The following is a 106417-nucleotide window of genomic DNA, read 5'->3' as shown; positions in this document are numbered from 1 at the left end:
TGCAACCCATTGCCCAGCCGACACTTTCCGTCGGAATAACGCCTGCTTCCTATACATCGGACCAGTCGATTTCACTGGCGGGACCATTCTTTGCGGTCGCCGCAATGCTTCTCGCACTCGATACGCTTTTGATGCTGTGGCTGCGCGGTGCCTTCCGTCGCCGCATGAAAGTGCGTGCCAAGGTGGCGGGAATAGCTGTTCTGCTGGCCGGTTCCCTCGCCTTCAACCTGCTTCCTTCCGGAATGGGCAAAGCACAAGCACAGACTCAATCCCAGTCTGGGGCTCAAGAGCAGGTGCATGACGACAGCAAGCCGGGAGACGAGGCGATCATCAACTCCGTCTCGCAGACGCATCTTGCCTATGTCATCACCGGCAGCGCCCAGACCGACGACATCAGCAAGGCAGGCATGCGGGGCTTGAGCTTCGCGCTGATGGACAAGACCGCACTCGAACCGGGCGACCCTATCGGCGTCGACCCCGCCAAGGACGAACTGGCCTTTTATCCGTTGATCTACTGGCCTATCGACCCGCAGGCACCGATGCCAAGCCCGGAAGCGATTGCCAAGGTCGATGCCTATATGCAGCAGGGCGGCACCGTGCTTTTCGACACGCGCGACCAGTTGCAGGCCGGAGCCAGCCTCGATCCGTCGGCCTCACCCGCCAACCAGCGCCTGCGCGCCATTCTCGACGGCATGAACGTTCCGCCGCTGGAACCCGTGCCTGACGATCATGTGCTGACCAAATCCTTCTTCATCATGCCCGATTTTCCGGGTCGCTATGAAGGCAGCCCGCTCTGGGTCGAGGCTTCGACACCGAACGCTTCGCCACGGGAACGCCCCGTGCGCACCGGCGACGGCGTGACGCCGATCATGATTACAGCCAATGATTTCGCTGGCGCATGGGCTGTGGATGAGCAAGGCAATCCGCTGCTCCCGACTGTGCCGAACGATCCGATGCAGCGCATCTATGCCATTCGCGGCGGCGTGAACATCGTGATGTATATGCTGACCGGCAACTACAAATCCGATCAGGTCCACGCCAAGGACCTCATCGAACGGCTGGGGAACTAGCATGATGTTTTGCAGCCACGTCATCGCCCGATCCCGCTTCTCTTTTCCCCTCATCGTGAACGCGAACGGCGGTAGGAGGTGAGAATGAATATCGAATTCGAACCGTTCCTCTCCACGCCCTGGATGATTGTCATCCTCGTGCCGCTGGCGCTGTTGGTGCTGGCCACGATTGCGTTGCGGATGCGCGGCGGTCTGATCCGTCTGCTGGCTGCGGCAGCGCTTGCGCTCGCGCTTTTCAATCCAGTCATCATCAATGAAGAACGCGAACCGCTGAAAAGCGTGGTCTCGGTGGTGGTGGATCGCAGCCAGAGCCAGGAACTCGGCAGCCGTCGTGCCGACACCGATGCCGCCTTGAAGGCGGTTCAGGACCAGCTTGCAGCCATGCCGCAGTTTGAAACCCGCGTGGTGGAAGCAGGCAAGCCCGGCGAAAACGAAGACGGTTATGCAACCCGGCTTTTCGGGCCGCTGGCGCGTTCGCTCCTCGATGTGCCACCGTCCCGCGTCGCGGGCGCGATCATGATTACCGACGGCCAGGTGCACGACATCCCAGGTAACAAGAATGCGCTCGGCTTCGATGCGCCGCTGCATGGTCTCGTGACCGGAAAGCCGGATGAATTCGACCGCCGCATCCGCTTCAACAAGGCACCGCGTTATGGCATCAGCGGCAAGCCGCTCGAAATGTCGTTTACGGTGATCGATGAAGGCAAAAACCTCGGCAGCCCTGCGCCGGTCGAAATCCGCGTCAATGGCGAAACCGTCAGTGAGGAAGAAGCGCAGGTCGGGCAGGAAACACCCGTCACCATCACCTTGCCGCGCGCCGGTGTGAACATTGTCGAAATTGCCACGCCAGCGCTTCCCGGTGAAGTAACAGACACCAACAATCGCGCTGTCGCAACCGTGGACGGCGTTCGCGAGAACCTGCGCGTGCTGCTCGTCTCCGGCGAGCCGCACAATGGTGAGCGCACATGGCGCAACCTGCTGAAATCCGATGCTGCGGTCGATCTCGTTCACTTCACCATTTTGCGCCCACCGGAAAAGCAGGATGGTACACCAATCAACGAATTGTCGCTGATCGCATTCCCGACACGTGAACTCTTCGTGGACAAGGTCAACGAGTTCGACCTCATCATCCTCGACCGTTACCAGCACCGCGATGTGCTGCCGCTCCTCTATTACGATTACATTGCGCAATATGTGGAGAATGGCGGTGCCTTGCTGGTTGCAGCCGGTCCGGAATATGCAGGCGAAATGTCGATTGCCCGCACACCGCTTTATAGCGCCCTGCCCGCCATGCCGACCGGCGCGGTGACCGAAAAGGCGTTCTATCCGCGCCTTACGACCATCGGCAAACGCCACCCCGTCACGCGCGGGCTTGATGGCAGCGAACAGGAGCCACCACACTGGAGCCGCTGGTTCCGCACCATCGACATCACCGCGCCACAGGGCGAAACAGTGATGAGTGGCGCGGACAACAAGCCGTTGCTGGTTCTCAACCGCGTCGGAAAAGGCCGCGTCGGCATGTTCCTCTCCGATCAGGGCTGGCTTTGGGCGCGCGGCTTCGAAGGCGGCGGCCCTTATGCTTCGCTCTATCGCCGTATCGCCCATTGGCTGATGCAGGAGCCGGAACTGGAGGAAGAGGCGCTGACCGCCTCAGGCAATGGCCGCACCCTTTCCATCCGCCGCCAGACCATGGGCGATAATCCGGGTGTTGCAACCGTCTCGACCCCATCCGGCAAGGAATTGCAGGTCAATCTTGCGCCCAGCAAGCCAGGCCTGTTTGAAGGTTCGCTGCAAACGGACGAGATCGGCATCTTCCGGGTGAAAAACGGCGATCTGGAAGCACTGGCCCATGTCGGGCCGATCGATGCGCCAGAATTTGCGGACAGTATCTCCACAACGGATCGTTTGAAGCCTCTCGCTGAAGCGGCCGGTGGCTCGGTCCATCGCGTGCATGCAAGTGCCGATAGTTCGGTCCGGGTTCCCACGATTACCGCAATCAGTGGCAACCGTAGCGCCAGCGGCAACGACTGGATTGGCCTGCGTGAAACCTCGGATACGCAGCTGAAAAGCGTCAATCGCCTGCCGTTGTTCTCTGGCTTCCTGGCGCTCGGCCTGCTGCTCTTCGTCTTCGGCAGCATGTGGTATCGCGAAGGGCGGTAAACCGCGTTCGTCCGACGCCCTCATCCTGAGCTTGTCGAAGGATCAAGGGCGAGCGCCGGTTCAGTTCCCCTCTCCTTCGAGACGCCATCTGCGACGGCTCCTCAGGATGAGGGGAAAACAAGCGTCTCCGCTAACTTCCCAGACGAAATCAATCAGGCCCGGTTGGCGTGGCGCACGATGCCGCTGACACCGTTCAGCGCACCGGTTGCGAGTTCGCAGGCAAGCATCCGGCGCGGATCGACCGATGCTGGCATGACCATGGAGCCAGCAGGCACCATCTTGAAACCGAACGGACCGTAGTAGGGCTCGTCGCCGACGAGAATAACCAGCTTGTGACCGGCCTTCTCCGCCGCTTCCAGCGACATGCGCATCAGCTTGCCGCCAATGCCCCGCTTCTTCCACTCAGGCCGCACAGCAAGTGGTCCAAGCAGGAGTGCGGGCGTCTTGCCGACGATAACCGGCGTCTGCCGTACTGAGCCAACGACGATGCCGCCCATCAGTGCAACGAAGGAAAGGTCGAGGGCGTGCGGACCACCTTCACGGATGAAATGCGCGGCCCGGGTAAACCGTCCGGGCCCGAAGGCTTCGGCATTGATGGCTTCGATTTCAATGTCGTGCGCCGGGCATTCCTGCGCGTAGGTCAGTTCAAGCTGCTGCATGGGCTTAGATCGCAATAGGAGAAGTCGGAGACCATCAGGTCAATGGAATGCATTCCGCGCTTGGGCGCGGTTCAAGTTTCATCGTCGGATGAAAAGCATTTCCATTAATCGTTCTCCTTGGCGGTCGGCGTTTGAATGACCGCAATTTGGAAGTTGCATTACACCAAAATGGACAAAGGTAAAACTATTTTTTTCAAAATGGCGGTTTAGACTGATCTTTTTGGAACCGTTACGCACTGTTCACGGCTTGCAATGCTGCAAAATGGCGGTTCTCGCCCTATTCTCTTTGCAAAAGGAGAAATCACATGGGACTTCTGGTCGATGGTAAGTGGCACGATGTCTGGTACGACACCGAGATCACGAAAGGCCGTTTTGAACGTTCTAAATCGCAATTCCGCAACTGGGTAACGGCAGACGGCAGCGCCGGTCCGACCGGCGAAGGCGGCTTCAAGGCCGAGCCAGGTCGCTACCATCTCTACGTTTCATATGCCTGTCCGTGGGCGCATCGCACGCTGATCTTCCGTGCCCTGAAGGGACTTGAAGATGTCATCTCGGTATCGGTCGTGGATTACCTGATGGCGGAAGAAGGCTGGACCTTCTACGGCACGACTGGCAGCACCGGCGATGCACTTTACGGTGCAAAGCGTTTGCATGAAATCTACACTCGCGCCGATCCAAACTATTCCGGGCGCGTCACGGTGCCGGTGCTCTGGGACAAAGAGCGCCAGACAATCGTGTCCAACGAGTCAGCGGAAATCATCCGCATGCTCAACACCGCGTTCAACGATTTCGGTGATGCCTCGCTCGACTTTTACCCGGAAGCATTGCGCGGTGAAATCGATGCCCACAACGATTTCATCTACCCCAATATCAACAACGGGGTTTATCGCGCCGGTTTCGCCACCACGCAGGACGCCTATGAGGAAGCGTTCGGGCAATTGTTCGCGGCGCTCGATTCGCTTGAGGATCGGCTTTCGCGCCAGCGTTATCTGACCGGCGACCGCCTGACAGAAGCGGACTGGCGGCTGTTCACGACGCTCTTGCGTTTCGATCCGGTCTATGTGGGCCATTTCAAGTGCAATCTGCGTCGTCTCGCCGATTACCCGAACCTTTGGAACTACACGCGAGAGCTCTATCAGGTGCCGGGCGTGGCCTCGACCGTGAACATGGAACACATCAAGGGCCACTATTATCGCAGCCACAAGAACATCAATCCGACGGGCATTGTGCCTGCGGGACCGGAGATCGACTTCTCTGCGCCGCATGACCGGGATCAGTTTCCGAAAGCCTGACCAGACGGGACTGCGTTTTTCCTGCAACACTATTGTTAGAACATCAGCACTCTCTCAAAATCTCTTGCGCCCCTTTGATTTCGATCAATGGGGCGTTTCGTTGCGCGGTCCAAATTGCACACATCACTACCCCCAAGGCTAACAAGACTGACAAGACCGAACACGACTTAAGGAGAGAGAAGATGAACCGCTTCACGAGGGGATTGCTGGCCGCAACCGCGCTGACCTTTGCCGCGCCGGCAGCATTTGCTGCGGACGCAGTTGTAGCGCAGCCCGCATCTGAAATTCAGGCCATTCCGGAGGCCCTGTCGCCATGGCAGATCCGTGTGCGCGCACTCGGCGTCATCCCCCAGAATTCCGGCTATGTGAACGGCATTTCGGGGTCTGATCTCGACTATTCGAAGTCGATCACACCTGAACTCGACATCACCTATTACTTCACCGATAATTTCGCTGCCGAACTCATTCTCGGCACGACCTATGCCAATATCAATGGCGCCGGTTCAATCGACGGATTGGGCAAGATCGGCAAGGCATGGATTCTGCCTCCGACCCTCACCCTGCAATATCACTTCACCAATTTCGGCGCCTTCAAGCCTTATGTCGGCGCGGGCGTGAACTACACCATGTTCTACAATCAGGATGCGACTGGCGTTGAATATCTCAAGGTCAAGAATGCATTCGGCGGCGCGCTGCAGATCGGCTTCGACTACATGCTCAACGAGCATTGGGGCGTGAACTTCGACGTCAAGAAGCTGTTCCTGGAGCCCAAGTTCGACGCCACCCTGATCGGCGGCACGGAAGTCAGCGGCAAGGCCAAGCTCAATCCATGGCTGATCGGTACGGGTGTTACCTACCGCTTCTAAAATTACGCATGTCACAGTGAAGGCGCAGCCAATGTGCCTTCACCAAAGCGGAAGCGGTTCCAGATCGTGAAGCGCTTCCTGCAGACGCCGCTTGGTTGACGGCGTCGTCCCTTCCGGCAAATCGTCCAGAGGAAAGAAACCGCATTCTGCGATTTCCCGGTCCGGCAAACGCGGGGCCGTCTGTTCGAATTTCCTGCATATATAAAGCGCCACGTGGTCGCGCGGCGATGCATGCGCATTCTTGTAGAGCGCAAAAAGCTGCGGAGGGCCTTTCAGAACAATATTGGCCTCCTCGCGCAACTCCTTTTCCAGCGCCTGCCCAAAGGTCTCGCCACGTTCGACGCCTCCGCCCGGCAATTGCCATCCGGGGACATAGGTATGCTTCACAAGAAAAACGGAATTCTTCTTTTCATCGAAGACAATAGCCCTGACGCCCAGCGTCATCGGGCGTCGCATTAGAAAATAAGTATGAAATATGAAATGACGAAAGCGCATACCGTCTCTCCGCGAGGCAATATACCTCTATCCAAAACAGCAATGACATCAACAAAAAGTCGCTAAACAGGTTTCGGTTTCACGCATTATCCAGTAAATGGGCCTTATGTTTCGTCTCGCCCATATCTCCGATATACACCTTTCGCCTCTGCCGCGCGTGCGATATCGCGAATTGGCATCGAAGCGTATCACCGGCTATATCAACTGGCTGCGCAATCGCAAAAACGCGATGCACGGAACCGTGCTGGACACTCTCATTGATGATATGCAGGCGCAAACGCCGGATCATATCGCGGTGACGGGTGATCTCGTCAATCTGGCGCTCAATCTCGAAATCGATATTGCCCACGACTGGTTGTCCAAACTGGGTAGTCCGGACGATGTATCGGTCGTTCCCGGCAATCATGATGCCTATGTTCCGGGCGCGCTCGACAAGTCGTGCCGGAAATGGGAACCGTGGATGCGTGGCGACGGCATCGACAACAAAGACAATCGCCCGCAATTTCCCTATATGCGCGTGCGCGGACCCGTTGCGCTGATCGGCGTTTCGTCAGCGCGTGCGACGGCCCCCTTCATGGCGAGCGGCGACTTCCGGTCTGAACAAGGAAAACGTCTGGCCGCAATGCTGGATGAAGCTGGCGCTCGTGGGCTCTTCCGTATTGTGATGATCCATCACCCGCCGATCTATGGTGCAACGCCTGCCCATAAACGCCTCTATGGTATTCGCCGTTTCCAGAAGATCATACGCAAACACGGTGCAGAGCTGGTTCTTCACGGCCATACGCATCTTATCACGCATTACGAGATCGACGGGCCGAACGGCAAGATTCCTGTTATCAGCGTGCCGTCTGCAAGCCAGAATTTCGGCGGCCATAAACCGGCTGCCCGCTATAATATATTCAATATCGATAAGCGGCCTGACGGCAGCTGGTCATGCCTCATGGAAGAGCACGGCGTTTCCGATGCCAGCGAGAAAATAACAAAGCTCAACGAGCGCGTTCTTTATTGATGCGGCAAATAAAAAACGGCGCCAAGGCGCCGTTTCTTGTCCGATCTTTGGCTGATTCCCTGAAGTTTACGCAGTTCTTACCGGGAACGGCAGCTCCAACTGATCTCTAATAACTGCGGAACGTGATGTTGCATCCTTTCTGTCCTGCAGCTCGCTCCAGAGCCAGCATCTCGCCCTTTAGACGAGCGACTTCGGCAGCCTTGACACCATTTCCCTCATTGAACAGCAATACTGGCCAGAACAACACCAGGCCGACGCCCGTTTTGATTGCATCATTTTTTGCTGCCGCGTTTTGACGCCCAACCGCCGTCGCCGCACTGGCAGAAAGACGAACACCTTCTTCTTTCAGTGCATGACAGGAAAGAGAATCATAAGCCGCTGATGATGCGTAACTTGGCTCAATTTTATTTGCCTGCGACGCACATCCGGAAATAACAGTTAACGAAACAACACATAGTAAAAAGCGATTCATTGAACACCAATTAGTTTTAAAGGATACACTAATCGATCTAAATGAAACGTTATCACATTTCAAAAGCAAACAATTGGAGGCTATTCTCTTGAAGAAACTCAACAGTTGATAGCCACCACAAGCAAAAAGACGGCACGATGTGCCGCCTTTCATTGGCAGTCTGCTCTTGAAATTACTTACCAATCACCCGGTTGGCAGCCGAGACAATGGCTTCCAGCGAAGCACTGACGATATTGTCGTTGATACCGGCGCCGAACAGCTTGCCGCCCGGATGAGCCATTTCGACATAGGAGATGGCCGAAGCATCCGAACCTTGCTGTAGCGAATGTTCGGAATAGTCAACGACCGACATCTTCACGCCGAGATATTTCGACAGCGCGTCGACAAAGCCGTCAATCGGTCCCGTTCCCTTGCCCTCGATATTCTTGGTCACGCCGTTATCGGTGATTTCGGCGGTCAGGATACGACGGCCCTTCTGTTCCGGATCGGGCATGGTGTGATGATCGACGAACTTGATGCGGGCATTGGGCTGCGTCACATAAAGCTGCTGGAACTCCTCGTGAATGCGCTTCGACGGCAGTTCCTTGCCTTCTTCATCGGTAATGTTCTGGATGATCTCGCGGAACTCGACCTGCAGGTTGCGCGGCAGGTTCAAGCCATAATCCGCCTGCAGGATATAGGCGATACCGCCCTTGCCCGACTGCGAATTGATGCGAATGATCGCTTCATAGGAACGGCCCACATCCTGCGGGTCGATCGGCAGATAGGGCACTTCCCAGATCGGCGAATTGGCCGAACGGCGCGCCTTCATGCCCTTGTTGATCGCATCCTGATGCGAGCCGGAGAAAGCCGTATAGACCAGCTCGCCGACATAAGGATGGCGCTCGGCAATCTTCAACTGGTTCGAATATTCATAGACTTCCTTCATCCGGTTGATGTCGGTGCAGTCCAGCTCAGGGTCCACGCCCTGCGTGTACATGTTGAGTGCCAGCGTCACCACATCGACATTGCCGGTGCGTTCGCCATTGCCGAACAACGTACCTTCAACGCGGTCGGCACCAGCCATCAAGCCCAGTTCGGTTGCAGCAATGCCCGTGCCACGGTCATTATGAGGGTGCAGCGAGACAATCAGGTTCTCGCGATTGTCGAGGTTGCGGCACATCCATTCGATCTGGTCGGCATAGATGTTCGGCGTGTTCATCTCGACGGTCGAAGGCAGGTTGACGATCAGCTTGTTGTCTGCGGTCGGCTTCACGATCTCGATGACCGCATTGCAGATTTCCAGCGCCACATCCAGCTCAGTGCCCGTAAAGCTTTCGGGCGAATACTGGAAGCGATAACCGCCCCCCGCTTTCGCAGCCATATCCATGATCATCTTGGCAGCGTCGGTCGCGATCTGCTTGATACCGCCAACATCCTTGGCGAAGACCACGCGGCGCTGCAATTCACTGGTGGAATTGTAGAAATGGATGATCGGCGACTTGGCGCCTTCAAGCGCTTCGAAAGTGCGCGTGATCAGTTCTGGGCGGCACTGGACCAGAACCTGCAAATCCACTTCGTCGGGAACATTGCCCTGTTCGATGGCCCAGCGGCAGAAATCGAAATCCGTCTGCGAAGCGGACGGAAAACCGATTTCGATTTCCGGGAAACCCATATCGACCAGCAGGCGGAACATGCGCTCCTTGCGGTCATGGCCCATGGGGTCGATCAAGGCCTGATTGCCATCACGCAGATCGACCGAACACCAGATCGGTGCCTTTTCGATACGCTTGGACGGCCAGGTGCGGTCATCGAGCTGCGGAACCGGGAAAGGCGAATATTTGCTGCCTGCAGTAGGCATGCCTTTGCGCTCGGAAATGGATTTCGATTGCGGCGTGGCGACGGACTGATTCATTTTCGTTTCCTCCCGGCTTTCGACGGCATTCAAGCCCGTCAAGCGCGGATACTACTGATCGATTATAAGGGTTTTCTGGAAAGGAGCACAGGCCTGCGACCGGAGATCGACCGCCGGACGCTCCTTTCAGCGAGCCCGGCGATCGCCGCTAAGGCCGAGGGTAAGAAGCGAGTTTAGAACGCAAACATCAACGCGCGCGCCGAAGGCGGCTGCGGAATGTTCCAAGGATGTTGCGTTTCTGATCGTCATGGAAAAGCTTTTACACGCGCGATTTGTACTGTGCAAGACAGTATTTCATTCAGGCGAAGGGCACCGCGCTGGTTCCCGGCGGCAGCTTGGCCTCATCCTCCGGCTCGACGTGGATCACCACGCGCGCGCTATCGATCTGCTTCTTCAGGGCGTCTTCGATACGGTCGCAAATCACATGGGCATCGCCGACGCTCATTTCCGCCGCAACGACCAGATGAAACTCGATGAAGGTTACACGGCCAGCGATACGGGTCTTCAGGTCATGAACCTCAATGGCACCGCCCGCATTAGCCGAAATGACATCGCGAATGCGCATTTCCTCGGTCGGCTCGACACCAATGTCCATCAATCCCTGCACCGAGGAATTGATGACATGCCAGCCCTGCCAGAGAATGTTGATTGCCACCAGAATAGCAAGCAGCGGATCGAGTATGGCCCAACCGGTCACGACCGCACCGACAAGACCGACGAGAACGCCCACGGAGGTGAACACATCGGTCATGATGTGCTTGCCGTCGGCTTCCAGCGCAGGCGAGCGGAACTTGCGACCAGTGCGAATCAACAATGATGCCCACAAGCCGTTTATGACTGCGGCTACCGTGTTGATGCCAAGGCCAAGCCAGGGTTCATCGAGCGTTCGCGGTGATTGAAGCGCAAACCAAGCCTCGCGGAAGATCAAAAGTGCGGCGACCGTAATCAGAACGCCTTCCACAACAGCCGAAATATACTCGGCTTTGTGATGACCGAAGGGATGATTGTCATCGGCGGGCAGATAGCTGACCCGAATTGCCCACCAAGCGCCGATTGCCGCGATCACATTGACGATGGATTCCAGCGCGTCCGAATAAAGGGCCACGGAACCGGTCAATGCATAGGCCAGATATTTCAGACCCATCACACCAAAAGCAACGGGAATAGACCAAGCGGCAAGCCGCCGAACCTTTGCACTCGCGTCCATGATGAACCTTTGAATATCGTTATCTTGTCCCGAAATCGAGACGGGCCTACGCACAGCCCTTCACTCATTTACTAGAGCGCAATTCGATCTGATTGAATCAGATCGGTGCTCTACGTGTTTGTTTTGAACCGCGCATCTGATCCGAAAACCGTTTCACACTTTTCGGGATACGCTCCAGCGCGCGGGACACATCCACAACGCATCTGGCATATGCAGCAGCAATTCACCGCCGTTCTATACCCCAGAAAAGCGAAACTTCGTACCCCTGTTTTTTCAGTTACGGCATTTAATTTTCTCCTGCAAATGCAAGGCATTACAGTTGCAAATGAGTTGCCAAAGCAGGCAATGGGCAAGCATAGCAAGCGCACAAAAAAGCCAACCGCAGCGATGGCTGCGGCTGGCTCGAAATCGGAACGAAAAGCGTTCGATCAGTAGTTGGTACGGCGCGCCTTGTTCTTGCCCGCCAGATGCGTCACCACATTCTCGATCATGCGCATTCCGGCGTTATGACCAAGGGTCATGATGGATTCCGGATGGAACTGAACGGCGGCAACCGGTTCCTTCTTGTGTTCGAAAGCCATGATGACACCGTCTTCAGTCTCTGCCGTCACCAGGAAATCGTCTGGCAGACGTTCCGGATCGGCGAAGATCGAATGATAGCGCCCGACCGTCACTTCCTTTGGCAGGCCCGAGAATATCCGCTCCGGCTTCGACACGCGAATGCGCGACGGCTTGCCGTGCATCGGAATACGCAACTGGCGCAGCGTACCGCCATAGGCTTCTGCCAGTGCCTGCAATCCAAGACAGACACCGAAGATCGGCAGTTCCCGCTTGCGCGCCTTGTCGATGGTCGCCTTGCAATCGAAATCCTGCGGCGTGCCCGGTCCGGGTGACAGGACCACGAGGTCAGGTTTAACCCTGTCGAACACATCTTCGGCGACAGGCGAACGCACCGTCGAGACCGTAGCACCGGTCTGGCGGAAATAATTGGCGAGCGTGTGCACGAAGGAATCTTCATGATCAACGAGCAGGATCGATATCCCCTCACCCACCTTTGCCGCCACGCGTTCTTCCGCAATTTGATTGCTCTTCTGCGCTTCACGCACAGCCGAGATCATCGCCGATGCCTTCAATTCGGTTTCGGCTTCTTCCTCCTCCGGATTGGAATCGAACAGAAGCGTTGCACCAGCCCGAATTTCGGCCACGCCATCCTTCACGCGGATGGTGCGCAGCGTCAGGCCGGTGTTCATGTCGCCATTGAAGTGCATCATGCCGATGGCGCCGCCATACCATGCGCGCGGGCTACGTTCGTTTTCCTCAAGGAAACGCATCGCCCACAGCTTCGGTGCGCCGGTCACGGTCACAGCCCATGCATGGCTGAGGAACCCGTCGAAAGCATCCATGCCGTCGCGAAGCCGCCCTTCAATATGATCGACCGTATGGATCAGCCGCGAATACATCTCGATCTGGCGACGACCGATGACGCGTACAGAACCCGGCTCGCAGACACGGCTCTTGTCGTTGCGGTCCACGTCCGAGCACATCGTCAGCTCGGATTCATCCTTCTTGGAATTCAGCAGTTTCAGAATCTGTTCCGAATCCGAAATCGCATCTTCGCCGCGCTTGATCGTGCCGGAGATGGGGCAGGTTTCGATACGCCGTCCGTTGACCCGCACGAACATTTCCGGCGATGCGCCGACCAGATATTCGTTGTCACCCAGATTGATGAAGAACGAATAGGGCGACGGATTAATCGTCTTCAACCGGCGGAAGATTTCCGATGGCGCGGTATGGCAGCGCTCATAGAAGGTCTGGCCCGGGACCACTTCAAAGAGGTCGCCGCGCTTGAAGCTTTCCTTGGCGCGCTCTACGAGCTTCGCATATTCGCCCGGATTGTGATCGCCGCGCGCAAGCTTGGCTTCCGATGGTTTGAAGGCCTGTGCAGGCGTTGCCCGTGCGAGACCATGCGTGGATGAGCCACCGCAGGTGAATTCATAACGATCCACCCAGGCACGTGCCGCATAGTGATCGGCCACGAAGATTTCATCGGGGATGAACAGCACCAGATCGCGCTGATCGTCGGGGCGCTTCAACTTGTACTGAACCGGATCGAACTGGAACGCCAGATCGTAACCGAAGGCACCGTAAAGACCGAGATTGGCATCTTCCTCAGAGAAGAACAGACCTACAATGGCACGCAGAACGGTGAAGACCGAAGGCATGCGCGAGCGCTCTTCCTCGATGAAGGTTCCGCTCGGCTCGGCAATGGTCAGCTCGATGCGGTTTTCTTCGGCCTTGTCGACCGTTACTTCGGCAAGAGCCTTTACCGTGTCCAGGATAGGCCGCAGAAGAATGACGCCGCGCGCATTCAGCGCTTCGATGCGCATGGTGCGGGCGCGTGACGTGATGGCCACCGGAGGATCGACGATAGCCGTGTCCCATCGCGTATAGCGGCCCGGATATTCGTAGTTCGACGAAAACACCGCACCACGCCGTTCGTTCAGCGCATCGATATAGGTCTCGATCGCGCCCTTATAGGCCGTGAGGTGACGCACGCGCTCGACGACGATGCCGCCTGCCGTCTCGTGCTGGAATATCTCGCTATCCGCAATCTTCGCATTCATGATCGGCTATCCCAAATCTCAACTGTTTCCGAATATTTCCAGAACCCGGTTTCCCCGCCAGTCTTATTCAAACAGCCAAACAAAAAGGCCGCCCGGATAATCCCAGCGGCCTGTTTTCTAAACGCAAATGCACAAACGCCTGCGTGGCCGCTTTTAGCGGGCCCACCACCAACCGTTGATGACGATATTGCGCGAAATGTTCATGGACGTACTGTTAGCGTTCAATGTGTTCGCTTGCAACCGGAAAATTCAGCCACCCAAATGTGCCACGCGGGCCATCTTCGGGACAAAGTTCTACAGGTCTCGCAAAAGAAAATCCGGACAGTTTGGGGCTGTCCGGATTTCCTCAGAACCGGGATAAACGAAACGGAAGGAATGGGACGATTCCTCCAGTTTCAAACACCCCCTTACCCCATGCCAAAATTTACAGGTGCAATATAACTTTCAGTATGCGCACTATACATATCACAGGTTGCGCATAATTTACAACCTGTGATTGTTATTTGCATATATGCTTACGTTTAAGCCGAATTCATCCGAGTAGTTCAAAAATTTGTAGGACCACCCAACAAGTTTCATCTTGCGTCGGGGACCGATTTCGGATTGATTTCCGTGGCAACTCAAACACATATGCAAAAATCAAGAACAGAGCCGTCACACATAAGCGGCCATTGGGGACAACTGATGAAGAATCTCGATGCGATGGACAGGAGTATTTTGCGCGCCCTTCAGGAGAACGGGCGTCTGACCAATACCGAACTGGCCGATCGCATAAATCTCTCGCAGACGGCAACTGCAGAACGCGTCAAACGACTGACCCGTGAAGGGTATATTCTCGGCTATTCGGCACGGCTTTCACCCAAGATGCTCGACCGGGCCATGCTGGTCTTTATCGAGATCAAGCTTGATCGCACCACGCCGGAAGTCTTTGAAACCTTCTCGACCTTCACCCGCAACAATCCCGACATTCTGGAATGCCACATGGTTGCGGGCGGCTTCGATTATCTCGTCAAAGCCCGTGTATCCGACATGGATCACTATCGGCGTTTCCTTTCGGAGGCGCTTCTTTCTCTGCCCGGCGTGCGGGAATCGCACACTTACGCCGTGATGGAGGAAGTGAAGGAAACCGCCTATATCGCCGTCTGAACCGGCGACAAGCCCTACCTGAAGACATCGTTGCTGTCAGCAGAATGGCAGCAACGAACTCCCTACTTTTCACTTCCAACTTGCTATCGCTTATTTACGGGTATATACCCGCAATATGTCACATCCGTGTTTTTGTATCCTTCTGCGCCAGGCAGCCCGCAAGACATCGAGCGTCTATGACAACGCTCTGGCGCCGCTTGGCATCAATGTCGCGCAGTTCAGTACGTTGCGAAAAATCCGTCGTGCGGGTTCCATCTCGCTGACCGAACTTGCACATCTGTCCGAGCTGGATCGGTCGACCATGGGCCGCAATGCGAAGGTTCTGCAGCGCATGGGGCTGATTGAGCCTGCGGCCAGCGACGACCATCGCGAGACCAGTGTAACGCTGACGGCAGACGGTCGCGATCTTGTGGAACGCGGCGGCCCGCTCTGGGATCAGGCGCAGGAAGAAATCGAAGCCAGGCTGGGAGAGGATGGCGTGGAACAGCTGGAAAGCCTGTTACGCAGCCTCGATTGACCGGAGACCGGTTGTCCCTTGACTGAAAACAATGACCTGAAGCCACGCGCCCGTTATGGAGCGAACGGTTTCGCCATCAACCGCACGGCTGGCCAAAAGCCAGCTTGAAACCAGCTTAAACCCGAAAGCGCCAAAGATGATTTCTGCCCGCCTTGCCAGCTTTCTCGCCCAGAGGAACATCCATTACGGATGGGTCGTCGCCGCCATTACCTTCCTGACCATGCTGGCGACAGCAGCAGCCATGGGGTCTGCGGGTATCCTGATCGAACCGCTCCAGCGTGAATTCGGCTGGACGAATGCGAATATCTCCTTCGCAATGGCGCTTCGCCTCGTTCTTTTCGGCCTGATGGGGCCGTTTGCGGCAGCCTTCATGAACCAGTTCGGCTTGCGTCGTGTGGTTGCAGCCGCTCTCATCATGATTTCACTAGGGCTTGTCGGTTCCATTTTCATGACCGAGGAATGGCAGATGGTTGCGCTCTGGGGCGTGGTGATCGGCCTTGGCACCGGCATGACGGCGCTCGTGCTCGGTGCAACCGTTGCAGCACGCTGGTTCGAAAAGCGGCGCGGTCTGGTCGTCGGCCTGATGACAGCCAGTAATGCCACCGGCCAGCTCGTCTTCATGCCGATCCTTGCCAGTGTCAGCCAGACCATCGGCTGGCGAACGTCGCTCACCATCGTCGTTTGCTTCCTTGTTGCCGCGCTTGTGCTGGTTCTCGCTTTGATGCGTGACCATCCGGCGGATATCGGCTTGAAGCCTTACGGCCGCACGGCACCGCTCCCGGCACCCGGACCCAGAATGAGCTTCAGCACCATGCTGGCCTCACCCCTCGTCACGTTGCGCGAAGCGTCTTCAACGGCAACTTTCTGGGTCCTGTTCCTGACCTTCTTCGTCTGCGGCTTTTCCACAAACGGCCTGATCCAGACGCACTGGATCACGCTTTGCGGTGATTTCGGAATTGCGCCGGTCGGTGCGGCTGGCATCCTTGCCGTGATCGGCGCATTCGACCTGATCGGCACGATTATGTCCGGCTGGCTTTCCGACCGGTTCGACAATCGCTGGCTTCTGTTCTGGTTCTATGCGTTGCGCGGTCTCTCGCTGATCTATCTGACCTTCACCGACTTCACCGTCTACGAACTGGCATTGTTCGCCGTCTTTTACGGGCTGGACTGGGTGGCGACCGTGCCGCCAACCGTCAAGCTCGCCGCCGAACGTTTCGGCCCGGAAAAGGCCGGGCTGGTTTTCGGCTGGGTGTTCACCGGCCACCAGATCGGAGCCGCAGCCGCAGCCGCTTTCGCCGGGCTCGTGCGCACCGACTATGACAGCTACACCCCTGCCCTGATCCTCGCCGGTGCCATGTGTTTTGCCGCTGCGGCCATGGTGTTCATCATCAACCGTCCTGCTGCAAGGCCAGTCCTGCAGGCTTCATGATGCTATACGCTTCCTGCCCTTCCTGTTCAGTGCCAGCACGCCGAGACTGATCAGGAAGGCGGCGAGCGTGTCGGTCCAACCGGGCACCTCGCCCAGAAGAACAAGCGCCAGAACCAGAGTGATGACAGGGATCAGTGCTGATAGCGCTGCCCCTGCCGCCGTTCCCAGCAGCACAACGGCACGGTTGAAGGCAAAGACGCCAAAGGCCGAAGTAAGTACGCCCTGATAAAAACCCTGCAAGGCAATATCACCCCAGGATGTCGCGCCAAGCCCCTTGGGCAGGAAGAGCATATAGATCGGCAAATAGACAATTGCCGAGGTGACAGCCGCGATGGCCGTCGCATGCAGCCCGTCCATTCCCTTTCTGCGAAACACCATGACATAAATCGCCCACACGAGTGCCGCGACGAAAAAGAAAAAGTGCCCGAGCATTTCCGGTCCGCCCAGTTGCGACAGACCGGCGATCAGCATGGCGCCGATCAGGATCAGCACGACCCCGGACCAGCGCGACGGCGCAAGACGTTCCTTGAGAAGCGCCATACCCAGAACGGCAACCATTGCTGTCATCAGCCCCGGAATGAGCGCTGCTGCATGGGATGCCGGAGCATATTGCAGACCACAGGTGGTCAGCAGCGCATAGGGAACACCTGCTCCGGAAACCAGAAGCACAAAGCCGAGCGGACCGAGCTTGCGAAAGCCGAACCCTTTCACCAGAACCACCGGCAACAGCACCAGCCCCGCCACGCCGAAACGCAACGCAATGATGTCGAAAGGCGTCAGTGCGGTCTTGAACCCGAAACGGGTCAGGACGAACGAACCGGACCACACGAGAACCCCGGACAGCCCCCAGGCCAGACCGCGTATGGTATCGGAAGTCGAGCTTGTCGGGGTGGTTTCGGTAATTGCCGTCATGGTCACTCGCTGCAGGATAAGGGAAGAGCGCAGACTATTGCATCCCTGATATGCGCGAGCGTCACGGATAAGCGAGATATGAGATATTAGAGTTTCTTATGCCGCTCTGCTTCTGGCGTCCTGCGCCACGTCGCAGAACCGTTCGACCAGATGCCGGACCGGACTGTCGACCCGAAAAACAATATAAACGGTGCGAAACGTCGGCGGATTGAGGCGGCGCGCCCGCAATCCATGCAGATCGGCCCCCGGCAGACTGATTTCTGACAGAAGCGTCGTGCCGATGCCATGGCGCACCATTTCCAGCACCGTGGCAACGTCGCGGGTGCGCACCTGCTCGCTGCGCATTTCGCCATCGCCATGAATGATCCTGTCGATAATCATTTCGCAGCCTGCTGCGGCGATCAACTGGCGATCCCGCAGGTCCCCGGCAGTGATTGTGTCGTTGCGCATAAAGGGATCGTCACGCCGCCCCACCACGACAAGTTCTTCGCGGCCAACTTCCCGTGCTTCAAGCTCGGGTGTCGGCAGCGATGTAATGCCGAGATCGGCGATACCATCGCGCACCCATAGACTCACATCGTCGTGCCCGCCCTCGAAAGCGCTGAATTCAATACCGGGATAAAGCCGCTGAAACGTCTTTCGCAGACCGGGCAGAACATATTCAAGCTGACTTGGAATTGCCGCGACGCGCAGCCGTTCGGGCGCGCCGGAAGCACTGCACCGTGCCTGCTGCTCTATCCGGTCGACTGCCGCGAGGGCGGCCTTGGTATCGGCAAGGATCGATTGCCCGAACGCCGTCAGGGCGGCTCCATCGCGCTTTCGCGCCAGCACATCGACCCCGAGGATTTTTTCCAATGTCGCAATCGCCTGACTGGCTCCCGATTGCGTGAGCCGCAAGCGCCGCGCAGCAGCACCGACACTGCCGGTTTCCGCGACAGCTTCAAGCAAACGTAACTGGACCAGACTGATCTTCATCGCTTTCGTTCCGGGCTTTGGTTCCAGCTCAATCTTTCAATAATGCATCGCCCCAGTCGGCGCGACGTGCCCAACGGAACAGATCACCGTCGCGCTTGGTCAGAAGGCGTTCTTCCGCCCTGCCGTCATCCTTGCAGAGTTTAACCGAAACTTTGCCGCCGCCAACCCGTGTCGGCGCGATAACCCGCGCTTCCACTTCATCGACCGTCTCGCGCACCGCAGCAAGATAGATGAACTTCTCATTCTCCCACGGCACTTCGGCTTCTTTGGTCAGACGATGAATACGCGAGCGCGCAACGCGGCGCGAAAAATGGCACCAGTCAGGGGTGACCAGCGGGCAATCGAGCTGGTGCGGACAAGGCGCCGCAATGATTGCGCCTTCCGCAATAAGCGCCCGGCGTGCATCGAGAATGCGCTGCCAGCCTGCCGGTGTGCCGGGTTCCACGATCACCAGCATTTGCCGTGCCGACGCCCACAAGCGCTCAATCAGTGCCTGCCGCTTTTCAGGAGCAAGCTCGTCAAGCACATAGGCAATGGTCACGAGATCGGCTTGCGGAAAATCAAGTTTCTCCCGAACCACATCCCCTGCCCGCCAGTCGAGGTCGGAAAATCCGCAATTTTGCGAAAGATCGCTGCCCACAGCTCTGATCGCAGGACTGGCCTCGATCATCGTTGCCGAATGAAGCATGGGCCAGCATTGCTTTGCCGCCCAAAGGGCGGTTCCCGGCCCTGCACCCACATCGAGCATGGTTTGCGGCGCGAAATCGGGACAAACCTCGGCTGCACTGTCCATACTCGCGCGAACCGCCGCATAGGTCGCAGGCAAACGTGCTGCCAGATAGGCCTTCGCGGCAAGATCATCGGAAATATGCATGCGTCCGTCCCGCGTCTCGGCGCGGTAACGGCGTGAAAGCATTTCAGATGCGCGCTTCAGATCGGCCAATGCCACGCCCTCAAGCGCAGCATCTACCGCCTGTCGCAATGAAGCTGGCAGTTCCATTGCCGGTCAGCGCTCCAGAACCTGTTTCACATCGACCAGATTCGAACGGACACGCAGAATGTAGAAGCCCATCGTGGTCAGATGCGACGGCGTGAACCATGCATCCGGGCTACCGTTGGAAACGATGAAAGGCTGCATGTCGAGCGCGGCACGCATCTGCTTTTCCATCTCGTCCCACACACCGTCGAGGTGCTTCTCGGCCAGAACGCCGCGGAAATCCGAGTGTGCGGCGCGCAGCAAGCCGTAATAGGCATAGAGCTGACCATAGGCGAACCAGAAACGGTCATCTGCACGCGTATCGAACCAGCCGGCGTGGTAATTCTCGGCACGGTCCTTGAGGATGGCCGAAGTCGAACCGAGGTCGCTTGCGATACGGTCGACAAACTGGATCAGATTGTCGGCGCGGGCATCGAAGGTCGCCTGACAGTTTTCAAGCCGTCCGTTGAAGGAGCGCAGATCCTTGATCGCCGAACGGTAATAGCTCGGCGTCGGCGTCTTCGGACCGAACGGGCTCAGGCCGAAATACCACGAATCTTCGGCAAACTGCAGATTACCGCGCGCCTTTTGCAGATCGCCGTCGATCTGCGACGTGCCGCGCAGACGGCCGATATTGTCGACGAGCTCAATCGCGGTACGGCGTACCGCTGCATTGATGCCGCGCTGGAACGACGCCTTGTTGTCGAGGAATGGCGTGCGATCCCAGTCCAGACCGAAAAGACCGGTCTTGTAGAGCAGCATGGATGAAATCCACGCGTTCTGGTTCACGTTGAAATCGGTGAGATCAGCGGCAACTTCCGCTATCGCCGAGCGTGAGCATTTGCGGGCCGAAGACGGGATTTGTGCCGCCTGAACCGACTGATTCGTGGGAGCGGCATCGCCAGTCTGATTGGTTTCAGGCGTGGCAGCAGGCTGTTCCACGGGTGCTGCGGTGGACGGCGCAGCCGGTGCGGCCTGCGCCTTTACCTCTTCACCGGGCGTGGTCGCATCCTGATAGCTGTACTTGGCCGGATAGTCGGGATCGAAATTCGTCCATACCTGAGTCTGCCAGATGAAATAGACGTAAAGACCGCCAAGACCGATCACGACGACCGCAACCGCAACTTTCCACAAAATTCCGAGCCGCAGGAAAAGCCGCCACAAACCGCCGAGCGGAATGGCAATCAGGCGAGCAAGCGCGGCGATGAAACGGCCCAGGAAGGAAAAAACGCCCTTTACTGCATTCCACACTGTAAAAAATCCTTCCTTTTGCCCGAAAATCCGGGCTTTCCATCGCTTCTGCATCGCCCATGGACCTATGCATTACAAGTCCCGTTCGCAAGCAGCCAAACCTGAAAAGGCTTCACGCTCTCAAATAGAGTGTGCTCATCTTTTCGACAACCTGGAACGGTCATCCAACTGATTTTATCCGTCATTTTCCGCTGACAGGGTTGAATCCCGAGGGCCGATCCGTAACATGGCGCCAACTCGCTTCGGCCAAATGCGTGGCAATCCAGCCCGTTTCCCCTTGGCCGACGGTTCCGGAAAATGATGAGTGACAGCAGTTTCAAGTCAGGTGCGAAACGGTTTTCCGCCGGAAACTGCGACCAACGTCGCAATCGAGAACATTTTCGCCGCTGTGGTACTTGAATGGCGCAATCTTTGGTGTTTGCTAAAGCTGGAACCGGAAAAACAATCAATCCGTCAAAACGGCCCGGTAAATGGAGAGAACAATGAAGTCCGTATCGACCTATATGCTTACGCTTGCCTTGGGTGGGCTTGCCACGGGAACGGCAATGCTGAGCGCGCCTGCAACCGGTTTCGCCGCCGAACCTGAAAGCTGCTCGACCGTCCGTTTCTCGGATGTCGGCTGGACCGACATCACCTCGACGACCGCGGTGGCGACAGAAATCCTGAAAGGTCTCGGCTACAAGACGGACATCAAGGTTCTTTCCGTGCCGGTGACCTATGCATCGCTGAGCAAAAAGGACATCGACGTCTTCCTCGGCTACTGGAACCCGTCCATGACCGCCGACCTCCAGCCCTATCTGGACAACAAGACCGTCGAGACGCTGCGCACCAATCTGACCGGCGCGAAATACACGCTTGCCGTGCCAAAATATGCTTATGACGAAGGCCTCAAGGACTTCAAGGATATCGCCACGTTCAAGGATAAGCTCGGCGGCAAGATCTACGGCATCGAGCCGGGCAATGACGGCAACCGCCTGATCCTCGACATGATCAACAAGGATGCCTTCGGCCTCAAGTCATTCGAGCTGGCGGAATCGTCCGAGCAGGGCATGCTGGCGCAGGTCGCGCGCAGCATCAAGAGCAAGGAACCGGTCGTCTTTCTGGCATGGGAGCCTCATCCCATGAACAAGCGTTTCGAAATCGCGTATCTCACCGGTGGTGACGATTTCTTCGGCCCCAATCTCGGCGGCGCCAAGGTCGAAACCAACGTTCGCACCGGCTACACGCAGGAATGCCCGAATGTTGGCAAGTTCCTCACCAATCTGGAATTCAAGCTCGATATCGAAAACGACATCATGGGCAAGATTCTCGATGATGGCGAAGAGCCTTCGAAGGCTGCAACCAACTGGCTGAAAGCCAATCCGGGCGCACTCGACCAGTGGCTCGCCGGTGTAACCACCGTCGACGGCAAGGAAGGCCTGCCAGCCGTCAAGGCGGCACTCGGTCTTTAATCCCGACATGCTGCCGGGCGGCGACAAACGCGGCCCGGCAGTTTCAAGGATGCCCGCACCCTTTCTCTTTGTTTTTACGCATTATCCTACGCAAATCGCATCGCACCTTTGCCGGAAATGCTCTAGCACGCAGCAGGAGACTTGATCGTTGAACTGGCTGACGGACTACAAGATCCCTGTCGGACCGACCGCCAAATCCGTGGTGGACTGGCTGACGGACAATATGGGCGGCTTTTTCGATACCCTCGCCGCCGTCATGCAAAGCCTCATTGACGGGCTGCTTTTTCTTCTCAAGCTCCCGCACCCTCTGCTTCTCATCGCAATCTTCGCTGTCATCGCGTGGCTGATCCAGCGTCGTATCTCGGTGGTCGTGCTGACCGTGATCGGCTTCCTGTTCATCATCAATCAGGGTTACTGGGATCGAACGCTCGAAACCCTGACCCTCGTTTTGTCAGCTTGCTTTCTCTGCATGGCCATCGGCGTGCCGCTCGGCATCGCCGCAGCCCATCGCCCCGCGCTTTACGCCGCAATGCGTCCTGTGCTCGATCTGATGCAGACCCTGCCGACATTCGTCTACCTGATCCCGGCCATTGTCTTCTTCGGCATCGGTATGGTGCCGGGCCTGCTTGCAACGGCAATCTTCGTTCTGCCTGCGCCGGTGCGATTGACCCACCTCGGCATATCGTCCACACCCTCATCGCTGATCGAAGCGGGTGAAGCGTTCGGTGCGTCGCGTTCTCAGCTCTTGTGGAAGATTGAGCTGCCTTATGCCATGCCGCAAATTCTTGCCGGTCTGACTCAGACAATCATGCTGTCGCTTTCGATGGTGGTCATTGCAGCCCTTGTCGGCGCAGATGGCCTCGGCGTACCGGTTGTCCGGGCGTTGAACTCAGTCAATACCGCACTCGGTTTCGAGGCTGGACTTGTCATCGTCGTGGTCGCCATCGTGCTCGACCGTATCTTCCGCGCCGGACGCGAGAAATAGCATGATCCCGAAAAGTGGAAATCGGTTTTCGGAACAGATCATGCTCCAACAAAGATCAGGAGCACGCGGATGACCATCATCGCACTCGAAGACGTCTGCATCATTTTCGGCAGCAATGTCGATGACGCACTTGCTCTTGCGGATCGCGGCGCCACCCGTTCCCAGATTCAGGCTGAAACCAATCTCGTGCTGGGCGTGCACAACTGCACACTCAACATTGAGGAAGGTGAAATCCTCGTTCTGATGGGGCTGTCAGGCTCGGGCAAATCCACCCTTCTTCGCGCAATCAACCGGCTCAATCCGATTTCGCGCGGGCGCGTTCTCGTACGGGAAGGCGAGCGCGCCATAGATGTCGGCAAGGCCGACCGCGGAACCCTGCGCCATCTGCGCACCGAACTCGTCTCCATGGTGTTCCAGCAGTTCGGCCTGCTGCCCTGGCGTACGGTTGAAGAAAACGTCGCTTTCGGCCTGGAAATTTCCGGTATGGGCAAGGAAGACCGCCTTGCCAAAGCGCGCGACCAGCTTGAACTTGTCGGTCTGCAGGACTGGGCCAAGCGCAAGGTTGGAGAACTTTCCGGCGGCATGCAGCAACGCGTCGGGCTTGCCCGCGCTTTTGCAACCGGCGCACCGATTCTGCTGATGGATGAGCCATTCTCGGCCCTCGATCCGCTGATCCGCACGCGCCTGCAAGACGAGTTGCTGGCCTTCCAGTCACGATTGAAAAAGACCATCGTTTTCGTCAGCCACGATCTCGATGAAGCCATGAAGATCGGCAATCGCATCGCCATCATGGAAGGCGGGCGTATCGTTCAGTGCGGCACGCCGCAGGAGATTCTCCTGCAGCCTGCCGACGACTATGTCGCTGACTTCGTTGCCCATATGAACCCGCTCGGCGTGCTTCGGGCAGGCGACATCATGGTGCCCTTCGATCGCCAAGCAGCGCCACGTCCTTTTGCGGCCACTGCCCGGCGCGAAACGCTGGTGCGCGAGTTGATGAATGCGGTGGCAGACAGCAGCGGCGATGTTGGCATCATCGAAAACGGCGCCATCGTCGGCAAGATTGCAGCAGATGACATCGTGCGCGCCCTCGCCTGGCATCAGCAACGCGGAACGTCCAGCTAGAGCGGAATGCGCTTATATTCGTTCGCGCTTTTGCTGGAGATGCTCAAAACAAAAAACCGCACATTTTCATGTGCGGTTTTTTTCATTTCAGACTGCATATAGATGTAGATCAGCTATGCGCTGCCTGTCTGGCAGCAGCGCGTGCTTCAACGCGAGCCTTGATGGCATCGACATCCGCACGCGGCGTCGCAGCAAAGAGCTTCTTCGTATAGTCATGCTGCGGATTGTTGAAAACGTCGTCACGCAAGCCGTATTCAACCACCTCACCGAAATACATCACCATCACCTCATCGGCGATGTAGCGCACGACCGAAAGGTCATGACTGATGAAAACATAGGTGAGACCGAACTCTTCCTGCAGATCAGACAGCAGGTTCAGAACCTGTGCCTGCACGGACAGATCGAGCGCGGAAACCGGCTCGTCGAGAATGAGCAGCTTCGGGTTGAGCATCAGCGCACGCGCAATGGCGATACGCTGGCGCTGGCCGCCGGAGAACATATGCGGATAGCGGTTGAAGTGTTCGCGACCGAGGCCGACCTTCAACAACATCTGCATAGCCTTCGCGCGACGCTCCTCGGCTGACATGTTCGTATTCAGCAGCAGAGGCTCGGCCAGAACGTCACCGATCTTCTGGCGCGGATTGAGCGAGCCATACGGGTTCTGGAAAACGATCTGCACCTTCTGGCGCATTTCGGGCGTCAGGCCATCGCGAGCGATGTTCACATCCTTGCCGCCGATCTTCAATTCGCCGGAGGTCTGCGGATCGATCATGGTGAGAATACGAGCCAACGTGGACTTGCCGCAGCCCGATTCACCGACAATCGCCAGCGTCTTGCCTTTTTCGACCTTGAAGCTCACGCCCTTGACGGCATGAACCACTTTCGGTTTGCCAAACAGACCGCCGCCAACATGATAATCGCGCTTGATATCGCGCGCCTCGAGAACAATCTCGCTCATCACGCTTCTCCCGCACCATTATTTTCAAAGACGAAATCGGACACCGTTGGAAGGCGGTCGCCGGTCGCATTTTCCGGCAGGGCCGAAAGCAGTGCACGGGTGTAAGGATGCTTGGGCGCAGAGAACAGCGACAGCACGTCGGCATCCTCCATCTTGTGGCCCTTGTACTGCACAATTACCCGGTCGGCAGTTTCTGCAACGACACCCATGTCATGGGTAATCATGATGAGCCCCATGCCGTGTTCCACCTGAAGCCGCATCAGCAGATCGAGAATCTGCTTCTGGATCGTCACGTCGAGAGCAGTCGTCGGCTCGTCGGCGATGAGGAGCTTCGGGTTGCAGGCAATCGCGATAGCGATCATGACGCGCTGGCACTGACCGCCCGACATCTGGTGCGGGAAGCTCTTCAAACGCTCCGCTGCATCGCGAATGCCGACCAGTTCCAGGAGCTCAATGGCGCGGGCACGGCTCGCCGAGCCGTTCATGCCCATATGCTGCTTCAGCACTTCCTCAAGCTGATACCCGACCGTGAAGCAGGGGTTGAGGCTGGCAACAGGTTCCTGGAAAATCATCGAAATATCACGACCGATGATCTTGCGGCGCTCCTTGTCGGACATTGCCTGCAAGTCCTTGCCATCGAAGGTCATGGTGTCTGCGGTAACAGTTGCCGTCTTGGGCAGAAGCCCCATGACGGCAAGCATGCCGACCGACTTGCCTGAACCGGACTCGCCGACAATCGCAAGCACTTCGCCCTTGTCGACCCTTATGTCGATCCCGTCGACCGCCCGGAACGGGCCGGTCGAGGTGTCGAAAGAAACCGTGAGGTTCTTGATTTCAAGCAGAGCCATCGATCAGCTCCTCTTCAGTTTCGGGTCAAGCGCATCGCGCAGACCGTCGCCAATCAGGTTGATGGCGAGAACAGTAATCAGGATAGCAAGGCCGGGGAAAGTAACGATCCACCAGGCACTCAGGATGAACTCACGCGCTTCGGCAAGCATCGTGCCCCATTCTGGCGTTGGCGGTTGCGCGCCCATGCCAAGAAAGCCCAGAGCCGCAACGTCGAGGATGGCGTTGGAAAACGACATCGTTGCCTGCACCACAAGCGGAGCAAGGCAGTTCGGCAGAATGGTCTTGAACATCAGGCGCAGCTTGCTTGCACCGGCAAGCTTGGCCGCGGTCACATATTCGCGTTCCTTTTCCGCCATGACGGCGGCGCGGGTGAGACGCGAGAAGTGCGGCAGCAGAACCAGCGTGATCGCCAGAACGGCATTGATCAGACCCGGCCCGAGGATCGCCACCAGAACCAGAGCCAGCAGGAGCGACGGGAATGCCAGGATAACGTCCATGATGCGCATGAACACCGTATCGACGCCGCCACCGAAATAGCCGGTGATGAGGCCGATGGTGATGCCGAGGCACATCGAAATAATGACGATGACAAAGCCCACGAGCAGCGAATATTGCGCGCCATAGATCAGGCGGGACAGAATATCACGCCCGACAGCATCCGTTCCCAGAAGGAACTGGGTCGAACCGCCATCTTCCCAGAAGGGTGGAACCTTCACGAATTGACGGAACTGTTCCGTAGGATCGTGCGGCGCAATCAATGGAGCGAAGATCGCCACCAGAATAATCGCGAGGAATACGAAAAGACCGATCACAGCGCCACGGTTGACGCTGAAATAAAACCAGAAGTCCTTCAGCGCACGCATCTTGCCAATGTCGTTCGCGGCTTCCGGCTGAATAGCTGAGTGTGTCATGATACCCTCACTTGTGCCGGATACGCGGATTGATAAGGCCGTACAGCAGATCCACGACCAGATTCACCAGCATGATGATGAATGCAATCAGCAGCAGTCCGCTTTGCACGACCGGATAATCGCGACGGAAAATGGAATCGAGCATCCATTTGCCGATACCGGGCCATGAGAAGATCGTTTCGGTCAGGATCGCACCAGCCATCAGAACGCCGACCTGCAGGCCGATGGTCGTGATAACAGGGATCATCGCGTTGCGAAGTGCGTGCAGTCCGACAACGCGACGAACCGGCAGGCCCTTGGCGCGAGCGGTGCGCACATAGTCCTCGCCTAAAACTTCCAGCATGGCGGAGCGGGTTTGACGCGCGATAACGGCGAGCGGAATGGTCGCAAGCACGATGGTCGGCAGGATGAGATGCGAGACCGCCGAGGCGAAAGCGCCCTTCTGATCCGACAGCAGACTGTCGATCAGCATGAAACCGGTCACAGGCGGGAAGAAATAGAGCAGCGAGATACGACCGGAAACCGGTGTCCACTGCAGCACGCCCGAGAAGAAAATGATGAGCAGCAGCGCCCACCAGAAAATCGGCATCGAATAACCGACCAGCGAAATGCCCATCAGGCCCTGATCGAACCACGAGCCGCGCTTGACAGCAGCGATGACGCCGGCAGGAATGCCAAGGAGAATAGCCACAATGATCGCGCAGATGGACAACTCGACAGTTGCAGGAAACAGCGCGAAAAATTCGACGAGAACAGGCTTCTTGGTCACCAGAGACTGACCGAAATCGCCGTGCAGCAGGTTCCAGACATAATCCAGATATTGCTGCCAGATCGGGCGATCGAACCCAAGTTGCGCCATCAGTTCGGCGTGGCGCTCAGGGCTTACGCCGCGTTCGCCGGCCATCAGTAGCACAGGATCGCCAGGAAGAACCCGGACGAAGGCGAAAGCCACGATTGTGATGCCTATGAAGGTCGGAACCAGATAGACGAGCTTGTTGAATATGAAGCGGAACATACAAAAACTCCGACCGGGTGCAGGGGATCACCCTACACCCGGCCGCTTGTGTTGTCAGATTTTACTCGGAAATATCAACGTCTTCGAAGCGATAATCGCCGAGCGGGCTCTGTTTGAAGCCCGTAACCTTGGCCGACATCGGCACGAAGACCGTCGAGTGAGCAAGCGTATTCCAAGGAGCCTGCTCCTTAAAGATTACCTGCGCTTCTTCGTAAAGCTTCGTACGCTCTTCCTGGCTAGTCGAAACCTTGGCCTTCTGGATCAGGTCTTCGAACGGCTTGTAGCACCACTGGGCGCGGTTGTTGTTGCCAACACCGGCGCAGCCGAGAAGCGTGCCCAGGAAGTTGTCCGGATCGCCGTTGTCACCGGTCCAGCCGAGGATGACGGAACCGTCACGGTCCTTGTCGGACGACTTCTTGAGGTATTCGCCCCATTCCATCGAAACGATCTCGGCACTGACGCCAACCTTGGCCAGATCGGACTGCATGAGTTCAGCAGTACGACGTGCGTTCGGCATGTACGGACGGCTGACAGGCATGGCCCACAGCTTCATCTTCAGATCCTTGACGCCAGCGGCTTCGAGAGCCTTCTTGGCAGCTTCCGGATCGTACTTGTCGTCCTCGACCTTGTCGTTATAGCCCCACATTGTCGGCGGGATCGGGTTCTTGGCAACCTGGCCCTGCCCCTGGAACACGGCATCGACGATGGCCTGCTTGTTGATAGCCTGGTTCAACGCCTTGCGCACTTCCGGCTTGTCATAAGGTGCCTTCAGCGTGTTGTACGCGAAGTAAGCAACATTGAGGCCAGCCTGTTCGTCAACCTTGAGGTTGGAATCGGCCTGAAGGCCCTTGATGTCTGCCGGAGCAGGATAGGACATCAGGTGGCATTCGCCAGCCTTGAGCTTCTGCGCGCGGACAGCAGGATCGGTCGTGATTGCGAAGACGAGATCGTCGATCTTCGGCTTGCCACCCCAATAGTTTTCGTTGGCCTTGAAGCGGACGACGGCGTCCTTCTGGTAGGCGACGAACTGGAAAGGACCAGTACCGACCGGAACCTGATTGAGATCGTCCTTCTTGCCGTCGGCGGCAAGCTTGTCCGTGTATTCCTTCGAAATGATCGAAGCGAAAGGCATCGAGATATTTGCGAGGAACGGCGCTTCTGGACGGTTCAGCACAAACTTGACGGTATAATCGTCAACCTTGGTGATTTCCTTGATCAGCGCACCCATTTCCATGCTGTCGAAATATTCGTAGGTGATGCCAGCGGTGTACTGGTGCCAAGGATTGTCCTTGTTGCGCATGCGATCAAACGAGAAGATCACGTCGTCAGCGTTGAAATCACGGGTCGGCGTGAAATAGTCGTTCGAATGGAACTTGACGCCCTTGCGCAGATGGAAGGTGTATTCCAGACCATCGGCGGAAACATCCCAGCTTTCTGCGAGACCCGGCACGACTTTCGTCGTTCCGTTTTCGAATTCGGCAAGGCGGTTGTAGACCGGATGTGCCGAGGCATCGAACGTATCGCCGCCGGTATAGGCAGCCGGATCGAAGCCTTCAGGCGAAGCCGGCGAGCAATATACAAAGGTCTTTGCCGATGCAGCACCGCTCATCAGAGCCACCAGCGCGGTTGCTGCCAGGAGTTTTTGGTAGAATTTCATTATTGTCCGCCTCCACGGAAAAGCATGCCGCGCGCACCCCATTGCCCGCAGCTTGCGCTTATCGAAACGCGTGGACTGTCACTTTGCAAGCGCAATCTGTAGAACCAGTTCACATTCTCAACGGGTTTTGGCCCCAATGGTTAGATTTTTATTCCATCAATCGACGAAATTTCGAAATATTGCGCTAAAGCCCCTTGATTTATAATATTATTCGCACGCATTTTGCATGGGATAATGCAACTTATGCATCACCGACTCAGGCGCGACGTCAATGCGGCCGATCAATCGGAAATTGCTTGCAGTTTTGAATGTCCGGCATAAGTACTCCACCGAATTCGCTGGCTCTATCGAATAAGGCACAGTATTAAGTGGATAATATTAGTCATATTTGAGTCTGACAGCCATGCCTGAAACCAATCCAATTCGCCCGACCACGCCTGAAGCCATTCAGCTTGCCAAAACCCTGTTGCGGGCATCGCGCTACGGTGCCATCGCCGTTTCCGACGCTGCGACCGGCAGGCCACTGGCAAGTCGTGTCTCCGTAGCGACGGATATGGACGGAACGCCTCTCATTCTGGTTTCCGGATTGGCGGCACACACACCGGGGCTGCTGGCAAACCCGGCCTGCTCGCTTCTGCTCGGCGAGGTTGGCAAGGGAGACCCCCTCGCCCATGCGCGCGTCACGCTTCATTGTCAGGCCCGGAAAGTTGAGAGAACAGCCGCTGACTACCCCCGCATTCGGCGACGTTATCTCAATCACAATCCGAAGGGTTCGCTTTATGTGGATCTTGGAGACTTTGTCTTTTTCCGGCTTGAACTGGAAAGCGCCAGCTTGAATGGTGGCTTTGGCAAGGCATTCAACCTGACACAGGACGACTTGCTCTGCGCTGCGTCGATCAGCGCGGACTTTGCCGAAAGCGAGCAAAATGCGCTCGACAGCATGAACGAGTATCACGCACCAAAAATTGCGCAAATTGCTCAACAGCTTTTAAAAGCGGGAACCGTCAAAGATCAGCAGAAGGCGATAGGATTGGATCCGGATGGCGTCGACATCGCCAATGGCGACCTTGTTCTGCGTTACGTTTTTCCTTCGAATCCACCTTCCGTAAGGGAAGCTGTTACAGCACTGACCAAACAGTAAATAAAGTCCCCTGAAACAAAACCGCATTTTTTTTGGGACGAAATTGCACGTCTTTATACTGGATTGAATATAAGCAAGGGCTTTTCAAATTCTGCATATGGCATTATTTTCAATATGCATGCTTATGAAAATTCGCATGTATATTTTTAACTTTGTCGAGTCTTACGGGGGTATGACGGCAAATGAGCAACGAGAATACTTTCTTTGATTTAATTGAAAATGTAGATCAGGCTGCCGACTTCCTGTCGGCACTTGCTAACAATAAGCGATTACTAATTTTATGTAAGTTGCTTCATAATGAAATGTCGGTAGGTGCGCTTGCCAAGGCGATTGACCTTAGCCAATCCGCCTTGTCTCAGCACCTGGCAAAATTGCGAGCCCTTGACCTCGTTTCTACCCGTCGCGACGCGCAGACCATCTATTATATGGTCTCTTCGCCGCATATCGAGTTGATGTTGTCGACACTTTCAAGTCTGTATATGAGTCCAACACCGCGCAGACATAATCTGGCGGCAGTCGCTCACGCATAATCACATGAGGTCACAGCCGTGCGATGAACCAAGACACTCATTCGCACGGCTGCGTCCAGCAGATCGACGATCCGAACGACATCCGCTTGTCCCCTTATCGCGATATTCGCGAAAAGGATCTTGTAGGACGCCAGCAGCGGTTTATCGCTGAAGGTAAAGTGGTTCTGAACGTCCTGTTCTCATCTTCGGCACGTTTTGAGACAGAATCACTGCTCGTTCTGGAGAACCGGCTTGCGGGCCTCGGCGAACAACTCAGCCAATTGCCCTCAGAGGTTCCTGTCTATTCCGTTCCACAAACTGTTATGGACGCGGTCGCGGGATTTCATGTCCATCGCGGCATTCTTGCAGTAGGCCGTCGCAAGACGCCGCCAAGCCTTCAGGCAATGCTGGATACCCTGCCCGCAAAATCACTCGTCGTCGTTTTGTGCGGCATTTCCAATCACGACAATGTCGGTTCGATCTTCCGCAATGCCGCCGCTTTCGAAGCCGACTGCGTCCTGATGGACGATACGTGCTGCGACCCGCTTTACCGCAAGGCTATTCGGGTATCGGTCGGCGCCACGCTGAAAGTTCCCTATTTCCACGGTGGAAGCATTGATGAGATCATCGCTGCGCTGGGCGATGCCGACTTCAACCTGCTTGCGCTCAGCCCGTCATCGTCGCTCAGTGTCTACGATGCGACCAAGCACGGCCGACAGGCGCTCTTGCTCGGCACGGAAGGCGAAGGATTACCGCCACGCCTGCTTGAGAAGCTGCAAACAGCGCGAATTCCCATGTCCACTGCGTTCGACAGCCTGAATGTTGCAACCGCATCCGGCATCGCCTTGTCGCGCTTCAGCAAGTTTCAGTAGATTTCTCGTTTACCTGACGATGGCAATACCGCTGCTATCAACCGGCCGTCGATGGCTGCCAATCCTGCGGCGATCATTGCCATGCCGATCAAATGCTTGGCTTGCAAAGTCTCGCCAAGAAAGAGCACTCCGAGCAGGATTGCACTAACGGGAATGAGAAACGTCACCAGCATGAGATTGACCGCGCCCGCCGTCGAAAGAATGCGGAAAAAGAGAACATAAGCGAGTGCTGTTGAAAGAAGCGCGATACCGGCCAGCGCTCCCCAGACTGCCGCGCTCGGAGCGGCCAGCGTCCAGGGATGATCGACCAACAAAGCCACCGGAATGAGCATGACGGTCGTGGCCGTCACCTGGCCGGTAGCGGTTATCAACGGCGCGACCCCCATCGCTTTGAAGCGGCGACCGAAAATTCCCGCCAGCGAATAAGAAAAAGCAGCACACAGAATCGCAAGCTGCGGCCACAGATTGCCTCCAAGCCCGCCGATGGCATCGGGTCCGATCATGATTGCTACACCGCAAAAGCCGATCAAAACGCCAGCAATTTTGTTCCGGGTGATCTTTTCATCCGCCGTCAGAAAATGCGCAACAATGACGCCGAAGAGCGGTGTCGTGGCATTGAGGATGGAAGCCAGCCCGCTGGCAATCTGGGTCTGCCCCCAGACGATGAGACAGAAAGGCAGCAGATTATTGAGAAAGCCCATTCCGAAAAACGCCAGCCATACACGGCGGTCTTTCGGCAGCGACAGGCCCATCATGCGAATCAATACGACCAAAGCGAGCGCAGCCAGCCCCACCCGAAGCGTGACGATACTGAAAGGCGGCAATTCTCGAACAGCAATGCCGTTGAAGAAGAATGAACCGCCCCAGAGAACGGAAAGAACAAGAAGCATCGCCCATTCCTTCCACCCCATCATTTTCTGCGCCGTCATCTTCAAGACCTCTGAAGCCAAAGCTTGGAGCGCATCCCGAAAAGCGTGGAACGGTTTTCGAATAAGATGCGCATCAAAACAAAAAGTTGGAGCGCCGATCTGATTCGGCCGGATCAAAACGCGCTCAAAATACCGCTCACTATGAGCTTAGACGCAGCCAGTGCAATTGACTCCCCGTTTGTCGCTTTCAAACTCTGGAGCATGTATCTCGAAAGTGGAAACCGGTTTCGGAATAAAGGCATGCATAACAACGAATGCTCTAACTGAGATAGCATCTTGCTGACACACATAAAAAAAGCGGATGCTCTCGCACCCGCTTTTCATTCATCGATCAGAAAAAGCTTCAAGCTGCCGAGGCACTTGCCGTGTTGGCAACAAGGCGGCGCAACATCTCTTCTGCCTGTGGCTCGCGTTCCGAACGGCCAATAAAGCCGCCGCCAAAGACGCGCGCAGTGTTGCTTTCATCGGAATAAAGCACGCAGGCCTGTCCCGGAGCGATACCGCTTTCACCATCGACCAGCTCAACCCAAGTCTGGCCATCGGCATGGCGCAGCACGGCAGGGCGTGGCGGTCGGGTCGAGCGAACCTTCGCGAATACTTCCATTCCGCCTTCAGGCAAATCGCTGATCGGCGCATCGCCCAGCCAGTTGATGTCACGCAGGAAGACTTTGTGCGTTTCCAGCGCTTCACGCGGACCGACGATAACCCGCGCATTGGCGGCATCGAGATGCACGACATAAAGCGGTTCACCTGTGGCAACGCCAATGCCACGGCGCTGGCCAACGGTGTAGTGTACAATGCCATCGTGGCGGCCGAGCGTGCGGCCATCGATATGGACAATATCGCCGGGATTGGCCGCTTCCGGCTTCAGTTTGGAGATAATGTCGGAATATTTGCCCTGCGGCACGAAGCAAATGTCCTGGCTGTCCTGTTTCTTGGCGACAGTCAGGCCCATTTCCTCTGCAATTTCACGCACCTGTGCCTTCGGCAGATGACCGAGCGGGAAGCGCAGATAATCGATCTGCTCCTGCGTGGTTGCAAACAGGAAATAGCTCTGGTCGCGATCCGTATCGACCGGACGATAAAGCGCACGGTGCGCACCATTGGCGCGGCTGCGAATGTAATGTCCTGTCGCCAGCGCGTCGGCGCCAAGATCGCGTGCGGTCTGGAGAAGATCGGCGAACTTGACCGTCTGGTTACAGGAGACGCATGGAATCGGTGTTTCGCCGCTGACATAGGAATTCGCAAATGGATCGATCACAGCTTCGCGGAAGCGTGCTTCGTAATCGAGAACATAATGCGGAATGCCGAGACTTTCCGAAACGCGGCGGGCATCTTCGATGTCCTGTCCCGCACAGCAGGAACCAGCGCGATGAACGGCTGCGCCATGATCATAAAGCTGCAGCGTCACGCCAACGACATCGTAACCTTCACGTTTGAGAATCCCGGCCACAACAGATGAATCGACGCCACCCGACATGGCGACGACAACGCGCGTGTCTTCCGGCTTTCCCGGCAGATCGAGGCTGTTCAGGCTCATGATTGATTCCAGCTTCCGGGCATACGCCCTGCTTCTCAAAATTTAGATTTCTGCGCCCTATATAGGCTAAAGTGCGGCAATTTGCCAAGGGTCCGGGAACAATCATTGTCCAGATTGCGACAGGCAAGGCACACTTCCCCGTGAGGTTTTCCAGACATATGTCGCAAAAACGCCGGCAATAGGGCGAAAACGAAAATTTTTCCAAGTCTTACCAGAGAGTTACCAGCTGCTTAGGTAATTTTTAAAGCTGTCGCGTTAGTCTCACACTCGATTAGGTCCTTGAGTGTTGTGTAGAGAGTACAATGACCGATCTGGTAAGACCGCGTATAAAATATGTTATCGGTCCTGATGGCAGCCCGCTGACCATTGCGGACCTTCCCCCCGCCAATACAAGGCGCTGGGTCATCCGCCGCAAGGCCGAAGTTGTCGCTGCTGTTCGCGGCGGACTTCTGAGCCTTGAGGAGGCATGCCAGCGTTATACATTGACGGTGGAGGAGTTCCTTGGCTGGCAATCCTCGATCGACGAGCATGGTCTCGCCGGTCTCAGGACCACCAGAATACAACAATATCGTCACTAAGACCTGTCTCGCCAAAACCGGGACAGGTTTTGGAAGGACGGGGATCATGGCCTCGGTGGAACAATATCTTCCGTGCTTGTCATGGATCGACAAATCGAAAACCGGCCCACGTGGCCGGTTTTTATTTGCACATTCCGTTCCTATGTTGTGAACTTGATGCGTTGATCAGAACACGTATTTGTTCAGGAGGATGGCATGAGCGGGACTATCGAGATTCGCAAGGAAGACAGCTCCGACGGCGGACGCTATGCGGCTGTTCTTGACGGCAGCGAAGCCGAAATGACCTATACGAAGCTTGGTCCCTCATTGATTTCCATCGACCACACTTTCGTGCCGGATACGATGCGTGGCAAAGGCGTCGCGCAGGCGCTTGCCAAGAATGCCGTTCTGGACGCGCGGCGCAGCGGATGGAAAATCATCCCGCGCTGCAGCTTCATGCACGCGCAGGCGATGCGTCATCCCGACTGGTCGGATGTTTTCGGCAAGGAATAATCGCTGAACTAAAGCATGTCTCCCAAAAGTGGGAACCGCCTTCGCGGGGAAATCAGTCCACTGGGCTGATTTCTGATTTCGCAACAATGGGATAAAGATGCACGTAAAAACAAAGAGATAGAGCATTTCCAACGATTCGATTTAAACTGGAAATGCTCTATTGCAGGTCGCGAATGCGGCGCGCCAGACTTTTGGGGCCGGATTTCTTGTCTTTTCCTGTGTCAGATTTTTCTGCCGCTTCAAGAATTGAATGGATCGGAGATTCCGGTCCTTCTTTTTCAGCGGTCGCAGCCACCATACGGGCGGCGAGCACGGCCATTTCTTCACGAAGCGCTGCATTCTCGCGTTCGATTTCGGCCAACTCGGGGTTGTCACTCGCGCCAGCATTCTTACGGCTATAGCGCTCGATTTTTTCCTGCGCGTCGGAAAGCTCGGATATCAGCTTTTCAAGCTTCTGCTGCAGTTCACCATTGCGCCGCTTTTCGCTTTTCAGCTCCGTTTGTGCAGAGGTCAACTGGGTCGAAACTTCGTTGTAACGTGCTGCGGCTTCCTTGCGATCTCGACGCATTTCAGTCATCTCGTTTGTCAGACGGCTGTACTCCGTCTCGCTTCCACTTATTTCGATACGCAAGGTATCGGCCAGTCCCTCGAGCGCGCTGTAGTGGCTCTGCATCCGTTCCAGTTCCGCCTGGAGGATTTCTGCTTTTTCCAGCGCCGTGTCACGCGCCGCCTCGGCTTCTTTCGTCACCCGCTCGTGCTCTTCCAGTTGCTTCTCGATCTCCGCCTGGCTTCCTTCGAGGAGCGGAATGCGTTTCAGCTCTTCATATTGCCGGGCGAGCGTCACCTTCTGTTCCGCGTTCTTGTGGCGTTCGAGCTTCAGCAATTGTTCCTGACGGCTGACTGCAACGGCGTGTTCGGCGCGCAACCCGTCGCGGTCGGCACGTATCTCGGCCAGCGTTATCGGCAGTTCCGCCTGAACCTGCCGGCGCGCCAGAAAAAAGGCGCGTCGCCAGACCGAAGGGCCGAGCAGAACCACGACGAAAACTGTCACAAGAACGCCGAATATGAAAAAGAGAGCGGACTGGATCACGATTTCAAATAGGCCCGAGCGGTTTCAGACAAATATTTCCTATTCATAGTGCGCAATCGACCGTCTTTCCAGCCAGCTAAAACAATCTCCGGCTGAAAAGACACCTATGCGCAACTAATCCTTAAAACGGATTCCACGTCGGCGCAGCGGACAGCTTCAGATAACCGATATTCACACCTAGCCTCGCGCCCACACCGGTGCGGATCGGCACCAGCATGATGTTCTCGCGTTTCAGGACGTTGAAGCCGACACCCGCAATGACATAGGCAGAGCCTGCAACACCGGCATAACGACCGTAAAGGTTCTGGATGTCGTCGAGATTGTAGACGAGCATCATCACACGAGAACCCTGCCCGCCGAAATCCCAGCCAAGTGAAGGGCCTTGCCAGTAGGTCTTATGGTCGCCTGCGTTCTTGGTATAGAGCGTGCCTTCGCCGTAGGTCAGGCCGCCGATGAAAGCGCCGGAGCCTTCTTCACCAAGAATATAGCCGTTGGGCAGACCAAAACTCTGGAACGCCTTTTCGACCGCGCTTGCGATGCCACCCGAAGTCGACCCGAAGAACCTGTGACCAGATTCGACGATTTCCTCGGCAGTGTATGTGTTCTGTGCTCTGGCCTGATTTGGCAGAGCGATGAAAGAAACAAACAGCGCCGCAAAAAACGCAACGAAGCACGCCGCATTGCGGAATCTGATTTGCGACAGGGATTGTATGGCCATGTAAAATTCCTTTTGGCTCTCCGCTCCTCTGTCTGACGGCCCTGTTAAAAGCCAGACCACGTCTCTTACGGACATTTCGGTCGAATCGCACCTATTTTAGACCCGAATTTATTGTCCAAACCTTTAAGCATCGAAATTGGCTTTACGAAGGCATACGATTTCCAGCTTTTCACACTGATGTGAGGGAATGCCGGAGCCCGAAAGAACCGGAAAGAGAGCTTTGTTGCGGCGGTCCGACGGCGCGTGTATCCAGTTAAATCGATATTCCGGGCGATTCGCCCACCTTCATGCAGCGCGCAAACTCTGGCTTTGCGAACTGTCTCGTCAACCGATAACGGTCTGCTCATCCAACACGCCGGGACGAGCAGGATCGATCCGCGTTCCGGAGAAAACGCCATGCCAATGCCCGTTACCCTTTCTGCGCTCGACCTCGGTGCGCTTCTGTGCAGCAGGATCTGTCATGACATCATTTCGCCGGTTGGCGCGATCAATAACGGCCTGGAACTGCTGGAAGAAGGCGGAGCCGACGAAGACGCCATGGCGCTTATCAAGTCGAGCGCCCGCAATGCCTCCGCCCGCCTTCAGTTTGCCCGCATCGCTTTTGGCGCTGCAGGTTCGGCGGGCGTGCAGATAGACACAGGCGATGCACAGAACGTCGCCACTGAATATTTCAAGAACGAAAAGCCGGAATTCACCTGGGAAGGCACGCGTGTCCTTCTGCCCAAGAACAAGGTCAAGCTGCTTCTGAACATGCTTCTGATCGGCAATGCAGCCATACCACGTGGCGGCTCACTGGCTGTGCGCCTCGAAGGCGGAGATACCGAACCGCGCTTCGTCATCACCGTGAAGGGTCGTATGCTGCGCGTTCCGCCGAAGTTCCTTGAGCTTCATTCGGGTGCGGCCCCGGAAGAGCCGATCGACGCCCATTCCGTCCAGCCTTACTACACTCTGCTTCTGGCCGAAGAAGCCGGCATGAAGATTTCCATCCACGCCACTGCGGAAGACATCGTATTTTCTGCTGAATAAGCGCCCCTGAGCGCGGGGCCGCCCCGCGCTCACACTGGCAAACAGTCATAAAACCCTCTATCAGTCAGGCAACGCATTTCCAGTGAGATATGCGTCAGAAGATGTTCAGCGAAGGCGTGACAGCCAACACGCATTTGTGGAGGGGGACTGCATGGCGAATGAACCAATGACAGGTTATTGCCTGCTGGTCGACGATTCCTCCGTCATTCGCAAAGTTGCGCGCCGCGTCCTTTCCGAAACCATTGCAGAATTTGCTGAGGCCTCAACCGGTCGGGAAGCGCTCGAAATCTGTTTTGCGCGCAAGCCAGACGTCGTTCTGCTCGACTATGACCTTCCGGACATGACAGCGCTGGAAGTCGTGACCGAGCTCCGCGCCATGCCGGGCGGCGACCGCCCCCGCATCATCCTGTGTCTTTATGAACTCGATGTGACCCGCATTATGCGGGCGAAGCGCGCAGGCGCCAATGGCTACATCCTGAAGCCGTTTGACCGCGCCTATCTCACCGAACAATTTTCAGGCATTCTGTCCGCCTAAATCCAAAAGCAGTCCCCAAAAAGCAAAAGCTCCGCCGAAGCGGAGCTTTTTACATTTCGAAGCCTGTTGCCGATCAAGCGCTTTCGCGCATTTCCGCATCCGGCTCACGCAGCACATAGCCGCGACCCCAGACAGTCTCGATGTAGCTCTGGCTACCGGAAACAGCGTCAAGCTTCTTGCGCAGCTTGCAGATGAAGACGTCGATGATCTTCAGTTCCGGCTCGTCCATGCCACCATAGAGATGGTTGAGGAACATTTCCTTGGTGAGCGTCGTACCCTTGCGGAGCGAAAGAAGCTCCAGCATCTGGTATTCCTTGCCGGTCAGATGAACGCGCTGGCCGGAAACTTCGACCGTCTTCGCATCCAGATTGACCACCAGGTCGCCCGTCGTGATGACCGACTGAGCATGTCCCTTGGAACGGCGCACAATCGCATGAATACGTGCGATCAGCTCGTCCTTGTGGAACGGCTTGGTCATGTAGTCATCGGCGCCGAAGCCCAGACCGCGAACCTTATCCTCGATACCGGCCATGCCGGAAAGGATAAGGATCGGCGTCTTCACCTTGGACAGACGCAAGGTGCGAAGAACTTCGTAACCAGACATATCCGGCAGGTTCAAGTCCAGCAGGATGATATCGTAATCATATAGCTTGCCGAGATCGATGCCTTCTTCGCCCAGATCGGTCGTGTAGACATTAAAACTCTCGGACTTAAGCATCAACTCGATGCTCTGTGCGATAGCACTGTCGTCTTCAATCAAAAGGACGCGCATCTCTTATCCCCTTTCCGCAGCCGACCCGATGTCCCTCACGGCAGCACACGGAACTATCGTTGCCTGTGCATGAAGGTGCCAGCAAATGGTTAACAAAATATGATTCTGCTTGGCAAGCATATTTCTGCCCTGTTTAGAAAATTCTCTTACGCGCCTGAATCATAAAGACATTCTCATTCTGATGACTCTAAAGCATCGCATTAAGAATCTTCGCTAAGCGATTCATCTGACTCTAGCTTTCGCCTGTTGCCGAAAAACCACACGAGGTTTACCGAGCCTTAAGTCCTAACGCGTATGATTAACTTCGCCGGTAAAGGAATGGTTACCAAACGAGCGAATTCTTAACTTTTTGTTTCGCTTGTTGAGCCCTTTCGGAAGAACGGCTGCGATGATTTCCCCTTTAGGGGCTTGGATTCGCAAGGAGATTCGGCGGTGGATCGGGTGCGTTTTGCTCGTTTACACCTGTTAATAAAGTCGGGGGGAACGCCCCAACACATGAAGCTGGTTGGTGTTCAAGGAGTATTGCGTATGAAGCCACGTGAAAGCCTAGTCAGGCTGAAACTGTTCCAGGTGAAGGAAAAACGCCGTCAACTGGGCCAGCTCGACCTGATGATCGGCGAGTTCGAACGGATGGCCGGAGAACTCGACGCCCAGATTCTATCGGAAGAGAAAAAAGCTGGCATCACTGACATCAATCATTTCGCTTATCCGACCTTCGCCAAGGCGGCACGCCAGCGGCGCGACAATCTCTTCGTATCGATTCGCGACCTGATGTCCCAGAAGGAAGCGGCCGAAGCCGAATTGTCGGCTGCGGAAACCGAACTGACGAAAGCCGAAGCGCTCGAAGAACGCGACGGTGGCAAGGCTCCGCGGGAAGTGATCGAGCGCCCTGTCAACCAGCGCCGCGCCATGATCGGCTGATCGAAGCGGCCATACGGAAATTCAAGACGCTGCTTTTGTCGAAAAGCGGCGTCTTGCCGTTTGCTGCAAGCACCTCATTTTCCTCAGTATATTGATATTTAGAAATCAATATTTCCCGAGTAAAATCGGATTTGCATAGCTTCCTCCCCAGATGTAGTGAGGAAGGGCAATGCAGAAAACCTCCCCCTCAGGGCCGAATTCGACCCCAAGCAAATTCAATTTCAGGAACAGAGCCAGACCAATCCAATGGATCTTGCTGGCTGTGTTTTCCGCTATTTTGATTTTTGCAGGAGAAGTGCTGCAGCTACCTGCCGCCATGCTCCTTGGCGCGATGCTCGGCGCAATCCTGATGGCTGCAGGCGAAAGCACCTTGCGGGTTCATCGCTGGCTGTCGCTGTTAGCCCAAGGCGTTGTCGGCTGCCTTATCGCCCGTTCGATCACGGCGGAGTTTTTCACCAGCATGGGGCAACACCTGCCCGTTATCCTGCTCTCCGTCGGCTATGTGCTGTTTACCAGCACTTTTATCGGCTATCTGCTCGCGCGGTTTCGCATCCTGCCCGGAACAACTGCTGTATGGGGATCTTCTCCGGGCGCTGCCACCGCAATGACACTGATGGCCGAAGCCCATGGAGCCGATGCTCGTCTCGTCGCCTTCATGCAATATCTGCGTGTGGTGCTGGTCGCCACAGCCGCTTCGCTCGTCCTGCGCCTCAGCACAGGCGTGGAGACCGTTGCGCCTGTCGAAATCGTCTGGTTTCCGCCCATCGACTGGTCCACCCTCGGCCCGACAGTGCTTCTGATTGTCGGCGGCTCGTTCCTTGGAGAAATTCTCCGCATCCCCACCGGCGCCATGCTCGTGCCGCTTGTACTGGGCGCATTGCTTCAGGACACCGGTTTCATCACCATTGACCTGCCACCATGGCTGCTCGCGGTCAGCTACCTGCTTATCGGATGGCGCATCGGCCTTGGCTTCTCACGCGCCATCATCGCTCATGCCGCGCGGGCTTTTCCAGCGGTGCTGACATCCACGCTGCTCCTCATTGCCGTTTGCGGACTGTTCGGCATGGCGCTCGGTCACGTGCTGGGACTCGATCCGCTGACCGCCTATCTCGCTACCAGTCCCGGCGGCGCCGATACTGTTGCAATCATCGCAGCATCAAGCAATGTCGACCTGCCCTTCATCATCGCGATGCAGACCAGCCGCTTCTTCATCGTGCTTCTGGCAGGTCCTGCCATCGCCCGCTTCATCGCTGCGCGCATCGATAAGCGGATCATGAAAAAGAACCTTTAATACCAAGTCTCGTTGAGTTTGACTCATCGAGACTTGGTTAAGCCCGTGCGGCGATTGAGCATTCTCAGGGCGTGATGCCTTTGCATCTTAACGCCCTGCTATAACAGCCCGATTGCCGAAACTGGCGGGACCGTGTTACGCTTTCTGAATGACACAGGTTTGCACCCATCTCATGTTTCAGGGCAGTGCAGGCGCAGCTCTGGAAACATATCGTTCGATCTTTCCCGACTTCCTGATCGAGTCGATCAAAATCTATGACGAAGCGAGCGGCAGTCCCGGCAAGGTGCAGATTGCACGTGTGACCTTTGCCGAACACCGGCTGATCGTCATCGACAGCCCCATTCCGCATCAGTTCGATTTCAATCCATCCATATCGCTGTTCGTCGATTTCCATGATGAGGAAAGCCTGACCAGCGTTTTTGAAAAGCTATCAGAAGGTGGTGAGACGCTGATGCCGCTCGACAATTACGGGTTCAGCAAGCTTTTCGCCTGGATCAAGGACAAATACGGCGTTTCCTGGCAATTGAACTTACAGGCATGACAAATAAAAAACCCGGCTTTCGCCGGGTTTTTCGTCAATAAGGTTGAGATAGATCAGGCCTTCTTTCCGTGAAAACCACGGATGGCGCCGATGATCTTGTCATGATCGGCTTCCGACAGATAGGGGTGCATCGGCAGGCTCAGAATGCGGTTCGGCAGGCTTTCCGAAATCGGAAGTCCACCCGGCGCAACCGGATAATGCTTGTATGCCGTCTGCTGGTGCAGCGGCTTCACATAATAGATGACCGAAGGAATGCCTTCCGCCTGAAGATGCGCCTTCAGGCCGTCACGATTTTCGCTCTCGATGGAATACTGAGCCCATGCCGAACGGTTGCCAGCCGGAAGGGCGGGAACCTTGACGACATCCTTCAGCGCTTCGTTGTAGCGCTTGGCGATGCGGTCACGTGCTTCCATTTCGTCTTCCAGGATCGCAAGCTTTTCCAGAAGGACGGCAGCCTGAATCGTATCGAGACGCGAGTTGATGCCGATACGGACATTGTCGTACTGGGTTTCGCCCTTGCCGTGGAACAGCACCGAGCGCAGCGTATCGGCCAGTTCGGCGTCGTTGGTGAACATGGCACCACCGTCGCCATAGCAGCCGAGAGGCTTGGCCGGATAGAAGCTCGTCGCACCGACATGGCCGAAAGCACCACACATGACATTGTCACGCTTGCCGCCGATCGACTGTGCAGCGTCTTCGATGACGAACAGGCCTTCGCGGTCGGCGATGGCGCTGATGCGGTTATAGTCGGCAGCCAGACCGAACAGATCGACCGGGATAATCGCTTTCGGCTGCAGACGGCCTTCCTTACGGATAGCGGCGATGGCAGCTTCAAGCTGTTCGATATTCAGATTGTATGTGTCCGCGTCTACATCGATGAACACCGGCTCTGCGCCAACCAGCGCAACAACTTCCGCCGTGGCAGCGAAGGTGAAAGACGGAACGAACACCGCGTCACCCGGGCCGATACCGCGTGCCATCAGGGGCATCTGCAAGGCATCGGTGCCATTGGCGCAGGCGATGACGTGTTCCACACCCAGATATTCACCGAGCTTCTTTTCGAATTCGGCCACTTCCGGTCCAAGAATATAACGGCCTTCCGCAACAACCTTGGAAATGGCGGCATTGAGACGGTCTTCGATACGCGCGCGCTGCGCTCCAAGATCAATAAACTGCATGTTGGCTCCAATATATCTGGCCCGCACAAATGGATATGCGAATCCTCGGCAACCTATTTATTCGCTTGCGCCCTGCCCCGCTATGGCCAGAGCGTTCAAAGTTTTGCGATTCCTGTAACACCGCTTGACGCAGTTGACGCGGATCGCACGGCTCCCCTTTAGCGCGGGTGCCGGACAGTGCCTTCCGTGAGGATACGCAGCACACTGATTGCTTCCTTGCCATCGGTACGCGGCTTTTCGCGCGTCTCGATGCAATGCAGGAAATGCTGCAATTCGCGTGTCAGCGGCATGCCTTCCTCAACCGGGATATAGACAGGCTCGACGGATTTGAAAGACCACTGGTCGTTTTCCCGCCAGACTTCATGGCTGTAGAGCGCAAGCTTGCGATCCCATGGCTCGCCGTCATCGAAGACAGCCATGCCCTTTGTGCCGGTAACGGTCAGGCGGCGTTCACGATAAGCATTCAGGCGCGACGCAAACAGGTGGCCGCGGATGCCATTCGGAAAATCGAGATGAAGATGGGCGATGTCTGTGAGATGATCGAGCGTCGCAACACCCTCTCCGCGAACCGCGCTCGGTTCCTCCCCGGTGATAGCCAGGATCATCGAAAGATCGTGCGGCGCAAGATCCCACAGGGCATCGAACTCGTTGTGGAACTTGCCGAACCCGACGCGATGCGAATGCACATAGCGAATGTCGCCGAGCTCACCGCTTTTCACCATGTCGAGGAGCTTCTCGAAGGCCGGGTGGAAACGCAGCACATGGCCAACCATGAACACGCGACCGTTTTCGCGGGCAGCTTCCACTTCGGCTTCTGCAGCCGGAATGTCGAGCGCAATCGGCTTTTCGACCAGAACGTCCTTGCCGTTTTTCACTGCCTGAATGGCATATTGTGAATGAAACTGCGCTGGCAGCGCCAGAACGATGCCATCAATGTCTGGACGCGTGAACAATTCATCGACGGGAATGCTCGGAACATTGAACTCGGTCGCGAGGCGTTCCGCCTGTTCTGCCCTTGAGTCCGAGACCGCCTGAAGGGCACCGAGGCTCTTCAGGGTACGAATGTGATTGCCGCCCCAATAGCCGCAACCCAAAACCGCAATACGAGGTGCCATAAAACTATGCCTTTGCTGATGCCAAGTTCCTTATCGGTGCAAATGATAGAAAACAAGACGAAAGCTATGCGAAGAGTGCTTGACAGCATTTCATTCCGCACATATACCGCCGCCATTCCTTGCAGGAACAACGATTTGTCCCACCGGAAACGGCGATCATGAAGTTGTCTCTGTAAAGCGACGCGTGGCGGAGTAGCTCAGTAGGTTAGAGCAGAGGAATCATAATCCTTGTGTCGGGGGTTCGAATCCCTCCTCCGCTACCACTTTATTAGCCCATTTTGGCCGGTAGCCATTTTCAACGTCCTCACCGATCAGTGAAGCAAGCCATCCTTTTACTTCGATAATCGGCGTCATGTTCGACGGCGACGGATGGACGGTTACTTCCGCGACTACCTTGCGCAGCGATGAAACCAAAGCGGAATGCGGCTCCTTCTGGAATTCAGCGAGCCGGGCCGAAAGTTCGTCCATATCTTTTTTGTAGTTTTCGATTGCCGCCGGATGAAGTTCGACGTTATCGACCGTAGGCGCGACAAGAAGGTCGGCTTTCAAGTGCGCGATTTCTTCGTCAAGAGCGCCGCGACGTTCGCCGAATTCTTCGTCGGTCATCAGCCCCTTGATACAAAGCGTTAGCATCCTATCCAGTTCGCCTTGAGCCTTCGAAAGATTGCGTTCGATTGTCGCACGGTTCCGATTGATTTCCGTCGCAAGGCGGCGGCGCTCCTGAATGTAGCTATCGATATAAGCCTTGAGCAAATCAGGGTCGGAAAGTTGTTCCCGCATCGCTTCAACGACGGAAAATTCGATAGCTTCGACCTGATATTTCCGCGTGTGATCGCAAGTGCCGGTTTCACGGGTTCTAACGCACCGGATGCGCGGCTTTCCATTATTATAGCCATCAAGCGTCATGCCACCGCCGCACTTTCCGCATTTGAGAAGACCAGACAGCATTCGCGGACGCTTCGGCGATCTTTCAATCGTTGTTTCAAATGTCCGCTCTTCTACTCGCGCCGCAACCATCGCCGCTGTCTCTTCGTCTACGATCCGAAGTTCGGGCACATTCTTGCGCTGCCATTCACTTTCGGGATTATTCCGGCTCACGCGCTTGCCCGTCTCAGGATCGCGGACCATTGTTACCCGGTTCCAAATCAGCACGCCGCCGTAAAGCGGATTTCGAAGAATGCCATTTGTTCGCTTCTTCGATCCGATCAAAGTTGAAGGGTTCCAAACAAGACCGCGCGGCGGCTTGAAGCCGTCGCGGTTCAAGCCCAATGCGATTTCACGCGGGTTTTTCCCATCAGCGTATTCACGAAAGACGCGCCGAACTACGACCGCCTCTTCTTCGTCAATGACCAATTCGCCCGGTTTGCCGAGAACAGGCTTATAGCCATAAGCCTTGCCACCTGCCGATAAGCCGTCGCGGACGCGGCCAGACATACCGCGCCGAACCTTATGCTTTAGGTCTTCAAGATAAATCGCGCCGATCAGGCCACGGATACCGATTTGAATGGTGTCGGCCTTGCCGTCATGGACTGCGATAATATCGATGCCGAGAAACTTGAGCCGCTTATAGATTGCGGCCATGTCTTCCTGATCGCGCGAAACGCGATCAAGGGCTTCGACTATGACGGCATCGAACTGCCCGTTCTTCGCGTCATTGAGCAAACGAAGAAGGCCGTCACGCTCAAGCATTGACGACCCGGACTTCGCTTTATCGTTGTAGGTTCCGACAACCTGAAATCCGTTTGCCTGTGCAAATTTGCTGCAAAGCGCTATCTGGTCATCAATAGAGCGCGGCGACTGTAGTTCAGTCGAAAATCTAGCGTATATCGCTGCCTTCCGCATGGGTTCCTTCGTCCTTCAATAAGTCTTCGTCGCATTCGCGCGATACCTTATCGTGGTCACGGCGCGCAGCGGAATAAGCAAGCTCACGAATAATCCGCATAAAATCTTCTTTTTCGGACATTTTTTCGCGCTTTCTATTTGCGGCTAATCGGCGTCATCTGTCCGCAGTGTTTGCATTTAGTGCGGGTCCGCTCGCTTAGCCGTTTCATTTCATCTTGATATCGCTCCCTTGACGCCTGCCACCTGTTTTCCGCTTGGGCCAATTTGCGCAGTACGAACATGGGGTCGAGACGGGTTCCGCAAAGGCTGCATTCGACTTCGGTTTCGCCCTCGCGAATAAAGTAAGTGGCATGGATTTGTCGCCCGTTGCGGAATTGCCAAGCGTGGTTGCAAACGCCGGGTTCATGGCTGACGATTTTTAACATCGGTTCGTCTTCGCCCGGTGGGGATTTGAACTTGATCGGCAGCTTTGTGATTTTGTCTTCGTCTTCCGTCATTTCTATTCCCAATCGATCCGAATTACGCGCAAGCCCGCCTTCTCTGCGCGCTTAATCATATCGTGCGTTCCCGGCCCGCCCCGAAAGGCGATGACGCCTTCGGGTTGCGCCTCTTCAAGCATCTTCTGGTTTCTGCGCGCTCCGGCGAGCGCGTCATATTTCGTGCCGTCTGACCGTTCGCGGATTACCGCGTCAGGATGCGACAAGTCGGTCCAATGCGCGGGAAACGTTTCGCCGTCTACGAACTTTGCCCCGCGCCATTGACGCGCAAGGGCGTCCGCGCCTGTTGCGCCACCTTCAACGACAAAGACCAAGCCAAGCCGCTCGCGGGCCGCATCAAGGATTTGATAGACGCGCGCTTCGTTGAAATAACTTCTGCCGCCGCAAACAATCCAGACACCTTTATTCATGGCTGCGACCTTTTACCTTTGTCGGCTTTTTCCTGCCCATAGGCCGCTTCGGCCATTTGCTGGTTCGCTTCGGTTGCTCGCTTTCGTCTCTCTCAAGCAACCGGCGGCGAAACGTTTGCTGTTCTTCATTCAAGCGTTTCGCTTTCGCGATCTTGTGTACGTCGCCGTCTGCTACCGTTGCTCGCTTGGTGCCGCCGCGACCAAATGTCTTTTCCCGGTGTTCGTCCAAGGTCAGCATATAAATGTGGTTCGGGTCATTCTGTGGTGGGATAGTATCGCCCGTCGCCGGATCGACCTCGCGCAATGCGAGCGGTGGCGAATGATCGAACTCGACCTGTTCGACCGTAAGGCCGAAACGCTTGAGCGCTGCAATCAGCTTTACCCGGTCAGGCATTTTCTTCCGCTTCACAGCAAGCCCCCTGCGCGCTCAATCGCGACACGTTTGCAATGCTGCCAGACCATTGAAGCAAGACGCCATGCCGCTTCGGTATTCTTGCGCTTGGCGATCTTTTCGGCCTGCCGCTTACGGCGGCGAAGAGCCGCCGGGACAAGCGGCCAATGCTTCATGCAAATCCATTCGTTATGCTCTTGCGGCAATGCCTTCTTGGCGATTGTTCGACGGCAGAACGGCACGGAACAATTGATGCGATCTTCACTCATTGGAAAACCTGCCAGAATAAGAATAGGAAAACGGCGGCGGTCAGTAACCACCAAGGGAAGCGAACAGGCGTTGACGCTCGCCTTTTCATCTTCTGCGACCACGAATGGCGGCTTCCGGCGGCGACGATTTGCGCTCAAGGCCCTGTTCGATCATCACCTTTTCAAGCTGGTCAGACATTTTGCGAAGCATATCCGCGATAGCGTGCAGGCCGTTGTAAGAACGATCAATGCCGCTTTCCATAATGGCCTTCGTAATCCGGCCTACTTCGGTGCCCTTGCTGGTGAAGGCAGAATATTCACCGAACGTAATGCCGCTTTCCGCTTCAAACTGTTCGACAATAGCCAAGGCGTTTTCGTTCGCCGCCGTCCTTCGCTTAACCGCCAATTCAACCCTTTCTTCAAATCGGGCTTCCTTGTCTGCCATTCGACGGGCTATTTCGTTTTCAATTTCCGCTTGATCGGCTTTCGACGCACGGCGAAGGAGGGCAGCAAGAAATTCGCGTGTAACCGGCTTTGCATCGGTTCGCTGTGGTGTCTTCCGCGTAGCAAAGCGCGTACCGTCGTATTCGATCCAGCCCCACGCGGGCGGTATTTCGCTAAGGTCTTGGACAACGCCCGGACCTGTAACCAGTGTCCAGTAATCGCAGAAGGCGGCGATAGTTTCGGCCTTCTCCGGCTGCGAACGTTCCTTGTTCCAATCGCTACGCGAAACCTTGATTTCCATGCCGGTAACGGTCAATCCGCGTGAAGGCCACAAGGACATTACGACCGCATCCGCAAAGCGCGTATGTCGCGCGCCGGTAGCGTCCCCGACTTCGAACAGGATCGCCCATTCAGGTTCCGAATAGGACCGACGAAGCGCAGCCTTGATTGCTGCGGCAGTTACTTTCGTCATTGACTTACCCCCGGATCAAGGCGGCAAACAAGCTTGCCGTCCTGCCGTTCAAAAAGCTTGAGCGGTGCAAGACAGCGGATTTCGTAGCGCACACAGTCGGAATAGCGGTAGCCACCGCCTCGCGAATAGACGTACTTTTCGGGTCCACGCTCAGAACAAACTTGGCGCGGCGATTGAATATCCCCGTCACCACAAGCGGAAAGCGACACCGCGAGAAAAGGTAAGGTAAGCAGCGAAACCCTAGGCATTAGAGCCGCCTTTCAAAGTCGTTTTATGGTCGGGGATTTCGCCGCGTGATGCGCGGCGCAAGCTGACTTTGTGCTTGTCGAGTATTGTTTTAGTTTCGCGCCAAAGTTCGCCGATAGCGGCTTCCGATCCTTCAACTTCGATCAAGAGATAGTGACGCGCGGCTCCCATTTATTCACCCCGAATTTCCGCAAGGGCTTCTTCACGCGCTCGATTGAGTTCGGCCATAGCCTCATGCGATCCGCCCGGCGCGTCAGGATGGAATTGCTTTGCGCGCGCACGATAACGCGCTTCTATTTCGTCCTCCGGCGGGTTCTTCCCCGGCGCGAAGCTGAATACGGCGCGCCATTCTCTCTTTCCCGGCGACGGAAGGGCCTTGAAGCCTTGGAAAGTCGCGCGAACGAGCGCAAGCGTGCCGTGCCTAAGCTCGGTTCGGCGTGCGTCAAGGACGTGGAAAATAGCTTGCAAATTGGCTTCGACCGTCTGGTAACGGTCCACTGCAATGCAGCGCATTTCCCCATCCCAACGAAACCAGATTGCGACACCCGGATCGGCGGGTCTGCTTACGCCAAGCGTAACATTGGACGAAATGACAAGATCGGCTATCGCCCTACCACTGTCGCGACCGAAGGCGCTCAAGGCCGTCTCTACATTTTTGAGCGCCGCCGATAGTGTTGTACGAAACTGGCCTTTTTCGCGGTTTTTTGCGCGCGGCATCGTTTCCGGCCAGTTGAGCGGATAAGCAGCGACTTCAACCATTTTTCAGCCCGAACGCTGCGGCGGACACGCCAAATTGTTTCGTATCGGAAAAGATGCGCTCGGCGAAAAGCGCTCGCATCAATTCTGGCACTTCCTGTTGTTTATAAATCTGACCGCCAAGAGCGATCCCAAACGCCATACCCAAGCCGACAACGGGGTCGTTGTGGTGAAACTTATCTCCAAGGGCAACCTTGAGACGGGCGGCAAAACGCTCGTAAAGCTCTTCCAGTTCGCCTCGAACTTCATCCATGACAAGTTTCATCGCGTCTTCTTTTCCGGCAAACTTGTTCATTGCATCGCTCATGTGATCTTCCTCTTGAAAAGGTCCGGCTCATTCGAAGCCGCGTTCCGGTAGTCGTTGGCGATATCGGTCAAGAGTTGAATTCGGCGCTGCGCTTCGGGAAGCTTCATTTTCCCCGCTTTGACCAACCGGCTATAGGTTCTGTGCCGGAAGGTGATTTCGCGTTCTAACTCCGCAAGCTTTTCCTGCGCGCTAAACCGTTCCATTCAATTCGCCCCGATGTATTGGCGACCGCATAGCGCGGTCGCCGTTTCTGGTTATTCGGAAGCCGTATCTTTCGAACGGCGTGTCACCGGGTCAGCGCTGAATTCTTCAACGCGGAATTCGATATCCGGGCTTTTCAAAGCGGCGAAATCACCGTTCTTGGCCTGCAACGCGACCGCAATAGCCTTGCTGTGGCCCTCAAGGTCTTGCGGATTGACCGGGATAAAGCCCTTGATCGTTACTGCGATGCCTTTTTCGTTCGCCATAGTTCTAGAACTCCTTTTTATGGCTTTGGGATCAGTGATGGACCGCTGACGGCGGCGGCGTTTCTTCGCCGTCGCTTGCATCCGAATTGTTCAAGCGGTGATGCAACGTGTGTGCGTACCGAAGCATCAGATCGTTGCTCGCTGCGGATCGATGCTCCGGCTCGCTGACCGTCATGCAAATGAGGTCAACCGCAAAAATCGCGACGTCGGTCAGAATTTCGGACAGGTTAAGCGGCTGTTCCTCACTTCCGAATTCTTCGGCGAAATCATTGACCGTTTGGAGAAGACGGCAATGCAAGCAGTCAGACTTTTGCATCGCTATCCCCTTCCGCGCGGACAAGCTCACCAAGGGCAAGTTTGCTCGCTTCCGTCAGGCGAGTAAGCGCGGCGATTTCCTTGTCTGCGTGAGCGCAGAAGTCCGCCTTTTCGCCCAAGAGCCGCTTTTTCTTTTCAATGAAGGCGCGTTCCGCTTCGAAGAGTTCGTCGTCAATCCGGGCGACCGCTTCGGCCCGATCCGTCTGGATCGTCCGAAGCCTGTCAGCGTTGCGCCGGATCGCGGCGCGGTGGATTGAAATCGACCGATCAAGGACTTCGGAAGCGCGCGTCGAAAACTCGATTGCTTCCGCTGGCTTTGCGTTGGCCGTCATTCGACACCAGCCCCGCCAGCCCCTTCGGGCTTTGGCGTTTCTTCGGCAGGCGGAAGAACTACGTGCGGCAATCCACTTTCGAGCATTTCCGCAAGCGCCCGTAGAACATTCGCGGAGTTCTTTGCCTTTTCGGAATTCTCCGAAATCCTGCGGTGGAACGTATAGGCTGCGTTCACTTCAATTTGCGTGCCTATCCGCAAACCATTTTCGCGAACGTACTGACCTGCTGCTTTGTTGAATTCACTATCCCAATCGTCAGTGAAACCAGCAGCGCGGGCGACTTCGATAGTCGTCATTTCCACAAGGTAAGTTCCCTTGTCTATTCTGGCAGCGATCTTCATGGCCTATTCCTCTTCCGATCCGGCTTCGCGAAGATCGCGGCCCTCATAGCCAGCGGTCCAAGCTTCGGCTTGATGTTCATGCCCGGCCTTTTTGAAATCGGAAGGCATAGCTTTGGGCGGCATACCTTTCGCCTTTGCCTCTTCGCCGCGCGCATAGGCGGCGTCGGTTTCGGCGGCAATTTCTTCCGGTGTCTTAGCGGCGGCAGTTTCGACAGAGGCTTCGGCGTCCTTGGCGTCGCCCTGCTGTTCTTCCTTAGCGTCAGAACTGGCTTTTTCAGCCGTCGCGGCTTCTTCGTTGCCGTTCGCGGCAGCATCGTCGGACGGCTTGTCGTCAAGAGGATTTGTAACCGCCTTGTGGTCCGGCTCCGCCTTGCCGAAGGTTTCTTCGACCGTCGCTTCGCCGCTCTTGAGCGTGGCGAACAACGCGCGGAGCGTTGCGATATGATCCGTCTTGATATCGCGCTCGCCTTCGACGCCAAGGACTTCGAAAATCTGTTCCGGCGTTACACCGAAGGTAGCAAACGCCTTGATTGCCTTCTCGCGGTTCGAAGACAGCGTTTCAGCCGTTCCGGCGACAAGCTTCCGGGCTTCGATATACGCCTGCCGATATACGCCGCGCGGAATGCCCGCCAAGATCGCATTACGCTTGGCAATGGCGCAGGCTGCGTTCGACGTAACGTTGATCATGTCATCGGAAAACAGGAACCCGCTGCTTGTCGAAATCCTGCGGCGAACAGTGGCTTTCGACGCCATGTTCGTTTCAAGGTCCATAAATATGCCTTCCGCTTCGACATATTTTTCCGTGCGGTTGACGTCGATAACGCGGGCTTCAATGCGGCAGTTGCCCCATTGTTGCGCGGCGACCTCCGCCAGACGAATGCTAGGCCCTTCAATGGGCTTGTTCTCTTCGTCCTTCGCCTGCGCGTTCTTGTTCTTCTGCTTTTTCTTGCGAACGAGCGCGTAAAGCATTTCGGACGCGGTTTCTTCGTCCAGCGTCGCAAGTGTCGTGATATTGCTAATCACTCGGCTAAGGACGCGCGGAAAGCGCTTTGCCGTGACGATTTGCGCGTCAATTTCTGCGCGAACGATAAGGCTAAGATTTGAGCCTTCGGCAGCAACGGAAACCGTCGTGCTTTCAACAATCTCACCATCTTGGGTAGTTATTTCCTGTCCCGACATTTCGGGGCCTCCTGTCTGTCGATTTCGGATTAAGCGGCGGCTTCGTCGGGCCGGTTCTTCGCGTAGTGAACCGCCGGTTCGGGTAGGCGACCGATACGCATCAATTCCCGCATGACGATAAGAGCGCCTTCGGCGTCATTGATCGCTTGGTGAGCGCCTTCCAGCGAATGTCCGAAATATTCCAGGGCTTCGGAGAGCTTCGGAAACTTGAAGCCAAAACCGTTCCGCTTAGGCAGTTGGCAAAGGCCGGTCATCGGACGCATGACGCAAATATTCAGCGTCTTTTCGAAGAGGTCAGGCATACCGGCGCGGCGCAATTCGCCGCGCATGATCTTGAGGTCGTATTGTGCGTTGAAGGCTACCGCGATCAAGCCGCGCTCAATTTCACGAGTGTAGGCGTGAAGAACCGCATCGATATGACCGCCGTTTTCCATAAGGAATTCGTCAGTCAAACCATTGACCGCGCCTGCTGATCCCGGCCCCTGCGGCATGGTCCAGCCATCGGGCCGGATATAATAATCCTTGCGCTTGATTTCGTTGCCGTCTTCGTCGGCCCAAATCATAGCAAGGTGCGCAAGGCGCGGCTGACCTTCGGCGTCCGCCGGAAGCTTGAAGTTGAAAAGGCCGTTCGTTTCAGTGTCGAACGTCAAATATTTTGCCTGCGGTTCCATTAATCACCTGTAGGAAGCGGCGGTGTCTTCATAGATTTTGACCCCGCGAAGTTGCCGACCACCGGAGCGAACGAAGCCCCGAATTGCTTTTTCGATATCGGAGTTTGAGAAGAAGGAGCGCAGAGCGTTCAAATCGACGTTCGCGTGGTCTTCGACAGTGAAATTCCACGTCGTGCGGAGCGTCGATACACCGCCGCCAGCAAGCCGAGTGCGGGCCATGTCGGCGGCGCTTTCGTCTACTGCCTTCTCAATAATCTGCGCTCGCCGGTCGGCTTGCGTGGCCTGTTCCAGCTTGATTTCAGCATGAACGTCTTTGCCTTGATCTTCGGCAACCTGCGCTTCTTGAAGCTTGCGTTCCGCTTCTTCACGCGCTGCCTGCGCGGCATCTTCGCGGCGCTGGCGTTCGTCCGCCGCCTTCTTGTCGAGAAACTTCTTTCCGCGCGCCTCAATCACGTCGCGGCCTTTTGTCAGCCGTTCGGTTAGCGTTTTGAAGAAGTCTTCGATGATTTTGTTAGCGTCGAGATGCGGACGCTTTTCGGTGTCCTTCGCATTAGCAATTTCCGTCAGGAGCTTGCGAATTCCCTTCACAACATCGCCGATTTTACTGTTTTCATCGTCGGTTGTGATTTCTGCCGGGATCGTTTCTCGCGCCAAAGTGAGAAGGTCGGCGACACGTTCGGTCAGAGTTTCATGGTCGATTGCCAGACGATCCGAAAGCGGCGGTTCGTTGTGCTTAGCAGTCACTTCCATTCTTGTTTTCTCCTTTTTACCAGTTGCCGCCGTAAGCGCCTTCGAAGTCGCTTGCGGTAAGCTCCGCAAGCGGCTGGTAATCCAGCCAAAGGGCTTCGGTGCCGAAACGTTCGCGATAGTTGACGAAGTTGATGCGGGCTTGCTCGATGATGCTGTAGCTATCGGCAAGGATCGGATTGCCCGGTGAGATTTGAGTAGACCAAACCAGAGGCGGGCCGTCCGAAGCCCAAAAGATAAAGACGAAGGCGAATTCCTTTTCCTCGCCAAGCCGCTCGACCAATTCAGGCGGCGCGTCGCCGTAAACTCGGCCTTCGCGAATGAATTGGCGGACCAGCTTTCGCCCCTCAAGATAAAGCCCGGTTTGAACCAGATACCGGAAACGGCGAATTGCCCGGATGCAAAGCACCTGAAAAGGATGCGGTTGCGTTATCGAAATCGACTTGAGGTCAACGATTGCTCGCGGCTTGAGGAAGTCGAAGCGACCTTTGCATCGAACAGGTTTTCCATCGACTTCAATAGTCCAGAAGATCGAAACTTCCGGCGCACCGCCGTCCAGCGAATTTACAAGATCGGGATGCGCCCGGATCATTGCTGATGCCAAAAGCGCGCGGTCGTAATTCGCGCCGGAAAGAATTGTTTCGCCGCGCGGCGCAAGGAGCGCCCTCGACTTTTCCGTCAGGCGTTCGAAGTTCTCCGGCCTACGGACGAAGTTCTTTCGAAACTCGGAAAGACCTTCTAGCGCCGCCTTATGGACGCCGCGCCCAAGAGCGCGGGCGTCGGTGTCCTTATCGGACGGACGCGCCGGATTGTAATTCGAGCCGTGCCAATAGCCTTCCGGTGAAACGGCAAGCATCTTGTGGTTGGTCGATCCTAACGCCGGATCGGCGTGATAGATCGCGTCCTCAAGGCCGAAATATAGTCCGTCCGCGTGTTCGTAGATCATGCCGCACCTTCAAGTACGGCGACCGGGACCAACTGCGGGCAATTGGGCTTGCCATCGCGCGCTTTCTGGAACTGGCCGAATGCTTGGTCGATTTCGGCGTCAGAAACGCGCGCATAGACCATCCAACCGTTAACGCAAAGCCAGTTTACCTTTGCGCCGCGTTCGTTCGGCGAAACAGTTTCGATCTTGATTTGACCACCTTCTTTGATGGCGAATGCGTTCGTATTCATTGCTTTGAACCGTCTTCAACGCCGTATCCATCACGGCTAATTTGCTGGTCTGGTTTTTCCGAAAGTTCGGAATTGAGCGCCGCGAAGGCGTTCAAGAGCGAAAGGCGTTCTTCATCGTTCGGCGAAAGGGCGTCGCCGCGCTGCGCTCTTTCGATCAAGGTCCGGTCGCTGTTGCTAAAGTGGAATTCGAGCGTTCCCATTTTTCAGGCCCTGCGTTTGATTGCCTAAAGAGGAAATGAAGGGGATCGCCATTGGGCGGGGGGGCTTGGGGTCGGCGACCCCCTTCACTGTCGGGTAGCGTGAGGGGTGCGCTACCGACCTACTTTCCGTACTGCGCTTGAATTGCGGGCTTGGCGCGCGATACGGCGGTGATAAATGCCGACAGGCTCTTCTTGTCGGTGAAGCGGTCGCTATTGACGTAGACTTTCGCGAACCAAGTCAGCGTTGACTTGCCGGAAAACCAGCCTTGCAGGCTCTTCGGATAGGTGCCGCTTGGGATTTTCGCGTAGGTGTAAAGCGGCTTGCCCTGCGGATCGGTCGCGTTATCGAAATCACGGTCGTTGACACCGACAAGCGTAAGGCCGTCGCCGAATTGTTCGTCGGCCTGCCGAATAAGGCTATTGCCGATTGCCGCCGGTTGGAGAACGCAAGTCGTTTCGTTCGAAGCAACGGCAGCAAGCGCGATAACGTCGCCTTCGGTCTTGACTGGCACTTCGCCGTAATCGCTATCCTCGGCGACGAAGTTCTGCCAGATAAGCCACGCGCCCGAACCTTGATCGCCAAGAGCGATAGAATAGCCGTGGCCCTTTGGATCGCTTTCAAGGTCGCCGATATCGGACACGCCGCTATCTTTCGAGCAAAGCGCATGGAGGTATTCGCGGTGCAAGTCGGCGACTGGCTTGAGGCTACCAGCCGCGCCGGGGTTCTGGCGCTTGAGATATGCCGCACCGTCCGGCTGGCCGATCATGGCGTCGCATTCGTCGCCGAGAACCGTCTTTTGGATATTGGCCCACGTCCCGCCGGTATCAACGATGACGTTAACGCGGACATTGGGATCGCCCTTCGCCATATCGGCAATCATCTTTCCGGCTACGGCATAGGGACCGCCATCGGTGCCGGTGCAGAGATTGACGACTTTCGGTTCAGCGTGTGCCCCTGCCGCGCTTAGAAGGACGGCGGCGATAGCAAAGGAAAGCTTCTTGATATTCATTTTAGCCTCGCGACTTTGTTTCCCGGTTAATCCGCCAGCGGGCGAACCGAGCGCCGAGAAACCATCCGGCAGCGAAAAGGCCGATTGACCAGAACGTGCCAAGGATGAGCGTCGGCAAATTGTTGACGACTGCGATCCACATGGGGGAGCGCTCCAATTGGGTTTTTGGGGATGGTTGGCGGCGCGACCAGCGCGCCGCCTATCGTTACCGACTTAGGCTTATTCGCCGCCGACCTGCTTCAAGATGCGAAGCCCGGTTTCAGCCGCGATTGTTGCGGCGTGAGCGCCGCCCTTGGTCGTATTGCCGATTTCCGCAAGCTGGTTTTCCTGACCGACAAGACGCTTGATAACCTTGTTACGGGCGTCAAGAACGTCCTCCGGCGAAGCAGCATTGACGTCCACCGCCAATCCGTCGCCGAGCAATCCGATCAGACCTTCCGCGAACATTTCCGCATGGGTCTTTTCATCCTTTTTCGGCTCAAGAAGTGCGACGTGGCGCTTCATACCGACGGCGCTGATATAGAGGTCATCAGCCGTCAGATTGACGCGGCCTTCCGTAAGCATCGAAAGCTTGGCGCGTTCGACAACTTCGCGGATCGAAGCCGGGATCATGCCTGCCGTTACGTCGCCCACCGGCGAAAGATCGGCGTTCACGTCGAGCAGATTACCTGCGTAGGTTCGGATGATGCGTTCAGCGGTTTCGGCGTCCGGCGCATCGATAGAAATAACGGCGTCGAAGCGACCGGGGCGAAGCAAAGCGCGGTCGATTTTTTCGATGTGATTGGTCGTCAAGACGACCATCATTTCCATTTCCTTCGAAATCAGGCCGTCGAGCAGGTTAACGAGGTCGTTAACATCTTCGTCGTCGCGATCCGCCGCGCGGTCGATATCTTCCGCAAAGATGACGCAAGGCTGATAGGTCCGGGCGAATTCGATAGCCGCTTTCAAGCCCTGCGAACGATTGAGCATGATAAACGTCCAACCGTTATCCGTCGCAACCTTGGCAGTAACACGCGAGGTCAGCGACTTGCCCGTGCCGTACTTGCCTTCCAACAGGATACCGCGCTTGAGCGGAATGCGCTTGTTTCGGCATTCCTGAGTAAACTTGAGCGGCGCGAGTATATTCGTGCGGATAAGCGCGCCGGTTTCCTTGGTGTGGATCATGTCAGTTTCGTTGACCCGCGCCAGATCAAGAAATTCAGGCTGCGCATCAAGCTCAAGGTCGCCATCGCTATCGACGTTCAGGCGAATAGCCTTGCCCTTGTAAACCGAAGCCGAACGGATGATTTCGCGCGCCTTATTAGCGATTTCAACCAAACGGGCACGGTCGCACTTGCGCACTGTTCCCTGAATGACGGTGCCGCCGCTAAACATTTTAATAAAGACGTGCTTGCTTACGCCCGGAAGACCCATCGCGCCCATAGGAACCTGAATGCGATCATCATTACCCGGCCCCGTGTGAACGGTGACGAAATCCGGCTTGATTTCGCCGAAAAACGTCTTGATGCCTTCGGAAATCACCACGCCGTAAATTTCCTGCATCGCGCGGTAAACTGCGACTAGCGTATCCCAAGGTGCGCCCTTGACGATTTCGTGCACGTCGAATTCTTGATTTTCTTCATCGCGAACGCGCGCAATCGTATTGATTGCTTCGTCGTAATCCATCTTGCCCGGCTCGGCGGGAAGCTTGATTTCCTTGCCCTCATGCTTGACCTGCGTATCAATGCGGGTCCAATCGACCTTTTCAGCGGTCGGTGCGGCGGTAATGTTCGTCAAAGCGTTCATGCGAAGAGTTTCCTTTTGAAGATACGGGGGTTCCGCCCCCGCTCGGTGTTCGCAGCAAGCCCACCCGCGTTAGGAGACACTTGTGCAATAGGGTGTTTCGCAATGGGCCTTGAGACGGCCCTTTGCCGTGTATGCGTAGTGAAGAGGACGGCGGCAGGTTGGGCACGCTACGGTGCCGCTTTCGCTGCCTGTTGGGATCGCCATAACCGCGTCTGCGGATCGTGCGATTTGGGTTTGAACCGCTGCAAAATCGCTATGAATTTGAAGGTTCATTTCTGCCGCTCCCTTGGAAGCTTGGCGAAGGTCCGTTGTCTTCGCCGAAGCCGCCGTCGCTTTCGAGAATGGATACGCGCGGAAGAAGAATGGCTTGCTCTTTGACGATGATCGTCTTGCTTCCCCATCGCGGCATGAGGATTATTTGCCGCGTGATCTTCTTGAGTGCGTCCGGCCTTTCAGACCGGAAATAGCCGTATCTTTGGTCGCTCACGTTCCGCCTCCCGGCTCCGCCGAGCAGGGCAGTGTTTTTGTGTTGGATATGGTCGCCTTAGCGGCGTCCGTCGCTTCTTCGTGAAGAGCCGAAATAAGTCGGGGGTCAAAATCGGCGGCGGCGAGCGCGCTCAATACTTCCGATTGATCGTCCAGCGATGTTCCCTTTTGAATGAGAACGTCAGCCATATTCTGGATAGCGGTAATGCGCTGATACGCTACAAGCTTTGCGTCAGGTGCAATAAATTCAAGGGTCATGTTGCCTTACCTTCGATATGTAGAATTGAAGAGAGGCGCGCGGCCCCCAAGCCGCGCAATCGCCCGTTACGCCACCTGATCTAAAAGGCGGCGTGCCTCCCGTTCGAACTCAACACGGTCATCGGTATGCGGAATGTTACGAGCCGAAGCGGAAATTCCCTGCGCGACGTCCCAAATCGTGCGTGCGGGCGCGCCTTCTTCCTTTTCGACATACTCAAGGATCGTAATCGCTTGTTTTTGCGAGAATTTCCGTCCGCGAAGAAATTCGATCATTTCTTCGTCATTAGAGGCGACTTTAGTAGCACGCGCTTTTTTGACGCCATCCAAAAGGCGTTGCGTTGACCCATCCGCGAAGCCTTCCAGAGCCGGACGAGCTTCTTCGATAAATCGGCTCGGCGCGTACTTGCTATGGCGCATAGAAATTTCTTGGAAGCCTTCGACGCCCCACATAAGGCGATTGCAGCATACCGCGCGAAGGTAAAACGCAGCGACCTTCAAGGCCGAAGAGCCGACTTCCGAATTCGTGATATAGAAACCACGGAAAACAAGATCGGGGTCGCCGCTTGGCAGCTTGCCGATTTCAATTGGGTTGCGATCATCGACCAAGAAAATAAAGACGTCGCGGTCGCTTGCGTAAAGCGTCGTAGTGTCGAGCGTTACCGGGCTTTCCGGGTTGTAGCGCATCGTGTTCCAGTCAAGGACACCCGGAACTTTCCAACGGAAATCGCCCGTACCGTTTCCGGCAATTTGCTGCACGGCTTCAACGACTTCCGCGTCATAGATACGGCCATAATCCGGGCCTGTAGCGGCAAGCAACTCGTCCGTGGTGTCATAGAGCTTCACAGCTTCGTTGCTACGATTGTAGCGCAAGCCGTAGGTCAACGCGTCGGCAACAATCTGCGACGGAAGCTTGCGAAGGTAGCCCGCCGGGGCCTGAGCCAGCGAGGCGAGTTGACCGAACGACCAATGCGTCGGGGCGACGGTTTCGCCAGTTGGAAGGCCAAGCGACAGGCGCGAAAGGTCTTCTTTGGTCTTCGGTTCGGGGGCAACAAATTCAATCTTGCTGGTATCGATACGAATTTCCGTCGTGCGATCCGCGCGGGCCTTAACCGACGTATGCAGGTCGGTAAGAGATAGAAAACGCTGGTCATGCGGACGTGCGATCCACTGCTTTTGCAGGTCCGTGCGGACCTCGCCCTTGTCGAGATTTCCAACTTTGAAGGAGTTGTTCGCGGTATTGGTCGCGCGAGCTTCGACCGTCGTAATAGCGTCCATCAATCAATTCTCCAACTGACGGTTCGTTGCCGTCGTGAGAGAATACTTGCGCTGCTTTCCAACCGTTTGCAACCCCGTAGTTGGAAATTTTTAAGATTTTTTTACTTTTCCAACTTTTTTCCAACTTCTGGACCGGATGGTTAACGATCCCTTCGCTCGCGCGCGTAGTAGTTATAATTTTAAATATATATATCTAGGATACGGCTATAGCCGTATCCGTATATATCAAGCTTATATGTTTGATAAGATTATATAAAACGCGCGTAAGCGCGCAAAAGCGCGCTACGCGCAAGCTTGGCGAACTAGCTTAAAGCGGAGCTTCGACGTCAAGGAAAAGCCGAACTGCGCGAGTGATTACGGCAACGATTTTCACATCGTTACCGACGTCGATTGACGGAAATTCAAGCGTTGGGTCGGTTGGACGAACCGAAAGGCTAATGCCGTTTGGCTTAACGCTAACGCGGCGAAGGCTTAGTTCAAACTCGCTTCCATCAGCACGATTTGCGTGTGCGACGACAATCATTCCTGTGCTTAGTGGGCCTATAGTTTGCGTCCACTCATCTAAGGCAATACCAGCAACCGTCATTCCATCGCTAATTCCCTCTGCGGCAAAGCTGTTGCCGCGAACATCGAAAGCAATATTCCGAAGATGAGGAAATCGCGGATCAGGTTCGATTGGAACGGATTTTCCGCTATTCTGATTGGAAAGACTAGCGGAACGCCATACGCCAGCCTCACAAACGCCACCAAACTCTATCTTTTCAATCACCTTGTGTTTTCGAACTTCATCTTGTTCTAATAGTAAATATTCCGGGTCGCATTGAAGAGCCTTAGCAACAATATTTAGCTTGTCGCCACGTATAGACTTCTTTCTGCCTATTAAAAGATCATTAATGTATCCCCGCTCTAAGCCAGCGGATTTTGCTAGCGTAATCGGCGATATACCAAGGGTATTTACACGCTCTTCAATACGCGAACGAAGACTATCATTTGAAGACATTGCAACTGTGTTCCTTCAGCCGATTAAAACGGTAGAAAACTTATAACCTACTTTTTTCAGAATGGCTATTGACTTTTCCAATCGAAATTTAGGTACAGTCCAACCGATTTGATTTGGATCGTTGGAGATTTCCTATGATTAGCGCCCCCCTTGAGCCGCAAATGCGCGGATGGCTCATCAACCTGCTTGAGCTTTTCATCGCGCACACCGGCTTGCCGGAACGGGTCGTAGTTAGCCGCGTGTGCGGTGCAAAGCCGACTTTGCTTGAAAGCCTCAAACTTGGAGAGAGTAGTTTTTCTTCCCATTCCTTTGATTGGGCGTTGTCTGGCCTATCCGACGTCTGGCCGGACGATCTTCCGTGGCCGGAAGGCGTTCCGCGCTTTAGTCGGTCGCAAGTTCGTATCCGTTCCCACGCTCCAAAGAAACCCACGCAGGCCAACGCGGCAGAATGATCCCCGGTTAATCTATCCAAGTTGGAAACAAGCCAATGGCAAAGAAAGCGAAAATGGATACCGCTTCGGCGACCGCCGCAAAAGGCGGTGTCGCGCCCGAAGACTTGAAGCGGGTAATCGCCGAAATTGGTCGGCAGAAGAAACACGCGTCGGAATACGCTGGCCTTGCGGGCAAGGCAACGCAGAACGCCGTTGAACAGTACGGCCTTGAAAAGAACGCCCTTACCTTCTCCCGTCGCCTTAGCGACATGGAAGATGGCAAACGGCAGGCGATCATTCGGTCAAGCATCGAGTATTGGAGCAAGCTTGGCTTCTTCGCGCAACTCGACGCCTTTAGCGATCTTATCGAATTGATGCGCGCCATCGTGGCCGAAGCCGATGGAAACGACGGCAAAGGCAAGACCGACGCCGTTATCGCCGAACTGGTTCACTAAGCCACCAATCGGCGCGCGATTAGCGCGCCGCCTCCCCTTTTTGTTGCTTACTCTCCCCGAAAGGGAACCTCCCCCATGGCATACTTTGCTCTGACGACAACGATCCCTAGCAAGTCCGGCTTTGTCTGGTTCACGGTCGAAGTACCGGAAGAAACCCTTGATGATCTTCATGAGCGCATTTCCGAAGACGGCTCGCTTATCTGCACTCGGCTGACGACGACCGCAACAGGCCCGCATTCCAGGCAGATTATTTCCCGCGAAGACGTCATCGTCGGCTTGAATGCCATCATCACCATTACGCCCCTGCATATGGAACTTCACGAAGCGGAAAGCTGATGCATCCGAAGGAACGCATTTTCCCGCCGATTTCCATTCAGGCGGAAGGTGGTCGCCGACGCGTTCATAGAATTCAGTGTTCCCAATGTCCGGCATATTCGGACGTATCGGCGAACACGATCAGCGGAACACGGAATATTGACGACCTCCTTAAAGGCTGGAAGCGCGCCGGTTGGCTTGTTGGATCACGCCGTAATCGCGACCTTTGCCCGACCTGCTATTCGGCCAAGCGCCGAAGAGGCTCCGGCGGCTTCACCGCCGAAGCCGTTGAAACGATCCCATCAAACTCCCCGGACACCGAAGCAATGCCAGTTGTTGAACCTACCGTTTCAGTCAATGGCGCTGAGCCGCCAAGCCAGCCGACTTTTGAAGAGAAGCGTATAATCTTCGCCAAGTTGGAAGAGGTCTATCTTGACCACCGCACCGGCTATTCCAGTGATTGGAGCGACCAGCGCGTCGCCGACGATTTGGGTGTCCCGCGTAAGTGGGTCGAAGTTATGCGCGATGCCAATTTCGGGCCGGAGCGCAGCGACGAAGCGATCAAGACAGCGCTCGCAGAAGCGATAAAGCTTCGCGACGAAATTGCTGAACTCGTCAAATCGTCGCGCGAAGAAGCTGCCCTTATGCGCGCACGGGCTGACCTTCTTGAAAAGAAGACGAAACCGCTTCTTGCCTGCCATGGCGATATCGTTCGCCAGATTGAAGCGCTGGAAAGCGCGGTGTCGAAATGACCGGCTTCAAAGGAACGATCCTTGCGCTCGATATCGCTACTAATCTCGGTTGGTGCGAAGGTGAGCCGGGCAGCGAACCACGCTTTGGAAGCCTTCGCCTTGCTCCTGATGGTTCAAGTCAAGCCGCCGTATTCGGCGGCATGATCGGTTTCATTGGAACGCGTCTGCAAGCGTTTAAGCCGCGCACCATCGTATTCGAAGCGCCCGAACTCTTCCGCCTTCGCTCTGGCAGGGCGACGCGTGAAACAATCGAAGTCCTCTTCGGCCTTCCAGCGGTAATGCAAGGCGTCGCCTATCGTATGGGCGTCTATGACGTCCAAGAAGCGGCGACGAACGACGTGCGCGGATACTTTATCGGTCAGCGAAATCTCAAGCGCGAACCAGCGAAGCGCGAAGTCGTCGCCGAATGCCATAGGCGCGGCTGGAATGTCCAAAACGACGACGAAGGTGATGCCTGCGCAATCTGGTCCTACATGTGCGCCGTCAAGGTTCCAGAGCTTCGCACGTCCGGCGCAAAATCCCCGCTGTTTGGAGGTAAGAAGAAATGACCTTCTCATATTCGTTTTCGCTAACGCTGCTATCGGCCCTCTTTTTTGCGGTTGCTGCGACTTGCTTCGCATTGACCGCATTCAAACGCGCCCGCGAAGAGCGGTGGGGTCAGGCTTCCTATTACATGACGTGTGCAGTCGCGTGCCTTGTCGTCCTGACCATATGAGCGGCGACGATTTCGACCATGCGGCCCTTCTTTGGCTCGACGGTCGGGACACACTTCAAATAGCCGGTGAACTCCATCTGCCTGAAAAGACGATTTACGAAAACCTTTTCGCAATCCGGCAGCGCGCGGCGGAACTCAAGGAATTGATGAAGGATGCGCATCCCCGAAATCCGAAGGCGTCTTCTCGAAAAATCGAAGAAATATGACGATCCCGAACTAGCTGTACTCGCGAAGGAATTGTGCCGCCGGACAAGCGCCAACCGCTCGGCAGTTAAGAGCAGTCCTATGACCCCCACGCTCGCTCGCCAAATTCGAAAATACAAGACCGGCAATCCAGACGCGAGCCACGTCGAAATTGCCTCCCACTTCAACGTCAATCCGGGCCGTGTAAGCGAAGCGCTGCACGGCAAGCGCCAATAAGGAGAACTGCCGTGGCAGGTAGCGTCAATAAGGTAATCTTGGTCGGGCATTTGGGCGCTGATCCGGACGTCCGCCGTCTTAACTCCGGCGATATGGTCGTCAATCTGCGTATCGCCACGTCTGAAAGCTGGCGCGATAAGAATTCAGGTGAACGTAAAGAAAAGACCGAATGGCACACGGTCGCAATCTTCAATGAGAACATCGGCAAGGTTGCCGAACAGTATTTGAAGAAGGGTTCGAAGGTCTACATTGAAGGCGCGTTGCAAACGCGCAAATGGCAGGACCAGAACGGAAACGACCGCTATTCAACCGAAATCGTCATGAAGCAATTTCGCGGCGAGCTTGTCATGCTCGGCGGCGGTCGAGATAGCGACGACGAAGGCGAAGGCCGTTCGTCAGGCGGCGGTGGAAGCCGCCAGCAGCAATCGGCTGGCGTTCGCGATCTTGACGACGAAATTCCGTTCTAGGGGCTAGCGAACGATGGACGCGGAAGCCAACGAAATTAACGACGCACCAAACAATCAGGAAGCCGAAAGAGAGCCGGACCAAGCGCCGCCACCGGAAGAAAAGAAGCCCATTACCGTTTCCGAAATGGTCGAAGTTCTTACGAATGACGTCGTTAACCGCCGTGCTGATTTCCGCGTCTATGAGCGCCAAGGGTTCCCGATAAGCCCCGATGCAATCCGGTCGAACGAAGTCAAATGGGCGTGCGCGATCTTACTGGAACGGCTGATCCCGGTATTTCCAGAAATCCGCAAATTGCTGCAATCCAATAGCAGGAAGAAAAATTGAAATGGCTCAAGGGAACGATGATCTAGGTCGCTTTATCGTTCCTGTTGCGGGGATACTTTGGGGTAATCCTCGCGCTGGCGGTACAAAGACCGAAGTTCGCTTCGGTGACGGTCGGACGGTCAATCCGCAAAAGGGTACTTGGTTCGTCCACGGCGAACAGACCGGCGGCGGCGTCCTTGCTCTAATTGAACGCGAAACGGGCAGTAAGGGCCGCGACGCCATTGAGTGGCTTCGCAAGAATGGCTTTGACGTCGAAGACCGCCAGCCGCAGGCGCAGGCAGGCAGCAACAGGAATGCAAGGCCAGCGGGACAGAAGAAAGACGAAACCCCGATTGACGGCGCAAAAAAAGAACTCGTTAAGGCGTGGGACTATGTAGATGAAAATGGGGCCGTCCTATTCCAAACGATGCGCTATCAGTTCCGTCTGCCGGACGGTGGATGGCGGATGGGCGACGACGACAAACCAGCCAAGACATATAGCCAGCGCCGCAAGCCGGTTGACGGTGAGCAAACGCGCGACGGATGGGTCTACAGCCTCAAGGATACTCGTGTTGTTCCTTACCGCCTGCCGGAACTGATCGAAGCAATTTCGAACGGCTATACCGTATTTTTTGTCGAAGGCGAAAAGACCGCCGACCGCTTGATCGATGAACTTGGCGTTCCGGCGACATGTAATCCGATGGGTGCCGGTAAATGGTGGGAAGAGCTAACGCCGTACTTCAAAGATGCTGACGTCGTAATCCTGCCGGATAACGATCCCCAGACCGTCAATAAGCAGACCGGCGAAAAGCTTTTCCACGAAGACGGGAGGCCGAAGTTTGCCGGGCTAGATCATGCGCTGTTAGTTGCGAGGAAGATCAAAGGAGCCGCGAAGCGGGTCCGCCTCCTGTCTTTGCCAGACTTGCCGCTTAAGGGTGACGCCTTTGACTGGATCGAAGCGGGCGGGAACGCCGAAACTCTTTATGATCTTGCAAACGCCGCCAAAGCGCCGGAGCTTCCGGCCTATCAGTCGAAATTTGGCGCGGTGTGGTTTCACCAGATCGGAAACCAAAAGCCTACTCGTGATTGGCTGATTAAAAATCTGATCCTCGCCAAGTCCTTCGGCATCATTTACGGCCCGCCCGGTTGCGGTAAGTCCTTCCTTACTTCCGATCTCATGTTGACGTGTTCAGCGGCGGCGATTGACGCAACCAAAAGGCCCGAATGGTTCAGCTACAAGGGGCGTCCTTTCGGTGTCGTCTATGTGGTCGCGGAAGGTCGCGAGGATTTTGAAATTCGCCTTCACGCTTGGCGGCAAGAACACCAGATACCCGAAGATGCTGTTCTGCCGTTCGTCTTCCTGCCTACGTCAATCGACATGCGTTCGAATGATGCGGATATGAAGAAGCTCGCCGAAGAAATCCACGGCCTTTCGGCGGAAATGCAAGAGCGCTGCGGTGTCAAAGTCGAAATGATCGTCATTGATACCGTCGCCCGTGCGCTTGCAGGTGGCAATGAAAACGATAGCGCCGTCATGGGCGCTTTCGTCATTAACTGCGACAAGCTCAAGGAACTGACCGGCGCGGCGGTCGCAGGCGTTCACCACGGCGGCAAGGAAGCCGGACGCGGACCACGCGGGCACGAAGCCTTGCACGGCGCTGCCGACTTCGAAATCGAAGTAGCGGCAGCAACGCCGGACACGCCGAACACTTGGGCCGTTCGGAAGCTCAAGGCAGGTCCAGCAGGCGGGACGCATCGCTTCCGGCTTCGCCAAACGACCGTAGGCAACGACAACGACGGCGATCCTATAACTTCCTGCATCGTCATCAATCAGGAGCATACGAACGCCGCGTCGGGCGAGAAGGAAAAGCCGAAGGGCTTCAAAGTTCGCGACCACGAACGCGAATTCCTGTCCGCCTTGGCCGAAACAATCGACAAGAAAGGCGTTATGCCCCCGCCTGATTTGGCCGTACCGAAAGATGTTGTTCTTGTGGCGAGCGTTGAAGACGTCCGAACGCTTTACAAGGAACAACTTGCAGCGACCGAAGACGGCGACGACGAACAGATCGAAACACGCCTTCGCCAACGCTGGTCACGCGCGACAAAGCAAATGCTCAAATGGAAGATCGTCGGCAGCAAAAAGCCGTGGCTTTGGTTCACCGGCAAAGAAGTGCAAGGCTTCCGTATTCGCGGCGTTAATGCCTCCGAACCGACCTACGTTTCACCCCTGCCTGATCCCGCAACAAACAACGAAATCGCAGATGACGACGTGACGGCGTTAGTCGGCGGATGACAAGAATTTTCTATCAAAGGAACCGGCAATGACCGAACGTGACGAATTTTTCGGTGCCCGTGACAGGAAACAAGCCTTCCATAACTTTGACGGCCTATGGCTTCCAAAGATCGTTGACGAACGTCTTGTCGAAGCGGCGAAGCTCGCACAAAGAACAGCGGGACCGACAGGACCGCGAGAAGACGGCAATGCGTGGCCGAAGTTCCAACGCGAATTTCTCGACTGGTACGACGAAATCAAAGACGAATTCGGCAATATCATCGGGCACGTTCAAACAGGCGAACCGGAAAAGAAAATGCCCTATATTCCGGCTCGGAAGATTTCGCAGATGGAAGCCGCCATTCAATGGCCTATGCACTATCTCAAGGAGCATGACGGGCCGCGAAACGTCCTTTCCGTCTATCTCCGCTGCAAAGCATACCGGAAGCCTTTCGGCCAAGCCTGCAAGCGCCTCGGCTGGCCGCGAGCGACGGCCTACCGCGCAAGGGATAAAGCGCTATCCCTGATCGCCCAAGGATTGAACTCGGACGGCATACCCTTAGACTGACAGAAGCCCCGGTTTTCCGGGGCTTTTCTTTCGCCTGAATTATTATTTTGTATTTACATTTTGCCTGTGGACATATTTCGAGCTACATTGCAATTTCTCGACATGAAGATCATTTGGGACGAAACGAAGCGGCTTACGAACCTTGAAAAACACAAGGGGTTTGACTTTGCCGACCTGACCACAGAATTTTTTGACAACGCGGCGATTTACCCCGCGAAGCAAGGCCGCTTGATGGCGGTCGGAGAGTTCCGGGGCGAGACAATTATAGCGACGATTTTCGTCCTACTTGGAACTGAGGCGCTTTCGGTAATTTCGATGCGCCGCGCCAGCCGGAAGGAAAGGAAGTTATATGACGAACAATAAGCGAAAGGCGATCCGACCGCTGACAGATGCGGAGGAAGCGGAAATTCAGCGGGAAATCGCCGCTGATCCCGACGCGCCGGAATTGACGGACGAACAGGCCACGCAGCGCATGACGTTCGCAGAGGCGGTTCGGCGCACACGTGGCCCCGGCAAGAAAGCTCCGAAAGAAACGGTCACGCTTCGGCTCGACCCGGACGTCGTAGAAGCCTTCAAGGCAGACGGCCCCGGCTGGCAAGGCCGGGTCAACGAAGCGCTCCGCAAGGCAAAGAAGCTTCCGAACCGGGCCGCATAGGAGGAAAATCGAATGAGACCTAGAAAACTCGAAATTGGCGACCGCATTACCTTTAAGGCCGTGACGCGTGGCGGCGATCCGAAGTTGACGCGAGTAGTCAACGGATTTTGGCCTGATGGTAGCCCTACAGTCCGCGCACATGGTTATTCTGATTTTGTGGTATCGTGGAAAGAAATATCGGCGGTTGAGCGCCAGAGAGAGGATGCATGAAAATCCGGCAGCGCCGCAACGGTGATTGGTGCATGGAGCATAATGGCGTCGAAGCGCCGTATGCAGTGGAAAAGGAATACGCCGGTACGTTTTCGGTCTATGATCTTGACGACGAAGACCGGGAAAAGCCCATCGCCTTGCACGTTGACAGGGATACGGCAGAAGTGTTGACCCGCGCGCACTTTAAGACAATCGCCGGGAAACTTGGTTTAAAGGGCGACTGATATGGATAGGCTGGATGGACTTGCCGCGACGCTTCTTTCATCCACTGCCAGTTTTGCAGCGCTTGTATCATTGCTCAAACGCAAAGGCGTACTAAGCGATCAGGACGAACGGGAAATGTACGAGCAAGCCCTTTTGATGCTCGAAACTAGTCAGGCCGATGAGCCTGATTGCGGCCCGTTGTACGAATTAGCCCGCAACGTTATAGAGGAACAGTTGAAGCCAAACGGGGATTAAAAGGCGATGTGCGGACGATTTACGCAAACGTACACTTGGGCCGAAATCCACGCGATGTATAACCTAGTTCCGGCAACGCCTCGAAACTTGCAGCCCCGCTATAACATCGCGCCGACAACGCAAATCGGCGTTGTCACGCAAGCGGGCAACGATCTTACCTATTCAGAAATGCGCTGGTCATTGGTGCCGTCGTGGTTCAAGGACAGCATCAAGAAAGCGCCCTTTGGTCACAACGCCCGCGCGGAAGGTGTCGCCACAAGCGGCATGTTTAAAGTACCGCTACAGCGTCAAAGGTGCCTAATTCCGGCAACGGGCTTCTTCGAATGGACCGGCCAGAAAGGCGACAAATTGCCTTGGTTCATATCCGCAAAGGACGGTCGCCCGCTAACGTTTGCCGGAATTTATGACCGCTGGCGGGATCGCGAGACGGGCGACGAAATCACAAGTTGCGCAATTATAACCTGCGATGCGAATTCCTTCATGCGGGGAATTCACACCCGTATGCCGGTTATCCTGCAAGAAAAAAATTGGCGCGAATGGCTGGCTGAACCGCGCATCGATCTTTTGAAGCCAGCGCCCGGTGACGACTTGCAGGCTTGGCGTGTCTCTACGAACGTGAATTCGAGCCGATATCAAGGCGACGACACGATGCAGCCTATCGCCGAAATCGGTACACTGGTCTGAAATTTGCGCCGCCCTACTTCCTGTATAAAACGGGAGATAGGCCATGGCAGTTCAATCTAAATCCGCGATCAAGCCCAAAGCAGACGGGAATTATCCCGACCGAAATATCGATTGTCAGGAAGCCGTTGCGAGCGGAATTATTGACCTGATCGAAACCGCCGAAAATGCCGGTTGGGGTGCGGTTGAAGCCGCACGGGCTATAAATGAAGTCTCACGCGGCCTTTTTGTCGGCTTGCAGGGCAAAGACCCGGACGAATAGGAACAAACCCCGTTCTTACCCGTTAGTCAGCCCTGCCGCTTGAATTCGGCAGGGCTTTTGCGTTTGGAGGATAGTTCGATGGCGTGGGGAAAACCCGTTGACGTCCAGCTATACGGGACTGGAAAGTATCTTATCGTCACTACGACCGAGCGGGCGGCGGAAAGCCTACTTTATGAGTGGCCCGAAAATAGTCGCGGCCAAGAATACCAAGGCGCGCTTCAAGCCTGCCTCGCCGATTTGGAAGGCTTGCCGAACACGGCCCGATCCTCATTTATCAAGGCTGCAAAAGCTTCTTGCCTTACTATACGAAAAAGCCTGCAATAGATTTGTTTAAGCGCCGCTCGCGGCCTTCGGAACCATAACAGTAAATTGTCCGTGGCCCGTATTGCTCGGAAAGTCGAAGCTCAGGCGAACGCGCGTCGAACCACATAAGGGGCAGCGCATCCGCTCTTGCAAGAACGTAAGCGGCATTGCGCGGCCACGCGTACATACCAGCGTTAACACGTCCAAATCTGCGCTGAAATTGCATTCGCGAATGCTCTTCATACCGTCGTGTTTACCCCACGCGCAGCGCATTTTTAGCCGCACGCGATTAATCCAAGCATCGCCTAAAGTCTCAATCTCCATGAGAACATCATGAGAACAAAAAACGGCAAAGGTCAATCCCGTGACCTTTGCCGCTCGCATTGTTACCGAATTCCACAGGCGATTATTGGCCTTCTAAGCGTGCCGGTTGCGCGCCTTCCGACTGGTCTTGATACTTACCGGCATAAGGGCTTTCGGTAGGTTCATCCAGCTTGTGAAAGATGATTTGCGCAATCGGCGAACCTTGCTCAATCGTGATCGGCTCTTGTCCTTCGTAAGAGATTTCGAGCGTAAGAAAGCCGCGCCAACCCGGTTCTATAACCGTATTCTGGACAAGAACGAACCGCCGCGCCCATGTCGATTTGTCTTTGACGTATGCCGCGCAATCGACCGGCATGGTAAAGTGTTCCATGGTGCTTGCTAGAACGGCGCGGCGCGCCGGTTCAAGAGTTAGAGTTTCCGCGATCCGAACGTCGTAGCCTGCCGGGCCAAGACCGAAGGTCATGCCGTTGCTTAGGGTTCGCTCATGGAAGGGTTTGAAGATCCCGCGCGTGCGGATAGATTGAGCCGAAAGGATTGTCATCTTGAATTCCTCTAGTCCTCGTTAACGGCTTCGACCGTTATAATTTCGTGGTTTCGGGTTCGAAGAAACGGAACGAAATCCGCGCCCTCATATTTTACGTCCGTGCTGGATCGGGCTTCAATGATTTGGAATTTGTCACCGGCAGCAAGATATCTGCTCGCTTCTTCAATGACGCGTTCGCGTGTCGGCTCTTCGGCCAAATCGTAAACGTCTTCGCCAAGGCTACCGGCGTGCCATGTCCAAGGGGTCATAATTTTCCCCCTTCAACGCGCGACGCCGCGCGAGCCTTTTCGATACGGATACCGAGCGCAGAAACTTCCGCTTTTAGCTGCTCATGGGTCATGCCCTGATACTTCGCACGAATTCTAAACGAGCGAAGCGTTTCAAGAAGTCTGCTCGCGGCAAGGGCAAGAACGCGCGAACGGACGTTAAAATCGATGTAATCAACCATCGCCATTGCCTCCATTTAGTCCGGTAGCGCAAAGGAGCATTCCGGCGGCGACGGCATACCGCATTCGTTCATGGCGAAGCGTATCGGGATCACCCTTGCCGGTTTGCACAAGGCCAAGCATATGCCGCCGCGAATAGGCTTCCGCCGCATTGTTTGCGGCGTTGACGGCTTCGTCGGTAACGTACCGGCGTGCGATATCTTCCAGACCGTCTAAGACGATTTTGTCGCGGTCGAAAATCTCTTTGGTATTCATTGCGATCCTCCGGCAAGGAGCGCGGCCAAACCGGCAAGCGAAGCTTCGGCGGAAGTGTGCGTTATCCATCTACCGCCTCGACCAATCCAAACCGAGCGGTACTTTTCCCAATCATCGATCAGAATATCGCCGGGCTTCCTGATATGCAGGCTCTTGTCTTTCGACTGACAAGCGATCATCGGCTGATCTTTGCCGATCCAGCGATCAACCCAAGCGCGCTTATTGTCGGCGGCTTCTCGCACCGAACGCGGAACGCCGGTCAGGATGATCGGATTGTATGGGGCTACGCCCCGCCATAGCTGGTCAAAATCAGGCATAGGCGGCAATCCAGCGTAGAAGCCCTCCGTACCCCTTACTAAGCCCCAATCGACGTTATCGTCAGTCTTGCTTGGCCGAATTCCGAAGCGGTCGGCGTACCCTTGATCGAAGTCGGCAAGAACGCCGTCCATATCGACAAAAAGCGTTGGAAGTGACTGTCCGCTATTGCTCATTTTTGCCCCTTAATTTCGCCAAGCAAGTCGCAAGTTCGGCTTTAAGGTCGGAGATAATGCCTTCCGCTTCCAACCAAGCGGCTTCAATCTTTTCCTTCTCCGCGCGCTCAGCTGCTAATAGCTTCTCAGCCTGCAAATGCAGGCAGAGCAAATCGCCCGGTTTAATTTGACGGCTCAGGATATGACCGGCGAATACCGCGACGCTTTCCCTAACGGTCGAGACTTCGCCAACCACTACAAGCCTGACGTCCGTAGAGGGGCGCGCGTTCCAAGCGTCGATAGCTCGATCAAAGCAAGCGCTAACATTCTGTTCTATCTCGTTCGACATACCGTGCGCCCAATGGACACCTTCTGGCACGTCAAACCATGATCTAAGGAAGGCTTCTTTACGATCATTCGCCATTGCCGTTCCCTCCCTCTTGGCGCTTTAAAGCGGTCGCCAAAGCCTCGGCCAGAGTTTTGCCAAAGCCGATTACGTCTTCCGTCTCGCTTTTGCGGAAGCCCAATTGATCGGCGTAAGGCTTTAGATCGATGCGGCCACTTCTGCCCGGCAGTCGGATAAGAAACCTGTCAGGGCAGTTCGGGTTGTGCTGGATTGCGAACGTGAGTTCGCGCAACTCTTTCCATGCTTGAAAATCTGCTGTCGATTGTTCATTCGCAACCCCATGAAGTCCGTCATACACCATAGAGCGGATTGTAATTGAATGGTTGGGATCGATAGCAAACTGCTCTGTCATCCGCTGGAAGACGCCGCGCATTCTCTCGACTTCCGCACCTTTCGCCAAGTTGTCGGCTTTCAGGCTCTCTTTATCGACAGCTAGACCATCAATGACGTGCTGCTTAAAACGCCTATCCTTTTTCAATTCGGCATTTTCCGCGAATAGCTCATCGGCCTGCGTGCGTTTGACCCATTGCCCGTTCTTGGATGGCGCAGGATTATTACCTTCCAAAGACCACATAACATCTGCGGCGGTGTAGTAATCTAGTCCCGTATCTGTAGCGGCAGGCGTAGGGCGTTTGTGGTCGTGTTCCGTTGCTTGGATTTCGGCCAGCTTGTAACGCTTCTGACAAGAGTGTTTGGCCCAACGACCTGTTGAGACGCGGCTGTTTCCGTCGTCGTCTTCACCGTACCAAATCCATTCAGGACTTTGATCACTGCTTTCAACTGGCCCCGCGGTCGGTGTTTGATCTTCAACGACGCTCCCACCGAAAGCCTTCACAAACTTATGGACTGAAATAGCGACGTTGCCGCCCTCTACGCGCGTCGCCGCTGCAATAGCGTTGAATGTCCGGTTATAAGGGAATTCCTGCGGCGATGAATTTTTCATCGCCCGGAATTGGGCCGCGCAAATCTGGTGGAAGGCAAGCTTGTGGCGAATACGCTTATTGAAGGTTTCGACACCTTCCAGCCGTTTCGCTTCTTCGTCGTGCCATTTGGCGGCATCGTCAAACGACGTCCGGCCTCCGCCGGTTAGTGCGTTTTCGAACGCATTCGGAAAGGCCGCTATCGTCTTGCGAGCCGCAATAATTTCACTCCAAATCCGATCCTTTGCATTGTCTTCGGCTTGGCGCATAGCGTCTTCTTTGGATGATAGGAAACAACGGCCAGAATGGTTGACGACGTATGACCAAGTATCATCGCCCAAAGCATGAACGACCCGCGCTTTCCATCCTTCAGCTATAACGGCATCCCAAACGCGTTCGCTCGTTTGCTTCCATTTGATAGGTGGGAAAATCTGTCTATTGTTGATCATAGCTACCGCTCCAACGTCGGTGCGGCTGGCACCAAACGATAATGTGAGAACCATTTTTCGTCGTATGACGGACGCCATTCAGTACCCGTAAGCTGTTCCCAAAAACCGGGACCGTCTTCGGGGTAGCCGATATTAAAATCGTGGTTCCAGCGGCAGTTTGGGACACGTTCTGACAAGCGATCACACCAAAGATCAACGACGGTGCCGTCGTGCGGTGCATCGTTTATGTCGAGCCACCCATCACCATCGACCAATATGCCGGCTTCGGCAAAATGGTTCGGTTCTGGTGAGAGTTCATTCGCGATATTCCGCATGAGCGAAGCAAGTTCGTCCTTCGCAATCTGAGGCAGCGCGTCAACCTTGCCCGACAACGAAACGAAATTGATAAAATCGTGAGCGTTGTTGCTTGTTCGGAAGAGAATTAGGCCGCGCTCTATATCACGCTGCCGGAAAGGCAGATCGCGGGCGTCGGTCGGTTCAGGATAGCCTAAATCCTTGAACGCGAAATCACGTACCGCCTGTTTATCGTGATCATAAGCCGTAACAAGCCATTGTGGCTCCGGGTGCCATTCGGTTGAACCGTGCCAGAGCCGTTGCGGCGTAATCGTCCGAACGGACGTTTCGCCGCGATAGTTGGTGTAGGCGACCTTTACAGGCGTTAGCTCAAATGCCATCGGTGCCGCCCTCCGCTTCCGCAATCATCCGGTCGATAAAGGCGAGTTCTCCGGCATAACGAACAGTAACTTCGTGTCGGAGATACTGCCAAGCTTCGACGTCGGTTCGAAACAAGCGGCCCATTCCTTGGGTTGAACTATTGTCGCTATAACCGTGGCGAAATCCGTCCGACCATCCTTTATCGACGCGGATGCTGTGCACGTTCGCGAAGTAGCCCCGCGCGACTTTGCTTGACGTACCAAAACGCGCGACCACATCGCACTTTGATGCTTCTATGTCGTCTCTAGTCATCGGCGATGGCGATGGATACGACGGCCAGCGGAGCGCACGCGAAAGCGCAAGGTCGTGCCGGAGCCGCTCCATTTCGGCTTTCTCAGTCTTGTTCATTGCCATTGGTTCGTCCTTTCCTGATCATCGCTTCCGTAGCCCGATACCAGTAGCCACGGTGATCTGACGGCAGGCCGTGCGTAAGCGCGGCTTCAACGTCATCAAGTGCCATTAGGTAGCCTCCGGCGAAGCCTTCACTTGCCAAGCCGGATGCGTACTTGCCGCCGCGCGCGTTGGCTGAAATCTCGTTCTTGAGAATTTCGCGAACGGCGGCGATCCGTTTGAAAACTACGCGCTTATCGTTGAGCTTCATCGTCGGCCCGTTGGTGCTTGATAGCCTTGTCGCGCGGGGCTATTCGCCAGTCCGGCCAATTCCGAGCCAAGTTCTTCTGAAACTTCGCGTTGATCGCGTCGATGATTTCGCTGCCACTCAGGCCGAGCCGCGTTAGGCCGTTCAACGAGAGCATAAGAACGTCAACCCACTCTTCCGGGTCTGTCGGCGCTGCTTCGATTTCGACTAGCTCTTCGCGGATATGATCGATAGTGCCTTCGGTACGAAGGCCGGGGCCGAAAGTCGCAAAGTTCCACTTCGCAAAGCCGTCGATCCATTGCGGATCAATAACGGCAGGCATGAACTCAGCCGAACCGACAATCGGGGGAAAAGCCCCTGTTACTTGCGTATAGATATAGAACGTTGGGCTATGCCCTTCGGCGTCAGGGCCGAACGTCGCCGAAGCTTGGAAGCCGATTTTGAGTTCAGCACAGAGCAAAGCCAGCGAATGTAATTCCGGTTCGATAGTAGTCCTGAAATGCGAGATTGCTTCTTCCATGACACTTCCTCAAAAATGGAATGTTTCGGTATCGAACGTGTCAGCGCGCGTTAGTCCGTCCGTCCCTGCAATCGGGGCGTCAATTGACACGTTCTTGAAGTGATCAAACTGCCGGTTGTAGGCGGTGACGTGGGCTTTGATGGCCTCGTTCAGTTCGTCAAATAGAACCTTCCGTTCAAGAGCCGCCGTCATAACGGCTGCGATAACGTCCCCGCGCGCCGCCACGTCTAGATAACCCGGCAGACGGGCGGAAATCATTTTCCGCAACGCGTCCGGGTCTTTCCGGGCTAGCCTTTGTGTTTTCATTCGGCTGCGCTTGCGGCGGTCCTTTTCCCGTATAGCATCAGTCCGTGGGGCCTTCTCGCCAGCGGCCCTTGCGCGATCCCGGTCAGCTTTAGCCCATGCCCGCTTACGCGCTCGGTTCGCCTCCTGCCAATCGGGGTCCGACTTCTTCAAGATGCGCCATTGCCTGTTATAGACACGCTGCTTTTTCAGAATTTTCTTTTTGTTGGCAGCATAATAAGCCTGCCGGTATTCCCGACGATCATACTTTTCCCGCTGCTTTTTCTGCTTTTCATCGTACTCAGCGCGCAGGCGGCGCACTTCTTCAAGAGCGTCATCCGGCTCCATATCTGACAAAAGCTTCATTTTGGCTTTGGTGATATAGGGAGGCAGGCGTGTCGTGTCGTGAAGCATAGGAAGGCCCTCCGGCCTGTCCGCTGGCATTGCCAGCGGATCGGTCGCTTAATCGGTTATTCCTTTTCGGTGGAATAGGTCGCGTCGGCGTCCCATGGCTCAAGCTGATAGCTTTCCATCCAATAGGCCATGATTTGCCCGCCGGGTACGAAGCAAGCGACGCGAACGTCGAGCCGCGCACCGAAGCTTGGCGAAGAATTATCTTCCTTGGAAAAGTGGAAGTGCGGTTCGTCCGGTGCGTCCAAGACCACATGGGGCAAACCGCGACCCCGATACATGGAACCAGCGCGCGGCGTAACGATATCGCCTTCCGCGAATTCGCAGCCTTTCGCGTACCTGACAAACAATTCGCCCAAAGTCGCGACCTGCGCTTCGGGGATCGGAAGCTTTGCGGCTTCGTCCTCGTGGTCGTGTCGTGCGCCGGGCATATGTCCGGCAAGGAGTTCGCCAAGGTCCAAGGCAATCGTTTTCATTCCAGATATCCTTATGTTGCGTTGCTTAGGCAAAGCTCCGCCGTGGCGCTCAAGGCGCTTTTCGAAGATCGGTGAGGCTTTGGGAAACCGGCGAGGCTAGTCGCCGGAAACCGAAAGGCTCAATGTGGCTTGTGGTCGGTTTGCTTGCTTTCTTCCGCTTTCCTAAACTCGGCGGCGAACTGGTATATGGAATAGGCTTCTGTCTTCATAAGCCGGGCCGCGTCATCGATAAGCGGGTCGATTGCGTCATAAGGTGCAACCGTGCCGATCACTTGGGCGGCGGTTCGCCATAGTGCGCAAGAAATTACGCTCGGCGACATACCTGCCTCAGACATGGAATTTGCTATCTCGCGCGCCACTTCGCAGGCCGCTTCAAGTTGATCTGACTGCTTATTCATTCTCTTGCTCCTTCCAAGCGTTCGGGAAACCGCCCTTCCGGGCGGAAACCGGAAGGCTTAAAGGCCGTGAAAGATCAGCGTATCGGCGGAGAAAGCGTTAAGGGGCCGGACAGTCTCAACACCGTCGAAGTGGAACTTAAATCGAGCAGTTGCGCTGTTGATTTCTTCAATCGTCCCGCACTCGCCGGAGCGCTCATGATTTGAAATCAGGCGAACGAACTGACCGACTTTAAGGTTGTGCTTGGTGTTCATTTCGGGTGTCTCCCAACTCGTTTGTTGAATGATCAAAAGTCGCAGGTGTGACCACTGCACCGATAATGCGTGACCGAAACCTTGAAGCCATCAGCTTCGGGAAAACGGCTGCGAATTTCTTTGGCAACGCCTTCTGCCGCATCCTGCGTAATGCAAGAGCGCGGAGCCGTAGCGAAGAAGTGTGTACCGTTAAGGGAGACGTAAATTTCGAAATAGCTTTGCATTTCGCTTGTCCTTCAATCGTCAAATCGACCACTGCGAAGCGGCTTGAGAAGAACGCTATACAAAGCGGTTGGAAAATGCAATCGCAATTCCATATTAAATCCAACAAAAAGTTGGAAAACTGTTAACGCTGCAATCCGCGTCAAAACCTCAAATCAAAACGCAAGTGAGACAAAAAAATAACTAGGTTCGAAAACGGCCTAACTAACAGATATTCCATCATAAATGATAAGCCTGTTAGTAGCTCAATCAAAACAAAGCGAAAAATCACGCTTGACGATTGAGACAAATCGGCTGATTTCTCATGCGCAGATAGCGTCGGACTTCGCTCTTACAAATCCCACCAGTGATTGTATTATAAGAACGATATCCAATCGTTATCCCCCACGGATACCCTTGCTGTTAAAGTCTCACATTCAAGCCGCGCTTCGTCGCGGCTTTTCTTTTTCTGATTGGTTTGGATATGGCTTCCTATCTAGTCGCTAAGCCACTTGATGAAATCATGAGCCGCTACGGCGACAACCTGAAAAGCCTTGGAAAAGGTAAGGCTCGAAAGGTTATGTCGCGGGCGCTCAATTACGAAGGTGGCCGGGCATTCGTGCAGGTCAAACGAGCATTGCGCATCCAGACGTCCATTCCAAGCGCCGCTATCAATCGCGGAGTAAGGACCCGGCGCGCTTCGGCAAAGGGCCTTGATACCCTCGAATTTGCGATCATCGGAACGGGTCGGCCTCTTTCGCTCAAATATTTCAAGCCGCGCCAATTCAAGGCGGGAACCAAGGCAACGGTGTGGGGGCGGCGTCAATCGTTTTCCGGCGCTTTTATGGGGCCGCGTCCCGGCGTCTTAGCGCCGAAGCTCAATGGCAATGTATTCCATCGTACCGGATCGGATCGTTTTCCAATTGAACGGCTATATGGCCCCGGCATCGCGAATGAGTTGGTCAAAGACCAATCGGCGCAGACCTTCTACGGAAATATGCCGCGCATCGTTGATCGCGTCGGAAAAGAAATCGCTACAGTATTGCGGGGCTATTAAAATGGTTCGTCCGAATAAGCTTTCAAATACCGAATTTCGAAAAGCCATGATCCGCTATACGCGGGGTGACGGCGTTCGGCAGATTGCGAAAGACTTCGGCATATCTCCGGCAGCGCTTCACCAGCGCGCTAAGCGGCTCGGTCTATCGTGGGGCGGCAAGGCCGCGCGCGAAGCGCGGGCGAAACAGAAGCGCCTATTCGAGCAAGCGATAGAAGCACAAGCGAAGGCCGCAAAGCCCATCGCAAAGGCCGAAAAACCGAAGAGCGAACCGAAGTCCAGGGCGAAAGTGTCCCGTAGCGTTCCGCAGGTTGCCTTGATCGTCTATCCAAAGACGATATCGGAAGTTGTTCGCCTGCATCGCCTCGGACGAACGCGGACGGAAATCGCGTCGCTCCTTCGTATGCCGTACCGTCAGATTGACGCTGCAATTGAGCTAGGATCGCACGGATGAAAACGAAGTTTTACGAATGGCTCCCCGGTCGCGGGCCTATGTTTGGCGGCTGTCTGCTATTCGGCCATATCCTGCCTTTTATCGGATACGAGCGTATCCCTTGCCACTTCGACGGCGAACCAGCCGACCACGATCCGGCAACGGGAGATACCAACGGCACTCATACCGTTATGTCCCTGACAATCGAATGGCTCGGCTTCGGTATGGCGCATATCAATACTTCGACAATCAAGCGCGCGTAGCGCGCGGCGACGCGGGGAATGTCAAGTGGACTTGGCGACCGGCTCATGCCCGGAATGAACGCGTGTTCGATCCACGCCCCCGCAACCAATCCAGTCTAAGAAGAGAGAAAACCTATGTCCGAAGCAATCCATCCTGCGCCCGCTGAGTTTACCGAAGAGCAAATCGCGCAGGATCATATCTTGCGCTACTTCCATTATGCACACCTGCCGGAAGTCCTTCGGAACCGTTCCAAGCCATTCTGTGACCTTGCGCACCAGATCGTAGAAACGACGCCCCGCAATCCCGAACGTACCGTTGCCTTGCGCAAGCTCCTTGAAGCCAAGGATGCGGCGGTACGCGCGGGCCTCAGCTAAAAAAAGGGGGGGGCCTATTTGCCCCTGTGCCCCGATAGGCAAAAAGTCCACGGGAAAATGTTGCGGCGAACCTTAGCCGCAAGAAGACCGTTGACCCTTTCGCCTATAGGAAGAGAACCAACACTTATAAGAACAATCGCTATAGGTAGAACAAAGCGCGGCGCGCCGCAGGCGCGCGACGCGCGCGGAGCCAAAGCAAGAACCTCTTGCCTTGCGTACCGCTAGCTATAGGCAAGTAGACCGTGCCTTCGTAAGCCCGTCCGCCTATTCGCCTTGCGTCTATGCCTATTTGATCAAGGCCCCTACCTATAGCGACGTCACCTATAGCGACCCGTCCGCAACCGACCGTGTACCTACTGCGTGCTGGCACGACTGACGCGCGGCCCTGCTTTTCGACCCCCGCCCCGACCCCGCCCGCCCCCTCCGGGGTGTGAACGATCTTTCGAAAGGGGCCAACCCTAGCGGGCAACACGGCCCCGGTTTTTGAGCGTATTTCCGATTTTGCAATTCGGATTTTGTTTTAGGAAGAGAACGCATGACAAGCGCCGTCAATAACCTCGCTGCAAGCGCCGAAATGTGGGCTGTTGAAGACCTTATTCCGTATGCTCGAAACGCTAAGAAGCATTCGGATAATCAGGTCAAAAAACTAGCGAAATCTATCGAAGAATTCGGCTTCACAATGCCGGTTCTTGTAGCGGAAGACGGTACGATCATTGCAGGTCATGGCCGCGTGCTTGCTGCGAAGTATCTTGCTCTTGAAGAAGTGCCGGTCGTTGTGGCTCGCGATTGGTCGGAAGAGAAAAGACGCGCTTACACCATTGCCGATAACAAGCTTTCCGAGATTGGCGGCGGTTGGGATGAAGAGCTTCTCAAAATCGAGCTTGATAACCTTCTTTCCGAAGGTGAATTCAGCGCCGACATGATGGGCTTTGACGATAAGGAAATCGGCAAGCTTTTCGCAGAGGCGAAAGCGCCTTCCGCGCCGGAAGAGTTTCCATCTTACGGCGAGGATATTGCAACCGAACACCAGTGCCCGAAATGCGGGTATCAATGGTCAGGCAAGGTAAAGTGAAGTGCGGATTTGGATTGAGCGCCAAGTAGGCTTGCTCAAGGACACGCCGGGCGCGCGTAAGTTCCCCGGCACCGCTCATGAATTTATTGACTGCACCGATACGCCGTCACCTGCGATTGTTGCCGGTCGCCCGGTCCATATCGTTATTGAGCGCGACGGCAAGGATCGACCTATGACCAGCTTGGACAAGCCGCCGTATCAAGTACCGCTCATGAGCGACGTCAGCGCGATGCCGTGGAACGGCTATAACGTAATCTCGACTTTTGCAGGCTGTGGCGGCTCTTCAACCGGCTATCGCATGGCGGGCTTTCGTGTACTTTTCGCTTCCGAGTTTATCGAAGCCGCTCGCGAAACGTACCTTGCCAACGCGCGGCCCGGAACGATTGTTGACGGTCGCGATATCCGGCAGGTCACGGCAGACGAAATCCTTGCAGCGACCGGCCTCAAGCCGGGCGAACTTGACGTTTTCGACGGCTCGCCTCCTTGCGCGTCTTTCTCGACGGCAGGCAAGCGCGAAAAGGCGTGGGGGCAGGTAAAGAAGTATTCCGACAGTGAACAGCGCGTCGATGATCTATTCTTCGAATACGCTCGGCTTCTGCGCCAACTCAAGCCGAAGGTCTTCGTTGCGGAGAACGTCAGCGGCCTAATCAAAGGCACGGCAAAGGGCTATTTCCTCGAAATCCTTGCAGCGCTCAAGGCGTGCGGATATCGGGTTGAAGCGCGTTTGCTTGACGCTCAATGGCTTGGCGTACCGCAGGCGCGGCAGCGTCTAATCTTTATGGGCGTTCGCGAAGACCTTGGCCTAAATCCGGTCTTTCCTAAGCCTCTTTCGTATCGCTATTCGATCAGCGACGCGCTGCCATGGTTGACGAACGGAATAGCAGTTACGGTCGAAGCGGAAGCCGATATCGGGCGTTTTGCTATCGGTGAAGAATGGGACAAGCTAAATCCCGGCGGTCAATCAGATCGCTATTTTCAGCTTGTACGGCCCGACCCTAACGAACCGTCGCCGACAATTACGGCGGCGGGCGGGACGGCTTCACTCGCTGGTGTGACGCATCCGACTGAAAAGAGAAAGTTCAGTATCGCGGAGCTTCGGCGGATCGGCGGTTTTCCCGACGACTTCAAGCTAACCGGAACCTATGCGCAGCAATGGGAACGGATTGGAAGAGCGGTGCCGCCGGTAATGATGAGCCATATAGCGGCAACCGTTCGCGATGAAATTCTAGCCAAGATCGGCAGGTAAGCACGCGGGTTATGGCCGCGTGCCGAAGAAGCGTGATTTCGCGCCTTTCTGGCGCTCAAGGCGAAGAGTAACGTTAGCGGCCTTTGCGGCTCGCTTGAGCGTCGTCGCGCAGGCTTTCCAGCCGATCCGCTCGCAGATTTCGGCTTCGGTAGCGCCTTCCGGACTACATACCATATCAAGCATAACTTCGCGCTTGGTCGGTTCCTTCGGCTCTTTGGCTTCTTTCTTTGGCTGCGGCTTGGTCGCGATAGCCAGATCGATAGCGGATGAACGAATAAGGCTGCGTGCAGCGCTGAAATTGACGACCTCCGCTTCGTTCTCTTCGAACGACAATTGCGACTGCGGAGCCTCGGCGACCTGCGACTTGCAAGTGCTAACCGCGACCGACAATTCGGCGGAAGCGATATCAAACGGCTTTTCGAGAAAGATCAGCGGTGAAGCGATCTTTGCTTCGTCGCAAACGCGCTGGAAGCGATTAACCGCTTCGGTACGAGTTGCGGAGCGGTGGAATACGCCGCCGGTAACAATTGCTGTGAGCTTGGACACTTCTACGGAAGTCAAATTCGTCATTTTCAATCTCCATCAAATCCCGACGCCTAGCGCCGTTGGAAATGACTAAAAAGTGGTTGGAAAAATATGTCCAGCAATTCGCATGGAAAAACATTCGAGATACCGGAGAACTGGACTTTCAAGACGCCAGAAGTAGCAGCGGCATTTGATAGCCATGTGCGCGAACAACTGCCGTGGTACGATATCGCAACGGGTATTGTCGCTCACGTCGCCCGCCATTATGTGCCTGAAAACGGTACGGTAATTGACGTTGGAGCTTCAACCGGCAATGTCGGTCGCGCCATTGCGAAGACCCTTTCGGATCGTCAAGCTCGGTTGATTGCTATCGACAATGCTGCCGATATGGCGGAGCGTTATCAAGCCCCCGGCGAAATGATCGTTTCCGACGTTTTGGCGTTCGATTTCCAACCTTACAAGCCTGATTTGATCGTCGCCTTCTTGGCTTTGATGTTCGTTCCTGTTGCGGATCGCGCGGGCGTAGTTCGTCGGATGGTCAATGCGATCCAGCCGGGCGGTGCTGTTCTTGTCTTCGACAAGATGGCCGCGCGCGCCGGTCATTTAGGCTCAGTGATCTATCGTCTTACGCTTGCGGCAAAGTACGAAAACGGCGCTCCGGCGGACGAAATTATTCAAAAAGAACTGTCTCTGGCAGGCGTCCAAAGACCGATGACGGAAGCGGAGCTTCCCGGCTTCGATCCGATCTTCCGCTTTGGTGACTTTGCCGGATTTATCTATGAGCGACCCGCAATCTAATGGCAGACGAAACCGAACCGGGTAGCGGCCTGATTTCCATTGGACAGGCCGCGCGCCTTCTTATGATTTCCGAAGAGCGTATCCGGCAACTATCGAAGGCCGGGTATTTCCCCCGTCCTTCACGCGGGAAGGTTCCGTTCGTCGGCGTGGTGCAGGGCTACATCAAGTCCCTACGCGAAGACAATAAGAACCAGAACAAAACCTCTGCCGATAACCGCGTGCGCGATGCCCGCGCAGAGGAAATTCAAATTCGTATCGCGGAAAAGAAACGCGAGCTTATCCCAACCGACGACGCAACAGCCGCCCAAGATTTCCTTCTTGGTGTGGTGGTTGCCGAACTTAGCGGCCTGCCAGCGCGAGTAACGCGCGATGTGCCGACGCGCAGGCTTATCGAAAAGGAAATCGATGCAAGCCGCAACCGCATGGCGTCCGCGCTCCGGTCATCCGTCGCAACTCTTCGAACGGGCGGCGACGTTTTTGGAAGTGCCGCCGAAGCTGACACCGGATCAGTGGGCGAGGGAGAACAGGCAATACCCCGCAAGCGCGGGCGTCCCCGGTCCACGCGAACCTAGTCTAACGCCTTACGTCATCCCATTTGAACGCGCAGTCGATAGCAGCGGCGCAAGCCGTGTCGTTGGCGTCTTCGGCGCTCAGATGGGCAAGACGGACAGCGAACTTGATATCGTCGGCCACCGGCTCGACCAGCGGCCCGCACCTATTTTGTGGGTCGCGCCAACGAAAGAGTTTCTAACCGAACAGTTTGAACCTCGCCTTATGGGCTTGCTCGATGAAGCGCCTCGCCTTTCTGGCAAGGTGCAGCGCGGCAAGCGCATGAAGAAGACGCGCAAAATCGTCGCTGGCGTTCCGATCCGCCTAGCTCATGCAGGCTCTTCATCGGCGCTCAAGTCCGACCCCGCAGCGCTTGCGATTGTCGATGAATACGATGAAATGCTTGCCAACATTAAGGGGCAAGGCGATCCGCTCGGCCTTGTGGAAGCGCGCGGCGACACTTACGCCGACTTCGTTACGGTCGTTACTTCGACGCCTTCGCAGGGCCATATCGAAACGGAGATTGACCCTGTGTCCGGGCTTGAATTCTGGAAGGTCGCGGACCCGGAAGCGGTTCAAAGCCCTATCTGGTCCCTTTTTCAGTCAGGTACGCGGTATCATTGGGCTTGGCCCTGTCCGCATTGCGGAGATTACTTCGTGCCGCGCTTTTCGTGCCTTCATTGGCCGAAACACGCCACACCAGCGCAAGCGCGCCGCGACGCCTATCTTGTGTGCCCGCATTGCGGATGCACAATCAATGAAGACGAAAACGTAACTGTCGTTAAGTCGAATTTGAGCGCCAAGCGCTGGATGAATGATCGTGGCCGGTACATCGCGCCCGGTCAGACAATCAATCGCGACGGCGAAGTCGAAGGCGCACCGCCGGACAGTACGACGCTAAGCTTTTGGGTATCGGGTCTTGCCAGTCCTTTTCGGACATGGGGTCAGCGTGCCGAACGCTACCTGTCCGCTCTAGCGAGCGGCGACGACAACGAAATCCAAACCGCTATGAACGCCGGTTTCGGTGAGTGTTATACGCTCGGCGGCTTGGGTGAAACGCCTGAATGGCAAGAGGTTATGACGAAGCGGCTACCATACCGCATCGGCGACCTTCCTCGTGAAGTCATTCGGATTACCGCAGGCGTGGACGTTCAAAAGCGCTCGCTGATCTATGTCGTTCGCGGCTTCGGCGCTCGCGGTTCGTCATGGTTGCTCGACTTCGGCCAGATTTACGGCCCGACGTCGGATCGCAACGTATGGGATGAACTCGAAACGTACCTTCTAACGCCAATCCACGGGCGCATGATCGACTGCGTTTTCATCGACAGCGGTTTCCGTCCGAACAAGACAGGCGCAGGCGATGAACACCGCGTTTATGAGTTCGCCTTGCGCTATCCACGATGGATTTTCGCCACCAAAGGTAAAGACACGCAAACGACGCCGCTACGACCTTCCAAGGTCGAAGTAGCTCATACCGGCAAGCGGCATAAAAGCTCGCTTACGCTGATCCACTTGGACACCGACTATTTCAAGTCGCTTGTTCATAGCCGCGTCCGTTTGGAAATCGGCAGGCCCGGCAGTTTTCATCTGCCTATGGGGTTGGTCGAGCCTGACGGTGCGATCTTTGGCGGCGTGACGGAAGATTACGCGCGCCAGATCGTTTCCGAAGGTCGGAAGATCAATCCCGCCAACGGTAAGGCGCAATGGATACCGCGTCACAAGGACAACCACTTCTTGGACTGCGAAAGCATGGCAGCGGCAGCGGCCTATATGCTTCGCGTCCATACGATCCCCGAAGGAACAGTTCGCGTCGGTGAAGGCGCGGACCTTGTGACTATTGAGCCGGTGCAACCTGCCCCGGTCGTGCCCCCTGCTGTGCGGGAGGACGTCAACCAAACCCCGCCTCAACAGCCGCAGCCACCGCCACCCGCGCAACCGCGCCGGGATGACTGGATGCGCCCGGACGGCGGAAGACGAAAAAGCATCTGGTAAAGGTCGCTATGTCCACACTTGACGAAGAAATCGCGGCAATTCGTGAGGCAATCACGTTAGGGGTCAAGGTGGTCGAAACGCGCACGAATGGCGTCGTTAAGCGAACCGAATACCCGTCTTTTGCTGACCTCAAGGCCCGTCTTGACTGGTTAGAAGGCGAAAAAGCCGCCTTATCTGGTCGCAGGCGTCGCGGAATTTTGGCGGCGTTCTAATGACGAAGCTAAATTTTCTGGATCGGGCAATCGGATGGGTTGCCCCCGGCGCTGCCGCGCGCCGTGTTCGTCAGCGTGCCGTCCTTGAAGTCCTTTCACGGGGCTACGATGGTGCGACAAGCTCGCGACTGAATGGGAATTGGCGGTCGTCTGGTACGTCCGCCGATGCCGAAATCGGAAGTGCTGGCGCTCGCCTTCGCAATCGAATGCGTGAGCTAGTCCGAAATAACCCGCACGCTGCGAATGCAGTAACGCAGCTTGTGACGCATATTGTCGGCGACGGCATCATGCCACGCGCCAAAACGGGCGACGACGCAAAAGACAAGAAGGTCAATGACCTTTTTGACGAATGGTCGAAGAAAGCCGACGCGGACGGCGGGCTTGATTTCTATGGGCTTCAAACGCTCGCTATTCGCGGGATGATTGAGAGTGGCGACGGTATTATTCGTCGCCGCCGCCGGACGCGCAAAGATAAATTGCCGGTTCCCTTGCAATTGCAAGTCCTTGAAACCGACATGATCGATAGCGCGAAGGAAGGACCGCTTTCCGCTGGTAATATCGCTGTTCAAGGTATCGAATTCGATGCCGAAGGAAGGCGAGCCAACTATTGGCTTTTCCAATCGCACCCCGGAAACACTTACCTTGATCCTCGCTCCGCACTGATTTCCAAGCCTGTTGCGGCCAAAGATATCGCCCATGTGTTCGAAAAGCAGCGAACACAGGTGCGCGGCGTCCCGTGGGGATCGCCCGTCATGTCGCCTATCCACGATCTAGGCGAATATGAAGGCGCTGAAATCGTCCGCAAAAAGATTGAAAGCTGCATGGTCGGTATCCTCGTTCGCAAGAATGAGGATGAAGGCTTAGGCATTCCGGTTAAGGCTGACGATGTTGTGCGCAAGCCCGGCGTCTACGACGGCTCTGGTTATCCGGTCGAGCGCTTTGAACCCGGTATGTTTGCGTTCGCAGAAGGCGCGGACGATATCAAGTTCAACACGCCCGCCGCGAATAGCCAATATGAGGCATACAAGCGGGCCATGCTGCACACTATCGCGGCTGGCTTCCGTATTCCTTATTTCCTACTGACCGGCGATCTTTCGCAGGCAAGTTACGCTTCTTCAAAGATCGGCATCGAACCATTTGCCCGGCTTGTTTCAGCCGTTCAGTGGCAAATGGTTATTCCGATGCTCTGCGAACCAATATGGGATTGGTTCTGCGAAGCGGCCTACTCTGACGGCAAGATCGATACGCCTTACGTTCCTGTAGAATGGACCCCGCCGAAATTCTATTCGGCTGATCCTAAGAAGGATGCGGAAGCAATTATCGCAGAGGTTCGCGCCGGGCTTCGGTCAATGCCTGATGCCATTTCCTCGACCGGACGCAATCCAGACGTTGTGTTGAAAGAAACCATCGGCTGGAACGCGAAGCTTGATGCGGGCAAGGTCATTCTGGACACCGATCCGCGTAACGTCACCAAACAGGGTATGTTCCAAATGGAACCCGATCCGCCCGGCGACGGCGGCGGCGTCCCTTCTCAAAACTCAAAGGACTGATCCGTATGGAGCAGCAAATTCTTGTTCCTGCCGTAAGGCGGGATGCGAGCTTTCGCGCGCAAAGTTTTGACGAAAACGAAAACACAATCGAAATCGTCTGGACTACCGGCGCGCGTGTTCGCCGCAATAGCTGGTGGGACGGCCCATATGACGAAGAACTTGAGGTTACGCCGCAGGCAATTCGTCTTGAGCGCCTAAATGCTGGCGCACCGTTCCTCGATACGCACGATAGCTACGATATCTCGCGCGTTCTCGGTTCAATCGTTCCCGGCTCCGCCAAAATCGAAAACGGTGTTGGAACCGCCCGCGTTTTGCTTTCGCGTGCGCCGGGCGACGCCGACGCCGTTCAAAAAATCCGCGACGGCATCATCCGAAACGTGTCTGTCGGCTACCGCGTCCACAAGGTCGTAAAGACCGAAGGGCAGGAAGGCGACGTTCCCTTGCACCGCGTGGTCGATTGGGAACCGCTTGAAGTTTCGGCAGTGCCAATCCCCGCAGACCCCGACGCTCAAATCCGTTCCGCCGATAAGGCGAACGGCCAGCAAACTTATCCCTGCATCGTCGTCACGCGCGATGCCCCTGCCCCTGAAAACGCCAATGGAGACATTGAAATGGCTGACAAGAATAACGCTCGCGCGGACGAAACTACCGGCAGCGAAGTAAAGGATAATTCCGAAGTAACGACCGAACAGCGCGGCGCGGCTCCAGTTGCCACTCAGGCCGGTATTTCGCAGGCTGACGTTACTCGCGCCGCAGAAGTAGCCGCTCGCGAAGCCGTTGAACGTGAACGCAAGCGCTCTTCGGAAATCCGTGACCTCGCCACCCGCGCAGGTGTTGCAGATTTCGGAGCAGAACACGCCACCGCCGGAACTTCGGTCGAAGAATTCCGCGAGCTTCTTCTTGAAAAGCTTGTGACCGAAGAACGCAAAAATAGCCCGCTTGGTGCGGGTCATCTGATCGGAGCAACCGTGATCGACAATACTCGCGAAGAAGCGCGTGGCGAAGCTGTTGCCGCCGCTCTCCTGCACCGCGCGGACCCCGGCGCTTATCCATTGACTGTTGATGGCGCTCGCGACTTCATGGGAATGTCCCTTCTGGAAGTAGCCCGCGAATGCCTTGAAAGCCGTGGGGTTCGTACCCGTGGTATGTCGAAGATGGAACTTGCCGCTTCCGCTCTTTCGCAGCGCTCCGGTGGCCTTCACTCGACTTCCGATTTCCCGGTCATTCTTGAAAACGTTCTGAACAAAACGTTGAAGACCGGCTACGAAGCCGCGCCACAGACCTTCCGTCCGTTTACTCGTATCTCGACCGTGCCGGACTTCAAGGACGTTAGCCGCGTCCAGCTTGGCGAAGCTCCGCAGTTCGATAAGGTGAACGAACATGGCGAGTTCAAGCGCGGAACGGTCGGCGAAGCTGGTGAAAAGTACCGCATCGAAACTTATGGTAAGGTTATCGGCATCACCCGCCAGACCATTATCAACGACGACCTTGGCGCTTTCACTCGCATTCCGCGTGCCTTCGGCGTTCAGGCTGCACAGCTTGAAAGCGATGTAGTTTGGGCGCAAATCCTTGCTAATCCGGTTATGGGTGACGGCAAGGCCCTCTTCCACGCTGACCATAAGAACCTTCTGACTGCTGGCGCAATCGGCAAGGCGACTGTTTCCAATGCACGCTTGCGCATGAGCTTGCAGACCGGCCTTGACGGAAAAACCGTTCTGAACCTGTCTCCTTCTTACATTCTTGTGCCCAAGGCATTGCAGACGGACGCCGAAACGTTCCTGACCACGATCTATCCGGCCAAGGATGGCGATCAGGTTCCGGCTTCGCTCAAAAATCTGACGGTGATTTCCGAACCTCGCCTTGACGGCGGTATCGCTCGTTACGGCATCACCGGGTCGGCAACGAACTATTACTTCGCCGCTGATAACAGCTTGGTTGATGTGGTTGAACTTGCCTACCTTGAAGGTCAGCAGGGCGTCTACACTGAAACCCGCATGGGCTTCGACGTCGATGGTGTTGAAGTAAAGGTTCGTCTCGACGTCGGCGCGAAAACGCTCGATTGGCGCGGCCTGCAAAAGAACCCGTTCGCCGGTTAATCCAAACTACCCCGATCAAGCCGCGCCATTGAGCGCGGCTTTTCTTTTGAGATTTCGTGAAAGGACGCGAAAATGAAGAATTACATTCAGCCCGGCGACGTTCTGACGCTTGTAGCCGGTGCCGGTGGCGTTAAGAGCGGCGAAATTGTCGTTCAGGGTTCCATTGTTGCCGTTGCCGCAACGTCTGCTGTCGCTGGCGCTGAGTTCGAAGCCAAGATTGGCGGCGTGTACGAATACGCCAAAAACGCCGCAGAAGCTTGGACCGTTGGTGCGCCGATCTATTTCGATGCGACTAACAAGGTTCTTACCGCTACCGCAGGTGAGAACACCCTTGCAGGCGTTGCCGCCGCTGCCGCCGCAAATCCGTCTGGCTCAGGTCAGGTCCGCCTTAATTCCTCGTTTGCAGCTTAATCACTGACAAACCAGACCAAGCCCGCCCTAACCGGCGGGCTTTTCGTTGGAGGATGCTATGCCAGACTACAAAGTTACCTGCGACACTTGGATTGACGGTAAGCCGGTGACAGCAGGTTCGACGGTCCCGCTCGCGGATGCTGAGCAGGCGAAGCGCTATATCGCCGCCGGGCTTCTTGAAGACCCGAACAAGGCGACCAAGGAAACCGCGAAGCCGGAACCGAAGACCAAGGACAAGTAAATGCCCGCGTTTGACCGCTTGAGCCGCGTCGCTGGTCGAGCGGTTGACCGCCTTTACGGCGAAGAAGTTTCCATTACTGGCCGGATCGATAGTCAGTATTCAGGCCGAACCGCCGATCCTGACCGACCGGCGATCAATGTCCGCGCAGTGTTTGCCGACGAACCGGACGCCGACGATATCGGCGGACAGCGTTCCGGCAATAGCCTGCCCGGCGTGACCCGCTTAACCAATGGCGCGGTGAGCATCCAGATTATGGCCTCTGACGTGGCCGCAATGCTGTGGCTCCCGCGCAAGGGCGATCTTGTGCGCCTCTCTTCTCGCACAGGATCGCCCGCTTATTCTGTTGTCGAACCGCGTCATTTGGACCACGGCGACCTTCACGTTATCCTCGTTCGGGAGATTTAGAAGTGAGCCTAATTCCGCTTGCGCTTCGCATTATCACCGTCAGGGCATTGCAAAACAGCACGCTTGCCGGTGCTTGCGTGTTCGATAGCGCGATTGATCCTATTGACCAGCGGATCAAACAAGAAGCTCAGCCGGTAATCCTCGTTTATACCGACGATGATAAACAAACGGTCGCAGGTCGCGACCTTCTGAATGCCTCGCGTGAGTTACAGTTGACGCTAGAATTCGCCGCCGCGACTGCCGTGTCGGTTAAAGTTAAGGTCGAAAAGGAAAACGGCGAAGAAGGCGAAGAAGAATTAGTCTCTTATGAAATCCCGCATACGGATGCTGGACTTGAGGCTACCTTGAACCTGATCCGTAGGCAGACATTTCGTGTTCTGCTTTCCGATCAAGGAAAATGGCCCCGCCTTTGGCGGAAATTTGCCTTGTCGGTTAGTTCTGTGCTTTCGCGGCGCGGAGCGAGCGCGGAAAAAGGCGTTCGCTACGCAGCGCAACAGTCGATTATTACGACTGAAACGCTATCAGAGCCGGAGTTCGGACAGCCGGTCGAAGGTGCGTGGGCTGAACTGCTCGCCGCCTTTGAAGACGACCCCGATCCGGGGATACAAAAGCTTGCGAAAATCATTCGGAACGAAATTGAAGTGCCCGATCTTCCAGCGTGGCGCAGTGCTATGGCTTCGCTCGGTGTGAATGCCGAAACTGCTGACGCAATGGGCTTCGCCCCGGTCGTCAATCCACTATCGCCTAATGACGTTCCGACGACGGTAGCAGGCGCAGAAATCCAAACCGACAACGGAAACTGGAACCTTGACGCAAATGCAATCAACGAAGCTTTGGGGCCGGACGGAACATGAAAACCATTATCGAAATGGCTTCGCGTATTGCCGATCTTGAGCGAAGGCTTGACGGTATGATGCGCCATGGAACTGTTGCCGAAGTTGATCCCGAAGCCGGAACGGCAAGGATTAGCATCGGCGGTACGGACGAAAAGCCATTCATATCGCCGTGGGTTCCATACGGACAGATTGCAGGTGCGCTAAAGGTTCATTCGCCGCCAAGTGTCGGCCAGCAAATGACCTTGCTGTCGCCTTCCGGGGATTTCCGGCAAGCCGTCGCCCTACCGATGACATGGAGTAATCAAAACGCTTCGCCGAGTTCAAAGGGCGACGAAAACGTGTTGACCTTTGGAAGTATCAAGGTGGAACTGCGCGGAACTGAAATCATCATAACCGCGCCTCGCGTTTTTTTTAAGTGCGATGGAACCACGCTTGAAATGAAGGGCGGCAGTTTCCGCGCTTCGTCGGATGATTTCGAGTTCGATTAATGAAAGCACTGTCAGAGATTATTACCGAAGCGCGGAACGGCGCTTCGGACACGGGCGGTTCTTGTCTGACGTTCGGCATCAACCGATACGGCGACGAACTTCTAATCGTCACTGACCGCGAGAATAGTTCAACGTTCATGGTCAAGGGCGAAAACGCGGTTCTACTAAATCCGCTCGACAAGAACGCGCTTGATCGCGCGCGCGAGGTATTCAAATGCCTGGAATAGCTTGCGTTGGTATCGACAGCGCCGGGGGCAAGCAGCTTGGAATGCAGGCCGCAAAGTTCAAAGTACGTGGCGCTCCGGCTGTTGTCGTTGGTGACGCGGTAGCGGGACATGGCTTGTTTCCGCATAACGCGCCGGTAATGGCGCAAGGAACCGCTAAGTTCCGAATAAAAGGAATTCCGGTCTGCCGCGAAGGACACGCCGCTTCGTGCGGCCATACCACTTCTGGCCGTCCCTTCTTCCGTATCCCTTAACCAATCTGCGAGGCTAAAATGTCTGAACGGAAACGCTATCGCGTGACCGAACGCGCGGGCTTGTGGGTTGCGGGTCGCAAAGTTCGGCCCGGTGACATACTCGAATTGTCATTACAGCAAGCCGAATACGAACTGATGCGCGGCATTATTTGCCCCGTCGAAGCTACACCAAATGTCCAAGTTATCGCGTCGTCGCCGTCCAATATGGCGATATCAAGCGCGCCAAGAAAGAGGCGGCGAAAGTAAATGGATAATGGAGCAGGCTACGGCGTTGATCGAATTACCGGCAAGCCGTTGGGTGGTTGGCTCCATGTCGAACAATCGCTTGAAGTTATCTTTACGACGGCATTTAGCGCACGGGTTATGCGGCGCTGGTTTGGTTCACTAATCCCGGCGATCCTTGGTGAGAACATTTCCTCAGCCGTCGTATTGCGGTTGATGGTGTCAATTTATGCCGCGCTCGAATTCGAACCTCGATTTTCGCTAACCCAAATTCACGTTGCTTCGACACCCGACGAACTTCGCCAAGGTGAACTTCGCTTGGTGATTGAAGGTCAGTACCGACCACGCGGCCACCTTGGCGATTTCACCGTTCAAGGCGCGAAACGTGTCGTCGTTGAAGCTGGATCGGGCGGCTTCGTCTCTCTTTCAAGTCTGTAGGCACAGAAACTCACGACAGGCGCTTGAAGCGGCTTTTGCCGCATCGCGCCTGCGCGTCTGTGCGGTTTCCAATGAGGCGCTAGAATGGCAATGGACTTAACGGCGCTTCCGCCGCCCGACGTTATTGAAGAACTCGACTACGAAGAAATCCTTCGTCAGCAAATCCAAAACTTTCAACAATATTGGGCGGTAGCGCGACAGAAAAATCCGGCTCTTCCCGATTATGACGTGCAAATTCTTGAAACCGATCCGGTGATGATCGTGCTTCAAGCGTCGGCATATCGCGAGTTCCTTCTCCGGGCGCGTGTAAACGATGCGGCAAGAGCGAACCTTGTCTCTTTCGCATTGGGCGGTGATTTGGATCAGCTTGCCGCCTTCTATGACGTCGTTCGTCTAGAAGGTGAAACGGATGAGGCCCTTCGAAGCCGGGTAGTCTTGGCTATTCAAGCTCGCTCGCCAGCGGGCGGCGCTTACTGGTACGCTGCCGCTGCAAAGCGAGCAGACGTCCGCATTCGTGACGTTGCCGTTTATCGTGAAGAATTTTGGCCGATTATCCATATCGCAATCCTCTCACAACTTAACGGCGGCATCCCTGACGAAGAGATGCTTGGCGCAGTGCGAGCTATTGTTACTAGCGATGAAGTTCGCCCGCTCAATGACACTGTTATCGTTGAAGCTGCTGTTTCAACTGGAACGGATATCGAAGCTAATATCTGGCTCCTGCCATCCGCACCTAACACTGTGATGGACACTCTCGAACCGGCACTTCGGAAGGCTTGGAACGCCGAAACGGGGATCGGATTTGACCTTATCCCGTCTTGGATCGAAGCACGGCTTCACCTTTCCGGCGTGCAACGGGTTCAAGTCGTAAAGCCTGCTCAAGCCGTCATAGTGCCGCCGGGAACCGCTATCGCGCTCGGTGATATCAAACTCAATTTTAAAGGGCGTGACTACTAATGGCAGACCGTAAAGCGTTGCTACCAAGCAATGCGACGGCGCTTGAGATTGCGCTTTCAGAAGCGGCAGACCGCACCCCTGAATTGTCGCCCGGCATCGTCTCGTTGCGAGGGTTCAAGTTTGATCCAAACGACAAAGTTATTCCTTACCTTGTTTCGGAATATGGTCTTGCCGAAATTGCGGGCTATCTGCCCAATCTTCGCGACGTACTTCGCGAAGGTATCCAGTGGCAACGACTAATCGGAACGCCAGCAGCCATTCACAAGGCTTTGCAATGGATTAGCCACGACGGCGACATAGAGGAATTTCCTGCTAAGGCGCAAAAATGGTGGTGGTTTCAAGTCCATCTACCATTTGAAGTGCGTGATGCGAATGTAGTTCTACCGATTACCCAATTGGTAAAGGCTTCTAAGCCTCTTCGTTCCGAATTCGCTCGCGTTACTGCGGGATGGGACGTTCGCGCCTTTCGGCTCAATACTCATCGTCTCAATGGCAGCGCAGGGCTGAATAACTGGTCGGGAAAACGGCTTGAACCGGGCGGACCCGTCGCGTCCCTGCGCGTAAACCGCAAAGTTACATTGGACGTGCCTCCGGGTGGCGTCGTCGTTCATGACACACAGCATATTCTTATGGTTCGCACAGTTGAAGCAAAGGTGCCGGTCAATCAGCCGTCCGCCCGCTTTGCTGCGACCGCCGCTGTACGTGTCGATTATCAGAACCGGGCAACCGTTAAATTCCAAAACGCGCCCTTTGTTCATCAACCGTTCGGCTCTCCTGTGCCGCGTGTTCAGACGAGAATTTCTTAAATGGCTGTGTTTACACAGGGCGGACGCGTTGCCCTCGCAAAAGCGCTTCTCGATATGACCTTCTTTCTCGCGATTGGTCAGGGCGACCCCGCTTGGGATAGCGTTCCGCCGCCAGCCACACCGGAAGAACAGGCCGCGCTTGACGCGGCCATGTCTGTACTGGTTGGCCTTGACGAATTCGTCGGAGTAACACGTACACGGGACAAATATTTTGTAGCTCCCGACCCGGACGGCGCAATCCTAATGGCGGATGGTGCGCGTTATTCGCAGAGCAGCGAAGCCACCCAATTCGTTTATGTTCGGTTTCAGCTTGATCTTGCTGACGCTAGCGGAACGACACTTCGCGAGGCTGGAATTTACATTAATACGGTTCTTGATAGCGCCGTTCCCGGCGGTCAGACCTACATTCCCGCATCTCAAATCACGCAACTCGGTAGCATGATCGAAGTAGATCGCTTCGCGCCGATTATCCGCGACGGCTCTATCGGCCAGACCTTTAGCTTTATTCTGACAACGTGAGGCGTTCTATGAACAGCATCATCAAGCGCGTCGGTTTTAGCGACCGCTACGACCGCTCGCGTCGCCAGCACGCTATTGCCTTTCAGGATTTGGCGCGTGATGGTCAGGGCGTCTACTTGCAGTCTGCCGACCTTAACGAAATGCAGTCGCGCGCGATGGATCAAACCCGTCGTGGCTTGGACTACATTTTGCAAGATGGCCGTATCATGGACGGCCAAGACCCCGTTGTCGAAGTTGAAGACGAAGATAATATTCGTGTTCAACTTCCCGCATGTCCAATCTACATCGGCGGTATCGTTCACGATGTTGCCGCCGCGACTTTCGTTCTTCCGAACAAAGGCGATTTGACGATTGGTGTCCGTTCAACCGAAATACTGGTCACGGATATTCAGGATGAGAGCCTAAAGGGCTCAATTCCCGGCACCGAAGCCTATATGGAAGAGGGTCCGGCTCGCGTTGAAATCTATGTAGATTGGGGCCATTCGCAGGATGGTCTAGCGGGACCACTTCTTTCGGTCTTTCAGGTGCGTGACGGCGTGATCCTTACGACGTCTACGAATATCGATTTCTCGGAAATCTACCGCGCAATTGAAACCTATTCAGGCGAAAGCAACGGATCGTTCGTGAACAACGGCTTTCTTGTGACGTCGCTCGGTCCAAGTGGCGAAGGTAAGCAAGTATTTTCCCTATCGGAAGGAACTGCCTACGTAAACGGTCGTCGTATCGTCCGCAAACAAGCGATGCGGTTCGAAGTTGAAGAAAAGCCGGACCTTCGGAATGTGGATGCGGAACCGCATCCATTCACTGCTGATACTGGTGGAACTCAAACTTTTAAAGTGGCCAAGTCGCCGATCAGCAGCATTCGGCGCGTAACGATTGAAAAGGAAATAATCGAAACGGTAGTACATGGCCCCTATACGGGTGCCGTTGATCCGCTTCAACACCCTTCCGTCACTGCCGTACTTGAAGTGAAACAAGGTTCTACCGTTTATACTTCACCGGCTAGCTGGCTTCTTTCGCAGGGACAAATTGATTGGTCGCCCGGCGGCGCGGAACCGTCGCCCGGAAGCACGTACACCGTCAAATACCGTTACAATCAGAACGTTGAACCTGATGCGGTTACGCGTGATGAAGTTACCGTCACAGGTGCCGCTAAGAACACGAATGTTCTGATTGACTACGCGTACAAGCTTCCGCGTATCGATGCTTTGTGCATGGATACGACCGGCGCACTTGTGTACGTGGCTGGTGTTTCCGCCGTTTCGCGGCCCCGACCTCCGGTCATTTCTTCCACTATGATTGAGCTTGCCCGTATCGCAAATGATTGGGGTCGCAAGCCTGTTGTAGAACCGACTGGCGTCCGCAACGTGCCGTACAACGAAATCCAAGACATGCGCAAAATGCTGATCGACGTGTACGATCTGGTTGCGCAAGAACGTCTGAAAAACGACGTGACTGCTCGCGACGTTGGCGCAAAGCGCGGCCTCTTTGTCGATCCGCTTCGCAATGATGCGATGCGCGATCAAGGTATCGAACAGAATGGCGCTGTATTTGGTGGCAAGCTCCGCTTGCCGATCAAAGCAACTCTGCATTCGTTCCCTACCTTTAATGGCATCAAGCACCTTGATTTCGTGGAAGTGCCGGTCATTCGCCAAAACAGGCGCAGCGGGTCGAAGAAGATCAATCCGTACCAAACCTTTACGCCAATGCCCGGACGCGCGAGCGTCGAGCCTTCAACCGACATTTGGACCGACAAGCAAACCGTCTGGACTTCGCCAGAAACACAAGCGTTTGAAGCGGCGGAAGGTGAATACATCACCGGGATTTCGCTTGAACAGCAGGTCGAAAAAATCGGCGAACACATTGTCGAAGCACAGTTCGTTCGACAGCGTGACGTTAAGTTCCGACTGGAAGGTTTCATTGAGGCCGAAGTACTCGAATATATGGAGTTCGATGGTATCGAAGTTGCCCCAACGGTTTCCGGCCCGGCTGATGAAAACGGCGTCATAACTGGAAGCTTCAATATTCCAGCGAATGTGCCGACCGGCGCTAAATCGATCTATTTCGAAGGATCGGTCGGCACGGTTGCCGGGTGCAGCTATGTTGCTCGCGGAACTATCACTGTTGAAGAATATCGCCTCACGTCCGCAATGGAGACGTCAACCGAAAGCCTTCCGCAGCCGGTCGTCAACAATACCGTTATCAACAACGTAACGAACGTCACCAACGTAACGGTTAATCAGGTGAACAACGCTACCCCTGTCACGCCGAATAGGCGCGATGGCGGCAGTGACGGCGGCGGCGGTCATGACCCGCTTGCGCAAACCTTCACGCTTGCGCAGTCGTGGTGCTTGTCTGGAATTCGTTTGATGTGTGCAAAGGTTGGCTCGCGTTCGAATTCAATCCTTGTCCAAATCCGAACTGTTGACGTTGGCCTTCCAACCTCGACCGTTCTCGCCGAAGCGTTTGTAGCAGGTACGGAACTCAACGAGGGTGAAGTGTTTACCGCTCGTTTCCGCTACCCGGTGTTCTTGCAAGGTGGGCGCGAATTCTCGTTCGTTGTTCTTACCGACGATGCGGAACATTCGCTGTTTATCGCAGAAATCGGCAAGATCGACCTCGATTTAAATGCTGTCATCACTGAGCAGCCTTTCACCATTGGCGTTCTGTTGTCATCGTCCAACGCTTCTACATGGACCGTGCACAACGAAGCCGACCTGTGGTTCGAGTTGCTTGGTTGCCGTTTCGATCCAGTCGAAAAGGTTGTCCCTATCGGGACGTTTAAGGCGACAAAAATGTCCGACGTCATCGTCCGGGCCGGGGTCGAATATCCCGATCCCTCGGTTGACGTCTCAATCCGCCTGACACGCCCCAACGGGGAAGTAATTACCTCTTCGCCGTCGCAAACGATCCGCTTCGATGAGTATTTTCAGAATGAGAATATTCAGGTTGAAGCGGTTCTTCGCGGCACAGAGCGGGTAACACCTTTTATCTTTCCCGATATCCAAATCGTGGAAGGCGAATTGCAGACAACGGCGAACTACGCGACGCGAGCAATCGATGCCTTGGATACAAACCGGGTTCTGGTCACTCTAGACGCTCTCCTTCCTGCCGGATCGTCGGCAAAGGTGCAAATCGGCGTGTCGGGAGATTACCCGGAAATTCCGGTTTCGAGCGCAACGCAGCTTGGCGATGGACTGGTTGAGCAAACCTTTATTCGTTCCGCCTACCCGGCGGCAAACCTTGATGCACGGGCGCTGATTACAATCACGGGAACGCCTGCGGCGCGCCCTGAGATATCCGCGCTCCGCATGTTGCTCTCAAAGGTGTAATCAATGGCTACGACGCCTAAATATGGTTGGCCTTTGCCTGATGGCGAGGCCATCCAAATTGCTGAGATTAATAAAATCGCCGACGCTCTGTCGGCGATTGATGGTACTTTCAGCGCGTTCGAACAGGCTTACAATACCCACACGCACGCCTTTGCAAACCTAACCGGCAAGCCCAAGACGCTTGCCGGTTACGGTATCGAAGACGGCGTAACCGACGCTGAATTTATTGAAACCGTTCAATCGGTCCTTGATGATCTTCGCGGCGGCGTCTCACCTGAACTCGACACGCTCAAAAAGATCGCAACAGCGATCAACAATAACCCTGAGTTCCACGTAACGTTAAATACGGCGCTTGATGGGCGTGTGTCTGCACTAGGTACACAAGCCTTTACGTTGGCGCAAAAGGCTCAGGCCCGCACCAACATCGACGCTCTAGGAACGGGTGACAAGGGCCGCGCTGGTGGCGTTGCTCCCTTGGGTACGGATAGCAAGGTTCCAGCAGATTACCTGCCCACACTTACGACAAAAGAGACGATGTATTCGGCTCTTTTGAGTGCGGTTTATGACGATGCGGTCGATAACGCAGACAGCCGTTTTCCTTGGATGGACCTTGCGACCGGCGTGTTTAAACGCGCTACTTGGTCAGGCTTGGTCAATAGAATGACGACTGCCGTCAAAGCGACGTTTTATACTAAGGCGGAAGTAAACTCTATCGTTGCTGGTAACATGGCCGGTCGCGCTTATCCGCGCAGATCGGACGGCGCGGGAATTACCCTTAATTGGTCCGGTCAAGGTGGTCAGCCAAGTTGGATTTGGGGCGGTAATGACGGCTATAATATGTTCGTCTACAACCCTGCAAACTTCAACGTTGCATCAGTTGGCGGATGGACAGCGCAGGCCATCATCAACCAAATCGAAAGCCGTGCTGCTGCTTTTGCCGATGACCGAAAGAATGGGTGCGTAATTGACACTCGGTTCGCAGGCTACGTTTCAAACACGATGGCAAAGGACACGACTTGGAGCGCGCCAAGTGGTTATGTCTTTACGGCAGCGGGCCGAAATAGCGGCGATCAGTACACGTTCTATGCCCGGCAATTGCAGGTCTATATCCCCTATCAGGGGTGGCGTGCCTTTGGAGCTTTCTAATGAAGAACTTCGGTAAATTCATCGCAACGTCAGAAATTATCGATATCCCCGGCATCAAAATTGGCGAAGATGAAAACGGCGAGCCGATATTCGGTTCGCCTACAAAACAAAGCGTTCTAATCTTTCGGGATAGGAACGGTAAGGATTGGTTTGACCTCGCCAAAAAGTTTCCCCATCCATTTTATATAGCGGTGGATGGTCAGGGCCGCATTGTCTCCATGACCGATGACTTTCAACAGTCTCAAATTTCTGGCTACGACATAATCGGTATCGATCAAAACTACGGTTTCACCTTTGGCCCCGGTGGCAATGTCTACGGAATGCTCTGGACTGGAATTGAGATAATCAATCCAGTTGACGTAATGTCGTCGGAAGAGAAACGCAGCCAAATGCCGAACCTCTCGCAACGGCAGCTTCGCCTTGGCTTAAACTATCTCGGCAAATTGAACGCCGTGAAAGCCGCTATTGCTGCACTCCCTGACGAGGATCGCACGGAAGCCGAGATTGAATGGGATTTCGCCAGCGAGTTTCGCCGCCTTCACCCTTTGATCGTTCAGCTTATACCGATCCTCGGACTGACCGACGAAGAAGTCGATCCGGTATGGATGGCGTTTTCAAAGGCTTAGCGGACAGTAATTCCGTTGCGTAAATCCTGAATTCTAGTTGCGTGTGCAAATTCGTCCCGTTAACAAAGGCTTAATTGACTTTGGGGATTGGGCTATGGACGGGGCAAGAACTGCCATCGCATTGCCGGTGATTTTCGCCGCATGCGATGAAGGCTATTTTCGCAAGCACGCATTAGGATTTTGTAAGTCCGCACTGAAATCCGGGCATCATGTTCACATTGCCGTAAGTCCTCGCCCCGGCGAAGGATTGTCATACCGCGCCCATACTTTAGCAAGCGTGCTGCTTTCGACTTTTCTTCAAAGGTTTTCGGACGACGAAAAGCGCCGCCTGACCATAGAATTTGTGGCTGACGTCCGCGCACAAAAACCAATGGATGATACCGAGTGTATCGTTTTCTATCAGTCTCTTCGGTTTTTCTTACTGCCCGAACTACTAAACCGATACCAAAGGCCGATTGTCGTTCTTGATATTGATAGTCTGGTAAACCAGCCTATTCCTTCCGTAAACGACGGTGAAGTCGGTCTTTTTATGCGATTAGAAGAGGATAAGGGCAGCACCGAGTTTGAACGGCTTGGAATGAAGATATTGGGAGCGATGGTTTATGCAGACCCAAAAGCTATTCATTTTTTCCGCAACGTCGTTCTTTTCTTGGATAAACATATCCGGCTTTACTATGTCGATCAGCGAGCACTTTACGAAACCTATCTCGCGCATCGCGACGTACGCACGTTCGATATCGCTGAAAAGGGTTGGTTGGACTGGAAATTCAGCCCGTCCTCTCAAGTCTGGACGGCGAAGGGAAAGCGCAAACGCAGAAACCTTACATATGTCGCGAAGCGACTAAAATTCGAGGGGCGCGGTGCGCTCGCCTCGGCGATGATCTTGGCGGGATACTATCTCGGCATAATCAGGACGTAAAAGCTTCCACGGAAGCTACTTGACTTCACTAAGCCGCCTTCGGGCGGCTTTTTTATTTCCACGTTTTCAGCCCGGCCCTCGCGCCGGGCTTTTTTTATGGAGAAGAGGAATGGCTGATCCAGTATTCGGCATTTCCATTACGCGCGTCGATAACGAAGCGCGTCCCGCCGTTGCGTCCGATATGTCTATTGTGGGTATTGTTGGGACGGCTCCTTTGGCAAATGCCACGTTGTTCCCCTTGAATACTCCGGTCTTCATGTACTCGGATGATGCGGCTAAGCTTCTGGCCCTTGGTGCAAGCGGAACTATCGCTGATGCGCTGACCGGCATCAATGACCAGCTTGGCGAGTTCTCAGTTTCCGCCAAGGTAGTCGTTATTCGTGTAGACGAAGGCGTAGACGTTAATGCGACGATGCTCAACCTTATCGGCAGTGAAGCCGAAAAGTCTGGCTTGTTCGCACTTCTCGAAGCGGGGCCGGTAACTGGCTTCATCCCGCGCCTAATCACCGTTCCGGGTTATACCAGCCAACAGCGTAGCGGCCTCGGTTCGCTGACGCTCGGCATTCAAGGCGAAAACCTAACGGAAGCTCCGATCATCGTCTTTACTGGCGGTGGCGATAGCACGGACAAGGTAATGCCTACCGCTCACGCTGTGCTTGGCACAGGCGCGGATGCTGGCAAGGTTACGTCGCTCGTAATCGACAGCGCGGGTCAAAACCTTTCAGGGACTTTGACCGTAACGTTTTCAGGCGGTGGCACGGAAGCGGACAAGGTAATGCCTACCGCATCGGCAGCTATTGAGACGCTGGCAAATCCAGTTTGCGCGGCTCTTCCTTCGATCCTCAATCGTATTTTGGCTCACGGCGTCGTTGATGGACCGGCTTCGACTTTGCAGGCTTTCAATGACTGGCGCGAAACGCTCAATAGCGAACGCCTAATCCCGGTTGAAACGGCTGTGAAGGTTGGCGTTGATGGCGTCGTTCGTCCAGGCGCACCGCGCGTTGTTGGCATCGCTGTGCGTCGCGACCACGAAAAGAATGGTCGCCCGTTCCACTCTTGGGCCAATCAGCCGATGCAAGGTATCGTTGGTCCAAATCGCCCCATCAATTTCAGCCTGACCGATGGCGCGACCGAGGGTCAATCGATCCTTGCTGCAAACGGCGGCATTATTGTTCGCGGCGAAATGGGTGTCGAAAGCGCAATCGCTTCCGGCGGCTTCGTCTACATCGGCACCGATAACGCCGGGCAAGACGAATTGTGGCGCTTCTACAACGTGACGCGCGGTCGCGATTATATTCACCTGCTGTTTTTGCGGACGCTTCGCTATTACCTCGGCAAGTTCAATTTGAACGGCCAGACGATCCAAGCTGTCTTGAACACGATGAATTTCGCGCTTCGCGACCTCAAGGCGCAGGGCGACATTCTTGATTACAAGGTCGGCTTTACCCGCGATCAGAATAGCCCGGAAGAATTGCGGCTCGGTCGCTTCAAGATCGACTTCGCTGCCGAAGAAGCGCCAGTACTCCGTTATCTCGGTCTGCGTTCGTCGCGCTATCGCGCGGCACTTGATGCGCTTCTCAATGATCTTCTCGCACAGATCGACGTGGCGGCTTAGCCGCCGCGTCCTTCCGCTATTCCCTCACAATCTGGTTTAGGAGCGGGCAAGATATGTCCACGCTTTATATTTTGGAGGCTGCAAACCTGTTTTGCGGCGACGACGATCCGTCGAATTCGAAGCACCTTGCTATTCAGGAATTCAAGCTTCCTGACTTGCAGGCTATCTATCAGGACCATCATGCGGGCGGCGCTCGCGTCCAAATCGAACTTGAAGTCGGCATTCAGAAGTTTGAGCCAACTTTTAAGCTCGCCGGGTATGATCCCGACCTGCTTGCTCAATTCGGTTTGGGTTCCAAAAACAAGCATATTTATACCGGCTACGGTGAATTGAAGGATCGCCGAACCGGCGCTTCGATTGAACTTAAAGCCATCATGGAAGGGCGTCTTGGCCGCGTGGCTCCTGACGCGTTTCAGCGCGGCGAAGTTTCCGCCAATGAGTACGCAATCAACGAACTCACTAGCTATCAACTGTGGTGGAACGGAACCGAGAAAATCTTTTGGGACTTCTGGACCAATCAATGGCGCATCAACGGCATTGATCAGAACGAAACCACCAATCAAATTCTCCGCATCCCGCGCGCAGGCTAATAGATCATGAAAACAATTCAGCTTGATTACCCTATCGAAATCGACGGGAAGCGGATCGACGCGCTGGTGCTTCACCGGCCAAAGGCTAAGGATATGATCGCTATCGGCGACCATCTTCCGAAGATTATGGCGCTCAAGGACGGCGACGAAGACAATGCGGCGAATATGAATGCCGATATGTTCCGTGCAATGGTCGCTTTCGTCGGAACGCTTTCAGATATCGGTGAAGTCGCTGCAATGGAACTCGACTTCAAAGACCTTATCAAAGGCGTCGAAGAGGCTACCGAAGTTTTGGGGGAGCCGGAAGCGTCGGATGGCGAGGAAAAGACTGGCGCGTAGCGGTTGCGGATACTTCGCATATCCTCAATACGCCAATCCCTAATTTCCTCGACATGGAACCCCTAGAGTTCCTTGAATGGTGGGCGCAAGCCGCTCGCATAGCGAAAAATACACGCGGCTAACCGCTGCTCAAACCATCCAAAAGAACTTATGTCGATCTAGGAAGGAAACGCCGTGGCGAACCTGACGTCATCCCTGCTCGTCCGGCTTATCGACGGCGTTTCCAAGCCAGCGACAAAGGCTGCTACTGCTCTTCGCAGCATTGGCAAGGCTGCAACCGATATCAACGGTATGCAGTCCCGATTAAATTCGGCGATAGACCGCAATAACAAAGCGCTCGACAACGCGCGCGGTCGAATGGTCGATGCTGTCGCGGCGTTCTATACGCTCAAGTCGGCACTGTCCGCGCCGTTAGACGCGGCAATGAACCTAGAAACGCAGCTTGAGGATATCGGTCAGAAGGCCAATATCCCGCAAGAGCGTCTTGGCGCTCTTGGCAAGCAGCTTCGCCAAGTTGCCCGCGAAACCAATCAGGCAACATCGAAGATGGCGCAGGGTATGGATACCCTTGTCGGCTTCGGCGCGAATGAAAATGACGCGCTCGGCCTTCTCAAGCCAATTGGTCGAGCCGCGACCGCTTATCGTGCCGAAGTTGACGATCTTGCTAAGGCTGGCTTTGCCGCCTTGGACAATCTCAAGGTGCCCGCTACGGACTTCGGCAAGGCGCTCGACGCCATGGCGCAGGCCGGTAAGGAAGGCGCTTTTGAGCTTCGCGATATGGCTCAATATTTCCCGTCGCTCGGCGCTGCCTATCAGGGCTTGAAGCAAAAGGGTGTTCCCGCCGTCGCTGATCTTTCGGCAGCTTTGCAGATCGTGCGCAAAGGCGCAGGAGATAGCGAAGAAGCGGCAACCAACCTCGCCAACGTCCTTCAAAAGATCAACGCACCACAGACGCGTAAAGCCTT

136 protein-coding genes, 2 tRNA genes and 1 pseudogene (2 of these 139 only partly in view) are annotated in these 106417 nt (G+C 55.4%); 73 read left to right on the top strand and 66 right to left on the bottom strand.

What is annotated here, in order from left to right; translation table 11 throughout:
• Both OANT_RS08370 and OANT_RS08365 read left to right on the top strand, forming a co-directional pair.
• Window positions 1–1070 carry the 3' portion of a DUF4159 domain-containing protein gene (locus tag OANT_RS08370; RefSeq protein ID WP_012091648.1) on the top strand. It extends 1804 nt beyond the left edge of the window, so 1070 of the gene's 2874 nt are visible here — the last part of the coding sequence; its start codon lies beyond the left edge, outside the window; its stop codon occupies window positions 1068–1070.
• Window positions 1071–1154: 84 nt separating this feature from the next.
• Complete coding sequence (locus OANT_RS08365) at window positions 1155–3230, top strand: glutamine amidotransferase (protein WP_012091647.1); 2076 nt, start codon at window positions 1155–1157, stop codon at window positions 3228–3230.
• Between the two features lie 152 nt (window positions 3231–3382).
• Here the strand turns inward: OANT_RS08365 and OANT_RS08360 are convergent, their stop codons facing one another.
• On the bottom strand, window positions 3383–3889 hold the full coding sequence (locus tag OANT_RS08360) for a GNAT family N-acetyltransferase (protein WP_012091646.1): 507 nt from the start codon (window positions 3887–3889) through the stop codon (window positions 3383–3385).
• Between the two features lie 305 nt (window positions 3890–4194).
• Between OANT_RS08360 and OANT_RS08355 the strand changes: the two genes are divergently transcribed.
• Window positions 4195–5181: a glutathione S-transferase family protein gene (locus OANT_RS08355; protein WP_012091645.1), complete on the top strand. Its 987-nt coding sequence runs from the start codon at window positions 4195–4197 to the stop codon at window positions 5179–5181.
• Window positions 5182–5363: 182 nt separating this feature from the next.
• The gene (locus OANT_RS08350; protein ID WP_012091644.1) at window positions 5364–6047 is read left to right on the top strand and encodes an OmpW/AlkL family protein; all 684 of its coding nucleotides are present in this window, start codon (window positions 5364–5366) and stop codon (window positions 6045–6047) included.
• A 39-nt stretch (window positions 6048–6086) separates the two neighbouring features.
• Here OANT_RS08350 and OANT_RS08345 read toward each other — a convergent pair whose 3' ends face one another.
• Window positions 6087–6542, bottom strand: coding sequence for an NUDIX domain-containing protein (locus OANT_RS08345; protein ID WP_012091643.1), 456 nt, complete (start codon window positions 6540–6542; stop codon window positions 6087–6089).
• 106 nt (window positions 6543–6648) lie between these two features.
• Between OANT_RS08345 and OANT_RS08340 the strand changes: the two genes are divergently transcribed.
• The gene (locus OANT_RS08340; RefSeq protein WP_029929168.1) at window positions 6649–7551 is read left to right on the top strand and encodes a metallophosphoesterase family protein; all 903 of its coding nucleotides are present in this window, start codon (window positions 6649–6651) and stop codon (window positions 7549–7551) included.
• Between the two features lie 106 nt (window positions 7552–7657).
• On the opposite strand, the gene OANT_RS08335 is transcribed toward OANT_RS08340, so the two are convergent.
• From OANT_RS08335 to OANT_RS08320, 3 genes are all read right to left on the bottom strand, one after another.
• A complete protein-coding gene (locus OANT_RS08335; RefSeq protein ID WP_231771195.1) occupies window positions 7658–8176 on the bottom strand; it encodes a hypothetical protein in 519 nt (172 codons plus the stop codon).
• Between the two features lie 19 nt (window positions 8177–8195).
• Complete coding sequence (gene leuA, locus OANT_RS08330; protein WP_012091640.1) at window positions 8196–9917, bottom strand: 2-isopropylmalate synthase; 1722 nt, start codon at window positions 9915–9917, stop codon at window positions 8196–8198.
• Between the two features lie 298 nt (window positions 9918–10215).
• Window positions 10216–11124 (bottom strand): cation diffusion facilitator family transporter, encoded by a 909-nt coding sequence (locus OANT_RS08320; RefSeq protein ID WP_010659582.1) that lies wholly within the window; start codon window positions 11122–11124, stop codon window positions 10216–10218.
• Window positions 11125–11238: 114 nt separating this feature from the next.
• Between OANT_RS08320 and OANT_RS26365 the strand changes: the two genes are divergently transcribed.
• Window positions 11239–11559, top strand: coding sequence for a hypothetical protein (locus tag OANT_RS26365; RefSeq protein ID WP_125300050.1), 321 nt, complete (start codon window positions 11239–11241; stop codon window positions 11557–11559).
• Here OANT_RS26365 and OANT_RS08315 read toward each other — a convergent pair.
• A complete protein-coding gene (locus OANT_RS08315; RefSeq protein WP_012091639.1) occupies window positions 11553–13748 on the bottom strand; it encodes an anthranilate synthase component I in 2196 nt (731 codons plus the stop codon). The two genes, OANT_RS26365 and OANT_RS08315, sit on opposite strands and share 7 nt — an antisense overlap.
• Before the next feature lie 684 nt (window positions 13749–14432).
• On the opposite strand from OANT_RS08315, the gene OANT_RS08310 reads away from it, so the two are divergent.
• The 3 genes from OANT_RS08310 (at window position 14433) to OANT_RS08300 (ending at window position 16840) form a co-directional block, all read left to right on the top strand.
• Window positions 14433–14894 (top strand): Lrp/AsnC ligand binding domain-containing protein, encoded by a 462-nt coding sequence (locus OANT_RS08310; protein WP_006472719.1) that lies wholly within the window; start codon window positions 14433–14435, stop codon window positions 14892–14894.
• A gap of 115 nt (window positions 14895–15009) precedes the next feature.
• Window positions 15010–15411: a MarR family winged helix-turn-helix transcriptional regulator gene (locus OANT_RS08305; protein ID WP_012091638.1), complete on the top strand. Its 402-nt coding sequence runs from the start codon at window positions 15010–15012 to the stop codon at window positions 15409–15411.
• Window positions 15412–15547: 136 nt separating this feature from the next.
• Window positions 15548–16840: an MFS transporter gene (locus OANT_RS08300; RefSeq protein WP_040130084.1), complete on the top strand. Its 1293-nt coding sequence runs from the start codon at window positions 15548–15550 to the stop codon at window positions 16838–16840.
• Here the strand turns inward: OANT_RS08300 and OANT_RS08295 are convergent.
• The 4 genes from OANT_RS08295 to OANT_RS08280 all read right to left on the bottom strand — a co-directional run bounded on the left by OANT_RS08295 (window position 16835) and on the right by OANT_RS08280 (window position 21008).
• The gene (locus OANT_RS08295) at window positions 16835–17752 is read right to left on the bottom strand and encodes a DMT family transporter (RefSeq protein WP_012091636.1); all 918 of its coding nucleotides are present in this window, start codon (window positions 17750–17752) and stop codon (window positions 16835–16837) included. The two genes, OANT_RS08300 and OANT_RS08295, sit on opposite strands and share 6 nt — an antisense overlap.
• A 96-nt stretch (window positions 17753–17848) precedes the next feature.
• Complete coding sequence (locus OANT_RS08290; RefSeq protein ID WP_012091635.1) at window positions 17849–18727, bottom strand: LysR family transcriptional regulator; 879 nt, start codon at window positions 18725–18727, stop codon at window positions 17849–17851.
• A gap of 28 nt (window positions 18728–18755) precedes the next feature.
• Window positions 18756–19727, bottom strand: a complete 972-nt coding sequence (locus OANT_RS08285; protein ID WP_012091634.1) for a small ribosomal subunit Rsm22 family protein — start codon at window positions 19725–19727, stop codon at window positions 18756–18758.
• A 6-nt stretch (window positions 19728–19733) separates the two neighbouring features.
• Entirely contained in the window at window positions 19734–21008 is a 1275-nt protein-coding gene (locus OANT_RS08280) for a DUF2333 family protein (RefSeq protein WP_012091633.1), read from the bottom strand.
• A 428-nt stretch (window positions 21009–21436) separates the two neighbouring features.
• Here OANT_RS08280 and OANT_RS08275 point away from each other — a divergent pair, with 428 nt between their 5' ends.
• The 3 genes from OANT_RS08275 (at window position 21437) to choV (ending at window position 24512) form a co-directional block, all read left to right on the top strand.
• Window positions 21437–22405 carry a choline ABC transporter substrate-binding protein gene (locus OANT_RS08275; protein WP_010659573.1) on the top strand — a complete coding sequence of 323 codons (969 nt, stop codon included), beginning with the start codon at window positions 21437–21439 and terminating at the stop codon, window positions 22403–22405.
• Window positions 22406–22553: 148 nt separating this feature from the next.
• Complete coding sequence (gene choW / locus OANT_RS08270; protein ID WP_012091632.1) at window positions 22554–23390, top strand: choline ABC transporter permease subunit; 837 nt, start codon at window positions 22554–22556, stop codon at window positions 23388–23390.
• 69 nt (window positions 23391–23459) lie between these two features.
• Window positions 23460–24512, top strand: coding sequence for a choline ABC transporter ATP-binding protein (gene choV, locus OANT_RS08265; RefSeq protein ID WP_010659571.1), 1053 nt, complete (start codon window positions 23460–23462; stop codon window positions 24510–24512).
• 109 nt (window positions 24513–24621) lie between these two features.
• Here the strand turns inward: choV and OANT_RS08260 are convergent, their stop codons facing one another.
• From OANT_RS08260 to OANT_RS08240, 5 genes are all read right to left on the bottom strand, one after another.
• The gene (locus OANT_RS08260; RefSeq protein WP_012091631.1) at window positions 24622–25470 is read right to left on the bottom strand and encodes a dipeptide ABC transporter ATP-binding protein; all 849 of its coding nucleotides are present in this window, start codon (window positions 25468–25470) and stop codon (window positions 24622–24624) included.
• Window positions 25470–26318, bottom strand: a complete 849-nt coding sequence (locus OANT_RS08255) for an ABC transporter ATP-binding protein (protein ID WP_012091630.1) — start codon at window positions 26316–26318, stop codon at window positions 25470–25472. Before OANT_RS08255 ends, OANT_RS08260 begins: the two co-directional genes overlap by 1 nt.
• A 3-nt stretch (window positions 26319–26321) precedes the next feature.
• Complete coding sequence (locus OANT_RS08250; RefSeq protein ID WP_010659568.1) at window positions 26322–27230, bottom strand: ABC transporter permease subunit; 909 nt, start codon at window positions 27228–27230, stop codon at window positions 26322–26324.
• Between the two features lie 7 nt (window positions 27231–27237).
• Window positions 27238–28245 (bottom strand): ABC transporter permease subunit, encoded by a 1008-nt coding sequence (locus OANT_RS08245; protein ID WP_010659567.1) that lies wholly within the window; start codon window positions 28243–28245, stop codon window positions 27238–27240.
• A gap of 61 nt (window positions 28246–28306) precedes the next feature.
• Window positions 28307–29902 (bottom strand): ABC transporter substrate-binding protein, encoded by a 1596-nt coding sequence (locus OANT_RS08240; RefSeq protein ID WP_010659566.1) that lies wholly within the window; start codon window positions 29900–29902, stop codon window positions 28307–28309.
• 403 nt (window positions 29903–30305) lie between these two features.
• On the opposite strand from OANT_RS08240, the gene OANT_RS08235 reads away from it, so the two are divergent.
• The 3 genes from OANT_RS08235 to OANT_RS08225 all read left to right on the top strand — a co-directional run bounded on the left by OANT_RS08235 (window position 30306) and on the right by OANT_RS08225 (window position 32424).
• Complete coding sequence (locus OANT_RS08235; RefSeq protein ID WP_012091629.1) at window positions 30306–31043, top strand: HugZ family pyridoxamine 5'-phosphate oxidase; 738 nt, start codon at window positions 30306–30308, stop codon at window positions 31041–31043.
• A 182-nt stretch (window positions 31044–31225) separates the two neighbouring features.
• Entirely contained in the window at window positions 31226–31573 is a 348-nt protein-coding gene (locus OANT_RS08230; protein ID WP_010659564.1) for an ArsR/SmtB family transcription factor, read from the top strand.
• Window positions 31574–31596: 23 nt separating this feature from the next.
• A complete protein-coding gene (locus OANT_RS08225; protein ID WP_012091628.1) occupies window positions 31597–32424 on the top strand; it encodes a TrmH family RNA methyltransferase in 828 nt (275 codons plus the stop codon).
• On the opposite strand, the gene OANT_RS08220 is transcribed toward OANT_RS08225, so the two are convergent.
• Together OANT_RS08220 and mnmA are read right to left on the bottom strand one after the other, a co-directional pair.
• A complete protein-coding gene (locus OANT_RS08220) occupies window positions 32418–33353 on the bottom strand; it encodes a DMT family transporter (RefSeq protein ID WP_012091627.1) in 936 nt (311 codons plus the stop codon). The two genes, OANT_RS08225 and OANT_RS08220, sit on opposite strands and share 7 nt — an antisense overlap.
• 343 nt (window positions 33354–33696) lie before the next feature.
• Window positions 33697–34893 (bottom strand): tRNA 2-thiouridine(34) synthase MnmA, encoded by a 1197-nt coding sequence (mnmA, locus tag OANT_RS08215; protein ID WP_012091625.1) that lies wholly within the window; start codon window positions 34891–34893, stop codon window positions 33697–33699.
• A 302-nt stretch (window positions 34894–35195) separates the two neighbouring features.
• Here mnmA and sciP point away from each other — a divergent pair, with 302 nt between their 5' ends.
• Both sciP and OANT_RS08205 read left to right on the top strand, forming a co-directional pair.
• A complete protein-coding gene (gene sciP, locus OANT_RS25570) occupies window positions 35196–35471 on the top strand; it encodes a CtrA inhibitor SciP (protein ID WP_010659559.1) in 276 nt (91 codons plus the stop codon).
• Window positions 35472–35666: 195 nt separating this feature from the next.
• Window positions 35667–35963, top strand: coding sequence for a GNAT family N-acetyltransferase (locus OANT_RS08205; RefSeq protein ID WP_010659558.1), 297 nt, complete (start codon window positions 35667–35669; stop codon window positions 35961–35963).
• Window positions 35964–36120: 157 nt separating this feature from the next.
• Here the strand turns inward: OANT_RS08205 and OANT_RS08200 are convergent, their stop codons facing one another.
• Together OANT_RS08200 and OANT_RS08195 are read right to left on the bottom strand one after the other, a co-directional pair.
• Window positions 36121–37029, bottom strand: a complete 909-nt coding sequence (locus OANT_RS08200; protein ID WP_172488804.1) for a coiled-coil domain-containing protein — start codon at window positions 37027–37029, stop codon at window positions 36121–36123.
• Window positions 37030–37174: 145 nt separating this feature from the next.
• A complete protein-coding gene (locus tag OANT_RS08195; protein WP_010659556.1) occupies window positions 37175–37771 on the bottom strand; it encodes a DUF1134 domain-containing protein in 597 nt (198 codons plus the stop codon).
• Window positions 37772–38167: 396 nt separating this feature from the next.
• On the opposite strand from OANT_RS08195, the gene chpT reads away from it, so the two are divergent.
• Both chpT and OANT_RS08185 read left to right on the top strand, forming a co-directional pair.
• Window positions 38168–38797 (top strand): histidine phosphotransferase ChpT, encoded by a 630-nt coding sequence (gene chpT / locus OANT_RS08190; RefSeq protein WP_006467394.1) that lies wholly within the window; start codon window positions 38168–38170, stop codon window positions 38795–38797.
• Window positions 38798–38948: 151 nt separating this feature from the next.
• Complete coding sequence (locus OANT_RS08185) at window positions 38949–39332, top strand: response regulator (protein WP_012091623.1); 384 nt, start codon at window positions 38949–38951, stop codon at window positions 39330–39332.
• 73 nt (window positions 39333–39405) lie between these two features.
• Here the strand turns inward: OANT_RS08185 and ctrA are convergent, their stop codons facing one another.
• Window positions 39406–40104, bottom strand: coding sequence for a response regulator transcription factor CtrA (gene ctrA, locus OANT_RS08180; protein ID WP_010659553.1), 699 nt, complete (start codon window positions 40102–40104; stop codon window positions 39406–39408).
• A 528-nt stretch (window positions 40105–40632) separates the two neighbouring features.
• On the opposite strand from ctrA, the gene OANT_RS08175 reads away from it, so the two are divergent.
• The 3 genes from OANT_RS08175 to OANT_RS08165 all read left to right on the top strand — a co-directional run bounded on the left by OANT_RS08175 (window position 40633) and on the right by OANT_RS08165 (window position 42857).
• Window positions 40633–41025 carry a hypothetical protein gene (locus OANT_RS08175; RefSeq protein WP_006472627.1) on the top strand — a complete coding sequence of 131 codons (393 nt, stop codon included), beginning with the start codon at window positions 40633–40635 and terminating at the stop codon, window positions 41023–41025.
• Window positions 41026–41194: 169 nt separating this feature from the next.
• The gene (locus OANT_RS08170) at window positions 41195–42316 is read left to right on the top strand and encodes an AbrB family transcriptional regulator (protein WP_012091621.1); all 1122 of its coding nucleotides are present in this window, start codon (window positions 41195–41197) and stop codon (window positions 42314–42316) included.
• 148 nt (window positions 42317–42464) lie between these two features.
• A complete protein-coding gene (locus OANT_RS08165; RefSeq protein WP_012091620.1) occupies window positions 42465–42857 on the top strand; it encodes a VOC family protein in 393 nt (130 codons plus the stop codon).
• A gap of 53 nt (window positions 42858–42910) precedes the next feature.
• Here the strand turns inward: OANT_RS08165 and OANT_RS08160 are convergent, their stop codons facing one another.
• Window positions 42911–44035, bottom strand: coding sequence for a DegT/DnrJ/EryC1/StrS family aminotransferase (locus tag OANT_RS08160; protein WP_012091619.1), 1125 nt, complete (start codon window positions 44033–44035; stop codon window positions 42911–42913).
• A gap of 158 nt (window positions 44036–44193) precedes the next feature.
• The gene (locus OANT_RS08155) at window positions 44194–45150 is read right to left on the bottom strand and encodes a Gfo/Idh/MocA family protein (protein WP_012091618.1); all 957 of its coding nucleotides are present in this window, start codon (window positions 45148–45150) and stop codon (window positions 44194–44196) included.
• A 186-nt stretch (window positions 45151–45336) separates the two neighbouring features.
• On the opposite strand from OANT_RS08155, the gene OANT_RS08150 reads away from it, so the two are divergent.
• Window positions 45337–45413: transfer RNA gene (locus OANT_RS08150), tRNA-Met, on the top strand.
• A 157-nt stretch (window positions 45414–45570) separates the two neighbouring features.
• The gene (locus OANT_RS27125) at window positions 45571–45780 is read left to right on the top strand and encodes a hypothetical protein (protein WP_041545101.1); all 210 of its coding nucleotides are present in this window, start codon (window positions 45571–45573) and stop codon (window positions 45778–45780) included.
• Between the two features lie 156 nt (window positions 45781–45936).
• Here the strand turns inward: OANT_RS27125 and OANT_RS27410 are convergent.
• From OANT_RS27410 to OANT_RS08015, 26 genes and pseudogenes are all read right to left on the bottom strand, one after another.
• A pseudogene (locus OANT_RS27410) lies at window positions 45937–46992 on the bottom strand (recombinase family protein); the annotation flags it as partial.
• Window positions 46967–47113, bottom strand: coding sequence for a hypothetical protein (locus tag OANT_RS26710; protein ID WP_158304322.1), 147 nt, complete (start codon window positions 47111–47113; stop codon window positions 46967–46969). The gene OANT_RS26710 and the pseudogene OANT_RS27410, both read right to left, overlap by 26 nt.
• Before the next feature lie 13 nt (window positions 47114–47126).
• On the bottom strand, window positions 47127–47489 hold the full coding sequence (locus OANT_RS08130; RefSeq protein ID WP_012091616.1) for a hypothetical protein: 363 nt from the start codon (window positions 47487–47489) through the stop codon (window positions 47127–47129).
• 2 nt (window positions 47490–47491) lie between these two features.
• Complete coding sequence (locus OANT_RS08125; RefSeq protein WP_012091615.1) at window positions 47492–47899, bottom strand: SLOG family protein; 408 nt, start codon at window positions 47897–47899, stop codon at window positions 47492–47494.
• Window positions 47892–48308, bottom strand: coding sequence for a hypothetical protein (locus tag OANT_RS08120; RefSeq protein WP_115179280.1), 417 nt, complete (start codon window positions 48306–48308; stop codon window positions 47892–47894). Before OANT_RS08120 ends, OANT_RS08125 begins: the two co-directional genes overlap by 8 nt.
• On the bottom strand, window positions 48305–48661 hold the full coding sequence (locus OANT_RS08115; RefSeq protein WP_012091613.1) for a hypothetical protein: 357 nt from the start codon (window positions 48659–48661) through the stop codon (window positions 48305–48307). The genes OANT_RS08120 and OANT_RS08115 overlap by 4 nt, the downstream gene beginning before the upstream one ends.
• Complete coding sequence (locus OANT_RS08110; protein ID WP_012091612.1) at window positions 48645–49454, bottom strand: hypothetical protein; 810 nt, start codon at window positions 49452–49454, stop codon at window positions 48645–48647. The genes OANT_RS08115 and OANT_RS08110 overlap by 17 nt, the downstream gene beginning before the upstream one ends.
• Window positions 49451–49702 carry a hypothetical protein gene (locus OANT_RS26360; RefSeq protein ID WP_012091611.1) on the bottom strand — a complete coding sequence of 84 codons (252 nt, stop codon included), beginning with the start codon at window positions 49700–49702 and terminating at the stop codon, window positions 49451–49453. The genes OANT_RS08110 and OANT_RS26360 overlap by 4 nt, the downstream gene beginning before the upstream one ends.
• Window positions 49695–49871 carry a hypothetical protein gene (locus OANT_RS26705; RefSeq protein ID WP_158304321.1) on the bottom strand — a complete coding sequence of 59 codons (177 nt, stop codon included), beginning with the start codon at window positions 49869–49871 and terminating at the stop codon, window positions 49695–49697. The genes OANT_RS26360 and OANT_RS26705 overlap by 8 nt, the downstream gene beginning before the upstream one ends.
• Complete coding sequence (locus tag OANT_RS08105) at window positions 49872–50459, bottom strand: J domain-containing protein (protein WP_012091610.1); 588 nt, start codon at window positions 50457–50459, stop codon at window positions 49872–49874.
• The gene (locus OANT_RS08100; protein ID WP_012091609.1) at window positions 50452–50763 is read right to left on the bottom strand and encodes a hypothetical protein; all 312 of its coding nucleotides are present in this window, start codon (window positions 50761–50763) and stop codon (window positions 50452–50454) included. Before OANT_RS08100 ends, OANT_RS08105 begins: the two co-directional genes overlap by 8 nt.
• Window positions 50764–51017: 254 nt before the next feature.
• Window positions 51018–51230, bottom strand: coding sequence for a hypothetical protein (locus OANT_RS08090; protein ID WP_041545095.1), 213 nt, complete (start codon window positions 51228–51230; stop codon window positions 51018–51020).
• Between the two features lie 31 nt (window positions 51231–51261).
• Window positions 51262–51546, bottom strand: a complete 285-nt coding sequence (locus OANT_RS08085) for a hypothetical protein (RefSeq protein ID WP_041545093.1) — start codon at window positions 51544–51546, stop codon at window positions 51262–51264.
• Window positions 51533–51877: a hypothetical protein gene (locus tag OANT_RS08080; protein WP_041545091.1), complete on the bottom strand. Its 345-nt coding sequence runs from the start codon at window positions 51875–51877 to the stop codon at window positions 51533–51535. Before OANT_RS08080 ends, OANT_RS08085 begins: the two co-directional genes overlap by 14 nt.
• Complete coding sequence (locus tag OANT_RS08075) at window positions 51874–52218, bottom strand: hypothetical protein (protein WP_041545089.1); 345 nt, start codon at window positions 52216–52218, stop codon at window positions 51874–51876. The genes OANT_RS08080 and OANT_RS08075 overlap by 4 nt, the downstream gene beginning before the upstream one ends.
• A 3-nt stretch (window positions 52219–52221) precedes the next feature.
• Entirely contained in the window at window positions 52222–53397 is a 1176-nt protein-coding gene (locus OANT_RS08070) for a hypothetical protein (protein ID WP_012091607.1), read from the bottom strand.
• 29 nt (window positions 53398–53426) lie between these two features.
• Complete coding sequence (locus OANT_RS08065) at window positions 53427–54047, bottom strand: 3'-5' exonuclease (protein ID WP_235823010.1); 621 nt, start codon at window positions 54045–54047, stop codon at window positions 53427–53429.
• A 24-nt stretch (window positions 54048–54071) separates the two neighbouring features.
• Entirely contained in the window at window positions 54072–54818 is a 747-nt protein-coding gene (locus OANT_RS08060) for a hypothetical protein (protein WP_012091605.1), read from the bottom strand.
• A gap of 16 nt (window positions 54819–54834) precedes the next feature.
• Window positions 54835–55761 carry a PD-(D/E)XK nuclease-like domain-containing protein gene (locus OANT_RS08055; RefSeq protein ID WP_012091604.1) on the bottom strand — a complete coding sequence of 309 codons (927 nt, stop codon included), beginning with the start codon at window positions 55759–55761 and terminating at the stop codon, window positions 54835–54837.
• Window positions 55758–55991: a hypothetical protein gene (locus OANT_RS08050; protein WP_041545087.1), complete on the bottom strand. Its 234-nt coding sequence runs from the start codon at window positions 55989–55991 to the stop codon at window positions 55758–55760. Before OANT_RS08050 ends, OANT_RS08055 begins: the two co-directional genes overlap by 4 nt.
• Complete coding sequence (locus OANT_RS08045) at window positions 55988–56191, bottom strand: hypothetical protein (protein ID WP_041545085.1); 204 nt, start codon at window positions 56189–56191, stop codon at window positions 55988–55990. The genes OANT_RS08050 and OANT_RS08045 overlap by 4 nt, the downstream gene beginning before the upstream one ends.
• Window positions 56192–56310: 119 nt before the next feature.
• Window positions 56311–57201, bottom strand: coding sequence for a TAXI family TRAP transporter solute-binding subunit (locus tag OANT_RS08040; RefSeq protein ID WP_012091602.1), 891 nt, complete (start codon window positions 57199–57201; stop codon window positions 56311–56313).
• Window positions 57202–57420: 219 nt separating this feature from the next.
• Window positions 57421–58986 carry an AAA family ATPase gene (locus tag OANT_RS08035; protein ID WP_012091601.1) on the bottom strand — a complete coding sequence of 522 codons (1566 nt, stop codon included), beginning with the start codon at window positions 58984–58986 and terminating at the stop codon, window positions 57421–57423.
• A gap of 483 nt (window positions 58987–59469) precedes the next feature.
• Window positions 59470–59730, bottom strand: coding sequence for a hypothetical protein (locus OANT_RS08025; protein ID WP_012091599.1), 261 nt, complete (start codon window positions 59728–59730; stop codon window positions 59470–59472).
• Between the two features lie 66 nt (window positions 59731–59796).
• Entirely contained in the window at window positions 59797–61005 is a 1209-nt protein-coding gene (locus OANT_RS08020) for a DUF932 domain-containing protein (protein ID WP_012091598.1), read from the bottom strand.
• Between the two features lie 307 nt (window positions 61006–61312).
• Window positions 61313–62005 carry a helix-turn-helix domain-containing protein gene (locus tag OANT_RS08015; RefSeq protein WP_012091597.1) on the bottom strand — a complete coding sequence of 231 codons (693 nt, stop codon included), beginning with the start codon at window positions 62003–62005 and terminating at the stop codon, window positions 61313–61315.
• A 134-nt stretch (window positions 62006–62139) separates the two neighbouring features.
• Between OANT_RS08015 and OANT_RS08010 the strand changes: the two genes are divergently transcribed.
• The 5 genes from OANT_RS08010 to OANT_RS07990 all read left to right on the top strand — a co-directional run bounded on the left by OANT_RS08010 (window position 62140) and on the right by OANT_RS07990 (window position 64506).
• Window positions 62140–62457 (top strand): hypothetical protein, encoded by a 318-nt coding sequence (locus OANT_RS08010; RefSeq protein WP_041545082.1) that lies wholly within the window; start codon window positions 62140–62142, stop codon window positions 62455–62457.
• Between the two features lie 35 nt (window positions 62458–62492).
• The gene (locus tag OANT_RS08005; protein ID WP_012091596.1) at window positions 62493–62891 is read left to right on the top strand and encodes a hypothetical protein; all 399 of its coding nucleotides are present in this window, start codon (window positions 62493–62495) and stop codon (window positions 62889–62891) included.
• 75 nt (window positions 62892–62966) lie between these two features.
• On the top strand, window positions 62967–63227 hold the full coding sequence (locus tag OANT_RS08000; protein ID WP_012091595.1) for a hypothetical protein: 261 nt from the start codon (window positions 62967–62969) through the stop codon (window positions 63225–63227).
• Window positions 63227–63958: a hypothetical protein gene (locus tag OANT_RS07995; protein ID WP_012091594.1), complete on the top strand. Its 732-nt coding sequence runs from the start codon at window positions 63227–63229 to the stop codon at window positions 63956–63958. The genes OANT_RS08000 and OANT_RS07995 overlap by 1 nt, the downstream gene beginning before the upstream one ends.
• Complete coding sequence (locus OANT_RS07990; protein ID WP_041545080.1) at window positions 63955–64506, top strand: hypothetical protein; 552 nt, start codon at window positions 63955–63957, stop codon at window positions 64504–64506. The genes OANT_RS07995 and OANT_RS07990 overlap by 4 nt, the downstream gene beginning before the upstream one ends.
• A gap of 121 nt (window positions 64507–64627) precedes the next feature.
• On the opposite strand, the gene OANT_RS26355 is transcribed toward OANT_RS07990, so the two are convergent.
• Window positions 64628–64834, bottom strand: a complete 207-nt coding sequence (locus tag OANT_RS26355; protein ID WP_125334435.1) for a hypothetical protein — start codon at window positions 64832–64834, stop codon at window positions 64628–64630.
• A gap of 124 nt (window positions 64835–64958) precedes the next feature.
• Between OANT_RS26355 and OANT_RS27115 the strand changes: the two genes are divergently transcribed.
• From OANT_RS27115 to OANT_RS07925, 12 genes are all read left to right on the top strand, one after another.
• A complete protein-coding gene (locus OANT_RS27115) occupies window positions 64959–65093 on the top strand; it encodes a hypothetical protein (RefSeq protein WP_255412145.1) in 135 nt (44 codons plus the stop codon).
• Window positions 65094–65104: 11 nt separating this feature from the next.
• On the top strand, window positions 65105–65560 hold the full coding sequence (ssb, locus tag OANT_RS07980) for a single-stranded DNA-binding protein (RefSeq protein WP_012091591.1): 456 nt from the start codon (window positions 65105–65107) through the stop codon (window positions 65558–65560).
• A 13-nt stretch (window positions 65561–65573) separates the two neighbouring features.
• Complete coding sequence (locus tag OANT_RS07975; protein ID WP_012091590.1) at window positions 65574–65885, top strand: hypothetical protein; 312 nt, start codon at window positions 65574–65576, stop codon at window positions 65883–65885.
• A gap of 1 nt (window position 65886) precedes the next feature.
• Entirely contained in the window at window positions 65887–68157 is a 2271-nt protein-coding gene (locus OANT_RS07970; RefSeq protein ID WP_012091589.1) for an ATP-binding protein, read from the top strand.
• A 28-nt stretch (window positions 68158–68185) separates the two neighbouring features.
• Complete coding sequence (locus OANT_RS25055) at window positions 68186–68704, top strand: hypothetical protein (protein WP_012091588.1); 519 nt, start codon at window positions 68186–68188, stop codon at window positions 68702–68704.
• A 102-nt stretch (window positions 68705–68806) separates the two neighbouring features.
• Window positions 68807–69067: a BrnT family toxin gene (locus OANT_RS07960; protein ID WP_012091587.1), complete on the top strand. Its 261-nt coding sequence runs from the start codon at window positions 68807–68809 to the stop codon at window positions 69065–69067.
• Complete coding sequence (locus OANT_RS07955; RefSeq protein WP_012091586.1) at window positions 69054–69359, top strand: BrnA antitoxin family protein; 306 nt, start codon at window positions 69054–69056, stop codon at window positions 69357–69359. The genes OANT_RS07960 and OANT_RS07955 overlap by 14 nt, the downstream gene beginning before the upstream one ends.
• Before the next feature lie 206 nt (window positions 69360–69565).
• The gene (locus OANT_RS07945) at window positions 69566–69793 is read left to right on the top strand and encodes a hypothetical protein (RefSeq protein ID WP_041545074.1); all 228 of its coding nucleotides are present in this window, start codon (window positions 69566–69568) and stop codon (window positions 69791–69793) included.
• 1 nt (window position 69794) lies between these two features.
• Window positions 69795–70028 carry a hypothetical protein gene (locus OANT_RS07940; protein ID WP_041545073.1) on the top strand — a complete coding sequence of 78 codons (234 nt, stop codon included), beginning with the start codon at window positions 69795–69797 and terminating at the stop codon, window positions 70026–70028.
• A gap of 6 nt (window positions 70029–70034) precedes the next feature.
• On the top strand, window positions 70035–70712 hold the full coding sequence (locus OANT_RS07935) for an SOS response-associated peptidase (protein WP_012091585.1): 678 nt from the start codon (window positions 70035–70037) through the stop codon (window positions 70710–70712).
• Between the two features lie 43 nt (window positions 70713–70755).
• The gene (locus tag OANT_RS07930) at window positions 70756–70971 is read left to right on the top strand and encodes a hypothetical protein (protein ID WP_041545071.1); all 216 of its coding nucleotides are present in this window, start codon (window positions 70756–70758) and stop codon (window positions 70969–70971) included.
• A gap of 78 nt (window positions 70972–71049) precedes the next feature.
• Window positions 71050–71295: a DUF982 domain-containing protein gene (locus OANT_RS07925; protein ID WP_049768397.1), complete on the top strand. Its 246-nt coding sequence runs from the start codon at window positions 71050–71052 to the stop codon at window positions 71293–71295.
• A gap of 385 nt (window positions 71296–71680) precedes the next feature.
• On the opposite strand, the gene OANT_RS07915 is transcribed toward OANT_RS07925, so the two are convergent.
• From OANT_RS07915 to OANT_RS07840, 16 genes are all read right to left on the bottom strand, one after another.
• Window positions 71681–72139 (bottom strand): dCTP deaminase, encoded by a 459-nt coding sequence (locus OANT_RS07915; RefSeq protein WP_012091583.1) that lies wholly within the window; start codon window positions 72137–72139, stop codon window positions 71681–71683.
• Window positions 72140–72150: 11 nt separating this feature from the next.
• Window positions 72151–72390: a hypothetical protein gene (locus OANT_RS07910; RefSeq protein WP_012091582.1), complete on the bottom strand. Its 240-nt coding sequence runs from the start codon at window positions 72388–72390 to the stop codon at window positions 72151–72153.
• Window positions 72387–72590, bottom strand: coding sequence for a hypothetical protein (locus OANT_RS07905; RefSeq protein WP_041545065.1), 204 nt, complete (start codon window positions 72588–72590; stop codon window positions 72387–72389). The genes OANT_RS07910 and OANT_RS07905 overlap by 4 nt, the downstream gene beginning before the upstream one ends.
• Complete coding sequence (locus OANT_RS07900; protein ID WP_012091581.1) at window positions 72583–72843, bottom strand: hypothetical protein; 261 nt, start codon at window positions 72841–72843, stop codon at window positions 72583–72585. The genes OANT_RS07905 and OANT_RS07900 overlap by 8 nt, the downstream gene beginning before the upstream one ends.
• On the bottom strand, window positions 72840–73334 hold the full coding sequence (locus tag OANT_RS07895) for an HAD family hydrolase (RefSeq protein WP_012091580.1): 495 nt from the start codon (window positions 73332–73334) through the stop codon (window positions 72840–72842). The genes OANT_RS07900 and OANT_RS07895 overlap by 4 nt, the downstream gene beginning before the upstream one ends.
• Complete coding sequence (locus OANT_RS07890; protein ID WP_012091579.1) at window positions 73324–73737, bottom strand: hypothetical protein; 414 nt, start codon at window positions 73735–73737, stop codon at window positions 73324–73326. The genes OANT_RS07895 and OANT_RS07890 overlap by 11 nt, the downstream gene beginning before the upstream one ends.
• A complete protein-coding gene (locus tag OANT_RS07885; RefSeq protein WP_012091578.1) occupies window positions 73727–75088 on the bottom strand; it encodes a hypothetical protein in 1362 nt (453 codons plus the stop codon). The genes OANT_RS07890 and OANT_RS07885 overlap by 11 nt, the downstream gene beginning before the upstream one ends.
• Before the next feature lie 2 nt (window positions 75089–75090).
• Complete coding sequence (locus OANT_RS26855; protein WP_012091577.1) at window positions 75091–75762, bottom strand: hypothetical protein; 672 nt, start codon at window positions 75760–75762, stop codon at window positions 75091–75093.
• On the bottom strand, window positions 75752–76156 hold the full coding sequence (locus tag OANT_RS07875) for a hypothetical protein (protein ID WP_041545063.1): 405 nt from the start codon (window positions 76154–76156) through the stop codon (window positions 75752–75754). The genes OANT_RS26855 and OANT_RS07875 overlap by 11 nt, the downstream gene beginning before the upstream one ends.
• Window positions 76137–76403, bottom strand: coding sequence for a hypothetical protein (locus OANT_RS07870; RefSeq protein ID WP_012091575.1), 267 nt, complete (start codon window positions 76401–76403; stop codon window positions 76137–76139). The genes OANT_RS07875 and OANT_RS07870 overlap by 20 nt, the downstream gene beginning before the upstream one ends.
• Window positions 76387–76920, bottom strand: a complete 534-nt coding sequence (locus OANT_RS27110; RefSeq protein WP_012091574.1) for a DUF550 domain-containing protein — start codon at window positions 76918–76920, stop codon at window positions 76387–76389. The genes OANT_RS07870 and OANT_RS27110 overlap by 17 nt, the downstream gene beginning before the upstream one ends.
• 9 nt (window positions 76921–76929) lie before the next feature.
• Window positions 76930–77550, bottom strand: a complete 621-nt coding sequence (locus OANT_RS07860; protein ID WP_147284752.1) for a hypothetical protein — start codon at window positions 77548–77550, stop codon at window positions 76930–76932.
• Window positions 77551–77672: 122 nt separating this feature from the next.
• Entirely contained in the window at window positions 77673–78089 is a 417-nt protein-coding gene (locus OANT_RS07855; RefSeq protein WP_012091572.1) for a hypothetical protein, read from the bottom strand.
• A gap of 119 nt (window positions 78090–78208) precedes the next feature.
• Window positions 78209–78487 carry a hypothetical protein gene (locus OANT_RS07850; protein WP_012091571.1) on the bottom strand — a complete coding sequence of 93 codons (279 nt, stop codon included), beginning with the start codon at window positions 78485–78487 and terminating at the stop codon, window positions 78209–78211.
• A gap of 57 nt (window positions 78488–78544) precedes the next feature.
• Window positions 78545–78739, bottom strand: a complete 195-nt coding sequence (locus OANT_RS07845) for a hypothetical protein (protein WP_041545059.1) — start codon at window positions 78737–78739, stop codon at window positions 78545–78547.
• 32 nt (window positions 78740–78771) lie between these two features.
• Window positions 78772–78963 (bottom strand): hypothetical protein, encoded by a 192-nt coding sequence (locus OANT_RS07840; protein ID WP_041545057.1) that lies wholly within the window; start codon window positions 78961–78963, stop codon window positions 78772–78774.
• Between the two features lie 461 nt (window positions 78964–79424).
• On the opposite strand from OANT_RS07840, the gene OANT_RS25045 reads away from it, so the two are divergent.
• The 7 genes from OANT_RS25045 to OANT_RS07805 all read left to right on the top strand — a co-directional run bounded on the left by OANT_RS25045 (window position 79425) and on the right by OANT_RS07805 (window position 83362).
• Complete coding sequence (locus OANT_RS25045) at window positions 79425–79997, top strand: hypothetical protein (protein WP_012091569.1); 573 nt, start codon at window positions 79425–79427, stop codon at window positions 79995–79997.
• A gap of 1 nt (window position 79998) precedes the next feature.
• Window positions 79999–80448, top strand: a complete 450-nt coding sequence (locus tag OANT_RS07830; RefSeq protein ID WP_012091568.1) for a hypothetical protein — start codon at window positions 79999–80001, stop codon at window positions 80446–80448.
• A complete protein-coding gene (locus tag OANT_RS07825; RefSeq protein WP_012091567.1) occupies window positions 80445–80690 on the top strand; it encodes a hypothetical protein in 246 nt (81 codons plus the stop codon). Before OANT_RS07830 ends, OANT_RS07825 begins: the two co-directional genes overlap by 4 nt.
• A 10-nt stretch (window positions 80691–80700) precedes the next feature.
• Window positions 80701–80778: transfer RNA gene (locus OANT_RS26350), tRNA-Met, on the top strand.
• A gap of 26 nt (window positions 80779–80804) precedes the next feature.
• Window positions 80805–81044: a hypothetical protein gene (locus OANT_RS07820; RefSeq protein ID WP_012091566.1), complete on the top strand. Its 240-nt coding sequence runs from the start codon at window positions 80805–80807 to the stop codon at window positions 81042–81044.
• Between the two features lie 535 nt (window positions 81045–81579).
• Entirely contained in the window at window positions 81580–82116 is a 537-nt protein-coding gene (locus OANT_RS07810) for a ParB/Srx family N-terminal domain-containing protein (RefSeq protein ID WP_012091565.1), read from the top strand.
• 1 nt (window position 82117) lies between these two features.
• Window positions 82118–83362: a DNA cytosine methyltransferase gene (locus OANT_RS07805; RefSeq protein WP_012091564.1), complete on the top strand. Its 1245-nt coding sequence runs from the start codon at window positions 82118–82120 to the stop codon at window positions 83360–83362.
• Window positions 83363–83371: 9 nt separating this feature from the next.
• Here the strand turns inward: OANT_RS07805 and OANT_RS07800 are convergent, their stop codons facing one another.
• Window positions 83372–83932: a DUF3489 domain-containing protein gene (locus tag OANT_RS07800; protein WP_012091563.1), complete on the bottom strand. Its 561-nt coding sequence runs from the start codon at window positions 83930–83932 to the stop codon at window positions 83372–83374.
• Window positions 83933–83998: 66 nt separating this feature from the next.
• Here OANT_RS07800 and OANT_RS07795 point away from each other — a divergent pair, with 66 nt between their 5' ends.
• The 25 genes from OANT_RS07795 to OANT_RS07675 all read left to right on the top strand — a co-directional run.
• Window positions 83999–84685, top strand: coding sequence for a class I SAM-dependent methyltransferase (locus OANT_RS07795; RefSeq protein ID WP_012091562.1), 687 nt, complete (start codon window positions 83999–84001; stop codon window positions 84683–84685).
• Window positions 84685–85257, top strand: a complete 573-nt coding sequence (locus tag OANT_RS26345; protein ID WP_041545053.1) for a hypothetical protein — start codon at window positions 84685–84687, stop codon at window positions 85255–85257. The genes OANT_RS07795 and OANT_RS26345 overlap by 1 nt, the downstream gene beginning before the upstream one ends.
• Window positions 85169–87226: a terminase gpA endonuclease subunit gene (locus OANT_RS07785; protein WP_235823023.1), complete on the top strand. Its 2058-nt coding sequence runs from the start codon at window positions 85169–85171 to the stop codon at window positions 87224–87226. Before OANT_RS26345 ends, OANT_RS07785 begins: the two co-directional genes overlap by 89 nt.
• Before the next feature lie 8 nt (window positions 87227–87234).
• Window positions 87235–87438: a phage head-tail joining protein gene (locus tag OANT_RS07780; protein ID WP_041545047.1), complete on the top strand. Its 204-nt coding sequence runs from the start codon at window positions 87235–87237 to the stop codon at window positions 87436–87438.
• Window positions 87438–88988 (top strand): phage portal protein, encoded by a 1551-nt coding sequence (locus tag OANT_RS07775; RefSeq protein ID WP_012091560.1) that lies wholly within the window; start codon window positions 87438–87440, stop codon window positions 88986–88988. The genes OANT_RS07780 and OANT_RS07775 overlap by 1 nt, the downstream gene beginning before the upstream one ends.
• A 5-nt stretch (window positions 88989–88993) precedes the next feature.
• Window positions 88994–91084, top strand: a complete 2091-nt coding sequence (locus OANT_RS07770; RefSeq protein ID WP_012091559.1) for a prohead protease/major capsid protein fusion protein — start codon at window positions 88994–88996, stop codon at window positions 91082–91084.
• Window positions 91085–91156: 72 nt separating this feature from the next.
• Window positions 91157–91495, top strand: a complete 339-nt coding sequence (locus OANT_RS07765; protein ID WP_012091558.1) for a DUF2190 family protein — start codon at window positions 91157–91159, stop codon at window positions 91493–91495.
• A gap of 58 nt (window positions 91496–91553) precedes the next feature.
• Window positions 91554–91736 carry a hypothetical protein gene (locus OANT_RS07760; protein ID WP_041545045.1) on the top strand — a complete coding sequence of 61 codons (183 nt, stop codon included), beginning with the start codon at window positions 91554–91556 and terminating at the stop codon, window positions 91734–91736.
• Window positions 91737–92141: a hypothetical protein gene (locus OANT_RS07755; RefSeq protein ID WP_012091557.1), complete on the top strand. Its 405-nt coding sequence runs from the start codon at window positions 91737–91739 to the stop codon at window positions 92139–92141.
• A gap of 77 nt (window positions 92142–92218) precedes the next feature.
• Window positions 92219–92995: a hypothetical protein gene (locus tag OANT_RS07750; protein ID WP_235823013.1), complete on the top strand. Its 777-nt coding sequence runs from the start codon at window positions 92219–92221 to the stop codon at window positions 92993–92995.
• Window positions 92992–93465, top strand: coding sequence for a phage baseplate assembly protein V (locus OANT_RS07745; protein ID WP_012091555.1), 474 nt, complete (start codon window positions 92992–92994; stop codon window positions 93463–93465). The genes OANT_RS07750 and OANT_RS07745 overlap by 4 nt, the downstream gene beginning before the upstream one ends.
• Window positions 93465–93692, top strand: a complete 228-nt coding sequence (locus tag OANT_RS07740) for a hypothetical protein (RefSeq protein ID WP_041545043.1) — start codon at window positions 93465–93467, stop codon at window positions 93690–93692. The genes OANT_RS07745 and OANT_RS07740 overlap by 1 nt, the downstream gene beginning before the upstream one ends.
• Window positions 93680–93943: a PAAR domain-containing protein gene (locus OANT_RS27405; protein WP_041545042.1), complete on the top strand. Its 264-nt coding sequence runs from the start codon at window positions 93680–93682 to the stop codon at window positions 93941–93943. The genes OANT_RS07740 and OANT_RS27405 overlap by 13 nt, the downstream gene beginning before the upstream one ends.
• Window positions 93944–94189: 246 nt before the next feature.
• Window positions 94190–94603, top strand: a complete 414-nt coding sequence (locus OANT_RS07730) for a GPW/gp25 family protein (protein ID WP_012091554.1) — start codon at window positions 94190–94192, stop codon at window positions 94601–94603.
• Between the two features lie 84 nt (window positions 94604–94687).
• Entirely contained in the window at window positions 94688–95560 is an 873-nt protein-coding gene (locus tag OANT_RS07725) for a baseplate assembly protein (RefSeq protein ID WP_012091553.1), read from the top strand.
• Complete coding sequence (locus OANT_RS07720) at window positions 95560–96366, top strand: phage tail protein (RefSeq protein WP_012091552.1); 807 nt, start codon at window positions 95560–95562, stop codon at window positions 96364–96366. The genes OANT_RS07725 and OANT_RS07720 overlap by 1 nt, the downstream gene beginning before the upstream one ends.
• Window positions 96367–96885 (top strand): BW3TFN family phage tail fiber component, encoded by a 519-nt coding sequence (locus OANT_RS07715; RefSeq protein ID WP_012091551.1) that lies wholly within the window; start codon window positions 96367–96369, stop codon window positions 96883–96885.
• Window positions 96886–96893: 8 nt separating this feature from the next.
• Entirely contained in the window at window positions 96894–100217 is a 3324-nt protein-coding gene (locus OANT_RS07710) for a DUF4815 domain-containing protein (RefSeq protein WP_012091550.1), read from the top strand.
• A gap of 3 nt (window positions 100218–100220) precedes the next feature.
• Complete coding sequence (locus OANT_RS07705) at window positions 100221–101363, top strand: hypothetical protein (RefSeq protein WP_012091549.1); 1143 nt, start codon at window positions 100221–100223, stop codon at window positions 101361–101363.
• Complete coding sequence (locus OANT_RS07700) at window positions 101363–101989, top strand: hypothetical protein (protein WP_012091548.1); 627 nt, start codon at window positions 101363–101365, stop codon at window positions 101987–101989. The genes OANT_RS07705 and OANT_RS07700 overlap by 1 nt, the downstream gene beginning before the upstream one ends.
• A gap of 94 nt (window positions 101990–102083) precedes the next feature.
• Complete coding sequence (locus OANT_RS07695; protein ID WP_041545307.1) at window positions 102084–102908, top strand: hypothetical protein; 825 nt, start codon at window positions 102084–102086, stop codon at window positions 102906–102908.
• A gap of 109 nt (window positions 102909–103017) precedes the next feature.
• A complete protein-coding gene (locus OANT_RS07690) occupies window positions 103018–104523 on the top strand; it encodes a phage tail sheath protein (RefSeq protein WP_012091546.1) in 1506 nt (501 codons plus the stop codon).
• A 53-nt stretch (window positions 104524–104576) separates the two neighbouring features.
• Entirely contained in the window at window positions 104577–105113 is a 537-nt protein-coding gene (locus OANT_RS07685; RefSeq protein WP_012091545.1) for a phage major tail tube protein, read from the top strand.
• Between the two features lie 6 nt (window positions 105114–105119).
• Window positions 105120–105452: a phage tail assembly protein gene (locus OANT_RS07680; protein ID WP_012091544.1), complete on the top strand. Its 333-nt coding sequence runs from the start codon at window positions 105120–105122 to the stop codon at window positions 105450–105452.
• Window positions 105453–105626: 174 nt separating this feature from the next.
• On the top strand, window positions 105627–106417 hold the 5' end (the start) of the coding sequence (locus tag OANT_RS07675) for a phage tail tape measure protein (RefSeq protein ID WP_012091543.1). The gene runs 1555 nt beyond the window's last position; 791 of the gene's 2346 nt are visible here — the first part of the coding sequence; it begins with the start codon at window positions 105627–105629; the stop codon falls past the right edge of the window.

This window comes from Brucella anthropi ATCC 49188 (genome assembly GCF_000017405.1).
GTDB lineage: Bacteria > Pseudomonadota > Alphaproteobacteria > Rhizobiales > Rhizobiaceae > Brucella > Brucella anthropi.
Note: the sequence above shows the minus strand (reverse complement) of the source record. Positions and strands in the feature narration are given on the sequence as shown.

What these genes read in the sequence shown, in the direction of transcription:
- OANT_RS08240 (WP_010659566.1), bottom strand. Translation starts at nt 29,902, where the DNA reads ATGAAATTCTACCAAAAACTCCTGGCAGCAACCGCGCTGGTGGCTCTG.
- OANT_RS07695 (WP_041545307.1), top strand. Translation starts at nt 102,084, where the DNA reads ATGGACGGGGCAAGAACTGCCATCGCATTGCCGGTGATTTTCGCCGCA.
- OANT_RS08090 (WP_041545095.1), bottom strand. Translation starts at nt 51,230, where the DNA reads ATGGCGAACGAAAAAGGCATCGCAGTAACGATCAAGGGCTTTATCCCG.
- OANT_RS07990 (WP_041545080.1), top strand. Translation starts at nt 63,955, where the DNA reads ATGACCGGCTTCAAAGGAACGATCCTTGCGCTCGATATCGCTACTAAT.
- OANT_RS08025 (WP_012091599.1), bottom strand. Translation starts at nt 59,730, where the DNA reads ATGACCCTTGAATTTATTGCACCTGACGCAAAGCTTGTAGCGTATCAG.
- OANT_RS27115 (WP_255412145.1), top strand. Translation starts at nt 64,959, where the DNA reads ATGACCCCCACGCTCGCTCGCCAAATTCGAAAATACAAGACCGGCAAT.
- OANT_RS07795 (WP_012091562.1), top strand. Translation starts at nt 83,999, where the DNA reads ATGTCCAGCAATTCGCATGGAAAAACATTCGAGATACCGGAGAACTGG.
- OANT_RS08220 (WP_012091627.1), bottom strand. Translation starts at nt 33,353, where the DNA reads ATGACGGCGCAGAAAATGATGGGGTGGAAGGAATGGGCGATGCTTCTT.
- OANT_RS07975 (WP_012091590.1), top strand. Translation starts at nt 65,574, where the DNA reads ATGGACGCGGAAGCCAACGAAATTAACGACGCACCAAACAATCAGGAA.
- OANT_RS08300 (WP_040130084.1), top strand. Translation starts at nt 15,548, where the DNA reads ATGATTTCTGCCCGCCTTGCCAGCTTTCTCGCCCAGAGGAACATCCAT.
- OANT_RS08110 (WP_012091612.1), bottom strand. Translation starts at nt 49,454, where the DNA reads ATGACGAAAGTAACTGCCGCAGCAATCAAGGCTGCGCTTCGTCGGTCC.
- OANT_RS08365 (WP_012091647.1), top strand. Translation starts at nt 1,155, where the DNA reads ATGAATATCGAATTCGAACCGTTCCTCTCCACGCCCTGGATGATTGTC.
- OANT_RS07685 (WP_012091545.1), top strand. Translation starts at nt 104,577, where the DNA reads ATGTCCACGCTTTATATTTTGGAGGCTGCAAACCTGTTTTGCGGCGAC.
- OANT_RS08165 (WP_012091620.1), top strand. Translation starts at nt 42,465, where the DNA reads ATGACACAGGTTTGCACCCATCTCATGTTTCAGGGCAGTGCAGGCGCA.
- OANT_RS08320 (WP_010659582.1), bottom strand. Translation starts at nt 11,124, where the DNA reads ATGGACGCGAGTGCAAAGGTTCGGCGGCTTGCCGCTTGGTCTATTCCC.
- OANT_RS08005 (WP_012091596.1), top strand. Translation starts at nt 62,493, where the DNA reads ATGGCAAAGAAAGCGAAAATGGATACCGCTTCGGCGACCGCCGCAAAA.
- OANT_RS07765 (WP_012091558.1), top strand. Translation starts at nt 91,157, where the DNA reads ATGAAGAATTACATTCAGCCCGGCGACGTTCTGACGCTTGTAGCCGGT.
- OANT_RS07770 (WP_012091559.1), top strand. Translation starts at nt 88,994, where the DNA reads ATGGAGCAGCAAATTCTTGTTCCTGCCGTAAGGCGGGATGCGAGCTTT.
- OANT_RS07910 (WP_012091582.1), bottom strand. Translation starts at nt 72,390, where the DNA reads ATGACCCCTTGGACATGGCACGCCGGTAGCCTTGGCGAAGACGTTTAC.
- OANT_RS07855 (WP_012091572.1), bottom strand. Translation starts at nt 78,089, where the DNA reads ATGAAAACGATTGCCTTGGACCTTGGCGAACTCCTTGCCGGACATATG.
- OANT_RS07900 (WP_012091581.1), bottom strand. Translation starts at nt 72,843, where the DNA reads ATGAATACCAAAGAGATTTTCGACCGCGACAAAATCGTCTTAGACGGT.
- OANT_RS07680 (WP_012091544.1), top strand. Translation starts at nt 105,120, where the DNA reads ATGAAAACAATTCAGCTTGATTACCCTATCGAAATCGACGGGAAGCGG.
- OANT_RS08050 (WP_041545087.1), bottom strand. Translation starts at nt 55,991, where the DNA reads ATGAATACGAACGCATTCGCCATCAAAGAAGGTGGTCAAATCAAGATC.
- OANT_RS07970 (WP_012091589.1), top strand. Translation starts at nt 65,887, where the DNA reads ATGGCTCAAGGGAACGATGATCTAGGTCGCTTTATCGTTCCTGTTGCG.
- OANT_RS08170 (WP_012091621.1), top strand. Translation starts at nt 41,195, where the DNA reads ATGCAGAAAACCTCCCCCTCAGGGCCGAATTCGACCCCAAGCAAATTC.
- OANT_RS08040 (WP_012091602.1), bottom strand. Translation starts at nt 57,201, where the DNA reads ATGAATATCAAGAAGCTTTCCTTTGCTATCGCCGCCGTCCTTCTAAGC.
- OANT_RS07930 (WP_041545071.1), top strand. Translation starts at nt 70,756, where the DNA reads ATGGCAGTTCAATCTAAATCCGCGATCAAGCCCAAAGCAGACGGGAAT.
- OANT_RS07905 (WP_041545065.1), bottom strand. Translation starts at nt 72,590, where the DNA reads ATGGTTGATTACATCGATTTTAACGTCCGTTCGCGCGTTCTTGCCCTT.
- OANT_RS07775 (WP_012091560.1), top strand. Translation starts at nt 87,438, where the DNA reads ATGACGAAGCTAAATTTTCTGGATCGGGCAATCGGATGGGTTGCCCCC.
- OANT_RS08345 (WP_012091643.1), bottom strand. Translation starts at nt 6,542, where the DNA reads ATGCGCTTTCGTCATTTCATATTTCATACTTATTTTCTAATGCGACGC.
- OANT_RS08305 (WP_012091638.1), top strand. Translation starts at nt 15,010, where the DNA reads ATGTCACATCCGTGTTTTTGTATCCTTCTGCGCCAGGCAGCCCGCAAG.
- OANT_RS07940 (WP_041545073.1), top strand. Translation starts at nt 69,795, where the DNA reads ATGGATAGGCTGGATGGACTTGCCGCGACGCTTCTTTCATCCACTGCC.
- OANT_RS08035 (WP_012091601.1), bottom strand. Translation starts at nt 58,986, where the DNA reads ATGAACGCTTTGACGAACATTACCGCCGCACCGACCGCTGAAAAGGTC.
- OANT_RS08250 (WP_010659568.1), bottom strand. Translation starts at nt 27,230, where the DNA reads ATGACACACTCAGCTATTCAGCCGGAAGCCGCGAACGACATTGGCAAG.
- OANT_RS08075 (WP_041545089.1), bottom strand. Translation starts at nt 52,218, where the DNA reads ATGAAGATCGCTGCCAGAATAGACAAGGGAACTTACCTTGTGGAAATG.
- OANT_RS07760 (WP_041545045.1), top strand. Translation starts at nt 91,554, where the DNA reads ATGCCAGACTACAAAGTTACCTGCGACACTTGGATTGACGGTAAGCCG.
- OANT_RS07780 (WP_041545047.1), top strand. Translation starts at nt 87,235, where the DNA reads ATGTCCACACTTGACGAAGAAATCGCGGCAATTCGTGAGGCAATCACG.
- OANT_RS08160 (WP_012091619.1), bottom strand. Translation starts at nt 44,035, where the DNA reads ATGCAGTTTATTGATCTTGGAGCGCAGCGCGCGCGTATCGAAGACCGT.
- OANT_RS07730 (WP_012091554.1), top strand. Translation starts at nt 94,190, where the DNA reads ATGGATAATGGAGCAGGCTACGGCGTTGATCGAATTACCGGCAAGCCG.
- OANT_RS25055 (WP_012091588.1), top strand. Translation starts at nt 68,186, where the DNA reads ATGACCGAACGTGACGAATTTTTCGGTGCCCGTGACAGGAAACAAGCC.
- OANT_RS07740 (WP_041545043.1), top strand. Translation starts at nt 93,465, where the DNA reads ATGAAAGCACTGTCAGAGATTATTACCGAAGCGCGGAACGGCGCTTCG.
- sciP (WP_010659559.1), top strand. Translation starts at nt 35,196, where the DNA reads ATGACCGATCTGGTAAGACCGCGTATAAAATATGTTATCGGTCCTGAT.
- OANT_RS07725 (WP_012091553.1), top strand. Translation starts at nt 94,688, where the DNA reads ATGGCAATGGACTTAACGGCGCTTCCGCCGCCCGACGTTATTGAAGAA.
- OANT_RS07885 (WP_012091578.1), bottom strand. Translation starts at nt 75,088, where the DNA reads ATGATCAACAATAGACAGATTTTCCCACCTATCAAATGGAAGCAAACG.
- OANT_RS08235 (WP_012091629.1), top strand. Translation starts at nt 30,306, where the DNA reads ATGCCTGAAACCAATCCAATTCGCCCGACCACGCCTGAAGCCATTCAG.
- OANT_RS07825 (WP_012091567.1), top strand. Translation starts at nt 80,445, where the DNA reads ATGAAAACGAAGTTTTACGAATGGCTCCCCGGTCGCGGGCCTATGTTT.
- OANT_RS07755 (WP_012091557.1), top strand. Translation starts at nt 91,737, where the DNA reads ATGCCCGCGTTTGACCGCTTGAGCCGCGTCGCTGGTCGAGCGGTTGAC.
- OANT_RS07860 (WP_147284752.1), bottom strand. Translation starts at nt 77,550, where the DNA reads ATGGAGCCGGATGACGCTCTTGAAGAAGTGCGCCGCCTGCGCGCTGAG.
- OANT_RS08105 (WP_012091610.1), bottom strand. Translation starts at nt 50,459, where the DNA reads ATGGTTGAAGTCGCTGCTTATCCGCTCAACTGGCCGGAAACGATGCCG.
- OANT_RS07955 (WP_012091586.1), top strand. Translation starts at nt 69,054, where the DNA reads ATGACGAACAATAAGCGAAAGGCGATCCGACCGCTGACAGATGCGGAG.
- OANT_RS07810 (WP_012091565.1), top strand. Translation starts at nt 81,580, where the DNA reads ATGACAAGCGCCGTCAATAACCTCGCTGCAAGCGCCGAAATGTGGGCT.
- OANT_RS07850 (WP_012091571.1), bottom strand. Translation starts at nt 78,487, where the DNA reads ATGAATAAGCAGTCAGATCAACTTGAAGCGGCCTGCGAAGTGGCGCGC.
- OANT_RS07715 (WP_012091551.1), top strand. Translation starts at nt 96,367, where the DNA reads ATGGCTGTGTTTACACAGGGCGGACGCGTTGCCCTCGCAAAAGCGCTT.
- OANT_RS08245 (WP_010659567.1), bottom strand. Translation starts at nt 28,245, where the DNA reads ATGTTCCGCTTCATATTCAACAAGCTCGTCTATCTGGTTCCGACCTTC.
- OANT_RS07720 (WP_012091552.1), top strand. Translation starts at nt 95,560, where the DNA reads ATGGCAGACCGTAAAGCGTTGCTACCAAGCAATGCGACGGCGCTTGAG.
- OANT_RS27110 (WP_012091574.1), bottom strand. Translation starts at nt 76,920, where the DNA reads ATGGAAGAAGCAATCTCGCATTTCAGGACTACTATCGAACCGGAATTA.
- OANT_RS26355 (WP_125334435.1), bottom strand. Translation starts at nt 64,834, where the DNA reads ATGCGCATCCTTCATCAATTCCTTGAGTTCCGCCGCGCGCTGCCGGAT.
- OANT_RS08350 (WP_012091644.1), top strand. Translation starts at nt 5,364, where the DNA reads ATGAACCGCTTCACGAGGGGATTGCTGGCCGCAACCGCGCTGACCTTT.
- choV (WP_010659571.1), top strand. Translation starts at nt 23,460, where the DNA reads ATGACCATCATCGCACTCGAAGACGTCTGCATCATTTTCGGCAGCAAT.
- ctrA (WP_010659553.1), bottom strand. Translation starts at nt 40,104, where the DNA reads ATGCGCGTCCTTTTGATTGAAGACGACAGTGCTATCGCACAGAGCATC.
- OANT_RS26855 (WP_012091577.1), bottom strand. Translation starts at nt 75,762, where the DNA reads ATGGCATTTGAGCTAACGCCTGTAAAGGTCGCCTACACCAACTATCGC.
- OANT_RS08230 (WP_010659564.1), top strand. Translation starts at nt 31,226, where the DNA reads ATGAGCAACGAGAATACTTTCTTTGATTTAATTGAAAATGTAGATCAG.
- OANT_RS08055 (WP_012091604.1), bottom strand. Translation starts at nt 55,761, where the DNA reads ATGATCTACGAACACGCGGACGGACTATATTTCGGCCTTGAGGACGCG.
- OANT_RS08275 (WP_010659573.1), top strand. Translation starts at nt 21,437, where the DNA reads ATGAAGTCCGTATCGACCTATATGCTTACGCTTGCCTTGGGTGGGCTT.
- OANT_RS07960 (WP_012091587.1), top strand. Translation starts at nt 68,807, where the DNA reads ATGAAGATCATTTGGGACGAAACGAAGCGGCTTACGAACCTTGAAAAA.
- OANT_RS08000 (WP_012091595.1), top strand. Translation starts at nt 62,967, where the DNA reads ATGGCATACTTTGCTCTGACGACAACGATCCCTAGCAAGTCCGGCTTT.
- OANT_RS08015 (WP_012091597.1), bottom strand. Translation starts at nt 62,005, where the DNA reads ATGTCTTCAAATGATAGTCTTCGTTCGCGTATTGAAGAGCGTGTAAAT.
- OANT_RS07870 (WP_012091575.1), bottom strand. Translation starts at nt 76,403, where the DNA reads ATGAAGCTCAACGATAAGCGCGTAGTTTTCAAACGGATCGCCGCCGTT.
- OANT_RS08260 (WP_012091631.1), bottom strand. Translation starts at nt 25,470, where the DNA reads ATGAGCGAGATTGTTCTCGAGGCGCGCGATATCAAGCGCGATTATCAT.
- OANT_RS27405 (WP_041545042.1), top strand. Translation starts at nt 93,680, where the DNA reads ATGCCTGGAATAGCTTGCGTTGGTATCGACAGCGCCGGGGGCAAGCAG.
- OANT_RS08255 (WP_012091630.1), bottom strand. Translation starts at nt 26,318, where the DNA reads ATGGCTCTGCTTGAAATCAAGAACCTCACGGTTTCTTTCGACACCTCG.
- OANT_RS26345 (WP_041545053.1), top strand. Translation starts at nt 84,685, where the DNA reads ATGGCAGACGAAACCGAACCGGGTAGCGGCCTGATTTCCATTGGACAG.
- OANT_RS08285 (WP_012091634.1), bottom strand. Translation starts at nt 19,727, where the DNA reads ATGGAACTGCCAGCTTCATTGCGACAGGCGGTAGATGCTGCGCTTGAG.
- OANT_RS26710 (WP_158304322.1), bottom strand. Translation starts at nt 47,113, where the DNA reads ATGTCCGAAAAAGAAGATTTTATGCGGATTATTCGTGAGCTTGCTTAT.
- OANT_RS08310 (WP_006472719.1), top strand. Translation starts at nt 14,433, where the DNA reads ATGAAGAATCTCGATGCGATGGACAGGAGTATTTTGCGCGCCCTTCAG.
- OANT_RS08225 (WP_012091628.1), top strand. Translation starts at nt 31,597, where the DNA reads ATGAACCAAGACACTCATTCGCACGGCTGCGTCCAGCAGATCGACGAT.
- OANT_RS08085 (WP_041545093.1), bottom strand. Translation starts at nt 51,546, where the DNA reads ATGCAAAAGTCTGACTGCTTGCATTGCCGTCTTCTCCAAACGGTCAAT.
- OANT_RS08010 (WP_041545082.1), top strand. Translation starts at nt 62,140, where the DNA reads ATGATTAGCGCCCCCCTTGAGCCGCAAATGCGCGGATGGCTCATCAAC.
- OANT_RS08070 (WP_012091607.1), bottom strand. Translation starts at nt 53,397, where the DNA reads ATGTCGGGACAGGAAATAACTACCCAAGATGGTGAGATTGTTGAAAGC.
- OANT_RS07700 (WP_012091548.1), top strand. Translation starts at nt 101,363, where the DNA reads ATGAAGAACTTCGGTAAATTCATCGCAACGTCAGAAATTATCGATATC.
- OANT_RS07710 (WP_012091550.1), top strand. Translation starts at nt 96,894, where the DNA reads ATGAACAGCATCATCAAGCGCGTCGGTTTTAGCGACCGCTACGACCGC.
- OANT_RS08125 (WP_012091615.1), bottom strand. Translation starts at nt 47,899, where the DNA reads ATGAATAAAGGTGTCTGGATTGTTTGCGGCGGCAGAAGTTATTTCAAC.
- OANT_RS08130 (WP_012091616.1), bottom strand. Translation starts at nt 47,489, where the DNA reads ATGACGGAAGACGAAGACAAAATCACAAAGCTGCCGATCAAGTTCAAA.
- OANT_RS25045 (WP_012091569.1), top strand. Translation starts at nt 79,425, where the DNA reads ATGGCTTCCTATCTAGTCGCTAAGCCACTTGATGAAATCATGAGCCGC.
- leuA (WP_012091640.1), bottom strand. Translation starts at nt 9,917, where the DNA reads ATGAATCAGTCCGTCGCCACGCCGCAATCGAAATCCATTTCCGAGCGC.
- OANT_RS08315 (WP_012091639.1), bottom strand. Translation starts at nt 13,748, where the DNA reads ATGAATGCGAAGATTGCGGATAGCGAGATATTCCAGCACGAGACGGCA.
- OANT_RS07845 (WP_041545059.1), bottom strand. Translation starts at nt 78,739, where the DNA reads ATGAACACCAAGCACAACCTTAAAGTCGGTCAGTTCGTTCGCCTGATT.
- OANT_RS08295 (WP_012091636.1), bottom strand. Translation starts at nt 17,752, where the DNA reads ATGACGGCAATTACCGAAACCACCCCGACAAGCTCGACTTCCGATACC.
- OANT_RS26705 (WP_158304321.1), bottom strand. Translation starts at nt 49,871, where the DNA reads ATGGGAGCCGCGCGTCACTATCTCTTGATCGAAGTTGAAGGATCGGAA.
- OANT_RS07935 (WP_012091585.1), top strand. Translation starts at nt 70,035, where the DNA reads ATGTGCGGACGATTTACGCAAACGTACACTTGGGCCGAAATCCACGCG.
- OANT_RS07820 (WP_012091566.1), top strand. Translation starts at nt 80,805, where the DNA reads ATGTCCGAAGCAATCCATCCTGCGCCCGCTGAGTTTACCGAAGAGCAA.
- OANT_RS08100 (WP_012091609.1), bottom strand. Translation starts at nt 50,763, where the DNA reads ATGAGCGATGCAATGAACAAGTTTGCCGGAAAAGAAGACGCGATGAAA.
- OANT_RS08195 (WP_010659556.1), bottom strand. Translation starts at nt 37,771, where the DNA reads ATGGCCATACAATCCCTGTCGCAAATCAGATTCCGCAATGCGGCGTGC.
- OANT_RS07995 (WP_012091594.1), top strand. Translation starts at nt 63,227, where the DNA reads ATGCATCCGAAGGAACGCATTTTCCCGCCGATTTCCATTCAGGCGGAA.
- mnmA (WP_012091625.1), bottom strand. Translation starts at nt 34,893, where the DNA reads ATGAGCCTGAACAGCCTCGATCTGCCGGGAAAGCCGGAAGACACGCGC.
- OANT_RS07875 (WP_041545063.1), bottom strand. Translation starts at nt 76,156, where the DNA reads ATGGCAATGAACAAGACTGAGAAAGCCGAAATGGAGCGGCTCCGGCAC.
- OANT_RS27125 (WP_041545101.1), top strand. Translation starts at nt 45,571, where the DNA reads ATGCGGCTCCTTCTGGAATTCAGCGAGCCGGGCCGAAAGTTCGTCCAT.
- OANT_RS08205 (WP_010659558.1), top strand. Translation starts at nt 35,667, where the DNA reads ATGAGCGGGACTATCGAGATTCGCAAGGAAGACAGCTCCGACGGCGGA.
- OANT_RS07915 (WP_012091583.1), bottom strand. Translation starts at nt 72,139, where the DNA reads ATGACAATCCTTTCGGCTCAATCTATCCGCACGCGCGGGATCTTCAAA.
- OANT_RS08360 (WP_012091646.1), bottom strand. Translation starts at nt 3,889, where the DNA reads ATGCAGCAGCTTGAACTGACCTACGCGCAGGAATGCCCGGCGCACGAC.
- OANT_RS07890 (WP_012091579.1), bottom strand. Translation starts at nt 73,737, where the DNA reads ATGGCGAATGATCGTAAAGAAGCCTTCCTTAGATCATGGTTTGACGTG.
- OANT_RS08080 (WP_041545091.1), bottom strand. Translation starts at nt 51,877, where the DNA reads ATGACGGCCAACGCAAAGCCAGCGGAAGCAATCGAGTTTTCGACGCGC.
- OANT_RS08340 (WP_029929168.1), top strand. Translation starts at nt 6,649, where the DNA reads ATGTTTCGTCTCGCCCATATCTCCGATATACACCTTTCGCCTCTGCCG.
- OANT_RS26360 (WP_012091611.1), bottom strand. Translation starts at nt 49,702, where the DNA reads ATGCCTAGGGTTTCGCTGCTTACCTTACCTTTTCTCGCGGTGTCGCTT.
- OANT_RS07800 (WP_012091563.1), bottom strand. Translation starts at nt 83,932, where the DNA reads ATGACGAATTTGACTTCCGTAGAAGTGTCCAAGCTCACAGCAATTGTT.
- OANT_RS08020 (WP_012091598.1), bottom strand. Translation starts at nt 61,005, where the DNA reads ATGGACGCTATTACGACGGTCGAAGCTCGCGCGACCAATACCGCGAAC.
- OANT_RS08335 (WP_231771195.1), bottom strand. Translation starts at nt 8,176, where the DNA reads ATGAAAGGCGGCACATCGTGCCGTCTTTTTGCTTGTGGTGGCTATCAA.
- OANT_RS07745 (WP_012091555.1), top strand. Translation starts at nt 92,992, where the DNA reads ATGAAAACCATTATCGAAATGGCTTCGCGTATTGCCGATCTTGAGCGA.
- OANT_RS07830 (WP_012091568.1), top strand. Translation starts at nt 79,999, where the DNA reads ATGGTTCGTCCGAATAAGCTTTCAAATACCGAATTTCGAAAAGCCATG.
- OANT_RS08355 (WP_012091645.1), top strand. Translation starts at nt 4,195, where the DNA reads ATGGGACTTCTGGTCGATGGTAAGTGGCACGATGTCTGGTACGACACC.
- OANT_RS08045 (WP_041545085.1), bottom strand. Translation starts at nt 56,191, where the DNA reads ATGGGAACGCTCGAATTCCACTTTAGCAACAGCGACCGGACCTTGATC.
- OANT_RS08060 (WP_012091605.1), bottom strand. Translation starts at nt 54,818, where the DNA reads ATGGAAGTGACTGCTAAGCACAACGAACCGCCGCTTTCGGATCGTCTG.
- OANT_RS07840 (WP_041545057.1), bottom strand. Translation starts at nt 78,963, where the DNA reads ATGCAAAGCTATTTCGAAATTTACGTCTCCCTTAACGGTACACACTTC.
- OANT_RS08290 (WP_012091635.1), bottom strand. Translation starts at nt 18,727, where the DNA reads ATGAAGATCAGTCTGGTCCAGTTACGTTTGCTTGAAGCTGTCGCGGAA.
- OANT_RS07690 (WP_012091546.1), top strand. Translation starts at nt 103,018, where the DNA reads ATGGCTGATCCAGTATTCGGCATTTCCATTACGCGCGTCGATAACGAA.
- OANT_RS07925 (WP_049768397.1), top strand. Translation starts at nt 71,050, where the DNA reads ATGGCGTGGGGAAAACCCGTTGACGTCCAGCTATACGGGACTGGAAAG.
- chpT (WP_006467394.1), top strand. Translation starts at nt 38,168, where the DNA reads ATGCCAATGCCCGTTACCCTTTCTGCGCTCGACCTCGGTGCGCTTCTG.
- OANT_RS07895 (WP_012091580.1), bottom strand. Translation starts at nt 73,334, where the DNA reads ATGAGCAATAGCGGACAGTCACTTCCAACGCTTTTTGTCGATATGGAC.
- OANT_RS08185 (WP_012091623.1), top strand. Translation starts at nt 38,949, where the DNA reads ATGGCGAATGAACCAATGACAGGTTATTGCCTGCTGGTCGACGATTCC.
- OANT_RS08175 (WP_006472627.1), top strand. Translation starts at nt 40,633, where the DNA reads ATGAAGCCACGTGAAAGCCTAGTCAGGCTGAAACTGTTCCAGGTGAAG.
- OANT_RS08280 (WP_012091633.1), bottom strand. Translation starts at nt 21,008, where the DNA reads ATGCAGAAGCGATGGAAAGCCCGGATTTTCGGGCAAAAGGAAGGATTT.
- OANT_RS08155 (WP_012091618.1), bottom strand. Translation starts at nt 45,150, where the DNA reads ATGGCACCTCGTATTGCGGTTTTGGGTTGCGGCTATTGGGGCGGCAAT.
- OANT_RS07945 (WP_041545074.1), top strand. Translation starts at nt 69,566, where the DNA reads ATGAAAATCCGGCAGCGCCGCAACGGTGATTGGTGCATGGAGCATAAT.
- OANT_RS07705 (WP_012091549.1), top strand. Translation starts at nt 100,221, where the DNA reads ATGGCTACGACGCCTAAATATGGTTGGCCTTTGCCTGATGGCGAGGCC.